90 protein-coding genes, 2 tRNA genes, 3 pseudogenes and 1 riboswitch (1 of these 96 running past the window's edge) are annotated in these 115,343 nt (G+C 61.0%); of the genes and pseudogenes, 62 read left to right on the top strand and 33 right to left on the bottom strand.

Annotated features, from left to right (window positions below; translation table 11 throughout):
• The 3 genes and pseudogenes from AC3WQN_RS07875 to AC3WQN_RS07865 all read right to left on the bottom strand — a co-directional run.
• Positions 1-1,485 carry the 5' portion of a potassium/proton antiporter gene (locus AC3WQN_RS07875; protein ID WP_095078077.1) on the bottom strand. 258 nt of this gene lie to the left of the window's left edge, so only the first 1,485 of its 1,743 coding nucleotides appear in the window; it begins with the start codon at positions 1,483-1,485; its stop codon lies off the left edge, out of view.
• A gap of 300 nt (positions 1,486-1,785) precedes the next feature.
• A pseudogene (locus AC3WQN_RS07870) lies at positions 1,786-2,385 on the bottom strand (methyl-accepting chemotaxis protein); the annotation flags it as partial.
• Positions 2,386-2,688: 303 nt separating this feature from the next.
• Positions 2,689-3,345, bottom strand: a pseudogene (locus tag AC3WQN_RS07865) (MCP four helix bundle domain-containing protein); the annotation flags it as partial.
• A gap of 345 nt (positions 3,346-3,690) precedes the next feature.
• Here AC3WQN_RS07865 and AC3WQN_RS07860 point away from each other — a divergent pair.
• Together AC3WQN_RS07860 and AC3WQN_RS07855 are read left to right on the top strand one after the other, a co-directional pair.
• Entirely contained in the window at positions 3,691-3,921 is a 231-nt protein-coding gene (locus tag AC3WQN_RS07860) for a hypothetical protein (RefSeq protein WP_103398892.1), read from the top strand.
• Positions 3,918-4,220 carry a cell division protein ZapA gene (locus AC3WQN_RS07855; RefSeq protein ID WP_095078080.1) on the top strand — a complete coding sequence of 101 codons (303 nt, stop codon included), beginning with the start codon at positions 3,918-3,920 and terminating at the stop codon, positions 4,218-4,220. Before AC3WQN_RS07860 ends, AC3WQN_RS07855 begins: the two co-directional genes overlap by 4 nt.
• 84 nt (positions 4,221-4,304) lie before the next feature.
• Here AC3WQN_RS07855 and AC3WQN_RS07850 read toward each other — a convergent pair whose 3' ends face one another.
• A complete protein-coding gene (locus tag AC3WQN_RS07850; RefSeq protein ID WP_103398893.1) occupies positions 4,305-4,655 on the bottom strand; it encodes a hypothetical protein in 351 nt (116 codons plus the stop codon).
• Between the two features lie 244 nt (positions 4,656-4,899).
• On the opposite strand from AC3WQN_RS07850, the pseudogene AC3WQN_RS07845 reads away from it, so the two are divergent.
• Positions 4,900-5,970: pseudogene (locus tag AC3WQN_RS07845) on the top strand (HAMP domain-containing protein); the annotation flags it as partial.
• Between the two features lie 21 nt (positions 5,971-5,991).
• Complete coding sequence (locus AC3WQN_RS07840) at positions 5,992-6,837, top strand: methyl-accepting chemotaxis protein (RefSeq protein ID WP_492606938.1); 846 nt, start codon at positions 5,992-5,994, stop codon at positions 6,835-6,837.
• Positions 6,838-6,885: 48 nt separating this feature from the next.
• Here the strand turns inward: AC3WQN_RS07840 and AC3WQN_RS07835 are convergent, their stop codons facing one another.
• Together AC3WQN_RS07835 and putA are read right to left on the bottom strand one after the other, a co-directional pair.
• Positions 6,886-8,688, bottom strand: a complete 1,803-nt coding sequence (locus AC3WQN_RS07835; RefSeq protein WP_103398895.1) for an acyl-CoA dehydrogenase — start codon at positions 8,686-8,688, stop codon at positions 6,886-6,888.
• A gap of 327 nt (positions 8,689-9,015) precedes the next feature.
• Entirely contained in the window at positions 9,016-12,969 is a 3,954-nt protein-coding gene (gene putA / locus AC3WQN_RS07830) for a trifunctional transcriptional regulator/proline dehydrogenase/L-glutamate gamma-semialdehyde dehydrogenase (RefSeq protein WP_103398896.1), read from the bottom strand.
• Positions 12,970-13,429: 460 nt separating this feature from the next.
• Here putA and putP point away from each other — a divergent pair, with 460 nt between their 5' ends.
• Together putP and AC3WQN_RS07820 are read left to right on the top strand one after the other, a co-directional pair.
• Complete coding sequence (putP, locus tag AC3WQN_RS07825) at positions 13,430-14,914, top strand: sodium/proline symporter PutP (RefSeq protein WP_103398897.1); 1,485 nt, start codon at positions 13,430-13,432, stop codon at positions 14,912-14,914.
• 191 nt (positions 14,915-15,105) lie between these two features.
• The gene (locus AC3WQN_RS07820) at positions 15,106-15,942 is read left to right on the top strand and encodes a 23S rRNA (adenine(2030)-N(6))-methyltransferase RlmJ (protein ID WP_103398898.1); all 837 of its coding nucleotides are present in this window, start codon (positions 15,106-15,108) and stop codon (positions 15,940-15,942) included.
• A 152-nt stretch (positions 15,943-16,094) separates the two neighbouring features.
• Here AC3WQN_RS07820 and msrA read toward each other — a convergent pair whose 3' ends face one another.
• The 5 genes from msrA to aceE all read right to left on the bottom strand — a co-directional run bounded on the left by msrA (position 16,095) and on the right by aceE (position 25,800).
• Entirely contained in the window at positions 16,095-16,745 is a 651-nt protein-coding gene (gene msrA / locus AC3WQN_RS07815; RefSeq protein ID WP_103398899.1) for a peptide-methionine (S)-S-oxide reductase MsrA, read from the bottom strand.
• A gap of 70 nt (positions 16,746-16,815) precedes the next feature.
• Positions 16,816-19,509, bottom strand: a complete 2,694-nt coding sequence (locus AC3WQN_RS07810) for a putative bifunctional diguanylate cyclase/phosphodiesterase (RefSeq protein ID WP_103398900.1) — start codon at positions 19,507-19,509, stop codon at positions 16,816-16,818.
• 277 nt (positions 19,510-19,786) lie between these two features.
• Positions 19,787-21,190: an alkaline phosphatase D family protein gene (locus AC3WQN_RS07805; RefSeq protein WP_103398901.1), complete on the bottom strand. Its 1,404-nt coding sequence runs from the start codon at positions 21,188-21,190 to the stop codon at positions 19,787-19,789.
• A gap of 324 nt (positions 21,191-21,514) precedes the next feature.
• Positions 21,515-23,143 (bottom strand): dihydrolipoyllysine-residue acetyltransferase, encoded by a 1,629-nt coding sequence (aceF, locus tag AC3WQN_RS07800; RefSeq protein WP_103398902.1) that lies wholly within the window; start codon positions 23,141-23,143, stop codon positions 21,515-21,517.
• An 11-nt stretch (positions 23,144-23,154) separates the two neighbouring features.
• The gene (gene aceE, locus AC3WQN_RS07795; protein ID WP_103398903.1) at positions 23,155-25,800 is read right to left on the bottom strand and encodes a pyruvate dehydrogenase (acetyl-transferring), homodimeric type; all 2,646 of its coding nucleotides are present in this window, start codon (positions 25,798-25,800) and stop codon (positions 23,155-23,157) included.
• A gap of 383 nt (positions 25,801-26,183) precedes the next feature.
• On the opposite strand from aceE, the gene glnE reads away from it, so the two are divergent.
• The 13 genes from glnE to AC3WQN_RS07730 all read left to right on the top strand — a co-directional run bounded on the left by glnE (position 26,184) and on the right by AC3WQN_RS07730 (position 43,253).
• Positions 26,184-29,123 carry a bifunctional [glutamate--ammonia ligase]-adenylyl-L-tyrosine phosphorylase/[glutamate--ammonia-ligase] adenylyltransferase gene (glnE, locus tag AC3WQN_RS07790; protein WP_103398904.1) on the top strand — a complete coding sequence of 980 codons (2,940 nt, stop codon included), beginning with the start codon at positions 26,184-26,186 and terminating at the stop codon, positions 29,121-29,123.
• A gap of 136 nt (positions 29,124-29,259) precedes the next feature.
• Complete coding sequence (waaF, locus tag AC3WQN_RS07785; RefSeq protein ID WP_103398905.1) at positions 29,260-30,294, top strand: lipopolysaccharide heptosyltransferase II; 1,035 nt, start codon at positions 29,260-29,262, stop codon at positions 30,292-30,294.
• A 1-nt stretch (position 30,295) separates the two neighbouring features.
• The gene (rfaC, locus tag AC3WQN_RS07780; RefSeq protein WP_103398906.1) at positions 30,296-31,357 is read left to right on the top strand and encodes a lipopolysaccharide heptosyltransferase RfaC; all 1,062 of its coding nucleotides are present in this window, start codon (positions 30,296-30,298) and stop codon (positions 31,355-31,357) included.
• A complete protein-coding gene (locus AC3WQN_RS07775; RefSeq protein WP_103398907.1) occupies positions 31,357-32,478 on the top strand; it encodes a glycosyltransferase family 4 protein in 1,122 nt (373 codons plus the stop codon). Before rfaC ends, AC3WQN_RS07775 begins: the two co-directional genes overlap by 1 nt.
• Positions 32,478-33,284 carry a lipopolysaccharide core heptose(I) kinase RfaP gene (gene rfaP, locus AC3WQN_RS07770; RefSeq protein WP_103398908.1) on the top strand — a complete coding sequence of 269 codons (807 nt, stop codon included), beginning with the start codon at positions 32,478-32,480 and terminating at the stop codon, positions 33,282-33,284. The genes AC3WQN_RS07775 and rfaP overlap by 1 nt, the downstream gene beginning before the upstream one ends.
• Before the next feature lie 52 nt (positions 33,285-33,336).
• Positions 33,337-34,089 (top strand): lipopolysaccharide kinase InaA family protein, encoded by a 753-nt coding sequence (locus AC3WQN_RS07765; protein ID WP_103398964.1) that lies wholly within the window; start codon positions 33,337-33,339, stop codon positions 34,087-34,089.
• The gene (locus AC3WQN_RS07760; RefSeq protein ID WP_103398909.1) at positions 34,089-35,540 is read left to right on the top strand and encodes a lipopolysaccharide kinase InaA family protein; all 1,452 of its coding nucleotides are present in this window, start codon (positions 34,089-34,091) and stop codon (positions 35,538-35,540) included. The genes AC3WQN_RS07765 and AC3WQN_RS07760 overlap by 1 nt, the downstream gene beginning before the upstream one ends.
• Positions 35,541-35,819: 279 nt before the next feature.
• A complete protein-coding gene (locus tag AC3WQN_RS07755) occupies positions 35,820-37,577 on the top strand; it encodes a carbamoyltransferase family protein (RefSeq protein WP_103398910.1) in 1,758 nt (585 codons plus the stop codon).
• Positions 37,561-38,691: a glycosyltransferase gene (locus AC3WQN_RS07750; RefSeq protein WP_103398911.1), complete on the top strand. Its 1,131-nt coding sequence runs from the start codon at positions 37,561-37,563 to the stop codon at positions 38,689-38,691. The genes AC3WQN_RS07755 and AC3WQN_RS07750 overlap by 17 nt, the downstream gene beginning before the upstream one ends.
• Positions 38,691-39,587 carry an antimicrobial resistance protein Mig-14 gene (locus AC3WQN_RS07745; RefSeq protein ID WP_103398912.1) on the top strand — a complete coding sequence of 299 codons (897 nt, stop codon included), beginning with the start codon at positions 38,691-38,693 and terminating at the stop codon, positions 39,585-39,587. Before AC3WQN_RS07750 ends, AC3WQN_RS07745 begins: the two co-directional genes overlap by 1 nt.
• Positions 39,588-39,595: 8 nt before the next feature.
• Entirely contained in the window at positions 39,596-40,999 is a 1,404-nt protein-coding gene (locus AC3WQN_RS07740) for a PIG-L deacetylase family protein (RefSeq protein ID WP_103398913.1), read from the top strand.
• Positions 41,000-41,083: 84 nt separating this feature from the next.
• Entirely contained in the window at positions 41,084-42,040 is a 957-nt protein-coding gene (locus AC3WQN_RS07735) for a glycosyltransferase family protein (RefSeq protein WP_103398914.1), read from the top strand.
• A gap of 109 nt (positions 42,041-42,149) precedes the next feature.
• The gene (locus AC3WQN_RS07730; RefSeq protein WP_103398915.1) at positions 42,150-43,253 is read left to right on the top strand and encodes a glycosyltransferase; all 1,104 of its coding nucleotides are present in this window, start codon (positions 42,150-42,152) and stop codon (positions 43,251-43,253) included.
• Here AC3WQN_RS07730 and AC3WQN_RS07725 read toward each other — a convergent pair.
• Positions 43,239-43,844, bottom strand: coding sequence for a BUD32 family EKC/KEOPS complex subunit (locus AC3WQN_RS07725; RefSeq protein WP_103398916.1), 606 nt, complete (start codon positions 43,842-43,844; stop codon positions 43,239-43,241). The two genes, AC3WQN_RS07730 and AC3WQN_RS07725, sit on opposite strands and share 15 nt — an antisense overlap.
• A gap of 109 nt (positions 43,845-43,953) precedes the next feature.
• Here AC3WQN_RS07725 and AC3WQN_RS07720 point away from each other — a divergent pair, with 109 nt between their 5' ends.
• The 3 genes from AC3WQN_RS07720 to hldE all read left to right on the top strand — a co-directional run bounded on the left by AC3WQN_RS07720 (position 43,954) and on the right by hldE (position 48,605).
• Positions 43,954-45,126 (top strand): O-antigen ligase family protein, encoded by a 1,173-nt coding sequence (locus tag AC3WQN_RS07720; RefSeq protein ID WP_103398917.1) that lies wholly within the window; start codon positions 43,954-43,956, stop codon positions 45,124-45,126.
• Positions 45,127-45,141: 15 nt separating this feature from the next.
• Positions 45,142-46,950 carry a lipid A export permease/ATP-binding protein MsbA gene (gene msbA, locus AC3WQN_RS07715; RefSeq protein WP_103398918.1) on the top strand — a complete coding sequence of 603 codons (1,809 nt, stop codon included), beginning with the start codon at positions 45,142-45,144 and terminating at the stop codon, positions 46,948-46,950.
• 233 nt (positions 46,951-47,183) lie between these two features.
• On the top strand, positions 47,184-48,605 hold the full coding sequence (gene hldE / locus AC3WQN_RS07710) for a bifunctional D-glycero-beta-D-manno-heptose-7-phosphate kinase/D-glycero-beta-D-manno-heptose 1-phosphate adenylyltransferase HldE (protein WP_095078107.1): 1,422 nt from the start codon (positions 47,184-47,186) through the stop codon (positions 48,603-48,605).
• Between the two features lie 143 nt (positions 48,606-48,748).
• On the opposite strand, the gene AC3WQN_RS07705 is transcribed toward hldE, so the two are convergent.
• From AC3WQN_RS07705 to AC3WQN_RS07690, 4 genes are all read right to left on the bottom strand, one after another.
• Positions 48,749-49,714, bottom strand: coding sequence for a metal ABC transporter ATPase (locus AC3WQN_RS07705; RefSeq protein ID WP_095078108.1), 966 nt, complete (start codon positions 49,712-49,714; stop codon positions 48,749-48,751).
• 43 nt (positions 49,715-49,757) lie between these two features.
• Complete coding sequence (locus AC3WQN_RS07700) at positions 49,758-50,570, bottom strand: aldo/keto reductase (protein WP_103398919.1); 813 nt, start codon at positions 50,568-50,570, stop codon at positions 49,758-49,760.
• A complete protein-coding gene (locus AC3WQN_RS07695) occupies positions 50,567-51,742 on the bottom strand; it encodes an NAD(P)/FAD-dependent oxidoreductase (RefSeq protein WP_103398920.1) in 1,176 nt (391 codons plus the stop codon). Before AC3WQN_RS07695 ends, AC3WQN_RS07700 begins: the two co-directional genes overlap by 4 nt.
• Before the next feature lie 138 nt (positions 51,743-51,880).
• On the bottom strand, positions 51,881-52,213 hold the full coding sequence (locus AC3WQN_RS07690) for a DMT family transporter (protein ID WP_095078111.1): 333 nt from the start codon (positions 52,211-52,213) through the stop codon (positions 51,881-51,883).
• Between the two features lie 103 nt (positions 52,214-52,316).
• On the opposite strand from AC3WQN_RS07690, the gene AC3WQN_RS07685 reads away from it, so the two are divergent.
• Together AC3WQN_RS07685 and waaA are read left to right on the top strand one after the other, a co-directional pair.
• Complete coding sequence (locus AC3WQN_RS07685; protein WP_103398921.1) at positions 52,317-53,207, top strand: LysR family transcriptional regulator; 891 nt, start codon at positions 52,317-52,319, stop codon at positions 53,205-53,207.
• 23 nt (positions 53,208-53,230) lie between these two features.
• Positions 53,231-54,511 (top strand): lipid IV(A) 3-deoxy-D-manno-octulosonic acid transferase, encoded by a 1,281-nt coding sequence (gene waaA / locus AC3WQN_RS07680; protein ID WP_103398922.1) that lies wholly within the window; start codon positions 53,231-53,233, stop codon positions 54,509-54,511.
• Positions 54,512-54,632: 121 nt separating this feature from the next.
• Here the strand turns inward: waaA and AC3WQN_RS07675 are convergent, their stop codons facing one another.
• The gene (locus AC3WQN_RS07675) at positions 54,633-56,066 is read right to left on the bottom strand and encodes a TolC family outer membrane protein (protein WP_095078114.1); all 1,434 of its coding nucleotides are present in this window, start codon (positions 56,064-56,066) and stop codon (positions 54,633-54,635) included.
• Positions 56,067-56,263: 197 nt separating this feature from the next.
• Positions 56,264-56,369: riboswitch (TPP riboswitch) on the top strand.
• A 151-nt stretch (positions 56,370-56,520) separates the two neighbouring features.
• Here AC3WQN_RS07675 and thiC point away from each other — a divergent pair.
• Together thiC and cytX are read left to right on the top strand one after the other, a co-directional pair.
• Complete coding sequence (gene thiC, locus AC3WQN_RS07670) at positions 56,521-58,410, top strand: phosphomethylpyrimidine synthase ThiC (protein WP_103398923.1); 1,890 nt, start codon at positions 56,521-56,523, stop codon at positions 58,408-58,410.
• A gap of 114 nt (positions 58,411-58,524) precedes the next feature.
• The gene (gene cytX / locus AC3WQN_RS07665) at positions 58,525-59,817 is read left to right on the top strand and encodes a putative hydroxymethylpyrimidine transporter CytX (RefSeq protein ID WP_103398924.1); all 1,293 of its coding nucleotides are present in this window, start codon (positions 58,525-58,527) and stop codon (positions 59,815-59,817) included.
• On the opposite strand, the gene AC3WQN_RS07660 is transcribed toward cytX, so the two are convergent.
• Complete coding sequence (locus AC3WQN_RS07660; protein ID WP_103398925.1) at positions 59,786-60,532, bottom strand: RsiV family protein; 747 nt, start codon at positions 60,530-60,532, stop codon at positions 59,786-59,788. The two genes, cytX and AC3WQN_RS07660, sit on opposite strands and share 32 nt — an antisense overlap.
• A gap of 224 nt (positions 60,533-60,756) precedes the next feature.
• Here AC3WQN_RS07660 and AC3WQN_RS07655 point away from each other — a divergent pair, with 224 nt between their 5' ends.
• From AC3WQN_RS07655 to AC3WQN_RS07610, 10 genes are all read left to right on the top strand, one after another.
• Positions 60,757-61,374, top strand: coding sequence for an NUDIX domain-containing protein (locus AC3WQN_RS07655; protein WP_103398926.1), 618 nt, complete (start codon positions 60,757-60,759; stop codon positions 61,372-61,374).
• Positions 61,365-61,817, top strand: coding sequence for a DUF1249 domain-containing protein (locus AC3WQN_RS07650; RefSeq protein WP_103398927.1), 453 nt, complete (start codon positions 61,365-61,367; stop codon positions 61,815-61,817). Before AC3WQN_RS07655 ends, AC3WQN_RS07650 begins: the two co-directional genes overlap by 10 nt.
• 106 nt (positions 61,818-61,923) lie before the next feature.
• Entirely contained in the window at positions 61,924-62,739 is an 816-nt protein-coding gene (gene cpdA, locus AC3WQN_RS07645) for a 3',5'-cyclic-AMP phosphodiesterase (RefSeq protein WP_103398928.1), read from the top strand.
• A gap of 388 nt (positions 62,740-63,127) precedes the next feature.
• Positions 63,128-63,400: a hypothetical protein gene (locus AC3WQN_RS07640; protein WP_158248595.1), complete on the top strand. Its 273-nt coding sequence runs from the start codon at positions 63,128-63,130 to the stop codon at positions 63,398-63,400.
• Between the two features lie 107 nt (positions 63,401-63,507).
• Complete coding sequence (locus AC3WQN_RS07635; protein WP_103398929.1) at positions 63,508-64,116, top strand: YqiA/YcfP family alpha/beta fold hydrolase; 609 nt, start codon at positions 63,508-63,510, stop codon at positions 64,114-64,116.
• Positions 64,117-64,158: 42 nt separating this feature from the next.
• On the top strand, positions 64,159-66,063 hold the full coding sequence (gene parE, locus AC3WQN_RS07630; RefSeq protein WP_095144721.1) for a DNA topoisomerase IV subunit B: 1,905 nt from the start codon (positions 64,159-64,161) through the stop codon (positions 66,061-66,063).
• Complete coding sequence (locus AC3WQN_RS07625) at positions 66,063-67,046, top strand: esterase-like activity of phytase family protein (RefSeq protein ID WP_103398930.1); 984 nt, start codon at positions 66,063-66,065, stop codon at positions 67,044-67,046. Before parE ends, AC3WQN_RS07625 begins: the two co-directional genes overlap by 1 nt.
• Positions 67,043-67,564, top strand: a complete 522-nt coding sequence (locus tag AC3WQN_RS07620; protein WP_103398931.1) for a retropepsin-like aspartic protease family protein — start codon at positions 67,043-67,045, stop codon at positions 67,562-67,564. The genes AC3WQN_RS07625 and AC3WQN_RS07620 overlap by 4 nt, the downstream gene beginning before the upstream one ends.
• A gap of 10 nt (positions 67,565-67,574) precedes the next feature.
• The gene (parC, locus tag AC3WQN_RS07615) at positions 67,575-69,839 is read left to right on the top strand and encodes a DNA topoisomerase IV subunit A (RefSeq protein ID WP_095144724.1); all 2,265 of its coding nucleotides are present in this window, start codon (positions 67,575-67,577) and stop codon (positions 69,837-69,839) included.
• Positions 69,840-70,016: 177 nt separating this feature from the next.
• A complete protein-coding gene (locus AC3WQN_RS07610) occupies positions 70,017-70,733 on the top strand; it encodes a PqiC family protein (protein ID WP_095144725.1) in 717 nt (238 codons plus the stop codon).
• Between the two features lie 561 nt (positions 70,734-71,294).
• Here the strand turns inward: AC3WQN_RS07610 and AC3WQN_RS07605 are convergent.
• On the bottom strand, positions 71,295-72,833 hold the full coding sequence (locus AC3WQN_RS07605) for an AhpA/YtjB family protein (RefSeq protein WP_103398933.1): 1,539 nt from the start codon (positions 72,831-72,833) through the stop codon (positions 71,295-71,297).
• A gap of 134 nt (positions 72,834-72,967) precedes the next feature.
• Between AC3WQN_RS07605 and serB the strand changes: the two genes are divergently transcribed.
• Positions 72,968-74,182, top strand: a complete 1,215-nt coding sequence (gene serB / locus AC3WQN_RS07600; RefSeq protein ID WP_095078128.1) for a phosphoserine phosphatase SerB — start codon at positions 72,968-72,970, stop codon at positions 74,180-74,182.
• A 225-nt stretch (positions 74,183-74,407) separates the two neighbouring features.
• On the opposite strand, the gene asd is transcribed toward serB, so the two are convergent.
• Genes asd through AC3WQN_RS07585 form a run of 3 tightly spaced genes read right to left on the bottom strand, consistent with a single transcriptional unit; the run spans position 74,408 to position 77,684 of the window.
• On the bottom strand, positions 74,408-75,268 hold the full coding sequence (gene asd / locus AC3WQN_RS07595) for an archaetidylserine decarboxylase (RefSeq protein ID WP_095144728.1): 861 nt from the start codon (positions 75,266-75,268) through the stop codon (positions 74,408-74,410).
• Between the two features lie 9 nt (positions 75,269-75,277).
• The gene (gene rhdA / locus AC3WQN_RS07590) at positions 75,278-76,102 is read right to left on the bottom strand and encodes a thiosulfate sulfurtransferase (protein ID WP_103398935.1); all 825 of its coding nucleotides are present in this window, start codon (positions 76,100-76,102) and stop codon (positions 75,278-75,280) included.
• A gap of 43 nt (positions 76,103-76,145) precedes the next feature.
• Positions 76,146-77,684, bottom strand: coding sequence for an HDOD domain-containing protein (locus tag AC3WQN_RS07585; RefSeq protein ID WP_103398936.1), 1,539 nt, complete (start codon positions 77,682-77,684; stop codon positions 76,146-76,148).
• Between the two features lie 166 nt (positions 77,685-77,850).
• Between AC3WQN_RS07585 and motA the strand changes: the two genes are divergently transcribed.
• Both motA and motB read left to right on the top strand, forming a co-directional pair.
• On the top strand, positions 77,851-78,702 hold the full coding sequence (gene motA, locus AC3WQN_RS07580) for a flagellar motor stator protein MotA (protein ID WP_095078132.1): 852 nt from the start codon (positions 77,851-77,853) through the stop codon (positions 78,700-78,702).
• A 164-nt stretch (positions 78,703-78,866) separates the two neighbouring features.
• Positions 78,867-79,889 carry a flagellar motor protein MotB gene (motB, locus tag AC3WQN_RS07575; protein ID WP_103398937.1) on the top strand — a complete coding sequence of 341 codons (1,023 nt, stop codon included), beginning with the start codon at positions 78,867-78,869 and terminating at the stop codon, positions 79,887-79,889.
• 51 nt (positions 79,890-79,940) lie between these two features.
• Here motB and AC3WQN_RS07570 read toward each other — a convergent pair whose 3' ends face one another.
• From AC3WQN_RS07570 to rsgA, 4 genes are all read right to left on the bottom strand, one after another.
• A complete protein-coding gene (locus tag AC3WQN_RS07570) occupies positions 79,941-80,432 on the bottom strand; it encodes a toll/interleukin-1 receptor domain-containing protein (protein WP_103398938.1) in 492 nt (163 codons plus the stop codon).
• On the bottom strand, positions 80,432-81,391 hold the full coding sequence (locus AC3WQN_RS07565; protein WP_103398939.1) for a caspase family protein: 960 nt from the start codon (positions 81,389-81,391) through the stop codon (positions 80,432-80,434). Before AC3WQN_RS07565 ends, AC3WQN_RS07570 begins: the two co-directional genes overlap by 1 nt.
• 3 nt (positions 81,392-81,394) lie before the next feature.
• The gene (locus tag AC3WQN_RS07560; RefSeq protein WP_103398940.1) at positions 81,395-81,802 is read right to left on the bottom strand and encodes a TIR domain-containing protein; all 408 of its coding nucleotides are present in this window, start codon (positions 81,800-81,802) and stop codon (positions 81,395-81,397) included.
• 244 nt (positions 81,803-82,046) lie between these two features.
• Positions 82,047-83,078, bottom strand: coding sequence for a small ribosomal subunit biogenesis GTPase RsgA (gene rsgA / locus AC3WQN_RS07555; RefSeq protein ID WP_095144732.1), 1,032 nt, complete (start codon positions 83,076-83,078; stop codon positions 82,047-82,049).
• 107 nt (positions 83,079-83,185) lie between these two features.
• Here rsgA and orn point away from each other — a divergent pair, with 107 nt between their 5' ends.
• Entirely contained in the window at positions 83,186-83,728 is a 543-nt protein-coding gene (orn, locus tag AC3WQN_RS07550) for an oligoribonuclease (protein ID WP_095078137.1), read from the top strand.
• Between the two features lie 169 nt (positions 83,729-83,897).
• Complete coding sequence (locus tag AC3WQN_RS07545; RefSeq protein ID WP_103398941.1) at positions 83,898-84,509, top strand: trimeric intracellular cation channel family protein; 612 nt, start codon at positions 83,898-83,900, stop codon at positions 84,507-84,509.
• On the opposite strand, the gene queG is transcribed toward AC3WQN_RS07545, so the two are convergent.
• The gene (gene queG, locus AC3WQN_RS07540; protein ID WP_095144735.1) at positions 84,506-85,570 is read right to left on the bottom strand and encodes a tRNA epoxyqueuosine(34) reductase QueG; all 1,065 of its coding nucleotides are present in this window, start codon (positions 85,568-85,570) and stop codon (positions 84,506-84,508) included. The genes AC3WQN_RS07545 and queG overlap by 4 nt on opposite strands.
• A gap of 63 nt (positions 85,571-85,633) precedes the next feature.
• Between queG and AC3WQN_RS07535 the strand changes: the two genes are divergently transcribed.
• From AC3WQN_RS07535 to AC3WQN_RS07480, 12 genes are all read left to right on the top strand, one after another.
• Positions 85,634-86,494: an NAD(P)H-hydrate dehydratase gene (locus tag AC3WQN_RS07535; protein WP_103398942.1), complete on the top strand. Its 861-nt coding sequence runs from the start codon at positions 85,634-85,636 to the stop codon at positions 86,492-86,494.
• Positions 86,482-86,952, top strand: a complete 471-nt coding sequence (tsaE, locus tag AC3WQN_RS07530) for a tRNA (adenosine(37)-N6)-threonylcarbamoyltransferase complex ATPase subunit type 1 TsaE (RefSeq protein ID WP_103398943.1) — start codon at positions 86,482-86,484, stop codon at positions 86,950-86,952. Before AC3WQN_RS07535 ends, tsaE begins: the two co-directional genes overlap by 13 nt.
• Before the next feature lie 3 nt (positions 86,953-86,955).
• Complete coding sequence (locus AC3WQN_RS07525; protein ID WP_218277348.1) at positions 86,956-88,389, top strand: N-acetylmuramoyl-L-alanine amidase; 1,434 nt, start codon at positions 86,956-86,958, stop codon at positions 88,387-88,389.
• Positions 88,386-90,299: a DNA mismatch repair endonuclease MutL gene (gene mutL, locus AC3WQN_RS07520; RefSeq protein WP_103398945.1), complete on the top strand. Its 1,914-nt coding sequence runs from the start codon at positions 88,386-88,388 to the stop codon at positions 90,297-90,299. Before AC3WQN_RS07525 ends, mutL begins: the two co-directional genes overlap by 4 nt.
• Positions 90,299-91,270, top strand: coding sequence for a tRNA (adenosine(37)-N6)-dimethylallyltransferase MiaA (gene miaA / locus AC3WQN_RS07515; protein ID WP_103398946.1), 972 nt, complete (start codon positions 90,299-90,301; stop codon positions 91,268-91,270). Before mutL ends, miaA begins: the two co-directional genes overlap by 1 nt.
• A 94-nt stretch (positions 91,271-91,364) precedes the next feature.
• Entirely contained in the window at positions 91,365-91,625 is a 261-nt protein-coding gene (gene hfq, locus AC3WQN_RS07510) for an RNA chaperone Hfq (protein WP_010221594.1), read from the top strand.
• A gap of 12 nt (positions 91,626-91,637) precedes the next feature.
• On the top strand, positions 91,638-92,939 hold the full coding sequence (hflX, locus tag AC3WQN_RS07505; RefSeq protein ID WP_095144740.1) for a ribosome rescue GTPase HflX: 1,302 nt from the start codon (positions 91,638-91,640) through the stop codon (positions 92,937-92,939).
• A gap of 96 nt (positions 92,940-93,035) precedes the next feature.
• Entirely contained in the window at positions 93,036-94,202 is a 1,167-nt protein-coding gene (hflK, locus tag AC3WQN_RS07500) for an FtsH protease activity modulator HflK (protein ID WP_095144741.1), read from the top strand.
• Positions 94,202-95,071: a protease modulator HflC gene (hflC, locus tag AC3WQN_RS07495; protein ID WP_095144742.1), complete on the top strand. Its 870-nt coding sequence runs from the start codon at positions 94,202-94,204 to the stop codon at positions 95,069-95,071. The genes hflK and hflC overlap by 1 nt, the downstream gene beginning before the upstream one ends.
• Before the next feature lie 306 nt (positions 95,072-95,377).
• A complete protein-coding gene (locus tag AC3WQN_RS07490) occupies positions 95,378-96,565 on the top strand; it encodes an ATP phosphoribosyltransferase regulatory subunit (protein ID WP_103398947.1) in 1,188 nt (395 codons plus the stop codon).
• Positions 96,566-96,618: 53 nt separating this feature from the next.
• The gene (locus AC3WQN_RS07485) at positions 96,619-97,908 is read left to right on the top strand and encodes an adenylosuccinate synthase (protein WP_103398948.1); all 1,290 of its coding nucleotides are present in this window, start codon (positions 96,619-96,621) and stop codon (positions 97,906-97,908) included.
• Positions 97,909-98,057: 149 nt separating this feature from the next.
• Entirely contained in the window at positions 98,058-99,992 is a 1,935-nt protein-coding gene (locus tag AC3WQN_RS07480) for a methyl-accepting chemotaxis protein (protein WP_103398949.1), read from the top strand.
• A gap of 49 nt (positions 99,993-100,041) precedes the next feature.
• On the opposite strand, the gene AC3WQN_RS07475 is transcribed toward AC3WQN_RS07480, so the two are convergent.
• The 4 genes from AC3WQN_RS07475 to AC3WQN_RS07460 form a co-directional block, all read right to left on the bottom strand.
• Entirely contained in the window at positions 100,042-101,607 is a 1,566-nt protein-coding gene (locus tag AC3WQN_RS07475; protein ID WP_103398950.1) for an ABC transporter permease, read from the bottom strand.
• Positions 101,607-102,617: an extracellular solute-binding protein gene (locus AC3WQN_RS07470; RefSeq protein ID WP_103398951.1), complete on the bottom strand. Its 1,011-nt coding sequence runs from the start codon at positions 102,615-102,617 to the stop codon at positions 101,607-101,609. Before AC3WQN_RS07470 ends, AC3WQN_RS07475 begins: the two co-directional genes overlap by 1 nt.
• 215 nt (positions 102,618-102,832) lie before the next feature.
• A tRNA-Leu gene (locus AC3WQN_RS07465) sits at positions 102,833-102,919 on the bottom strand.
• Positions 102,920-103,084: 165 nt separating this feature from the next.
• Positions 103,085-103,171 (bottom strand) — tRNA-Leu (locus AC3WQN_RS07460).
• Between the two features lie 225 nt (positions 103,172-103,396).
• Here AC3WQN_RS07460 and rnr point away from each other — a divergent pair.
• From rnr to AC3WQN_RS07420, 8 genes are all read left to right on the top strand, one after another.
• Positions 103,397-106,024, top strand: a complete 2,628-nt coding sequence (rnr, locus tag AC3WQN_RS07455; RefSeq protein ID WP_103398952.1) for a ribonuclease R — start codon at positions 103,397-103,399, stop codon at positions 106,022-106,024.
• Positions 106,021-106,785 carry a 23S rRNA (guanosine(2251)-2'-O)-methyltransferase RlmB gene (rlmB, locus tag AC3WQN_RS07450; RefSeq protein WP_103398953.1) on the top strand — a complete coding sequence of 255 codons (765 nt, stop codon included), beginning with the start codon at positions 106,021-106,023 and terminating at the stop codon, positions 106,783-106,785. The genes rnr and rlmB overlap by 4 nt, the downstream gene beginning before the upstream one ends.
• Positions 106,786-107,103: 318 nt before the next feature.
• Positions 107,104-107,526 (top strand): 30S ribosomal protein S6, encoded by a 423-nt coding sequence (rpsF, locus tag AC3WQN_RS07445; protein ID WP_095078155.1) that lies wholly within the window; start codon positions 107,104-107,106, stop codon positions 107,524-107,526.
• Positions 107,527-107,554: 28 nt separating this feature from the next.
• Positions 107,555-107,785, top strand: a complete 231-nt coding sequence (gene rpsR / locus AC3WQN_RS07440; protein WP_003171373.1) for a 30S ribosomal protein S18 — start codon at positions 107,555-107,557, stop codon at positions 107,783-107,785.
• A gap of 36 nt (positions 107,786-107,821) precedes the next feature.
• The gene (locus tag AC3WQN_RS07435) at positions 107,822-108,715 is read left to right on the top strand and encodes a YybS family protein (RefSeq protein ID WP_103398955.1); all 894 of its coding nucleotides are present in this window, start codon (positions 107,822-107,824) and stop codon (positions 108,713-108,715) included.
• A 19-nt stretch (positions 108,716-108,734) separates the two neighbouring features.
• Positions 108,735-109,181 (top strand): 50S ribosomal protein L9, encoded by a 447-nt coding sequence (rplI, locus tag AC3WQN_RS07430; RefSeq protein ID WP_027617542.1) that lies wholly within the window; start codon positions 108,735-108,737, stop codon positions 109,179-109,181.
• Positions 109,182-109,303: 122 nt separating this feature from the next.
• Positions 109,304-110,698: a replicative DNA helicase gene (dnaB, locus tag AC3WQN_RS07425; protein ID WP_103398956.1), complete on the top strand. Its 1,395-nt coding sequence runs from the start codon at positions 109,304-109,306 to the stop codon at positions 110,696-110,698.
• A gap of 262 nt (positions 110,699-110,960) precedes the next feature.
• Positions 110,961-113,264, top strand: a complete 2,304-nt coding sequence (locus tag AC3WQN_RS07420; RefSeq protein ID WP_103398957.1) for a YgiQ family radical SAM protein — start codon at positions 110,961-110,963, stop codon at positions 113,262-113,264.
• Between the two features lie 342 nt (positions 113,265-113,606).
• Here the strand turns inward: AC3WQN_RS07420 and AC3WQN_RS07415 are convergent, their stop codons facing one another.
• Positions 113,607-113,786 (bottom strand): hypothetical protein, encoded by a 180-nt coding sequence (locus AC3WQN_RS07415; RefSeq protein ID WP_103398958.1) that lies wholly within the window; start codon positions 113,784-113,786, stop codon positions 113,607-113,609.
• Between the two features lie 68 nt (positions 113,787-113,854).
• Positions 113,855-114,442, bottom strand: coding sequence for a cytokinin riboside 5'-monophosphate phosphoribohydrolase (locus AC3WQN_RS07410; protein ID WP_095144754.1), 588 nt, complete (start codon positions 114,440-114,442; stop codon positions 113,855-113,857).
• A gap of 343 nt (positions 114,443-114,785) precedes the next feature.
• Here AC3WQN_RS07410 and azu point away from each other — a divergent pair, with 343 nt between their 5' ends.
• A complete protein-coding gene (gene azu / locus AC3WQN_RS07405; RefSeq protein ID WP_103398959.1) occupies positions 114,786-115,235 on the top strand; it encodes an azurin in 450 nt (149 codons plus the stop codon).
• Positions 115,236-115,343: the final 108 nt, after the last annotated feature.

Genomic DNA, 115,343 nt, shown 5'->3' with positions numbered 1-115,343 from the left:
GAAGAAGCGCAAGTCGAGGCCCCGTTGTGGCGCCTGGCTGAAGAGTTTTCCCAGGGCCGGCAGGTTGTGTTCATGGCCAATGACACAGAGCAAATCGCCGACTTCAAGCACCGTACTACCCGACGGGTGGAGCAGTTGCTGGCCGCGAAACAGTGCCGCGATACGGGTGCCCTCGGGCATTTTCAGCTCGCGAAGGGCTGCGCCGATGCACCATTTCTCGGCACCCAGGCGATAAACGAACAACTCCCACTCGCTGGTGACATGCACTTCCAGCGCGGCGCGGGAGATGGGCGCGGGCTCTGGCGGAACCGTCACTTTCAGCAGCTTGGCGACCCACGGCAGGCTTGTACCTTGCACCAGCAGCGATACCAGTACGATAAAGAACGCGAGGTTGAAGTACAGCTGGGCATTCGGCAGGCCGGCCATCAGCGGGAACACCGCCAGAATGATCGGGACCGCGCCGCGCAGGCCGACCCAGGAAATAAAGACTTTTTCACGGCCATGAAACGCTTTGAATGGCAGCAGGCCGACAATCACCGACAGGGGCCTGGCAAACAGAATCATCCACAACGCCAGCCCCAGGGCCGGCAGGGCAATCGGCAGCAAGTCGTGGGGCGTCACCAGCAGCCCCAGCACCAGGAACATGCCGATCTGCGCCAGCCACGCCATGCCGTCGAGCATATGCAGAATGCCGTGACGGCTGCGCACCGGGCAGTTGCCGATCACCAGGCCGCACAGGTACACCGCCAGGAAGCCGCTACCGTGCAGGGCGTTAGTCAGGGCAAAGACCACCAGGCCACCGGCGATGACCAGAATCGGGTACAAGCCGGCGGCCAAATGGATGCGGTTGACCATTTGCAACATCAGCCAACCACCGCCCAGGCCAATCAGGCCACCGATACCGAATTCACGCAGCAGGTGTGTCAGCAGGCTCCAGTGCAGGCCGGTCTGGCCACTGGCAAGCATGTCGATCAGCGTAACGGTGAGAAACACCGCCATCGGGTCGTTGCTGCCGGATTCGATTTCCAGGCTGGCGGTCACCCGTTCGTTCAGGCCTTTGCCGCCGAGCAGGGAGAACACCGCCGCGGCGTCTGTCGAGCCGACAATGGCGCCGATCAGCAGGCCCTGAATCAGGTTCAGGTCGAACAACCATGCCGCCGCCATGCCGGTCAGCCCGGTGGTAATCAGCACCCCGACCGTGGCCAGCGATAAGGCCGGCCATAACGCCACGCGAAAGCTCGAGACCCGAGTGCGTAACCCGCCGTCGAGCAGGATCACGGCCAGGGCCAGGTTGCCGACCAGATACGCCGTGGGGTAGTTGTCAAAGATGATGCCGGCGCCATCGACGCCGGCAGCCATTCCCACTGCCAGGATGATCACCAGAATCGGGATACCCAGGCGGGAAGAAAGTGAGCTCACCAGAATGCTCGCACCTACCAGCAACGCGCCGATCAAGAACAGGCTGTTGATGGTCGTCGCATTCAAAGGCAGTACTCCAGAAAGCAGAAAGGCGGGCGCAAACGGACCATGCAGTGTGCGTGCCAGCGATTCTAACCTGTTGAAATGTGATGCTGTCAAAAAGCTTTTGACGCACGTAATACCCAGCGGGCCAGGCATGTGATCACTGTGGCGAGGGAGCTTGCTCCCGCTGGGACGCGCAGCTGCCCCAAAGCCAACGTCGCGGAGTTTCAGGCAAAACCTGTACGCAGGTTATGCGGCTGCTCCGCTCGAGCGCGGACCGGTCGACGGGAGCTTGCTCCCTCGCCACAGTGTGATCGGTGACTGTTACAGGTTGAACCGCCCAACCATGGTGTTCAGGTCCACCGCCAGGCGCGAGAGTTCGTTGCTGGCGGCACTGGTCTGGTTGGCACCGGTGGCGGACTGTATCGACAGATCGCGGATGTTCACCAGGTTGCGGTCGACTTCACGGGCCACCTGGGCCTGTTCCTCTGCCGCGCTGGCAATTACCAGGTTGCGTTCGTTGATCTCGACAATGGCACTGTTGATGGTGTCCAGCGACAGGCCGGCACCACGGGCGATGTTCAGCGTCGATTCGGCGCGTTCAGTGCTGTTGCGCATCGAATCGACGGCGTGTTCGGTGCCGCTCTGGATGCTGCCGATCATGCGTTCGATTTCGCTGGTCGATTGCTGGGTGCGATGCGCCAGCGCACGCACTTCGTCGGCGACGACCGCAAAACCACGACCGGCTTCACCGGCGCGCGCGGCTTCGATGGCGGCGTTGAGTGCCAGCAGGTTGGTCTGGTCGGCCAGGCCGCGAATCACGTCCAGCACCTTGCCGATATCACGCGACTCCTCGGCCAGGTTGCCGATCAGGGTGGCGGTGCTTTGCACATCGCCACTCATGCGCTCGATGGCGCTCACGGTTTCCTGCACCAGGTCACGACCGTCACCCGCAGAGGCGGTGGCGTTTTTCGAGGCCTCGGAGGTGCTGACCGCGTTACGTGCCACTTCTTCGACGGCGCTGGTCATTTCATTGACTGCCGTGGCGGCCTGCTCGATTTCGTTGTTCTGCTGGGTCAGGCCACGGGCACTTTCGTCGGTCACGCTGTTGAGCTCTTCGGCAGCGGAGGCCAACTGAGTCGCGGAACCGGAGATACGTTGCAGGGTATCGCGCAGTTTTTCCTGCATCTTCGACATCGCCAGCAACAGGCGACCGGCTTCGTCAGTACCGTCGACCGTGATCGGGCGCGTCAGGTTGCCTTCGGCGATGGCTTCGGCGGCGTTCAGGGCCTTGGCGATCGGCTGAGTGATGCTGTTGGTCAGCAACCAGGCGAAGAGCAGGGTCAGGGCAGTGGCGACCACTAACAGGGCGACTACCAGGTTGAACGCCGAAGCGTACTGGTCGGCGGCTTGCCGATTGGTGTCGAGGCTCCCCTGGGTGTTGATTTCCAGCAACCGGTTGAGCACCGCGTTGACTGCTTCGGAGTTGTTCAGCAGTTCGGTGTTGAGCAGAGTTTGCAGTTCGCTGACCTGATTGTTGCGCGACAGCGTCTTCATGCGCTCTTCAAGTTGGCGGTACTGGCCCAGCAACGTCACATACTGATCGTAGGCTGCGCGCTCCTGCGGGCTGGAGATCAACTTCTCGTAGCCCGTCTGGGCCTCGCGGATCTGCTGGTTGCGTTGGTCGAGCAGGGCGAGCGTCTGTTGTTGGGTGTCTGCTTCGCGGTTGATCAGCAAGCGGTAAGACAGCACCCGCAGACGCAATGTCAGTTGGGTGAACTCATCGAGGCTCTTGATGCTCGGTACGCTGTTCTGGGTAATGTCTTCGGCGGCCCCGCGAATCTTGCTCATCTGGTTCAGGGCGAATACACCGAGAATCAACATCAGCGTGCCAATCAGGGCAAAGCCGGCGAACGCCCGGGGGGCGATGTTCATAGAGCGTAGAGACATGGTTTTTTACCAAACAGACGCGCACGGGCACGAGGGCTGAGAAGGGGTATGCATGACTTATCGGTCATACGACTAAAGTCTTGAGTCGCTGCGTGCTTTTGCCGCAGATCCGCATGCGCTGACGAGCTGTCAGGAACCTGACCGGCCAATCGCAGTCTTTAGCACTCGCAAGCAAAGTTGCCGCCAGGAAAATCAAGGCTTTGCGCCGCAATAACCCTGGCGCCAGTGGTGACTTTTCTTTATCGTACGCGCCCTTTGAAAATGCCCGGAAAATCAAAAATGTTGGAAGCAACCCTGAGTCAATTGGAACAACTGGTCAGCGATCTGGTGCAACAGAACCAGGACCTGCAGACCGCCCATCAAGCCCTGAGTGCAGAGCTGGCCCAGGCCAAGGACGAAAACGAAAGCCTGCAACTGAGCCTGATGGAACAGGAAGAAAAGCAGGGTGCCACCGTCGCGCGCATTCAAGCCTTGGTTGAGCGTGTGAGCGCAGGTCCTGTGAACGCATGAGACAGGGTGCCGATGGGGTAAAAGTCGTCTCGATTCTTGGAGAAGACTATTCGATCAAGGCGCCGGCCGGGGAAGAGCAGACCCTGCTGGACGCCGCGCTCATGTTGAAAGCGGTGCTGGCTGAGACCAAAAAGAAATACCCGACCCTGATCGGGGACAAACTGCTGGTGCTGACGGCGATGAACCTGTGTTCGCAGCAGTTGGAAATGCAAAAGCGCCACCAGCAGGAACTCGACCGTTACCAAGAGCAAGTCAGCGCCACGGTTGAAGTGATCGCCAAGACGATCAACCAGGGTTGACGTCAGCGCTCGCTGGGCTCAAGTCTGTTTAATCAGAGCGCTCTCGATCTACCCGAGAGCGCTCAAGTGAAGCGTTCAGCCCTGTCAGGGCATCATGAGGTAGATCGATGGAGAGTACCCAGCTCCAGATTTGAGGAACAGTTTTTCTCGCACGATGCGGGGACCTCCATCCTGCACCAGGATATTGCCAGCTTGAATCATCCAGAGCATTTCCTCGAAGTTGACGGTCTGCTCCGACACCAACGTAACTTCCCCGATCGAAATCTCGATCAGGAAGCCGAAATCCTTTAGTTTGAACGTTTTCGTGACGACGGATAATTCATCCCCGTTGTGCTGCACTGTGTCGCCCACTTGAACGTTCTGCAGCATGCTCTGAAAGCTGGATATGCTCTCGCCGACTAATACATCTCCTTTCGCTGATGCAAGTGTGTTCATAACGTGTACTCCTTGTTTATGTGCTTGAAGCAGCGAAATCTACGCCTTACTCACCGCGCTGTGACCTATCTGACCTGATAGGTTCCCAGGCTGGTTTTTGTGATAGGGGCGCTGTTGATGGTTGGACCATGCCACGGTTTGTCGTAGGAAATGCTTATTGATTGACGCGGTTTACGCATTGTTTTGTATACAAACGGCATGGCTGTTGCAGTGTTTTTGCCTCTTACTCTTTGAGGGGTGCTCCATGCAGTTCTGGCGACGCAGTATTCAATGGCAGTTGATCCTCAGTATGGGCACCGCCCTGCTGGTCAGTATTCTGATCGTGGTCGGCATTTATACCCTGGTGGTCAACAACCTCGCCCAGCGCTATCTGGTCGAGCAAGCGCTGCCGTCGAGCATCGAGGCGATGCGCAACGACATCGAGCGGATTCTGGTTCAGCCGCTCACCGCCGCCAAGGACATCGCCAGCAACAGCATGGTGCGCGACTGGCTGGCCGAAGGTGAAAACAGTGTCCGGACGGCGACCTTCGCGCAGTATCTGGAAGGCATTCGCGCCGAACACAAGGCGTTCACCGCGCTAATCATCGGCGCCGCGTCGAACCACTACATCACTGAAAAAGGCCTGGATCGCACCCTTAGCCGCTCCAATCCCGCCGACGCCTGGTTCTATTCGTTCATGGACAGCAACCAGCCCCGCACCCTCAATATCGACAATGACACGGCCACCGGAGAATTGGCGCTGTTCATCGACCTCAAGGTCGAGCAGGCCGGTAAAGTCGTGGGCGTTGCCGGGTTGGGCCTGAGCATGAAAGAACTGTCGGAGTTGATTCACGATTTCAGCTTTGGTGAGCGCGGCAAGGTCTATCTGGTGCGCGCGGACGGTTTGATCCAGGTTCACCCCGAGGCGCAATTCAGCGGGAAACGCACCCTGAGCGAGCAGGTTGGCGCTGCGGCGGCGCAAGCGGTCATGGGTCAAAAATCCGCCACCAGCAGCAGCTTTGTCCGCGATGGCGAAGATTTCCTGGCGTTGAGCCTGCCCCTTCGCGATCTCGGTTGGACCCTGGTGGCCGAAGTGCCACAGTCGCAAATCTACGCGGAGGCGCGTCGCGCCATGTGGATGAGCAGCGGTATCGGCCTGGCGGTGGCACTGGTGTGCCTGTTGCTGGTGGTGTTGCTGGCCCGTGGGCTGGTGCGACCAATTCGTCAAGTAACAGCGGCGCTGGTAGCGATTGGTAGCGGTGGTGGCGATTTGACACACAGGCTGGACGCCAGTCGCGCCGATGAGCTGGGTGACCTGGCCCGCGGCTTCAATCGCTTCCTGGAAAACCAGCGCGGCATGATCGGCGACGTGCTGGCCACCAGCGAACGCTTGCGCACAGCTGTCGGGCAGGTGGCGCTGGTGGTGGAAAACACGGCGCAACGCTCCGGTCGGCAGCAGGAAATGACCGACATGGTCGCCACGGCAGTGCATGAAATGGGCCTGACCGTACAGGAAATCGCCCAGAACGCCGGCAATGCGGCGGTCGCTTCGCAGACAGCCCGAGATGAAGCCTTGCAGGCCCGCGAAGTGGTCGGCGGCTCGATCCGCCATATCGAAAGCATGTCCGACGAAATCGGCATTGCCGCCCAGACCGTGGGCGAACTGGCGACTCAGGTGGCGTCTATCGACCAGGTGCTGGCGGTGATCCGTGGGATCTCCGAGCAGACCAACTTGCTGGCGCTCAATGCCGCCATTGAGGCAGCGCGGGCTGGCGACATGGGCCGTGGTTTTGCCGTGGTGGCCGATGAAGTGCGCACGCTGGCGCGGCGTACGCAATCCTCTACCGATGAGATCCAGCAGATGATCGGCAGCCTCAAGCAGGGGGCGGAGAATGCGGTGTCGTCGATGCAGTCCGGACAGGCCGCAACCGGCACCGGTGTCGAGTCGAGCCAGCGCACGGGCGCCTCACTGACGGCGATTACCGGGCAGGTTGAACACATCAGCGACATGAACCATCAAGTGGCGACGGCCACCGAAGAGCAGTCGGCGGTGACTGAAGAGATCAATCGCAACGTGCAGGGTATTTCCGATCTGGCCCGGGCGACGGCGGGGGAGGTCAGGGCTTGCCGTGAGGATTGCCAGACGTTGCAGCGGCTGGCGGATGACCTGGCGCGGCAGATGGGTGGGTTCAAGCTGAGCTGATATGGCGTCTGCGCGAATGGATCTAAGCAGCACTACAAATACTTGGGGTCAGAACCACTCATCCTGCATGCCCAGGCACACATCATCCCGTGCCTCGAGAATCGCCAGCTCATGATGGCAAGCCGGCACTTCCCAGGTCAGGAAGTAGCGCGCTGCTTGCAGCTTGCCTTTATAGAAGCTCACATCCGCGGCTTTACCCTTGGCCAAGCCTTCCTCGGCGCGGATCGCCTGTTCCAGCCAGCGCCAGCCGATCACCGTGTGGCCGAACGCCTTGAGGTACAGCGCCGAGTTGGCGAGGCTGCCGTTGACCTTGCCCTTGGCCAGATCGGTCAACAGGCCGATGGTCACGGTTTGCAGGCGCGCCACCAGTCTCTCCAGCGGTTCGCGCAATGGGGTCAGCGATTCATGGGCGTGGGCCCGTTCGACGGTGTCGGCGATCAAGCGGATCAACTGTTTGAGCCCGGCTCCGCCGTTTTGCGCCAGTTTGCGCCCCAGCAAGTCCAATGACTGAATGCCATGGGTGCCTTCGTGGATCGGGTTCAGGCGGTTGTCGCGGTAGTACTGCTCTACCGGGTATTCGCGGGTGTAGCCGTGGCCGCCGAGGATCTGGATCGCCAGTTCGTTGGCCTTCAGGCAGAACTCCGACGGCCAGGATTTGACGATTGGCGTCAGCAGGTCCAGCAATTCATGGGCCTGCTTGCGTTCGGCTTCGGTCCCTAGCGTCGTGGTGTCATCGAACAGCCGCGCCGCGTATAGGCCAAGGTCGAACGAGCCTTCGACGTAGGCCTTCTGGGTCAGCAGCATGCGTTTGACGTCGGCGTGCTGGATGATCGACACCGGTGCGGTGTTCGGGTCCTTGCTGTCCGGCAGGCGGCCCTGCGGACGTTCGCGGGCATATTCCAGCGAGTACAGGTAGCCGGCGTAACCGAGCATCACCGCGCCCATGCCGACGCCGATTCGCGCCTCGTTCATCATCTGGAACATACAGCTCAGGCCTTGATGCGGCTGGCCCACGAGGTAGCCGACACACTCGCCGTTGTCGCCGAAGTTCAGCGCGGTGGAGGTGGTGCCGCGCCAGCCCATCTTGTGGAACAGCCCGGCCAGCAGCACGTCGTTACGCTGGCCCAGGCTGCCATCGTCGTTGACCAGGAACTTGGGCACGATAAACAGGGAGATGCCCTTTACCCCGGCGGGTGCGTCCGGCAGTTTGGCCAGCACCATGTGCACGATGTTTTCCGACAGCGGATGGTCGCCGCCGGAGATGAAGATCTTGTTGCCCTTGAGTCGATAGGTGCCGTCTGCAGCCGGTTCAGCACGGGTGCGGATGTCCGACAGCGACGAACCGGCGTGGGGCTCGGTCAGGGCCATGGTGCCGAAGAAACGGCCGTCGATCATCGGTTGCAGGAAGCGTCGTTTCTGCTCCTCGGTGCCGAAACTCTCGATCAGGTTGGCGGCGCCCATGGTCAGGAATGGATAGGAAGTCGTCGCCGCGTTGGCTGCCTGGAAGTGCGCGAAGCAGGCTTGCGACAACAGCGTCGGCAACTGCATGCCGCCCGCCTCGAAGCTGCGTGCAGCGTTGAGAAAGCCGGCTTCGAGAAAGGCATCCACGGCGGGTTTCACTTCCGGAATCAGAATCGCCTGACCGTTTTCATAGCGCGGCTCGTTCTCGTCGCCCTTGCGGTTGTGCGGGGCGAAGAACTTCTCGGCGATGCTGCGGGCGGTGCCAATGGCGGCGTCGAAGGTCTCGCGGTTGTGCTCGGCAAAACGCTCACGCTGGGTCAGGCCCTCGGCGTCGAGGACTTCGTACAGCTCGAAAGCCAGATTGCGGGAACTGAGCAGCGTCTCGGACATGGCGGCCTACCTGTTTTGGAATAGGCCGAGTCTAGGCGTGGGAAGGGCGGAGTGAACAGGATGATTGATTTGGGTGATAGAGGGGTAAAACACAACAGCGGAAAGTTTGCGGCGAACATTACCTGTGGCGAGGGAGCTTGCTCTCGCTGGGCTGCGAAGTGGCCCTGAATGCTGTAATCCGGTTATTTCAGATAAACCGCGCCGATCCACGGGCGGCTGCTGCGCACCCGAGCGGGAGCAAGCTCCCTCGCCACGGAATCATCAGCGTCAGGAAAAAAAATAGGCGCCGGTGAGGGCGCCCATTTTGTACAGCTAACGTATCGCGGTTTAGCCGATCGTCATCAGGCTGGCGTTACCGCCGGCCGCTGCGGTGTTGACGCTCAGCGCGCGCTCGATCACCAGACGCTCCAGCGCAATACCGGTTTCGCCCGGCGCCTGGCCGTGAACCCCGACGATGGCGCCGGCACGGGTTGCCACTTGCTGGCAGACCGCGCGCAACTGGTCGGAGTGGCCGTGATGCAGTACCGCATCGATGACCACTTCGTCCTTGGTCCAGTCAGCGACCAGCTTGATGCGTGCTTGCACGTCTTTTGGCAGGCGCGCCAGCAGTGCCTTGCTCAGCTCATTTTCCGGCACGACTGCCGAGCCACCCACGGCCAGTACCGCAGCCAGTTGGGTCAGCAGGTCGCTTTCGATTTCCGCCAGGCACAGCACGTGTTCGCGCGGCAGGATGGCATAGCTGTTGCGCTCGCCGGTCGGGCCAGCCAACACGCGGGTGATACCGCTTTGCGATTGCGCGGCGAACTTCACGCACAGGGCGCTCAAGTCGCTGAGCTTGTGGCTGTCGGCCCAGGCTTGCAGGGCGGTCAGCGGCTTGCTCATGGCATCACGCAGACGGACGTCCGGCGCGGTTTCGGCGTCGGCACGGGCAAAGGATTGCTCGATGGCGTCGCCAGGGCGGGTCGACAGCAGGCGGTACAGGTACAGCGGACCACCGGCTTTCGGGCCGGTGCCCGACAGGCCTTCGCCGCCGAACGGTTGCACGCCGACCACGGCACCCACGATGTTGCGGTTGACGTAGACGTTACCGGCGTTGACGTTGTCGATCACCTTGGCGATGGTCTCGTCGATGCGCGTGTGCACGCCCAGCGTCAGGCCATAGCCGGAAGCGTTGATCTGCTCGATCAGTTGATCGATTTCTTTACGCTTGTAGCGCACCACGTGCAGCACCGGACCAAAGATCTCGCGTTGCAGTTCGTCGAAGCTTTCCAGCTCGATCAGGGTGGGCATGACGAAGGTGCCGCGTTTGATTTCTTCGGCATTGGCGATCGCGACCTGGTACACGTTGCGACCTTTGTCGCGCATGCCCTGGATGTGTTTCTCGATGCCCGTCTTGGCTTCGGCGTCGATCACCGGGCCGATGTCCACGGACAGGCGCTCCGGGTTGCCGAGACGGCATTCAGCCATGGCGCCCTTGAGCATTTCGATCACGCGGTCTGCCGAATCTTCCTGCAGGCACAGTACGCGCAGGGCCGAGCAACGCTGGCCGGCGCTGTCGAAGGCCGACGAAACCACGTCGATGACCACTTGTTCGGTCAGCGCCGAGGAGTCGACGATCATTGCGTTCTGGCCGCCGGTTTCGGCGATCAGTGGGATTGGACGGCCCTGGGAGTCCAGGCGGCCGGCGATGTTGCGTTGCAGCAAGCGCGCGACTTCGGTAGAGCCGGTGAACATCACGCCTTTGACGCGATCGTCGCCGACCAGGCCGGCACCCACGGTTTCGCCACGGCCCGGCAGCAGTTGCAGCACGCCTTCCGGGATCCCGGCCTCGAGCAGCAAGCGCACGGCTTGCGCCGCCACCAGTGGGGTCTGTTCGGCCGGTTTGGCCAGGACCGGGTTACCGGCGGCCAGTGCGGCGGCGACTTGACCGCTGAAAATTGCCAGCGGGAAGTTCCACGGGCTGATGCACACCACTGGGCCCAGTGGACGGTGCGCGTCGTTGGTGAAATCGTTGCGGGCCTGTACGGCGTAGTAACGCAGGAAGTCCACGGCTTCACGCACTTCGGCGATGGCGTTGGCGAAGGTCTTGCCGGCTTCGCGAGCCAACAGGCCCATCAGCGGCTGGATCTCGGCTTCCATCAGGTCGGCGGCACGTTCCAGGATCGCGGCGCGTTCGGCTGGCGGGGTGGCCTGCCAGATCGGAGCAGCGTTCAAGGCGCACTGGATGGCGTTGTCGACGTCTTCGACGGTCGCTTCCTGTACATGGCCGACCACGTCACGCAGGTCCGACGGATTCAACACCGGCACAGGCGTTTCAGTGCTGGAGGCGCAACCGAGCATCGGCGCGGCTTTCCAGTTGTTGTGGGCGCTGGCCAGCAGGGCGCAAGACAAGGAGGCCAGGCGGTGTTCGTTGGCCATGTCGATGCCGCTGGAGTTGGCGCGTTCGCTGCCGTACAGGTCGCGTGGCAGTGGAATGCGCGGGTGCGGCAGGCCGAAGCCGCCTTCCAGCGTGGCCATCTGCTCGATCTGGTTCACCGGGTCGGCTACCAGTTCCTGAATGGAGATCGACTGGTCGGCGATACGGTTGACGAACGAGGTGTTCGCGCCGTTTTCCAGCAGGCGACGTACCAGGTACGCCAGAAGGGTTTCATGGGTGCCGACCGGTGCGTACACGCGGCACGGACGGTTCAGCTTGCCCTCGGAAACCTTGCCTACAACCTGTTCGTACAGCGGTTCACCCATGCCGTGCAGGCACTGGAACTCGTACTGGCCCGGGTAGTAGTTCTGCCCGGCGATATGGTAGATGGCTGACAGGGTGTGGGCGTTGTGCGTGGCGAACTGCGGGTAGATGACTTCCGGTACCGACAGCAGTTTGCGCGCGCAAGCGATGTAGGAAACGTCGGTGTACACCTTGCGGGTGTAGACCGGATAGCCTTCCAGGCCTTCGACCTGGGCACGCTTGATTTCGCTGTCCCAGTAGGCGCCTTTTACCAGGCGGATCATCAGGCGATGACGGCTGCGGCGAGCCAGGTCGATCACGTAGTCGATCACGTACGGGCAACGCTTCTGGTACGCCTGGATCACGAAACCGATACCGTTCCAGCCGCTCAGTTGCGGCTCGAAGCACAGGCGCTCCAGCAGATCCAGCGACAGCTCCAGGCGGTCGGCTTCTTCGGCGTCGATGTTCAGGCCGATGTCGTATTGCTTGGCCAGCAGGGTCAGCGACAGCAGGCGCGGGTACAGCTCGTCCATCACGCGCTCGTACTGGGCACGGCTGTAACGCGGGTGCAGGGCCGACAGCTTGATCGAGATGCCCGGGCCTTCATAAATGCCACGACCGTGGGACGCCTTGCCGATCGAGTGAATGGCTTGCTCGTAGGACGCGAGGTATTTCTGCGCGTCATGCTCGGTCAGTGCAGCTTCACCGAGCATGTCGTAGGAGTAGCGGAAGCCTTTGGCTTCAAATTTGCTGGCGTTGGCCAGGGCTTCGGCGATGGTTTCGCCGGTCACGAACTGCTCGCCCATCAGGCGCATGGCCATGTCGACGCCCTTGCGGATCATCGGCTCGCCGCTCTTGCCGATGATGCGGCTCAGGGACGAGGTCAAGCCTGCTTCGTTATGGGTGGAGACCAGCTTGCCGGTCAGCAGCAGGCCCCAGGTCGCGGCGTTGACGAACAGCGACGGGCTGTTGCCCAGGTGCGGCTGCCAGTTGCCGGTACTGATCTTGTCGCGAATCAGGGCGTCACGAGTGCCCTTGTCCGGGATACGCAGCAGCGCTTCGGCCAGGCACATCAGTGCCACGCCTTCCTGGGACGACAGGGAGAATTCCTGCAGCAGGCCCTGCACGATGCCGGCACGGCCACCGGCGCTCTTCTGATTGCGCAGTTTTTCAGCAATCGAGGCGGCCAGCTTGTTGGTGGCCTCGGCCATTGGTGCCGGCAGGCGAGCCTGCTCCAGCAGCATCGGCACCACTTCCGGCTCCGGACGACGGTAGGCGGCGGTGATCGCAGCACGCAATACCGATTGCGGCAGGATGCTCTCAGCGAATTCAAGGAAGCACTGGTGCGCATGGTCGACTTGAATGTCGGTGCCTTCATCCAGCTCAGGACGGACCGAACCATTGAGTTCGGTCAGGGTTGCACCACCCTCGAGTTTTTCCAGGTAATTGAAAATCGCCTGCTTGATCAACCAGTGTGGCGTGCGATCAATCGAGGTCGCGGCGGCCTTGAGGCGTTCGCGGGTCGGGTCGTCGAGTTTGACCCCAAGGGTGGTGGTAGCCATATTTTTATCCTCATGTTTGCCACGACTGCGTGGCATCAGCTGGCGGCAAGATTAGCCGTGCGCCGAAAGAGGTGCAACCGGGTGCAACCTTTTTTTGCCGGAAAAACAGGCAACTCGTCAGGAAATAAATTCTGGCACGCGGGTGCTGCTCCTGCTTGGTGCTATTTGTCTTGGTTGGCGATGTTTCTTGCTCCGAAAAGGAGCAAGAAACCCTTACCTAAAAAATATTTCCGACTAGGTGCAACTTATTCGGGCGAAACTGGTTGCACCTTATTTGCTTTGTTGAATAGGATTCGCGCCCAAGGTGCAACCGTCCACGAGACAGTTCATCGGCTGATGGCTTTCCTGGGGAAACATCAGTCATAAATGCGCGGATTACCCGATCGTCTTTCAAACGTAATCGTTTGGCGGCGGTTCAGCAGACCGCCGCTACATAAAAACAAAGCCAGGGCGTAACTCAATGAGTGCTAGCAATCCAACCTTGATCACGTTTGTGATCTACATCGCAGCAATGGTGCTGATCGGCTTCATGGCCTATCGCTCCACCAACAACCTCTCCGACTACATTCTGGGTGGCCGTAGCCTGGGCAGCGTCGTGACCGCGCTCTCCGCCGGCGCTTCCGACATGAGTGGCTGGTTGTTGATGGGCCTGCCGGGTGCCATCTACATGTCTGGCCTGTCTGAAAGCTGGATCGCCATCGGCCTGGTCATCGGTGCCTACCTGAACTGGCTGTTCGTAGCCGGTCGTCTGCGAGTACAGACCGAGCACAACGGTGACGCGCTGACACTGCCGGACTACTTCTCCAGCCGTTTTGAAGACAAGAGCGGCTTGCTGCGCATTATCTCGGCCGTCGTGATTCTGGTGTTCTTCACCATCTATTGCGCCTCCGGCATCGTGGCGGGCGCTCGTCTGTTCGAAAGCACCTTCGGCATGTCCTACGAGACCGCGCTGTGGGCGGGTGCTGCGGCAACGATTGCTTACACCTTCGTGGGTGGTTTCCTGGCGGTGAGCTGGACTGACACCGTGCAAGCCACGCTGATGATCTTCGCCCTGTTGCTGACGCCGATCATCGTGCTGCTGGCCACCGGCGGCGTCGACACCACGTTCCTGGCGATCGAAGCGCAGAACCCCGACAACTTCAACATGCTCAAAGGCACTACCTTCATCGGCATCATCTCGCTGATGGGCTGGGGCCTGGGCTACTTCGGCCAGCCGCATATCCTGGCGCGCTTCATGGCGGCGGATTCGGTGAAGTCGATTGCCAATGCCCGTCGTATCTCCATGACCTGGATGATCCTGTGCCTGGGCGGTACCGTTGCCGTTGGTTTCTTCGGTATTGCCTACTTCTCGGCCAACCCGGCCATGGCGATGCCAGTCAGTGAGAACCACGAGCGTGTGTTCATCGAACTGGCCAAGATCCTGTTCAACCCATGGATCGCCGGTGTGCTGCTGTCGGCCATTCTGGCTGCCGTGATGAGCACCCTGAGCTGCCAGTTGCTGGTGTGCTCGAGCGCCCTGACCGAAGACTTCTACAAGGCTTTCCTGCGCAAGAACGCTTCCCAGCTTGAGCTGGTGTGGATCGGTCGTGCCATGGTGCTGGCCGTAGCACTGGTTGCCATCGTGATGGCCGCCAACCCGGAAAACCGCGTACTGGGTCTGGTCAGCTACGCCTGGGCCGGCTTCGGTGCTGCCTTCGGTCCGGTTGTGCTGATCTCGGTACTGTGGAAAGGCATGACCCGTAACGGCGCTCTGGCCGGTATCGTGGTCGGTGCTCTCACCGTGATCGTCTGGAAGCATTTCGAACTGCTGGGCCTGTACGAAATCATCCCGGGCTTCATCTTCGCCAGCCTGGCCATTTTCCTGGTCAGCAAGATGGGTGAGCCAACGGCCGGCATGCTGCAGCGTTTCGCCGCCGCCGAGAAAGATTTCCACCTGAACAAGTGATGGGAAGGGCGAATGCCCTGATCAATCACTGACAAAAGAACGGCCCGCAGCCAACTGGATGCGGGCCGTTTTTTTGTGCCGGCTCGCCCGGCGGATACCAGCCTGGGCGGCGTCCCGGGGCCCGCTCGGCTGCGAACCCCTGACGCTGGGCGCGGTACAGGGTAAACTTCGCCTCCTTCGCAGGAGCAGCCATGAATTATCGTCACGCCTTCCACGCCGGCAATCACGCCGACGTGTTCAAACATCTGACTTTGACCCGCCTCATCGCCTTGATGTCGCGCAAGGAACAGCCGTTTGCCTATCTCGACACCCACGCCGGCATTGGTCTGTATGACTTGCAGGGTGACCAGGCCAGCCGTACCGGTGAGTATCTGGAAGGTATCGCACGCTTGTGGGGCGAGCCGGATCTGCCGCTGCTGACGGCGGACTACATGCAGGTGCTGCATGAAATGAACCCGGATGGCCAGTTGCGTTACTACCCGGGTTCGCCAGAGCTGGCGCGACGCCTGACCCGCCCGCAAGACAGGGTACTGCTCAACGAGAAACACCCGGAAGACGGCTTGCTGCTCAAGGACAACATGAAGGGCGATCGCCGGGTCAAGGTGCACCTTGGCGAAGGCTGGCATGTTCCGCGTGCATTGTTGCCGGTACCCGAGAAGCGTGGGTTGATGCTGATCGATCCGCCGTTCGAGAAGCTCGATGAGATGCAGCGCTGCGCGGCTTCCCTGAAGGAGGCGATTGGCCGGATGCGGCAGTCGGTGGTAGCGATCTGGTACCCGGTCAAGGACCAGCGGATGTTGCGTCGCTTCTATCAGGACCTGGCCGGTTCGGGCGCGCCGAAGCTGTTGCGCGTGGAACTGCTGGTGCATCCGCTGGATACGCCCAACAGCCTGAATGGCTCCGGAATGGCCATTGCCAATCCGCCATGGGGGCTGGAAGAGGAGCTGCGCGAACTGCTGCCGTGGCTGTCGAAGAAGCTCGGCCAGACCCAGGGCGGCTGGCAGATGGATTGGTTGATTGCCGAATAATGTGTGGCGAGGGAGCTTGCTCCCGCTCGGCTGCGAAGCAGTCGTAAAATCGGTATGTAGGTTCTATCTGAAAGAACGTTGTCGCCGATTTTAGGGCCGCTTCGCGCCCCAGCGGGAGCAAGCTCCCTCGCCACAGGTACTGTGTTCATCCATTAGATCGGGCAGGTCACGCCTGTACCGCCAATCCCGCAATACCCCTCGGGGTTCTTCGCCAGGTACTGCTGGTGGTAGGCCTCGGCGTAGTAGAAGGTCGGGGCTTCTTCGATCTCGGTGGTGATGCTGCCCAGGCCGGCCTTGGTCAGTTCCGCCTGGAACACCGCCTCACTGGCTTTCGCCTCTTCCAGTTGCTCAGGTTTGACGGCATAGATCACCGAGCGGTACTGGGTGCCGATGTCGTTGCCTTGGCGCATGCCCTGCGTCGGGTTGTGCAGTTCCCAGAACATGGCCAGCAGTTCCTTGTAGCTGATCTGGTCCTGGTCATACACCACCAACACCACTTCAGTGTGGCCGGTCAGGCCCGAGCAGACTTCTTCGTAGGTCGGGTTTGGTGTGAAGCCGCCGGCATAGCCCACCGCCGTGCTCACGACGCCTTCGCGCTGCCAGAACTTACGTTCCGCACCCCAGAAACAGCCCAGGCCGAAGATCGCGAACTCCACATTGCCAATGAATGGACCGAGCATGTACTGGTCCTTATTGACGAAGTGTTTCTCCGGCACGGTGATCGGGGATTCGCGGCCGGGCAGAGCTTGTTCTTTAGTAGGGAGCACGTTTTTGTTCACCAGAATTTCCGAACGCAAGACCATGATCGGTCCTCCAGTCAGGTTGGGGATGTCGATAAGTAGAGTGTCAGTGTGCCCGAGTGTTACAGCGCTGTCAGGCGTTTGGGCCGCGTGGATAGCGTTTGAGCTTCTCGATCAGCTTGGCGCCCGGGATCGGCCGGTCGAACAGGTAGCCCTGGCCGACGTCGCAGCGGTGGCGACGCAGGAACGCCAGCTGTTCGGCGGTCTCGATGCCTTCGGCGACTACTTTGAGCTTCAGGTTGTGGGCCATGGCGATCACGGCGGAGGTGATTTCCATGTCGTCCTGATTGTCCGGGATTTCATGAATGAAGCTGCGATCGATCTTGATGATGTCGATCGGGAATTTCTTCAGGTAGCTGAGCGACGAGTAGCCGGTGCCGAAGTCGTCCATGGCCAGGGTAAGGCCCAGGCGCTTGAGTTGGTCGAGTTGCAAGTGGGTGTCTTCGGTGGCCTCCAGCAGCAGGCCTTCCGTCAGTTCCAGCTCCAGCAGTTGGGCGGGCAGTTGTTCGTCCTTGAGAATGCCGGCGATCGACGACACCAGGTCCGGGTCGGAGAATTGCTTGGGTGACAGGTTGATCGCCACCTGCAGGTTGCCCAGGCCGGCAGCGGTCAGGGCTTTGCTCATGCGGCAGGCTTGTCGGGCGATCCATTTGCCGATGGGGATGATCAGTCCGGTCTCTTCGGCGACGCTGATGAACTGATCCGGACGAATCATGCCCTTTTCCGGATGGTCCCAACGTAACAGCGCTTCCATCCCCAGCAAGCGGCCAGTGCGCAGGCACAGCTTGGGCTGGTAGAACACGTCCAGTTCATTTTGCGTCAGCGCACGGCGCAGGTTGTTTTCCACGAACAGCTTGTAGCTGGCCTCGGCATTCAACGCTTCGGTGAAGACCTGGACCTGATGTTTGCCATTGGCCTTGGCCTTGTGCAGGGCCAGCCCGGCATTGCGCATCAGGGTCTGTGGGTCGCGGCCGTGCAAAGGCGCGCAGGCCACGCCCACGGAGCCGGTGACGCTGATCAACTGGTTGTCGACGAACATCGGTTTATCCAGCGTCATCAGCAGCTGGCTGGCAATTTGTTGGCCGACATTCAGGTGGGTGTCGTCCAGTAGCACCGCAAACTCATTGCTGGCGAAACGCGCCAGGCTGCCACTCGGGCTCAGACTGTTGCGCAAGCGTCGCGCCAGGCTGATCAGCAACTTGTCGCCGGTCTGGTGGCCGAGGCTGTCGTTGATCCGCTTGAAGTTGTCGATGTCCACCAGCAACAGGCAGATCGGGCTGTCGCTGTCGCGGGCAAAACGCTCGTCGAGGTTGCGAATGAACGCCGGGCGATTGCCCAGGTTGGTCAGGTTGTCGGTGTAGGCCAGGCGCTCGATGCGTTGTTGAGCGAGCTTGGTCTGGGTGATGTCTTCGTAGATGCCGATGTAGTGAGTCAGTTCGCGGTTGTCGCCGTACACCTTGGAGATCGACAGCTGGCCCCAATAGGGTTCCAGGTTCTTGCGCCGGCTTCTGAACTCACCTTGCCAGCTGTTGCTCTTGGCCAGGCTCGAGGGCGCGTCGAACAGCAGTTCGCTGAGGTTTTCCAGCGCCGGCAGTTCCGACAGGCGATGGCCGTGGACTTCTTCGGTGCTGTACTGGGTGATGGCCGTGAAACTTGGGTTGACGTACTCGACCACGCCGTCGCGGTTGACCAGCAAAAAGGCGTTGGCGCTCTGTTCCACCGCACGCTGGAACAGGTGCAGGGCGCTGGTGGCCGTGCGGCGATTGTGGTTGTTGATGACCTGGGCGAACTGGTCGGCCAGCTCCCCGGCGAAGGCAATCTCGTCCGATTGCCAGGCGCGGGTCACGCCTGTCTGTTCCAGGCAGAGCACGCCCACCACGTGGCCGTCGACGCGGATGCTGGCGTCGAGCATGGCGTTGACGTCGCGCGGGCGCAGGCTCTCGGCCATTTCCCGGGTGCGTGGGTCGCGCATCGCATTATGGGCGTCGATGGCGCGGCTGGTGTGCAGGGCTTCCAGATAATCAGGGAAGCTGCTGACGTCGATCACCTCGGGTAACCGGTACTCCTGGGAGGCGCGGTGGTAGGCGGAAACCGGTACCAGGTGCTGGCCTTCAAGGTTCCACAGGCTTGCGCTGTCTATCTGGTAGATGTCGCAGGCGCTGCGGGTGATCAGTTGGGCCGCTTCCTGCAACGAATTGCCGCTGCTGTAGCGCTGTCGCGTGAGCAGCAGGATCAAGTCCTGCTGGGCGCGTACGCGCTTCAGGTGCAGCAGTTGCTCCTGCTGGGCGCGCTGGTTCAGCTCCAGGGCGATTTGCAGGCGCGAGTTCTGGGTTTCCAGGTCGAGTGCCGACAGTAGCGTGTTGTTTTCGAACAGGCCGTCGACCACCAGCAGATAGCCACGTAGCAGGTGGCGATTGTGCTGTTTGTAGGCCTCACCCAGTTCAAGCAGGCTCAAGGAGCCTTGGGCGGTGTGGAGGGTGTACCGGATCAGGTAATGGGGGCTTTGTGTCAGTTGCTGCTGGATGGTGTCGTGCAATTGATAGCGGGCTTCGGGCTCCATCAGGCTCGCGTAGGGCGAGCCAACCAGAGCGCAGAGCTCGACAGCGGGCAAACCGAACTGGCGTTCGCAGTTGGGGTCGAGAAACAGCAGGGCCCAGCTTGCTTCATTCAGCCGTTCGAAACGCAGCATGCCGAGCCGCGAGGGCACTGGCAACTGCGTCACTACCTCGGCCACCATACGGCTGGTGGCATCGGGATGGCTTTTCATGAAAGAAACTCGCTTCGAAAGTGCTGAACGCGCCGGGCTCACGCCCTCTGTACTGTTGTCTGCGGCAAGGTTGCATGATGCAGCACTGACTGACAATAGAAGATGAAGGCTAAGTGCTATAGGTCTGTATCGGCACAAGAGTGGATTTCTGTAGGAGCGGGTGCATGCAGATGCAGGCGCCATGGTGTGGCGCTCCGACTTGCCAGTGAAGGCGGGATGCCTGACGGATCGCGCGGTCCTGTTCGCCAGCAAGCCGGACCCTGTAGAGGCTCTGGCGTTAGAGAGGAATGTGCAGCGCCAGGTTTACAGCATCCAAATAGTCACCGTTCGAGTCCCGGTACTCCACGCGAATCTTCTCGACGTCGACCGTCAGGTGGGCGAAGTTGTCCTGGCTGATCACCTTGCTCGTCAATTCAAGGCGATAGTCGCCTGTCGCGGTTTGCACCAGTGGCTGATCAAGGATGAAGTTCGACGCTTTGGCATAGGGCAGCCATGCGCTATTGCAAAAGGGTGACGAGACGATGGTGTGCACCTCGAAGTCCGGGTCTTCGCTGTATCGCAGGCGGCTGGTCATCGAGCCATGAACGTCACCCGATACGATGACGACATTCTTGATTTTATGGATGCGGATGGTCTCCAGGATTCGCAGGCGCTGCTCGGGGAAGGCTTTCCAGGCATCGCCGTCATCGCTTTTACTGTCTGGGTAGAACATGACACTGGTGACCAGGAATTTGACCCGCGCCGGGCTATTGATCAGCCACTCGAGCAGAGCTTGCTCCTGGTCTGCATCGAGGATGCGTCGATCATCGACCGCGAGGTTGCGCCGGGTTCGGCTGTCCGTCACGAACCACTCGGTATCCCCTTGCGCAAACCGGTACCAGTAATGTTTCAGTTCGAGAGCGGGTTGCCCCTCTGTGAGCGACTCATGCGCGGGGCTGTGGCTGGCTTGATAGATTTCATACGCCGCCATGGCATTGCGATAAAGCGCGGCGTCATTGCTGTTGGCTTTGGCGGGCCAGTTATCCTCTATTTCATGATCGTCCAGGATCATGTAAGTCGGTACGGATGCCATTAATGCCTGGATATGCGGTTGAGAAAAGGCCGCGCGATACTTGTCGAGTATCTCGCGGTACTCGCGATCAGGGCTGACAAGGTTCATGTCATCTACGTATACCTGATCACCTGTCATGATCAGGGCACTGACCGGAGGCCAGGATTTTTGTACCAGGCGATTGATGGCACCAAAAATCTTGTCGCCCTTTGACGGTAATGACGGGACCCCCAGCGTCATGCGCAAATAGCGACAAGAGCCGACGATGTAGCTTCTAGGTGTGGTGATCTCGCTGGACGTGGTGTGAAAGCGATAAACCTCCTTGGGCCATTGCAATGGCATTTGCCGCAGGGCTTCCGGTGACGGTTTTGTACCGTCGGTGCCGAACCAGCCTGCTTGGTATTCATAGTGAGTGTCGGCGTGCAAGTGGTGGAGTGCGATGACATTCGACAGGTCGCGGAGTGGGTCGAGTTCGGCAAATATGCCACTGGACCACTGTGTATCGCCGATACGGCGATAACGTATCGCGGCAAATACCGAGTCTTTTTTTTGCAGGTCCCCGCGTAAAAATATACGTGTGTGATGAGTTGTCGTATGGCCAATGATTGGGCCGACAGTAGGCTTGAACATATTCGAGTCCATTCGAAATGCAGCGGTGGAAGTTGGGGCGAACAGCAACATCAATGCGCTTCGCCAGAGACGTATCGTAGGGCGCTCAGGAAGATAAATATTGAGGGGCGAGCAGACCTTGAATGTGCTCTGAGTAAGCTGCGGTTGTGGTCTTGAGCGTTATTGCCAGTAGGAAGGGTTACGGATATTTAGCGGGGGTATAACGGGGCGGAGTGTTTCACGGGCAAAAAAAGCCCCGCCAAATTGGCGGGGTTGAGGTACGAGCGTGGCGCTCGGAAAACGTGGAACGCGAGTGGCCCTCCGTTGAGGGAGGGCCGCCCGGTCTTACAGCAGGATAGTGCGGATGTCGCCCAGCAGGTCACTCAGACGCTTGGTGAAACGGGCCGCAGCGGCGCCGTTGATCACACGGTGGTCGTAGGACAGCGACAGTGGCAGCATCAGTTTCGGCTGGAAGGCTTTACCGTCCCAGACAGGCTGGATGGTTGCCTTGGAAACACCGAGGATCGCCACTTCCGGCGCGTTGACGATCGGCGTGAAGCCGGTGCCGCCAATGTGGCCGAGGCTGGAAATGGTGAAGCAGGCGCCTTGCATGTCGTCAGCGGTGAGCTTTTTGTCGCGGGCTTTGGCTGCCAGCGCGGCGGCTTCGGCTGCCAGTTGCAACAGGCTCTTCTGGTCGACGTTCTTGATGACCGGTACCAGCAGGCCATCCGGGGTGTCGACCGCGAAGCCGATGTTCACGTACTTCTTGCGGATGATCGCCTTGCCGCTTGGCGCCAGCGAACTGTTGAAGTCCGGCAGTTCCTTGAGCAGGTGCGCGCACGACTTGAGCAGCAGCGGCAGGATGGTCAGCTTGACGCCAGCCTTCTCTGCAACGGCTTTCTGAGCGATGCGGAACGCTTCCAGCTCGGTGATATCAGCCGAGTCGAACTGAGTCACGTGCGGAATGTTCAGCCAGCTGCGATGGAGGCTCGACGCGCCGATCTGCATCAGGCGGGTCATCGGCACTTCTTCGGTTTCACCGAAGCGGCTGAAGTCCACGACCGGAATCGGTGGAATGCCGGCACCGCTGGTTGCGCCTGCAGCTGGAGCCTCTTTGGCCTTCTGCATCATGGCTTTGACGTAAACCTGTACGTCTTCCTTGAGCACACGGCCGTGTGGGCCGCTTGGGCTCACGGCATTCAGTTCGACGCCGAACTCGCGGGCCAGCTGGCGTACTGCCGGACCTGCGTGCACCTTGGCGCCGCTTGGCGCAGGTGCTGCAACCGGGGCTGGCGCAGCCTCGGCTTTGACAGCCGGTGCCGGTGCCGCAGCCGGTGCTGCCGCTGGCGCGGGAGCCGCCGCTTGCGCTGGCGCAGCCGGTGCCGCAGCACCCGCCACTTTCAATTTGAGGATAAAGTCGCCAGTGCCGACTTCGTCTTCGAGTTTGACCGCGATGCTTTCCACCACGCCGGCAGCCGGCGAAGGGATTTCCATGCTGGCCTTGTCGGACTCCAGGGTGATCAGCGATTGATCAGCCTCGACGGTGTCGCCGACCTTGACCAGCAGCTCGATGATCTTGGCCTTGCCCGATGAGCCGATATCCGGGACGTGGATGTCCTGGATGGTGGCGGCAGCAGGTGCCGCCGCTGGCGCTGGAGCAGCAGCTGGTGCTGGCGCAGCAGCAGGAGCCGCGGCGGCCGGAGCAGGAGCGGCGGCTGGCGCCTCGGGTGCCGCAGCGGCACCCTCGACTTCCAGTTCCATCAGCTCGTCGCCTTCTTTCAGGCGATCGCCCAGCTTCACTTTCAGGCTCTTGATGACACCGGCCTTGGGGGCCGGAATCTCCATGCTCGCCTTGTCCGACTCAAGTGTCAGCAGGCTCTGGTCAGCTTCGATGCGATCACCGACCTTGACCATCAGTTCAATTACTTCACCTTCACCGCTGCCGATGTCAGGTACGCGAATGAGTTCGCTCACAGAGTCTCTCCTCAGCAGTCCAGTGGGTTGCGTTTTTCCGGGTTGATACCGAACTTGGCGATGGCTTCAGCCACGACCTTGGGTTCGATGTCACCGCGATCAGCCAGTGCTTCAAGGGCTGCCAACACCACGAAATGACGGTCGACTTCGAAGAAATGACGCAGTTTCTTGCGGCTGTCGCTGCGGCCGAAACCGTCGGTGCCCAGGACTTTGAATTCCTTGGACGGTACCCACTGACGGATCTGCTCGGCGAACAGTTTCATATAGTCGGTAGAGGCAATGACCGGACCTTTACGGCCGTTCAGGCACTCTTCAACGTAGCTCAACTTAGGCTTCTGGCCCGGGTGCAGGCGGTTGGTGCGCTCAACGGCCAGACCGTCGCGACGCAGTTCGTTGAAGCTGGTAACGCTCCACACGTCAGCGCCGACGTTGAACTCTTCACGCAGGATCTTCGCCGCTTCGCGGACTTCACGCAGGATGGTGCCGGAGCCCATCAGCTGAACGTGGTGCGCCGCTTCGCGGTTGTCTTCTTCGAGCAGGTACATGCCTTTCTTGATGCCTTCTTCGGCACCGGCCGGCATGGCTGGCTGCTGGTACGACTCGTTCATCACGGTGATGTAGTAGAAGACGTCCTGTTGCTCTTCGGTCATCTTCTGCATGCCGTCCTGAATGATCACCGCCAGCTCGTAGCCGTAGGTCGGATCGTAGGTGCGGCAGTTCGGGATGGTGGAAGCCAGCAGGTGGCTGTGACCGTCTTCGTGTTGCAGGCCTTCACCGTTCAGGGTGGTACGGCCGGCGGTGCCGCCGATCAGGAAGCCACGGGTACGGCTGTCGCCAGCGGCCCAGGCCAGGTCGCCGATACGCTGGAAGCCGAACATCGAGTAGAAGATGTAGAACGGCAGCATCGGCTGGTTGTGGCTGGAGTACGAAGTACCGGCCGCGATGAAGGAGCTCATGGCGCCCGCTTCGTTGATGCCTTCTTCGAGGATCTGGCCCTTCTGGTCTTCCTTGTAGAACATCACCTGGTCTTTATCGACTGGCTCGTAGAGCTGGCCGACGGACGAGTAGATGCCCAACTGACGGAACATGCCTTCCATACCGAAGGTACGGGCTTCGTCCGGGATGATCGGAACGATGCGCGGGCCGATTTCCTTGTCCTTGACCAGTTGCGCGAGGATTCGCACGAAGGCCATGGTAGTGGAGATTTCACGGTCGCCCGAGCCGTCCAGGATTGCCTTGAGGGTGTCCAGTGGCGGGGTCGGGATGCTGAAGCTCTTCGCACGACGCTGAGGCACGAAACCGCCCAGTGCGGTACGGCGCTCGCTCAGGTAACGGGCTTCGGCGCTGCCTTCTTCCGGTTTGAAGAACGGCAGGTTTTCGAGTTCGTCGTCTTTGACCGGGATGTCGAAACGATCGCGGAACAACTTCAGGCTGTCGACATCGACCTTCTTGGTGTTGTGCGCGGTGTTCTTCGCTTCGCCGGCGCCGGTGCCATAACCCTTGATGGTCTTGGCCAGGATGACGGTCGGTTGTTCTTTGTGGTTGACCGCTTCGTGGTAGGCCGCGTAGACCTTGTACGGGTCGTGGCCGCCACGGTTGAGTTTCCAGATCTCGTCGTCGGACAGGTCTTCAACCATCGCCTTGAGTTCCGGCGTGTTGAAGAAGTGTTCACGCACGAATGCGCCGTCTTTGGCTTTGTAGTTCTGGTACTCGCCGTCGATGACTTCGTCCATGCGGCGTTGCAGGATGCCGTCGACGTCCTTGGCCAGCAGTGGGTCCCAGAAACGGCCCCAGATGACTTTGGTCACGTTCCACTGAGCACCGCGGAACACGCCTTCGAGTTCCTGGATGATCTTGCCGTTGCCGCGAACCGGGCCGTCGAGGCGCTGCAGGTTGCAGTTGATGACGAAGATCAGGTTGTCCAGCTTCTCGCGGCCGGCCAGGGAGATGGCGCCCAGGGATTCCGGCTCGTCGCACTCGCCGTCGCCCAGGAAGCACCAGACTTTCTGTTTGCCTGGCTGGATGAAGCCTCGGTGTTCCAGGTACTTCATGAAACGTGCCTGGTAGATCGCCTGGATCGGGCCCAGACCCATGGATACGGTCGGGAACTGCCAGAAGTCAGGCATCAGCCAAGGGTGCGGATAGGACGACAAGCCCTGGCCGTCGACTTCCTGGCGGAAGTTGTTCATCTGGTCTTCGGTGATGCGGCCTTCCATGAACGCACGGGCGTAAACGCCTGGCGAGGTGTGACCCTGGAAGTAGATCAGGTCGCCGCCGTGTTCGTCGGTCGGGGCCTGGAAGAAGTAGTTGAAGCCGATGTCATACAGGGTTGCGCTGGAGGCGAAGCTGGAGATGTGACCGCCCAGGTCAGAATCTTTCAGGTTCGTACGCATCACCATGGCCATCGCGTTCCAGCGTACCAACGAGCGAATGCGGCGTTCCATGAACAGGTCGCCAGGCATGCGTGCTTCGTGGGTCACGGGGATGGTGTTGCGGTACGGCGTGGTGATGGCGTAAGGGAGCTGCGAGCCACTGCGGGTCGCAAGTTCGCCCATACGGGTCATCAGATAGTGAGCACGGTCTTCGCCTTCTTTGTCGAGAACCGATTCCAGGGCGTCCAGCCATTCCTGGGTTTCGACGGGATCGAGGTCTTGCATGGCTTGCTCCAGGGCGGAAAGGCTACCAGAATCGGTTGCCTGAGTTAGCGACTGGCCTTGTGGGCAGACGTTATGAATTCTTGGATTGCCGGTAGGTTGACTCGGCGGCGTGTAGTTTTACTACAAATCGTCGGCCATTTCAGCCTTTCGAATGTATATACGAGTAGTAAAACTACAGAAGTACGGCTTGTGGCCTCCTGTTTCGTTGTGAGAATAATCGTTACTCTTGGTCTTTAGCCAACCAGAAAAGGTAAAAGCTTGATGCTGGCTACCAAAAAAACAGACATTTCAGCTATTTCTAACTTTTGTTCGACAGTCCTTTGCGTAGTGCATTTGATGCGATCACTACAGACCGCCCCTTCTACGCCGATCAAGGATAGACCATGAGCCTCCCTTCGCTTGCCCCGCTGCCCGCCATTCTCCTGCCGTTTGTCAGCCGCGCCGAGCAATCCTTTCGCGCCGCCGTCGCCGCGCTGGATAACGATCATGGCCTGTCTTCCTGGACGCCTGAACGCTGGGCGGACTTCGCCCGGGTAACGGCCGCCAGCGACTTTGTCATTGAACAGTGCGTGCGTGATCCCTTGATGCTGCTCACGCTTGCCCAGTCCGGGGAACTGGATCGCGCCTTCGCCCCCGGCGAGCTGTGCGGGCAAATCGCCGCCGCCGCGCAAAGTGCCGCCACGGATGATGAGTTGGGCCGGGTCCTGCGTCGTCAGCGCAATCGGCAGCAGGTGCGGATTGTCTGGCGTGACCTGACCCGCCAGGCCGACCTGGTCCAGACGTGCCGCGACCTGTCCGACATGGCCGATGCCTGCATCGATCAGGCCTATCAATGGTTGTACCAGCGCCACTGCCAGCAATTTGGTACGCCCATGGGCTGGCGCAGCGGCGAGCCGCAGCAGATGGTGATTCTGGGCATGGGCAAGCTCGGTGCGGTGGAGCTCAACCTGTCCTCCGACATCGACCTGATCTTCGCCTACCCCGAGGGTGGCGAAACGGTTGGGGTGAAGCGGGCGCTGGACAACCAGGAGTTCTTCATTCGCCTGGGGCAGCGCTTGATCAAGGCGCTGGACCCGATCACCGTCGATGGTTTTGTCTTCCGCGTCGACATGCGCCTGCGCCCCTACGGCTCGTCCGGTGCACTGGTGCTCAGCTTCAATGCACTGGAACAGTATTACCAGGACCAGGGCCGCGACTGGGAGCGCTACGCGATGATCAAGGCGCGGGTGGTGGCCGGTGATCAGCAGGCGGGCGCGCAATTGCTCGACCTGCTGCGTCCCTTCGTCTATCGGCGTTACCTGGATTTCTCGGCGATTGAAGCGCTGCGCACCATGAAACAGCTGATCCAGCAGGAAGTGCGGCGCAAGGGCATGGCCGACAATATCAAGCTGGGGGCCGGCGGGATCCGGGAGGTCGAGTTTATTGCCCAGGCCTTCCAGCTGATTCACGGCGGCCGCGACCTGAGTCTACAGCAGCGTCCCCTATTAAAAGTCCTTGGCACGTTGGAGGGGCAGGGGTATTTGCCGCCGGCGGTCATCAGCGAGTTGCGCGAGGGCTATGAGTTCCTGCGTTACACCGAGCACGCGATTCAGGCGATTGCCGACCGGCAGACGCAAATGCTCCCCGACAGCGAGCAGGACCAGGCGCGCATTGCTTTTATGCTGGGGTTTGCCAATTGGACGGCGTTCCATGAGCAACTGATGTATTGGCGCGGTCGGGTCGACTGGCACTTTCGCCAAGTGATTGCCGATCCGGATGAAGAGGACGGCGAGGAAAGCGAAGTGGTGGTCGGCGGTGAGTGGCTGCCACTCTGGGAAGAAGCCCAGGACGAAGAGGCCGCTTGCCGCCAGTTGGAAGAGGGCGGCTTTGCCGATGCGCCCAAGGCGCTCAAGGCGCTCGCCGGTCTGCGTGGCAGTCCGCAGTTGCGAGCGATGCAGCGCCTGGGGCGCGAGCGTCTCGATGCCTTTATCCCCCGTTTGCTGGCCCAGGCCGTGGAGCACGCCAATCCGGACCTGGTGCTGGAGCGGGTGTTGCCACTGGTTGAAGCGGTGGCGCGGCGCTCGGCGTATCTGGTACTGCTCACGGAAAACCCTGGCGCGCTGCGTCGGTTGCTGACCTTGTGTGCGGCCAGTCCGTGGATTGCCGAGCAGATCACCCGCTTCCCGCTGCTGCTCGACGAGTTGCTCAATGAAGGCCGGCTGTTCAAGCCGCCGCTGGCACCGGAGCTGGCCGCCGAACTGCGTGAGCGCCTGACGCGCATCCCCGAGGATGACCTCGAGCAGCAGATGGAAGCCTTGCGCCATTTCAAGCTGGCGCACCGCTTGCGCGTGGCGGCCTCGGAAATTGCCGGCAGCCTGCCGTTGATGAAGGTCAGCGATTACCTGACCTGGCTCGCCGAAGCGATTCTGGAACAGGTGCTGGCGCTGGCCTGGCGGCAGACGGCAGCCAAGTATGGCGCGCCACAACGCCCCGACGGCACCCTGTGTGACCCGGGCTTTGTGATTGTCGGTTACGGCAAGGTCGGCGGGCTGGAGCTCGGACATGGTTCGGACCTGGACCTGGTGTTTATCCACGACGCAGACCCTGTGGCCGAAACCGATGGGCCCAAGCCCATCGATGGCGCGCAGTTCTTTACCCGGCTGGGCCAGCGGATCATTCATTTGCTGACCACTCAGACCAACTCCGGCCAGTTGTATGAAGTCGACATGCGCTTGCGGCCTTCGGGGGCGTCGGGGCTGCTGGTCAGCTCGCTCGGCGCGTTCGAGCGCTATCAGGAGAACGAAGCCTGGACCTGGGAGCATCAGGCGCTGGTGCGGGCGCGGGTGTTGGTGGGCAGTCAGGATGTTGGGCAGTCCTTCGAGAAGGTTCGTGCCAAGGTGCTGGGGCGTGCCCGGGACTTGTCCAAGCTGCGGCAGGAAGTCAGTGAGATGCGCGCCAAGATGCGCGACAACCTGGGGACCAAGAGCACCGCTGCCGGCACCGCTGCCAATGCCTTCGAAGCCACGGCGCCGTTTGATCTCAAGCAGGATGCCGGTGGTATCGTCGATATTGAATTTATGGTGCAATACGCTGCCCTGGCGTGGTCCGACACCCACCCTTCGCTGCTGCGTTATACGGATAATATCCGCATTCTGGAGGGGCTCGAGGAGGTCGGGTTGATGCCCGCCGAAGATGCCAGCCTGCTGCGAGAGGTCTATAAAGCCTATCGCTCCGCGGCGCACCGTCAGGCTTTGCAGAATGAAGCCGGGGTGGTGCCGGGGGATCAGTTTGCCGCCGAGCGGCGTGAGGTCCTGCGGATCTGGGCGTGGCTGGGTTTGAGCTGACGAGGCGCCGTCAGGCGGGGCAAGCAAAATGCAGGATTGCCGAGTGGCGTACACTACTCACATAAAGCCTGGATAAATAAGACGGGGAGGCCGCCAGGAAGACTGGTCATGCCTCCCCGCTCGTTTGTGGATAACTATGAGAATTCTGATCGTTGGGCCCAGTTGGGTCGGTGACATGGTGATGGCTCAGACACTCTTCCAGTGTCTGAAGCAGCGTCACCCACAGTGCGAGATCGACGTGCTGGCCCCCGAGTGGAGTCGGCCGATCCTCGAGCGCATGCCCGAAGTTCGCCAGGCCTTGAGCTTCCCGCTCGGTCATGGCGCGCTGGAGTTGGCGACGCGGCGTCGGATCGGCAAGTCCCTGGCCGGCCAGTACGATCAGGCAATCTTGCTGCCCAACTCGCTGAAGTCGGCGCTGGTGCCGTTTTTTGCCGGTATTGCCAAACGCACCGGTTGGCGTGGCGAGTTCCGCTACGGCCTGCTCAATGATGTGCGCACCCTGGATAAAGACCGTTACCCGCTGATGATCGAGCGTTTCATGGCGCTGGCATATGAGCCGGGTACCGAGTTGCCCACGCCGTACCCGCGTCCAAGCCTGCAAATCGATTCGACCAGCCGCCACGCCGCGCTGGCCAAGTTCGGCTTGACCCTTGACCGTCCGGTGCTGGCGCTGTGTCCAGGTGCCGAGTTTGGCGAAGCCAAGCGCTGGCCATCCGAGCACTACGCCAAGGTCGCCGAGACGAAGATTCGCGAAGGCTGGCAAGTCTGGCTGTTCGGCTCGAAAAACGATCACGCCGTCGGCGAAGACATCCGCGCGCGCTTGATTCCGGGCCTGCGTGAAGAGGCGACGAACCTCAGTGGCGGCACCTCGCTGGCCGAGGCCATCGACCTGATGTCCTGCGCTGACTCGGTGGTGTCCAACGACTCGGGCCTGATGCATGTGGCCGCCGCGCTGAACCGCCCGCTGGTGGCGATCTACGGTTCGACTTCGCCGGGCTTTACCCCGCCACTGGCCGAGCATGTCGAGATCGTGCGCCTGGGTATCGAATGCAGCCCTTGCTTTGATCGCACCTGCCGTTTTGGCCATTACAACTGCCTGCGTCAACTGACGCCGGATCCGGTGAACGATGCCTTGCAGCGACTGCAGGGCTCCGTGGTCGAGGTCCATTAAGTTGCGGGTACTGTTGATCAAGACCTCTTCGCTGGGTGACGTGATCCATGCGTTGCCAGCGCTGACCGATGCGGCGCGGGCAATCCCGGGGATCAAGTTCGACTGGGTGGTGGAAGAAGGCTTCGCCGAAATCCCGACCTGGCACCCGGCAGTGGACAAGGTGATTCCGGTGGCGATCCGTCGCTGGCGCAAGAACATCTGGCAAACCCTCAAGAGCGGTGAGTGGAAGCGCTTCAAGCAAAACGTGCGCGCGACAAAATATGATCTGGTGATCGATGCCCAGGGCCTGCTCAAGAGCGCCTGGCTGACACGCTATGTCAAAGCCCCGGTGGCCGGGCTGGACCAGCATTCGGCCCGTGAACCCCTGGCCGCGCGCTTTTACTCGCGGCGACTGGCGGTGGCACGCGGTCAGCATGCGGTCGAGCGCTTGCGCCAGCTGTTCGCGGTGGCGCTGGGCTACGACCTGCCGCAAGGCTTGGGTGACTATGGTCTGAACGTCGAGCGCCTGGTCGAACTGCCGCGCAAGAATCCCTATGTGCTGTTCCTGCACGGCACCACGTGGGACACCAAGCACTGGCCGGAAGCCTACTGGCGTGAACTGGCCGAGCGCATGGGGCAGATGGGCATGGCGGTGAAGCTGCCGTGGGGCAACCCAGCGGAGAAGGCGCGTGCCGAGCGTATCGCTCAGGGCCTGCGCAACGCCGAAGTGTTGCCCAAGCTGAACCTGGCCGGCGTGGCCAGGGTGCTGGCCGGCGCGCAGGCTTGCGTGGCGGTGGATACCGGTCTCGGCCATCTGGCCGCCGCGCTGGACGTGCCGACAGTGTCGCTGTTTGGCCCGACCAATCCGGGCCTGACGGGCGCCTATGGCAAGAGCCAGGTGCACATGGCGAGCGACTTCCCGTGCGCGCCCTGCCTGCAAAAGAAATGTACTTATCAACCGACGGCTGAAGATCAGCGTCGGTTCGATCTCAAGCGCGAGTGGCCGTTGTGCTTCACTCGCCTGAATCCCGAGCGTGTCGCGAGCCGACTGAGCACGATGTTAATGGCTGAGGAGCTGCGCTGATGCAATTGGCTTTTGTCCTTTATAAATATTTCCCGTTTGGCGGCTTGCAGCGTGATTTCATGCGCATTGCGTTGGAATGTCAGCAGCGAGGGCATCAAATTCGCGTTTACACGCTGATCTGGGAGGGGGATGTGCCTCCGGGTTTCGAAGTGCTGGTGGCGCCGGTCAAGGCGATCTTCAACCATCGACGCAACGAGAAGCTCAGTGCCTGGATGGCGGCCGACCTGGCCAAGCGTCCGGTGGACCGGCTGATCGGTTTCAACAAGATGCCGGGCCTGGACGTCTACTACGCCGCCGACGGCTGCTTTGAGGACAAGGCCCAGAACCTGCGCAACTCGTTGTACCGGCGCTGGGGTCGCTACCGGCACTTCGCCGAGTACGAGCGCGCGGTGTTTGCCAAAGACGCGAAAACCGAAGTGCTGATGATCTCCGAAGTGCAGCAGCCGCTGTTCATCAAGCATTACGACACACCTATCGAGCGCTTCCACCTGCTGCCGCCGGGGATTGCCCAGGACCGTCGGGCGCCGCCCAACGCCGCCGAGATTCGCGCGGATTTTCGCCGCGAATTCGCCTTGGGCGACGACGAATTGCTGCTGGTGCAAATCGGCTCCGGGTTCAAGACCAAGGGCGTCGATCGCAGCCTCAAGGCACTGGCTGCGCTGCCGGCGGAACTGCGTAAGCGCACCCGGTTGTTTGTTATCGGTCAGGACGACCCCAAAGTATTCCAGTTGCAGAGTGCTGCGCTGGGCCTTGGCGACAACGTGCAATTCCTCAAGGGGCGCAGCGATATTCCGCGCTTCCTGCTGGGCGCCGACCTCTTGATCCATCCGGCGTACAACGAAAATACCGGGACGGTGCTGCTTGAAGCGCTGGTGGCCGGTTTGCCGGTGCTGGTGAGTGCGGTGTGCGGTTATGCGCATTACATCGCCGAGGCCGATAGCGGCCTGGTGCTGGACGAGCCATTTGAGCAGGCGCAGCTCACGCAGTACCTGACGACCATGTTGAGCGATGACGCAGCGCGTGCGGCCTGGAGCCGTAATGGCTTGGCGTTCGCCGACACGGCCGACCTCTACAGCATGCCGCAACATGCGGCGGATGTGATTCTGGCGGAGCAACACTGATGAAGTTGATTCTTGCCGAACCGTTCAAGAGCCTTTGGGCTGGACGCGATGCGTTCACCGAAGTCGAAGGCCTGAAGGGCGAGGTTTACCGTGAGCTCGAAGCTCGCCGTACCCTGCGCACTGAAGTGGGCGGGAACGGGTTTTTCGTGAAAATTCACCGTGGTATTGGCTGGGGCGAAATCTTCAAGAATCTGCTCACCGCCAAGTTGCCGGTTCTGGGCGCGGGCCAGGAATGGCGGGCGATCCAGCGCTTGCAGGAAGCCGGTGTGCCCACCATGACCGCCGTCGCTTATGGCGAGCGGGGTAGCAATCCGGCCGACCAGCACTCGTTCATCGTCACCGAAGAGCTGGCACCGACGGTCAGCCTGGAAGACTTCAGCCTCGATTGGCTCAAGCAGCCACCTGCACCGAGGCTCAAGCGTGCGCTGATTGCTGAAGTGGCGCGCATGACCGGCATGATGCACCGCGCTGGGGTCAACCACCGCGACTGCTACATCTGCCACTTCCTGTTGCACACCGACAAGCCGGTCACGGCCGACGACTTCAAGCTTTCGCTCATCGACTTGCACCGCGCCCAGACCCGCCCGGCGATCACCAGGCGCTGGCGCAACAAGGACCTGGCGGCGCTGTACTTTTCGGCGCTGGACATTGGCCTGACGCGCCGCGACAAGCTGCGTTTCCTCAAGGGCTATTTCCTCCAGCCATTGCGCCAGATCCTGCGCGAAGAGGCGTCGTTGCTGGCCTGGCTCGACGGCAAGGCCAACAAGCTGTATGAGCGCAAGCAGCGCTATGGAGATGCGCTCTGATGCGGGCTTCGAGCCGCAAGACGCCGGTGGTGACATTTTTCGAGAGAAGCCAATGACTGACTTTCTGGCCGCTGACGACCGTGAACTGTTTGAACGCCACGGCCTGGCCACGTTCGATGCCCTGTGGGCCCGGGAGCTTGAGGCGGTGGATGAGCCCAACACCTCGGGTGGTGGCTGGAGCAGTGTGTTCCGGTTGGACCTGGAGGGTCACGGTTATTACCTCAAGCGTCAGAGCAATTACCTGATGCGAACCTTGCACCGCCCGTTCGGTGAGCCCAGTTTCGCTCGTGAGTTTCGCAACATCAGCCGTTACCGGCAGATGGGTATCCCGGCGCTGGAGGCGGTGTTTTTTGGCGAGCGCAAAGTCGACGGCGAGGTCAGGGCGATCTTGCTGACGCGTGCGCTGGATGGCTGGGACGATCTGGATTCGCTGCTGCAACAGTGGCCGCAGCTCAGTGATTCGCAGCAACAGGCCATCCTGCGTGCCTGCGGGGTGCTGGCGCGCCAACTGCACGGCGCGCGCCAGGCCCATGGGTGTTTTTATCCCAAGCACATCTTTTTGCAGGCGGCTGGCGACGACTACCGGGCGCAACTGATCGACCTGGAGAAAACCCGTCCCCTGCTGTTCGGTCAGCGTGATCGGGCCAAGGACCTGGAGCCATTGCTGCGGCGGGCGCCGATCTGGAGTACCGGGGATGTCCGGCTGTTGCTGGCGGCCTACCTGGATCAACCCGTCGACAGTGCCCTGGTGGATGCCTGGCTCGGGCGCTTGTCCGCTCGACGCAGTCACAAGGGAGTGCGTTGATGCGGTTGTCAGGGCTGAAAGGCGCCGGGCGTACGCCAAGCCTGCCGTTGAGTGTCGAGTTGGCGGATGCCGCGGGCACGGCGCAGCTACAGTTGCTCAGTCTGTTGCGGGTGCTGCCAGGGCAGCGTTATGTCGGCGCGGGTATCTGGCGCGGGCGTCCGGTGCTGGCCAAGTTGCTGGTGGGCAGCAAGGCTGCGCGACATTTTCAGCGTGAGCTCGATGGCGTGCGTCTGCTCGCCGCCCAAGGTCTGACGACGCCATTGCTGCTGGCCGATGGCCTGAAAGACGGTGAGGGCGGTTGGCTGCTGTTCGAGTTTCTTGAAGGCGCCGAAAGCCTCGGCGATGCCTGGCAGGAGGTTGAAGCAAGGCCCGTGCTGGCGGATGAACAAGCAGCGGTCCTCGCCGAAGCACTGGCCGTCATCGGTCAGATGCACAGCAAGGGCCTGTGGCAGGCAGACCTGCACCTGGACAACCTGCTGCGTCACGACGGCAAGCTGTACTTGATCGACGGTGCCGGGATCCGCGTGGAGCAGGCTGGAAAGCCGCTGTCCCGGGAAAAGGTGCTGGAGAATCTTGGGGTGTTTTTCGCTCAGTTGCCCAAGTCCCTGGAGCCGTTCACCGAAGAGTTGCTCGTGCATTACCTGTTGAGCAATAGCGAGCACGCATTGCCTTTGGAGGCGTTGCAAAAGCAGGTGCGAAAGGTTCAAGGCTGGCGACTGAAGGACTTCCTGATCAAGGTTGGCCGTGACTGCTCGCTGTTCAGTGTGCAGCGCGGGGCGTTTGGCTTGCGCGCGATTCGCCGCGAAGAAGAAGCCGCCATGCTGCCGGTGCTGGAACAGGCCGATGCCTTGCTGGATCAGGGGCACTTGTACAAGACCGGCGGTGCGGCGAGCGTTGGCAAAGTCGAGGTGGCGGGTCGCACGCTGGTGGTCAAGCGCTACAACATCAAGGGTTTTGCCCACTGGCTCAAGCGTTTCTGGCGCCCGAGCCGGGCCTGGCATTCGTGGCGCGAAGGCAATCGCCTGGCCTTCCTCGGCATTGCGACGCCCAAGCCGCTGGCGCTGCTGGAAAAGCGTTTTTACTGGTTGCGCAGTCGGGCCTATCTGATCACCGAGTACCTGCCGGGGCCCGACATCATCGAGCGCTTTGCGCCCTACGTCGAGAGTGGCGAGGCGCCTGAAGCCGAGCTGCTGGCGCTGGACAAGCTGTTCGCCGAGTTGATCGCCGAACGGATCAGTCATGGCGACTTCAAGGGGCATAACCTGTTCTGGGACAAGGATCGCTGGTCGTTGATCGACCTGGATTCGATGTGTCAGCACCGCTCGTCCAGCAGTTTCGCCCCGGCGTATGCGCGGGATCGGGCGCGGTTCATGCGTAACTGGTCCGAGGATTCGGCGTTGTACCGGGTGATTGATCAGCGGTTGCCCAAGCAGGTTGATAGCGCTCATTGATGCGGACCGCAACAGGGCTCGTACTGTAGGAACCGGGCTGCCAGCAAAGGCGGCCCTCACACCCCGGGTGCCGGGCCTCCCGAAGGGGTGGGTGGAGCAATAGCCAAAGCCATGGCAACGCGCTGTCACTGGCGATGTTTGTGTGACAAACAACCTCTGGGTCACTTCCACCATCTTTACGCTATAATCCCGCCCTTTAGCTGCTTCTTGCCTTTGTGCAGGAGCACATTATTTCCAGGCGCGTGTCGCCTGCATGCAGACTAAAGAGGCTAGACCCCTGTGGCATTGACGATTCTTGGCCTGTCCGGCGCCCTTAGCCATGATCCTTCCGCAGCCCTGTACATCGACGGCAAGCTGGTCGCGGCTGCTGAAGAAGAGCGCTTCGTACGCGATAAACATGCAAAGAACCGCATGCCTTACGAATCGGCGAAGTTCTGCCTGGAGCAGGCGGGCATCAAGCCTTCCGACGTTGACGTGGTAGCGATTCCGTTCGCTCCGATCAGCCTGTTCGGCAAGGCCCGCTGGCAGTACGCCAAGCGTTACTGGTACGCCCCGGACCGTGCACTCGACGCGATCCTGATGGGCAACCGTCGCTACAAGCGCTATCGCAACAAAATCGTCTGGTGCCTGGAGCAACTGGGTTTTGATCCGAAGAAGATCAAGATCGAGCCGGTCGAACACCACCTGGCCCACGCCTCCAGCGCTTATCACTGCTCCGGTTTCAAAGAGAAAACCGCGATCTTGGGCATCGACGGCAAGGGCGAGTACGCCACGACCTTCTTCGGCTACGGCGAAAACGGCAAGATCCACAAGATCAAGGAATTCTTCGATCCGGACTCCCTCGGCGGCCTGTACGGCGCGATCACCGAGTTCCTCGGTTTCGACATGCTCGACGGTGAGTTCAAGGTCATGGGCATGGCGCCGTACGGCGACGCCAGCAAATACGATTTCTCGCGCCTGGCTTCGTTCGAAAACGGTGAGCTGGTAATCAACACCGACTACGCCAACGTCATCGGCCTGCGTCGCTACAAAGAGAAGGGCAAGGGTTACTACTTCTCGCCGAAGCTGATCGAGTGGCTGGGTCCAAAGCGCGAAGGCGACATCGCCGACGAGCCTTACATCCACTACGCCGCCAGCATTCAAGCGCTGTTCGAAAAAATTTCGCTGCAGATGATCGACTACTACCTGGGCGACGTGCTCAAGGAAACCGGCAAACTGGCCTATGCCGGTGGCTGTGCGTTGAACGTCAAGCTGAACCAGAAAATCATCGCCCGCGACGACGTCAAAGAGCTGTTCGTCCAGCCTGCATCCGGCGATGCCGGCACAGCAGTCGGCGCGGCAGCCTATGTGTCCCACGCCCGTGGCGTACCGGTCGAGAAGATGGAGCACGTCTACCTCGGCCCGTCGTACAGCAACGAAGACGTGATCGCGGCCTGCGCCCGCCATGCCGACAAGCCGAAATGGCGCAAGCTCGACAACATGCCGGAGCAGATCGCCAAAATCATGGTCGAGGGCAACCCGGTAGCCTGGTTCCAGGGCCGCATGGAGTTTGGTCCGCGTGCCTTGGGCGGTCGTTCGATCATCGGTTGCCCGAGCATTGCGGGCGTGGCTGACCGGATCAACCACCAGATCAAGTTCCGCGAGCGCTGGAGGCCTTTCTGCCCGTCGATGCTCGACACCGTGGCGCCGCAGATGATCAAGATCGATCACCCAGCCCCCTTCATGACCTTCACCTTTGAAGTGGCTGAAGAGTGGAAAACCCGTGTGCCGGAAGTCGTCCATGAGGACGGTACGTCCCGTGCCCAGGTGCTCAAGCGCGAATACAACCCGCGCTACTACGACATGATGAAAGCGCTGGAAGTGCTGACCGGTAACGGCGTGTCGCTGAACACCTCGCTGAACCGCCGTGGCGAGCCGATGATCTGCTCGCCGACGGACGCCCTGAACATGTTCTTCGGTTCCGATCTACAGTATCTGATCATGGAAGACATTCTGGTGGTCAAAGACGGCGCGGACGCTTATGACACGCTCGGCTGAGCGCCATGTGCTGCAGTTCTGCCACGGCTATGACGGGCCGTTCCTGGACTGTGCCCGTCAGTACGCCAGCCTGTTCGCAGGGTCTGGTTATCGCGTGACCACGGTGTTTCTCACCGGGGTTGCCGATGCCGACATTGCCGCAGGCTGTGCGTCTGATGAAGTGCTGTTCATGGAGTACAGCTCCAAGGCCATTCGTGGCCTGAAGCTGTCGGCGATTGCCGATCTGCGCAAGATCGCCCAGTCGCGCAATTTCAGTTTCTGTATCGCCCACCGGTTCAAGCCGATCTATATCGCCTTGCTTGGTACATCCTTGCCGGTGATCGGCGTGCATCATGCCTTTGGTGATTACCAGCGGCGCACGCGTCAGCTGTTCGCCCATGTTTTTCGCAAGCGCCTGAGCCTGCTCGGGGTTTCCGATGCCGTGCGCGACGACATGCGTCGTTGCTTGCCTAAATGGCCTGCCGCGCGGATTCAAACACTCTACAACCGCATCGATGTCGATGCCTTGCAAGCCAGCCAGGTGTCTTTCGATGAGGCGCGTGATGCCCTGGGCCTGTCGCCAGACGCATGGGTAGTCGGCAACGTTGGCCGCCTGCACCCCGACAAGGACCAGGCGACCTTGCTCCATGGCTTTGCCCTGGCATTGCCGCGCCTGCCGCTCGACAGTCAACTGGCGATCCTGGGCAGTGGGCGTCTGGAACAGGACCTCAAGGAACTGGCCCGCGAACTTGGCATTGGTGATCGCGTGCTGTTTCTCGGCCAGGTGCCGGACGCACGGCGCTATTTCCGTGCCTTTGATGTGTTTGCCTTGAGTTCCGACCACGAACCGTTCGGCATGGTGCTGCTCGAAGCCATGACGGCGGGCGTGCCGTTGCTGGCCACCGCGTGCGGTGGGGCGAAGGAAGTGGTCGAAGGTGTCGGTATTCTGTTCCCGCTGGGGGATGCCGAACATCTGGCGCAAGGGCTGCAGCACCTGGCCGTGATGGATCAGCGCGAGCGCCAGATATGTGCCGAGATGATGCTTGAGCGCTTGCGTGAGCGCTTTTCGGATCTTGCGGTACGCGATGCGTTCTGGCGCCTGCCGCATGTCATTGAACTGACGGCGAGGGCTTGATGCTCAACCGATTTCAAGGCTGGCGCGAGCGTGGCTGGTCCGTTGTCGATGCGTCGACCTACAGCGATGCCTGGCAGCGCTTTGGTGGCAGTGTCGCGACTCATCCGCTGGTGGTCGAGCGTCTGGCTCATCTGGCCGGTATCCCGGTGCGTTACCTGGCCTGGGAGCAGGGCGGCGAGCTGAAAGCGTCGATTCCGACCTGGGGGCGCGATCTGGCACTGTCCAAGGATGTGCTCAAGCGTCACGGCAAGAAGGGCTTGTTCGATCTCGGCAATGCCGAGTTGATCCTGCCGGCGGCACCCGATACCCAAGCCATGCTGCGTCATCGCGCGCGTTATCTGTCGGCGCTCAATGAAGGTCGTTTTGCCGGCCTCAAGTTGCAGGCCGAACAGTTGGCCATGGCACGCACACCTGAAGAGCTGTCGAAAAAATTCCGCTACAACCAGCGCCGTGAACTGCGCCTGCTGGAGGAAGCGGGTGGCGTCGTGCGGCCGGTCAGCGACTTCACCAGCCAGGAGCTGGCGGCGATTTACTGCGATCTGTTCCAGCGCCGCTGGGGTTTCCCGGCCACTGGCGCGGCACGGATGGGCGAAGTGCTCGAGTTGCTGCGCGAGTTGCTGATCGGCTCGGTGATCTTCCTCAACGATGCACCCATTGCGATTCAGTTGGTGTACCGAGTGGAGGCGCCGCAGTGGATCAGCATCGAGTACATCAATGGCGGCGTTGACCCCGAAACCCGTGAATTCAGCCCCGGCAGCGTGTTGAGCTTCCTCAATACCCAAAGCGCCTGGGAGCAGGCAAGGTCCATCGACAAGCCACTGCGCTTCTCATTTGGCCGTGCTGATCGCGAGTACAAGGACCGTTGGTGCAACCCGGTGCCGGTCTTCACCGTATGAGCCAGCCCATGAGCCGCAAACAACAACTGCTCAAGCGTCATCGCCGCAACAAGCGCCTTGGCCTGTTGGTCGCCCTGGTGCTGCTGATCGTTGTCGGCGTACTGGTTGCCTGGTGGCTGCCGCTGGTACTGGCGGTCGTGGCCTGGGTGGCCCATGAGGCATGGTTTGCCGACCATCTGTTCTACTCTCCCAACGATGACTACCAGTACAGCTTCCCGCCGTACACGGCGCAACCCAAGGTACGCCTGGACGGTGATCGCTTGCTGCTGGACGACGGCGTCATGCTGGCCGATGACACCACGTTGATCCTGGCGTTGCGGGTCAAGAGCACCTGGCTGGGGCGGTTTATCGATCCGCTGGTGACGCTGATCGGCGGTGACCACCCGGATCGGCAAACCTTCGAGCGTGGGGTAAACGGCCTGCGTTATCTCAATCTCAGTGGTCAGGCGCCTGTGCTTTCCCAAGGGCAATTGCGGGTGCGCGGGCGTTTCTGTCGCGTGCTGGGTGAGCCGGTGCTCTGGTCATTCGAGCAGCCAGACTATCGCCAGCAACGGGTGATGGTGATTGCGCCCCATGCCGACGATGCTGAACTGGCCGCATTCGGCTTGTACAGCCAGGCCGCCGACACCTGGATTGTCACGCTGACGGCCGGTGAAATTGAAGCCGGGCACTATCAACAGATGGGCCTGAATGCCGTCGAGGCCTCGCGGCTCAAGGGCCGTCTGCGGGCCTGGGACAGTATTGCCGTGCCGCGCTGGGCCGGAGTGCCTGAGGCACAGTGCGTACAGCTGGGCTATTTCTGCCTGCAGTTGCCGGCCATGCAGGCTGCACCGCATCAGCCCGTCGGGTCTCGCGAAGCGGATCTGGTCGATGTTCGCCCGTTTCGTCAGCTCAACGCGTTTGCGTTGCCAGCGGACCTCGATGGCCAACCGACCTGGAACAACCTGTTGGCGGATTTGCGCGCGCTATTGCTCAAGGCGCGCCCTGAGGTGATTGTGCTGCCCCACACCTCCCTCGATCCCCATCCCGATCACATCTGCGCACAGCAAGCTGTACTGGAGGCTTTGAACGGTCTTGAATGGCAGCCTGCGGCCGTGCTCGGCTACGCTAATCACCTGCATGACAATGACCGCTGGCCCATGGGCGACTCGGGGGCCGGGATAGCATTGCCACCGGTGTTTGACCCGGCTCAGGTATTGCACCCTTACTGTTTGTCACTGTCGATCGAGCAACAGCGTGACAAGGCGATGGCGCTGGGGATGATGCATGACTTGCAGCCCCCCGCACCCTTCAAGCGCCGCTTGCGTCGCGGGCTACAGCGGGTATTGGCGGGGCGTTCGGGGTCGCCCTATGGCGAAAACGAGTTCTTTCGCAAGGCTGTGCGCCGCCACGAGCTGTTCTGGCGTTTGTAAGTTGATAGTGCGTGAAGTATTTCTACTGACCCGGCAGGTGACTCCCTGCGCTCTTTTCGGCCGTTGTGCGCTGTAAGGAAGACGATGAAAGTTCTGTTTCTGGTGCAGAAAGAACAGCGGGCCATCCTGGACCGCTTGTATGAGGGCGTGGCGGCTCATTGCGAGTGCGACCTGCGCTGGCTGAGCAGTGACGAGCAGCGCAACCTGCGCCGCTACTTCCGTCGTGAAGTGGATGTGTCGCGTTATGACCGCATCGTATTTTTCCTGCGCTTCAAGCAGGAAATCCGCCAGGTGAGCTTTATTCGCAGCATCCCCAACCTGGTGATTCTCGAACACGATGCCTACCAGAACTACATCCCTTGCAAGTACACCGGCAAGTTCAGTGCGCACTACCGCAGGCTGCCTTGGGCGCGAGTGATCAGTTCCGGCTTTGTGGTCGCCGAGCGTCTGCGCGAGGAGGGCTTCGACGCGGTGTTCGTGCCCAAGGGCTATGATCAGAGCTTGTTGCAGGATCAAGGGGGCGAACGGGATATCGAGCTGGCGTTCGTCGGCAGTACCAACAGCGTCGCCTACAGCGGTCGTAAAGCACTGCTCGACGAGTTGGCGAGTGTCGAGCCCTTGGTGGTAACCCGTACCAAGTCCGGTGATGAGTATCGCGACACGCTCAACCGTATCCGGTTTTTCGTCAGTGCCGACGTGGGCATGGGCGAGTTCATGATCAAGAATTTTGAAGCGATGGCCTGCGGTTGCGTGCTTTTGGCCTACGATCAGGGAGAGGCGGAAAGCCGCGCCCTGGGGCTGCAGGACATGCACAACATCGTGTTCTATCGTGACATTGCGCAGTTGCAGGAAAAGCTCGCCCGGTTGCGTGCCGATCCTGAACTGGCGGCGAACATTGCCCGTAACGGACGGGATCTGGCGGTCAGCCAGTTCAGCTTTGCGCGGGTTGGCCAGCGTATCGTGGAAGAGCTCCAGCCGGCGTTGCGGCCTCGAGCGCCATTGAGCCTGCTCGAGCAATGGCGCCAGAAGCTGGGCATTTGACAGGGCGTTGCCAGCGATTGAAAGCACGTGTAATCAAAACGGCCAGGCATAGGGCATTGTTGAGGCTCAGCAGTGTCGCAAGCCGATGTGAAAAAGGGCTCCCCGCTCGATGAGTATCCTCAATGTCATGTGGTCCGGTGGTTCAGCCTTTGCTTCGGTGCACAAGGTTCATCGGCAGATACTGGCTCAGGTGGATCCCGGCACTCCGGTCAATACCTGGCTGTTGAAGGGCGATGTGCGGGGTTGTTCCGCCGATATTGGCCAGTCCCGCGAATGGCATCTCTCCTCTGCCCAGCTCAAGGGCAAGCATGTCTGGACGCTGCTCAAGCCATGGCTGCAGCGGCGTTTCTATCAGGCCCTCAAGGGCACTGATGTACAGGTAGTGTTGCTTGATGGCTTGGGTACGGCCCGAGCGTTGTTGCCGGTTCTGAAAAAACTACCGCAACTGCGGGCCGTGGTGCTCTTTCACGGGGAAACCCGGATCAAGGCGGCAGATCGTACCTTGCTGCGCCAACTCCCTCCTGCGCAACTGACCGTCGCGGCGGTCTCCCAAACCTTGGCCAACTCCCTTGAGAGGGACCTGCAGGTCCCGGTCGTCACGCTACGCAGCGCGCTTGACCCGACGGACTTCCGCTCCCGGTTGCTGTCCCGCGACCAGGCCCGTGCCCGGCTGCAATTGCCCGTCGATGACACGCCAGTCGTGGGGGCTGTGGGTCGCCTGGTCGGTAACAAGGGGTTTGCGTGTTTGATCGAAGCCTTTGCCAAGGCTTTGGAGCAACGTCCGCAGATGCACCTGGTGATCGTCGGCGAAGGTCAGGCGCGTACCGCGTTGCAAGAGCAGATCAGTCGGCTCGGTTTGCGCGACAGGATTTCGATGCCAGGGCATCTGGATGATGCCGCAACGCTGTATCGGGCTTTCGACTGGGTGGCTATCCCGTCGCTGGAAGAAGGCCTTGGCCTGATTCTGCAAGAAGCGGTGCTGGCGGGTGTTCCGGTCCTGACCAGCGAGCTGGCGGTGTTTCGCGAGCAGTTGGCGCAGGCGGGTTGGTACGCCACGACAGAAGATCCGAATGCCTGGAGCGCGGCGCTGATCCAAGCTTTCGACGTCGCTCCCGGACAGGTCGCAGAGGACCAATCCGCTGTACTCTCTCCAGGAGGCACCTGGCAGGAGTTCTGTCAGGCTGCCCGGAGCCTGCTGTCATGCCGACAGTAGGGACTGTTCCAGTGACTGCATTGGAAAGCTCTTGTTCAGTTTCTCTCGGTCAATATAGCGCGCGAAGTGCTGCAGGTTGCGCTTGACTAGATGGTGCGGCAACGGCCCACGGAGGAAACGCATGTCGGCGACATCGATCAGGCCGTACTGGTTGTCGGGTGTCACCACGATGTTGCCCAGGTGCAGGGAGCGGAAGTAGACCCCGGCGCTGTGCAGCTGGCGAATGAACACAGTCAGTGCAGGTAGCGACTGTTGCCAGTCGAAGCCGTCTTTCCCCGCGATCTGGCGCAGCGTTTCCCCTGGCAGGGGGCGGTAGAGGACGGCGGTCATGCCAGGTGTTTCCAGTTGATGGAACTGGAGTGCCCGCAAGGTTGGAATCCCTATCTTTTCCAGCTGCACGGCATTGTCGATGAAACGCTTGGAGTAAGGGCGAAGCAGTGCCGAGGAGAGCAGTCGCTTGCGACGAAACAGTTTAAGGATGTTCCCGTCCGGCAAAAGGAAGACTTTCGGGCCGAAGCTGTCCGCTTCTAGTACTCTGGCGCCGTCAACCAATTGATTTAAAGCGGCATTGGGAAGCCGGGAGCATTGCATGGAGTCAGCCTTGTAGAAAAATGGGGCGTATTGGCGAGCAATGATGCCGAAAAGTTGTGGTTTTCACCATGCCATGTTGGCAGTCGAATTATTTGGCGGGAGTAGGTAGATGCGGGAAACGCGCTGGGCGCAGGTTTGGATGGCGACAGGTCTGTTATGGTTTTTGCTCGCTATTGCATTTGCACCTACCAACAAGATCTATCAGCAGGGGCTGGTTGCGTTTCTCTGGTTGCCGACCCTGTTTTTTGCCTGGTCGATGCGCGCCCGATTGCTGGAGCTTTGGCAAGGGCAGCGCCTGCTATGCCTGAGTGTGCTCGGGCTGGGGTTATGGGCTTTGCTCACGCTGACCTGGACCCATGACGAGGAACCGTCACGGGGGGCCAAGCGGTCGTTGTACATCATCGTGTTCCTGCTGTTTTTTCCGATCCTGGCCAATGCCCGTCCGGAGCGAGTGATTCGCCTCATGCAGTGGGGCGGCCTGGGGTTGGCGTTGACCGCGTTGCTGGCGGCCATCAAGTTCTATGTGATCGACGGCAATGCCCTGATGGCACGCCTCGTGGGGCTGGGAGAACTGGCTCACCCGATCCTGGGGGGGTATGTGCTGGGGCTGGCAGCTGTCTGGTTATCCCATTGGGTGCCGCGCAACCGCTGGGTGCAGGTGGGCTGGGCGGTGGCGCTGGCGTTTCTTGCAGGTTTTGTCCTGCTCTCCCAGAGTCGCGGCGCTGCGCTGGCCTTGCTATTGACGATCATCGCCATGCCGATCTGGTGCCGTGACCGACAGAGCCGCATCGTCGCGGCGACCGCTTTGGCGCTGACGATGGTGGCTTTCTGGTTGCTCGAACCACTGGTGATGGCTCGCGGTGCGTCGTTCCGACCACAAATATTCATGGCCAGCCTGGACATGATTGCGCAGCATCCGTTGCGCGGCCTGGGCATGGGGTCTGCCTACTCGGTGTCGGCTGCAGGCTTGCAGTTTGATCACTCCCACAACCTGTTCACCCATATCGCCATCGAGTTGGGGGTGCCCGGACTATTGCTGTGGAGCGCGGTCTGGTTTGCGGTATTGCGTGAGGCCTGGCGAGCCCGCGAAACGCTCTATGGGCGGGGTATCATCGGCATCTGGATGTTCTCGTTTCTGGCAATGCAATTTGATGCGGCCAGTATCAGTGGCACGCCGCGGGCCGAATGGTTCATCAGTTGGCTACCGGTTGGCCTGGCCACCGTTTTGGTATGGACACAGGCCAAGTACAACGCCTGTGATAAAATTCCGCGTTCTACCTAAGAAGTGAGCTCTACGATGAGTGCAGCACCGCCCAAAGCGGAACAGGATTCAAGCCTGAAAATCTATTTGCGACTGCTGGGGTACGTAAAACCCTACATCGGTATTTTCCTGTTGAGTATTGTGGGCTTCGTCATATTTGCCTCCACTCAGCCGATGCTGGCCGGGATTCTCAAATATTTCGTCGACGGTTTGAGCAACCCTGAAGCGGTGCTCTTCCCCAATGTGCCTTATCTGCAGGATTTGCAACTGTTGGTCGCCGTGCCCCTGCTGATCATTCTGATCGCGGCGTGGCAGGGGCTTGGCTCGTTTCTGAGCAACTACTACCTGGCCAAGGTTTCCCTGGGGCTGGTCCATGACCTGCGGGTAGAGCTGTTCAACAAGCTGCTGGTGCTGCCTAACCGTTATTTCGATACCCACAACTCGGGGCATTTGATCTCACGCATCACCTTCAACGTAACCATGGTCACTGGCGCGGCAACGGATGCCATCAAGGTGGTGATTCGTGAAGGCCTGACGGTTATCTTCCTGTTTGCCTACCTGCTGTGGATGAACTGGAAGCTGACCCTGGTGATGCTGGCGATTCTGCCGATTATTTCCTTCATGGTCGGTAATACCAGCAAGAAATTCCGCAAGCAAAGCAAGAGGATCCAGGTAGCGATGGGGGACGTCACGCACGTGGCGTCCGAGACCATTCAGGGCTATCGGGTGGTACGCAGCTTTGGTGGTGAAAGCTACGAAGAACAACGCTTTGCCCGCGCCAGCCAGAGCAATACCAACAAGCAGCTGCGCATGACCCGGACCAGCGCAATCTACACGCCTGCGCTGCAGTTGGTGATCTACACCGCCATGGCGTCGTTGATGTTCCTGGTGCTGTTTCTGCGCGGCGATGCGACGGCCGGTGATCTGGTGGCCTACATTACTGCCGCCGGCTTGCTGCCCAAGCCGATTCGCCAATTGTCGGAAGTCAGTTCGACCATTCAAAAGGGCGTGGCCGGCGCCGAGAGCATCTTTGAGCAACTGGACGTCGAGCCGGAAGTCGACAACGGGACGATCGAGCGCGAACGCATCAGCGGCCGTCTGGATGTGCAAAAGCTGAGCTTCACTTACCCGGGCACCGATCGCGAAGTGCTCAAGGACATCAGCTTCACGGCTGCGCCGGGGCAGATGATCGCACTGGTCGGTCGTTCGGGCAGCGGCAAGTCGACGCTGGCCAGCCTGATCCCGCGTTTCTACCATCATGAGAGCGGGAAAATACTGCTCGATGACGTGGAGATCGAAGAGTATCGCCTGCGTAACCTGCGCAAGCACGTGGCGCAGGTTACACAGCACGTGACCCTGTTCAACGACACGGTCGCCAACAACATCGCCTATGGCGATCTGGCGGGCGCACCGCGTGCAGACATCGAGAAAGCCGCTGAAGACGCTTACGCGATGGACTTCATCTCCCAACTGCCGCAAGGTTTGGATACTGAAGTCGGCGAGAACGGTGTATTGCTCTCCGGCGGGCAGCGTCAGCGCCTGGCGATCGCTCGTGCGTTGTTGAAAAACGCGCCGTTGCTGATCCTCGACGAGGCGACCTCGGCACTGGACACCGAATCCGAGCGGCATATCCAGGCCGCCCTGGATAAAGTCATGAAGGGCCGTACCACGCTGGTGATTGCACACCGCCTGTCGACCATTGAAAAGGCGGACCTGATCCTGGTGATGGATCACGGTGAAATTGTCGAGCGGGGCACTCATACCGAGCTGCTGGCGCAAGGCGGGTACTACTCCCGTCTGCATGCCATGGGCCTGGACGAACCAACTCCGGTGAACATCACCTGAAGTAAACCTCGGGGTGGACATTGTTCACCCTCAAGCGTGCGGGCGCGCAATGCGCCCGTTGCCTTGCATTCGTGTGCCCTGGCCCACCCTGAAAGCCTCCCTCTATTTGCATATTCTGTTTAAAAAACAACCAATGTAACCCTCAGATTCACAGTGGATGAAGCTGTCGAACTAGGCAGCGTTCACCCTGTGCTAATATCGCGCCCCTGTTCATTTTGTATGTGGGTTGCACCATGAAGTTGTCCATGCCGCGATTCGATCAAGCCCCTGTCTTGGTGGTCGGCGATGTCATGCTCGACCGTTACTGGCATGGTGGTACCTCACGGATTTCTCCTGAGGCGCCGGTGCCAGTGGTCAAGGTCGAGCAAATCGAAGACCGCCCGGGCGGCGCCGCCAACGTTGCCTTGAACATTGCCGCGCTCGGTGCGCCGGCATCCCTGGTCGGTGTGACCGGTGATGACGAGGCCGCCGACAGCCTGACCAACAGCCTTAAGGGCGCCGGTGTCCGTGCGTTGTTCCAGCGCATTGCGCACCAGCCGACCATCGTCAAGCTGCGGGTCATGAGTCGTCACCAGCAATTGCTGCGTATCGACTTCGAAGAACCCTTCGCCACCGACGCGCTGGCGCTCGGTGAGCAAGTCGACAGCCTGCTGGAAGGCATCAAGGTGCTGGTGTTGTCCGACTACGGCAAAGGCGCCCTGAGGAACCATCAGGTGCTGATTCAGGCCGCCCGTGCCCGTGGCATTCCGGTACTGGCCGACCCGAAGGGCAAGGATTTTTCGATCTACCGCGGTGCCAGCCTGATCACGCCGAACCTCAGCGAGTTCGAAACCATCGTCGGTGGCTGTGTCGACGAGCACGACCTGGTGAACAAGGGTGCGAAGTTGATGCACGACCTTGACCTCGGCGCGTTGCTGGTGACCCGTGGCGAGCACGGCATGACCTTGCTGCGTCCCGATCACCCGGCGCTGCACTTGCCGGCCCGTGCCCGTGAAGTGTTCGACGTCACCGGTGCCGGCGATACAGTGATTTCCACCCTGGCAGCGGCGATCGCGGCCGGTGAGGAATTGCCCCATGCGGTGGCCCTGGCCAATCTGGCTGCGGGCATCGTGGTCGGTAAACTGGGTACGGCGGCCATCAGTGCCCCGGAGCTGCGTCGTGCGATTCAGCGCGAAGAGGGTTCCGAGCGGGGAGTGCTGAGCCTCGACCAGTTGCTGCTGGCGATTGACGATGCGCGCGCGCATAACGAGTCGATCGTTTTCACCAACGGATGCTTCGACATCCTGCATGCTGGCCACGTGACCTACCTCGAGCAGGCACGTGCACAGGGCGACCGGTTGATCGTGGCGGTCAACGACGATGCCTCGGTCAGCCGCTTGAAAGGCCCGGGGCGGCCGATCAACAGTGTTGACCGACGCATGGCCGTGTTGGCGGGGCTGGGGGCGGTGGACTGGGTGATCAGCTTCCCTGAAGGTACACCGGAGAACCTGTTGTCGCAGGTCAAGCCGGACGTGCTGGTCAAGGGCGGCGATTACGGCATAGACCAGGTGGTCGGCGCCGATATCGTCAGCGCTTACGGTGGCACGGTGAAGGTGTTGGGGCTGGTGGAAAACAGCTCGACCACCGCCATTGTCGAGAAAATCCGCAAGAACTGACGCTGTAGCGAGGGGCTTGTCGTGGCGAGAGCGCTTGCTCCCGCCAACCCCGAAGCCTCCACCGCATCGATCCAGGTACTCTCCCGGCACGGTCTACGACAGCTGCACCGGCCAACGGGAGCAAGCTCCCTCGCCACAGGGAGTTAGCGTGCCGCCTTGTGCGGCACGATCTTCTTCAGCAGCTGTTTGGCCTTGCCGGTCAGGCGGCTCAAGCCCGAAGGCTTGTCCGGCTGACTCAAGCCCTGTTGCTTGAGCCAGTCCTTCCAGCGAATCCGCTCATCCCTGACCAGCCAGCCTTCCTGACGGGCAAAACTTTCCGCCAGGTACAGGCCGCGTGTGCTTGCGGGGTATAGCTGGTCTTTTTTCAGGGTGTAGAGCTCAGGCACCGGCTGGCCATCCTGAAGCGGCATCAGGTACAGGTCCGGGCGCTTGCGGTCCAGTCGCGCGACCAGTTGATCACCTTCCAGGCGCTCATCGACGTGGAACAGGCTCAAGGACTTGGCTTCCTTGGGCACCTCCAGGCGCAAATCGTAAATCAGTTGCAGCGATGCGGTAGGCAGGTGCACATAGGCGCGCGGGCGCTCGATCAATTGCAGGTTGGCGCAACGTACGGGGCGGGCAGCACCGGATTCTGGCATCAGGCGAAACGGCATGGCTTCCCGGTAGTGCAGCGCCGTGGCATAGGGGGCCGGTAGCCAGGTGTCATTGAAGCGTCCGCCGAGCCAGCCTTCCGGGGTTTCCAGCAGGCACTCCTCGGCAATCTCCTGAATGGCTGTGTGCAGCGGCAGATTGAGTTCGTGGGCGGGCACATAACCGGAAATCAGTTTCAGCACCACGTCGCCCCGATCCTGGCGGCGCTGGCGGACCAACACCCAGTAATCGCGATTCTGCCAGCGCAGGGTCAGTCGCACCGACACGCCGAGGTTGGCCAGTTCCAGGGCAAAGTGCTCGGCATTGGCCACCGTCACCGGACGCCGGCGCTGCAGGGTCTGGGAGAAGTTGAGCGGCCTCCCGACACTCTGGTAGCTCAGGCCGTCGGGCGTCGCTTCGACATACAGTGGCAGTGTCTTGAAGTTACTGGGGTTCTTTCTGATCAGTGTGCGTGGCATGTCGGCTCCTTCTTGCGTCGGGGTCGGCCGCCTCGGCGGCTAGTCAACGGCGGGTCAGGACTTGAGCAACGGTCGCCACATTGTGGGCCAGGTGCAGCGGATTGATGGTCCCGACAATAGCACTGGCAACACCGGGTTGTGCAAACAACAACTCGAAGCTGGCACGCACCGGGTCCACGCCCGGGCTCAGGCAAACGTGACCACTGGCCAGGGCCTTCTTGACCAGGATGGCTTTGCCATGGGCAGCAGCGTAGTCGATGACCGGCCGTTCGGCCTGTTCGTTGAGGTTGTAGGTGACCATGGCGCAATCGCCCTGCTCCAGCGCCTTCAGGCCGCCGTCGACGGTCTTGCCGGAAAAGCCGAAGCCACGAATCTTGCCTTCGCGCTTGAGCTCGGCGAGGGTCTGATAGACCTCGCTTTCATTGAGAATGACCAGGTCATTGCCGTCCGAATGCACCAGTACCAGGTCGATAAAATCCGTTTCCAGGCGTTGCAGGCTGCGTTCGACTGAAAACCGCGTATGGGCGGCACTGAAATCATGGCGGGACTGACCGTCGACGAACTCTTCACCGACCTTGCTGACAATCACCCAGTCATGACGCTGGCCACGCAACAGCGGGCCGAGGCGCTCTTCACTGCGGCCATAGGCCGGGGCGGTGTCGATCAGGTTGATGCCCAGGTCGCGGGTCAGCTTGAGCAGGCCGCGCGCCTCGTCATCGTCCGGGATCTGGAAGCCGTTGGGGTATTTCACCCCTTGATCGCGGCCAAGCTTCACCGTTCCCAGGCCCAGTGGCGACACCATCAGCCCTGTGCTGCCCAGCGGGCGGTGCAGGTCGTGCAAAGTGGCATGGCTCATGGCAGCAGTTGCTCCCAGGCCGGTACACCCATGGGCGGTTTTGGCAGTTCAGGCAACGGCACCGGGTGGCTCGGCAGGATGGCGTCGCGTTGCAGCGCGGCGATCACCCGGTCAGCGAAGTCGGGTGCCAGTGCGAGTTTGGTCGGCCAGCCCACCAGCAGGCGATCCTGTTCGGCGAGAAAGGCATTGTCCGGGCGGGTCAGGCCCGATTGCAACGGCTCGGCCCGATCGACCCGCAAGGTCGCCCACTGCGCCTGGCTGAGGTCGACCCAGGGCAACAGGTTGCCGAGCTCCTTCTGTGCGGCGGCAATCTGCGCCGCCGGCTCTCGCGCCACTCCTTCAGCTTCGGCGATATCGCCCCCCAGGTACCAGACCCATTGGCCATCGGCTGCCGGATGAGTGGTGACGGTGATGCGCGGCTTCGGCCCGCCACCCAGGCAGTGGGCATACAGCGGTTTGAGGCTTGGGCCCTTGACCAGGACCATGTGCAGTGGTCGGGTTTGCATGGCCGGCTGGCTCAGGCCGAGGGTCGCGAGCAATTCGGCATTGCCGGCGCCGGCACTGAGGACGATGCGTTGCGCACGGATGTCCCGCTCGTCGACCCGCAAGCCGACCAGTTCGCCGTTTTCCAGCAAGGGTTCGATTTTCTGCCCGGCCAGCAATCCGTCGCCGGCCAGTTCGGCCAGGCGTGCGATCAGGCTCGGTACATCGATGACCAGTTCGGCCAGGCGATAGACCTTGCCCTTGAAGCGCTTGTCTTGCAGGGCGGGGGGTAGTTGTTCGCCCTTGACCTGGTCGACCCGGCCGCGCACGGCCTTGCTGGCGAAGAAACTGGTGAGGTTGCCGGCCAGGGTACCGGGCGACCAGAGGTAGTGGGCCTCGGAGAGCAGGCGCACTCCGGTCAGGTCCAGTTCGCCGTCGCCGGCCAGGGCGTCACGCCAGCGCCGTGGCATGTCGGCAATGGCTTCCGAGGCACCGGTCAGTGCGCCGTGCAGGGCGTACTTGGCACCACCGTGGATGATCCCCTGGGACTTGACGCTTTGCCCGCCGCCGAGGCTGGCGCTTTCCACCAGCACGGTCGAATAACCCTGGCGACGCAGGCGTGCATTCAGCCAGAGGCCGGCAACACCAGCGCCGACAATCAGCACGTCGGTGGAAATAACGGATGGCATGCGCAGACCTCAGTGTTCAAGACGAGAGGCGCAGTATACAGCCTCGATGAGGAGTGGATTTGTTGCTGATCAACTGGGGGGCAGGTAAACCTGTGGCCAAGGGGTGAGCACCCTCGCCACAAAGGCGGGTGGAGTCGGTTAGTGCCCAGCCGTTTTCGAGAACAGCTGGATCACCACCACGCCCAGCACGATCAGCGCCATGCCCAGTATCGCCGGTACATCCAGCTTCTGGTCGTAGATAAACAGTGCGGCGACGCTGACCATCACAATGCCCATGCCGGCCCAGACGGCATAAGCCACGCCCACGGGGACGCTGCGCACCACCAGTGTCAACATCCAGAAGGCGATGCCATAGCCGCAGATCACCAGCAGCAGGGGCAGGGGAGTGCTGAAACCTTTGACCGCTTTCATCGAAACAGTGGCGATCACTTCGGCGCAGATGGCGATGGCCAGGTAGTAGTAGGCGGTCATGGGTCAATCCTCGTGTGAAACATTGCTTTCTGAAGTCGGCATTTTAGGGATTCTTCAGATGGGGTAAAGTCATTACCTATCTGATTTGAAGATGGGTTGAGCCATGAGTATTCAATGGAATCTGGAGCAGATGCGCTTGTTCGTCAGCGTCGCCGAGCAACGTTCGTTTTCCGCCGTGGCCCGGGATCAGCGCAAGGCACAGTCGGCGGTCAGCAGTTCGATTGCCTTGCTTGAAGCCGACCTTGGCGTCAGCCTGTTTGATCGTAGCAGCGGTCGCCAGCCACGGCTGACCGAGGCCGGTAGCGCATTGCTGGAGGAGGCGCGGGAGGTGTTGCGCCAGTGCGAGCGCCTCAATGGCCGGGCGCAGGCGTTGATGCGCGGACAGGAGGCGCGCTTGCGCCTGGCTCAGGACGAGGCGATGCCCTATCAGCCAGTGCTCGACAGCCTCGAGGCCCTGGCCGAGCAATTTCCCAGCCTGGAAGTGCAATTGGCCAGCGCTGCGCAGGGCGATGTGGCGCGCAAACTGGAGCAGCGTCAGGCGGATCTGGGTCTGTTGTTCTATCACGAGCAGATCCCCGAAGCCCTGGAACGTCGTGTACTGGGCAGCGTCGAGATGGTCACGGTGTGCGGCGTCGGCCACCCGCTGGCCGCAGGCGGGCAGGTCAATTGCCAGCAAATGGCCCAGCATCGGCAACTGCTGATGGCCACCCATTCAAGTGTCTACCCCGGCAGTGAGCAGGCCAGCCCGCAGGTCTGGCGCGCCGACAGCTTCTACGTGCTGGCCGAATGGGTGATGCGGGGTCTGGGCTGGGGCTGGCTGCCCCGGCATGTGGTGCAGTACCCCGCCTATCAAGGGCAGATGGTCGAGCTGGTCAGCGAATGGACCCCGCCGGCATTGGTGGTGGAGTTGGTCTGGCGGCGTGATGAAACACTCGGGCCGGCGGCGCGCTGGCTGGCGGAACGATTTGCCGTGCACTTGCAGGCGATCGACTGAAAAAGCCGATAAACTCCGGCGCCATGAACAGAACCCTCTATACCGCGCTGTTTTACCTCGGGCTGCCACTGGTAGCGATTCGGCTGTGGCTGCGTTCGCGCAAGGCTCCGGCATACGCCAAGCGCATCGGCGAGCGTTTCTCTGTCGGCTTGCCGATGATGAAGCCCGGTGGTCTCTGGGTGCATGCGGTGTCGGTGGGCGAGAGCATCGCCGCGGCACCGATGATCCGTGCACTGCTGGAGCGTTATCCACAGCTTCCGATCACCGTGACCTGCATGACCCCGACCGGTTCGGAGCGGATCCACGCGATGTTCGCCAATGAACCACGCATCCAGCACTGCTACCTGCCTTACGACTTGCCCTGTGCGGCCGCCAGGTTCCTCGACAGGGTCCAGCCCAGGCTGGCGGTGATCATGGAAACCGAGTTGTGGCCCAACCATATTCATCAGTGCGCCAAACGCGGGATTCCGGTCGCGCTGGCCAATGCCCGGCTGTCGGAGCGCTCGGCCCGAGGCTACGGCCGTTTCCACCGCCTGACTCAGCCGATGCTGGCTGAGATGAGCCTGTTTGCCGTGCAAACCGAAGCCGAGGCCGAGCGCTTCCGACAGCTCGGTGCACGGGCAGAGACGGTGCAGGTCACCGGCTCGATCAAGTTTGACCTGAGTATCGACCCGCAATTGCTGCAGCGCGCCGCCCGGTTGCGCGAGCAATGGCAGGCGGTCGAGCGTCCGGTGTGGATCGCTGCGAGTACCCATGAAGGCGAAGACGAAGTGGTGCTGGCCGCCCACCGGCAATTGCTTGTCAGTCACCCGGACGCGTTGCTGATTCTGGTACCGCGCCACCCCGAGCGTTTCAATTCGGTGTTCGAGCTTTGCCAGCAGCAGGGTTTCAATACGGTCCGTCGCTCGACCGGCATGGCGGTCAACGCTGATACGTCGGTGCTGCTCGGCGACACCATGGGTGAACTGCTGTTTCTCTACGCGTTGGCGGACAGTGCGTTTGTCGGCGGCAGCCTGGTGCCGAATGGCGGGCATAACCTCCTGGAGCCCGCGGCCTTGGCGAAACCGGTGCTCAGTGGTCCCCACCTGTTCAACTTCCTGGAGATCGCGGCGTTGATGCGCAGTGCCAATGCCTTGCAGGAGGTGGAGGATGCCCAGGGGTTGGCGCTGGCGGTGCAGCGGCTGTTCGAGCTGCCGCGTGATGCGCAGCGCATGGCTGAGGCGGGGTTGAACGTGATGCGCGCCAACCAGGGTGCCTTGCAGCGGTTGCTCGATGGGTTGGGGCGATTGATCGATAGAAGCTGAGCGATACAGCGGTGGCGAGGGAGCGGCTCCTGGTCGCCATCGGGGTGACTGCGGAGTACCTGTTACAGCGCGGTGTCAGGCTTCAGGGCTGCTTCGCAGCCCAGCGCGAGCAACAGGCGCTTCAAGGACGGGCTTTCAGCTGTTCCGCTGCGGCCTTGGCCAGGTCCGGTGGCAGGAAGTCCTTGTCCGGGTTGTAGTCGGCCTTGAGGTAGCGCTTGAGGTCTTGCAGGTCGCCGGGGCTTAAGGTGCCGGCGGCCTGTTTCAGGCGCAGGTTGTCGAGAATATAGTCGTAGCGGCTGTTGTTATAGTTGCGCACCGAGGTGTACAGCTGACGCTGGGCGTCGAGTACGTCAACGATATTGCGTGTACCCACCTGATAACCGATTTCCGTGGCTTCCACCGCGCTCTGGTTGGAGATGATCGACTGGCGGCGCGCCTGCACCTGCTCGACGTCGCTATTGACGGCGCGGTGCAGGTCACGAGTGTTTTCCACCACTTGCCGGCGCAGGGATTCGCGTTGCTGTTCGCTCTGTTCCAACTGTGAATAGGATTGGCGCACCTGGGAGCTGGTCAGCCCGCCGCTGTAGATCGGAATGTTCAACTGCAGGCCGACCGAGGTCTGCGAGACGTCGCCACTGTACGGCTGGCCAAAGGCGCTCGGGTTGCTGAAGCCCAATGCGTCGTTGTCGCCTTTCTTGTACTGCGCCACCGCGTCGACTGTCGGCGCGTGGCCGGCCTTGCGTTGCTTGAGGGTTTCTTCGGCCGCGTTCACCGCGTAGTTGCTGGCCAACAGGTTGAGGTTCTGTTGCGCGGCGGTGTCGACCCAGGCTTTGGCATCGTTAGGCGCCGGCGGCAGGATCGGCAAGGTGTGGACGATGCCCTGAATCGAGTTGTACTCACGGTTGGTCAGGGTGACCAGCGCTTCGAACGCGTCATCCACCTGGAGCTGGGCCAGGATCCGGTTGGCGCGGGCGGTGTCATAACTGGCTTGCGATTGCAGCACGTCGGTCTTGTCCGACAGGCCCACATCGAAACGCTCGTTGGACTGGTCCAGCTGGCGTTTGAACGCGGCTTCTTCCGCTTTGGTCGACGCCAGGTTGTCCTGGGTGCGCAGTACGTTGAAGTAGTTCTCGGCGGTTTGCAGGATCAGGTTCTGCTCGGTGGCCGACAGTTGCAGGGCCGCCTGTTCATTGACGTCCTTGGCCGCCTGGAACTGGAACCAGCGGTCAGCGCGGAACAGTGGCTGGGCCAGTGTGGCCTGGTAGACGTGAGCATTACGGTTGGCGATGGCCGACGGTGCGTCGATGTCGGTGCGCACGTTGGCGATTTCTGCGCCACCCGACAGGTTCGGCAGCAGGCCGGCGCGGGCCTGGGGCACGACTTCCTTTTGCGCGCCGTATTGAGCACGGGCCGCGGCCAGGTCGGCGTTGTTGTTGACCGCCTCTTGATAGACGCTCACCAGGTCGGTGTTGGTCGCCAGGGATGCTTGCGCTGCCCAGACCATTCCATTGGACGCACATGACACGGCGAGCGCCAGTGAGAGTTTTCGCAGCATGAGGCGATCCCTAGCAGTGATATTACGACGAGAATTCAGGCGCCCAAACTTACGGCGCTAGCATTACAGCGTCAAGGTAACGTGCGGGGTTGTGAGTGCAGTAGTGCATGTTCTTGTTACAAATGCGGCAATTGCGCCATTCATCACGCTATTTACACAGGGGTTGGCGTTCTTTGCCCGTTGTGTCTAGACTGGCCGGGTTCTTGTCGGGGTGCCTTGCTATGAGGCTGAGATCGAATAATTTCGGATCCCGTTGAACCTGATCAGGTTAGCGCCTGCGTAGGGAACAAGATTTCTCGTCACCCGGCGAGTCCTCTTGTGCTTCGTCCGGGATATTGTTCGACAATCGAACGTTCCTGTGTGTGACGAAGCACAGCACCAGTCCTGGTGCGTCCGTGCCTCTCAGGTTCTGCTCCGACAATCCACTGCCTGGATGCTGTCTGGAGAGCCCGTGATGACCACAAAACCAAAAAATGCGACCAACCTCAGTGACTCGGCCAAAGTCGATGAGCAGTCGGTTCAGCCCTTTACCCGCTCGCAAAAGATCTATGTCCAGGGTTCGCGCCCGGACATCCGCGTACCCATGCGCGAAATTACCCTGGACGTGACCCCCACCGACTTCGGTGGCGAGGTCAACGCGCCGGTTACCGTGTATGACACGTCCGGCCCGTACACCGATCCCAATGTGGTGATCGACGTGCGCAAAGGCTTGGGCGATGTACGTTCGGCGTGGATCGACGACCGTGGCGACACCGAGCGTCTGCCCGGCCTGAGCTCGAACTTCGGCCAGGAGCGCCTGGCTGATGCCGAGCTGACCAAGCTGCGCTTTGCCCACGTGAACAACCCGCGCCGCGCCAAGGCCGGGGCCAACGTCAGCCAGATGCACTATGCCCGTAAAGGCATCATCACCGCCGAGATGGAATACGTCGCCATCCGCGAAAACATGAAGCTCGAAGTGGCCCGTGCCGCCGGCCTGCTGGATCAGCAGCACGCCGGTCACAGCTTCGGCGCCAGCGTGCCGAAAATCATCACGCCGGAATTTGTCCGTGAAGAGATCGCCCGCGGTCGTGCGATCATTCCGGCCAACATCAACCACACCGAACTGGAGCCGATGATCATCGGCCGTAACTTCCTGGTGAAGATCAACGGCAACATCGGCAACAGCGCCTTGGGTTCGTCCATTGAAGAAGAAGTGGCGAAACTGACCTGGGGCATTCGCTGGGGGTCGGACACGGTCATGGACTTGTCCACCGGCAAGCACATTCACGAAACCCGCGAATGGATCATCCGTAACTCGCCGGTGCCGATCGGTACCGTGCCGATCTACCAGGCCCTGGAAAAAGTCGGCGGCGCCGCTGAAGACCTGACCTGGGAACTGTTCCGCGACACGCTGATCGAGCAGGCCGAGCAGGGCGTCGACTACTTCACCATCCACGCTGGTGTGTTGCTGCGCTATGTGCCGCTGACCGCCAAACGCGTGACCGGTATTGTTTCCCGTGGCGGTTCGATCATGGCCAAGTGGTGCCTGGCGCATCACAAGGAAAACTTCCTCTACACCCATTTCGAAGACATCTGCGAAATCATGAAGGCCTACGACGTCAGCTTCTCGCTGGGCGATGGCCTGCGTCCGGGGTCGATTGCCGACGCCAATGACGCCGCACAATTCGGTGAGCTGGAAACCCTCGGCGAGCTGACCAAGATCGCCTGGAAGCACGATGTGCAGTGCATGATCGAAGGCCCTGGCCACGTGCCGATGCAGTTGATCAAAGAGAACATGGACAAGCAGCTGGAGTGCTGCGACGAGGCCCCGTTCTACACCCTCGGCCCGCTGACCACCGACATCGCTCCGGGTTACGACCACATCACCTCCGGTATCGGTGCGGCGATGATCGGCTGGTTCGGTTGCGCCATGCTTTGCTACGTCACGCCCAAGGAGCACTTGGGCCTGCCGAACAAGGATGACGTGAAGACCGGGATCATCACCTACAAGATTGCCGCGCACGCCGCCGACCTGGCCAAGGGGCATCCGGGGGCGCAGATTCGCGACAACGCCTTGAGCAAGGCGCGATTCGAATTCCGTTGGGAAGACCAGTTCAACCTGGGCCTGGATCCTGACACCGCGCGCTCGTATCACGACGAAACCCTGCCGAAGGACTCGGCCAAGGTCGCGCATTTCTGCTCCATGTGCGGGCCGAAATTCTGCTCGATGAAGATCACCCAGGAAGTTCGCGAATACGCGGCCAACCAGCGGATCGATGCCGTCGACGTGGACGTCGCCCAAGGCCTGGCGGAGCAGGCCGAGCGGTTCAAGAAGGAAGGCAGCCAGCTGTACAAGAAGGTTTGATCTGACCTGATGGTTCCGGAACACCGGAGCCGTTGTGGCGAGGGAGCAAGCTCCCTCGCCACAGGAATGATGCGTGATCGACACAACAACAAATGTCCCTCTGAGATAACACCCTTGAGCATTCAACCCAGCACGTATTCACCTGACATCGCGGTGCCCACTGACAAACGAGTCTTCGGCGGTCGCGATCTGTTCTCCCTGTGGTTTTCCCTTGGTATCGGCCTGATGGTGCTGCAGACCGGTGCCTTGCTCGCACCTGGCCTGGGCCTGTCCGGTTCATTACTGGCGATTTTTCTTGGCACGCTGGTTGGCGTATTGCTGCTCGCGGCGGTTGGCGTGATCGGCAGCGACACCGGCCTGTCGTCGATGGCCGCGCTCAAACTCAGCCTCGGTACTCGCGGTGCGAGCCTGCCGGCGTTGTTGAACCTGTTGCAGCTGATCGGCTGGGGCTCGTTCGAAATTATCGTCATGCGCGACGCGGCGAGCCTGTTGGGCGCCCGGGCGTTCAGCGAAGGCAGCCTGTGGTCGAACCCGCTGCTGTGGACGCTGTTCTTCGGTGCGCTGGCCACGTTGCTGGCGGTCAGTGGCCCGTTGACCTTCGTGCGTAAAGTGCTGCGCAAGTGGGGGATCTGGCTGCTGCTGGCCGCGTGCATCTGGCTGACCTGGAACCTGTTCGCCAAAGCCGACCTGGCTGCGCTATGGGCACAGGCCGGTGACGGTTCGATGCCGTTCGCCGTGGGTTTTGACATCGCCATCGCCATGCCCCTGTCGTGGTTGCCGCTGATCGCCGACTATTCGCGCTTCGGCAAGCGGGCCAAAAACGTCTTCGGCGGCACTGCGCTGGGCTTCTTCATTGGTAACTTCTGGCTGATGAGCCTGGGCGTGGCCTACACCCTGGCCTTTGCGCCGAGCGGCGAAGTCAACGCCTTGCTGCTGGCACTGGCCGGCGCCGGCCTGGGGATTCCGCTGTTGTTGATCCTGCTCGACGAGTCCGAAAACGCCTTTGCCGACATTCACTCGGCGGCGGTTTCCAGCGGGATTCTGCTGCGCCTGAAGGTCGAACACCTGGCCTTGGCCATCGGGGTGATCTGCACCTTGATCGCCTTGCTGGCACCGCTGGCCCAGTACCAGAACTTCCTGCTGTTGATCGGTTCGGTGTTCGCGCCGCTGTTTGGCGTCGTGCTGGTGGATCACTTCATTCTGCGCAAGCGCAGGGCCCAGGTAGCGTCCTCGGCCTTGCGCGGGACGACCTTGCTGGCCTGGCTGGGCGGTGTGAGCACGTATCACCTGCTGGCCAATCTCTACCCTGAAATCGGCGCAACCCTACCCGCGTTGATACTGGCAGGGCTGCTCCAGCTGCTGCTGGGACGTGTCGTTACGGACGGGCGGGAACCAGCTCAGGCTTGAGGATGCCACCCAGGCGCGAGTAAGGGATCTTCAGTTCGACGTGGCCCAGTGCGTAAGGCGCAATCGTGGTCACGTCGTACTTGAGCATCACCCCGGCGGTGGTCAAGGCCACATTCGGGGTTTTCTTGAACGGCCAGGCCTTCAAGAATTCCGGCTCCTGATCGAGCCGGGTGCTGATCAGCCAGCTGTTATGCGCCACCTGGGCGGCTTTCCAGAATGCCTCTTCCTGCCCGGGCCGCAGCATGTCAGACAGATTCAGGACCTTGTGCTCCTGGCGCGAATAATTGATGAAGCCGCGCCCCGGCGTGCCGTGGGCGGTCCCGGTGTCCAGGTAACTGGACAACTCAATGATCACCAAGCCGTCATGCTGTTCCCGTACCTTGGCTTGCAGGTAGCTGCTGTGGCGCGGGCCGGCGTCACGCAAAAACTGATCGCGATAGGCATTGAGCGAGGCTGGCAACGGGGCGTCGGGCGAGGTGCGGGTCATTTGCAGCAAGCGTTTTTCGATGATGCCATCCAGTTGCGGCTCGCCTGGGAAGCGCACGGTATCGATGTTCACCAGTGGGCAGTCGGCGGCCGTGCAACCTGGCTTGATGGTTTCGGTGGTGTCGCGCAGGGTTTCCAGCGGCGCCTTGTAGCTTGGCTGGAACAGGCTTTGACAGGCGCCCAGGGTCAGGGCGATACAGGCCACGGAGGCGATTTTCAAAAGTGACATGGGTGTCCTTCATGAATCAGGGGTAGGCAAAAGTTACCGGCTTCGACTGTCAGCGGCGTAGTCAGTTCGCCACTAAGCTCAATAGTGCCAATTAGAGTTGGTTTGCCCCCCTGCCGTCTATCCCGGCGACTTCAAAGGGGCTGCATCAAACGTGACGGGCGCGTTAGGATGGCGCGAAGACTGGGGGCAGCCTCGGACGGATTTTGCAGTAGACGAGGATTGTTATGACTGATTTTGCCAAGGCCACCCCGACCACCGTAGACGTCGTGCGCACTGAGAGCTGCCATAAGGGTTTCTACCAGCTCGATCGCGTGCACCTGCGCCATGAGCTGTTCGCCGGCGGCATGAGCCGTGAAATCAATCGCGAGCTGTTCGTTCGTCATGATGCCGTGTGCGTGCTGCCTTACGATCCGCTGCGTGATGAAGTGGTGCTGATCGAGCAGTTTCGCGTGGGGGCATTGGGCAAGACTGACAATCCCTGGTTGATCGAACTGGTCGCCGGTCTGATCGACAAGGACGAATTACCGGAAGAAGTTGCTCACCGCGAAGCGCAGGAGGAAGCTGGGCTTGAGTTCACTGCGCTGTGGCCGATGCTCAACTACTTTCCATCGCCGGGCGGCAGTACCGAATACGTGCATTTGTATCTGGGGCGTTGTGACAGCAGCGAGGCGGGCGGCCTGCACGGGCTGGTAGAGGAGGCAGAAGATATTCGCGTCACGGCTTGGGACTTTGAAGATGCCCTGCAGGCCGTACGTGATGGGCGGATTTCCAACGCGGCGAGCATTATTGCCTTGCAATGGCTGGCTTTGAACCGCGTTGAAGTGAGGGGGCTATGGTCGTAATCAAACAGCGCGACCGATATCGGGTCGACCTTGTGGGGCTGCAAAGCGCCTGCGAGGCCAACTATGCCCGGTTGCTGCGCTTGCTGCCAGAGATGCGCAACCAACCGGCGGCCCGGCGCATTGCCATGACCCAGGGCGACCAGATGCTGGGTGTGCTGACGCTGGAGGTGTTGCGGGCCTGTCCGTACACCACGACCTTGCGCGTGCGTCAGGAGCACAGCCTGCCGTGGTTGCCGGTGCCGCAGCTGGAAGTCCAGGTCTATCACGATGCGCGCATGGCCGAGGTCATCAGCGCCGAGCATGCGCGGCGCTTCCGGGGCATCTATCCTTACCCCAATGCGTTGATGCACCAACCGGACGAAAAGGCCCAGCTCAACGTCTTCCTTGGCGAATGGCTGAGCCATTGCCTGGCGTGCGGGCACGAATACGAAGTGGTGCGTTAAGCAGCAGATGTGAACTGTGTCCGGTTCACGGGTTTCCTCTTTCACGATTGCCCCAGCATAATTGCTCCCTCCATCCCAATCCCTGTCCACGCCCCGGGAGAACGCCTTGCCGAGCGTATCCACTCTGAATGCCAGCGACCCCGTGCTGTTGGTGCAGCTTTCTGACAGCCACCTGTTTGCCGAAGCAGATGGAACACTGTTGGGCATGAACACGCGTGACAGCCTGCAGCAGGTCATCGAGCTGGTGCTGGCGCAACAATCACGGATCGATCTGGTGATTGCCAGTGGTGACCTGTCTCAGGACGGCACCCTGGAGTCGTATCAACAGTTTCGCCAGATGAGCGGGCAAATCGATGCCCCGGCGCGCTGGATTCCGGGTAATCACGACGAGCCGCACATCATGGCCCAGGCGGCGGTGCAGAGTTCGTTGCTGGAGCCGGTGGTGGACATTGGCAACTGGCGGATTACCTTGCTGGATTCCGCTGTACCGGGATCGGTACCCGGTTATTTGCAGGACGAGCAGCTGCAGTTGCTGGCCCGGGCCTTGAGCGAGGCGCCGCAGCGTCATCATCTGGTGTGTTTTCACCATCATCCGGTGTCCATTGGGTGTGCCTGGATGGAGCCGATCAGTTTGCGTAATCCGGAGGCGTTGTTTGCCGTGCTTGATCGTTTTACGCAGGTGCGCGCGGTGTTGTGGGGGCATGTGCATCAGGAAATCGATCAGTTACGCAACGGGGTGCGTTTGCTTGCATCGCCGTCGACCTGTATCCAGTTCGAGCCGCGCAGTGAGGATTTCAAGGTCGATACCCTGGCGCCGGGTTATCGGTGGTTGCGGTTGTTGCCGGATGGGGGGCTTGAGACCGGGGTGGAGCGGGTGACCGGGTTTGAGTTTCAGGTGGATTACGGGTCTAACGGTTACTGAGTGTTTCCTCGGGTCTGATAGTCGATTTGTCTCTTGCAGGTTTACACGGATCTGCTTTTTGGGTGGGAGCGGGCTTGCCCGCGAAGGCTGTCTGGAAGCCAACCCATCTCTTGCGTAGGTGCGCCTGTGGGAGCGGGCTTGCTCGCGAAGGCGGTCTGGTGGCTGGCCATTCTCTTGCAGGTGCGGTGTACATATCCGTTGCTGCGGTCATGGCGACTTATGGTTTCGCCCGACGGCGACTCACTTTTTTTACAAGCGCCTAAAAAAAGTAAGCAAAAAAACGCTTCGCCCCGAGCGTCCGGCCCCTCGCCTAGGCTCGGGGTTCCTTCACTCCGGCATCCATCCGGGGGCATTGCCCTCCGGTCTGCTTCGCGACGACCTCCATGCAATGAGTTCGACTGCGTCGAACGGCGCTGCGCACCAATCCCCGGATGAATACCTGCGCTCAGCCTCCCGATGGGGCGGGCGGATCAAGATCAAGATCAAAAGCCAAAGCAAGATCAAGGGCGGCAGGCGAGCTAACGCTCGGCCTGTTGAGTGGTGGGAGGTGAGTGGTGGCAGTTGGGAGAGAGGAGAGAGCGGGGTGGTGTTTTATGGTGTGTTGGCTTGCCTGGGTTTTCCGGTGCTGACGCTCCGACTGGAGGTCGGTTTCTTCTGGTGATGGCGTGCTCGGCGGGAGCGGCTTTCATTTTGATCCATTCCAGCGCCCCAACCCCGCTCGACTCCCTGTAAACTGCGGCACTTCACCTCACTGTACAGGGTGCTTGCATGTCGGGTTCGATCCTTTATATCCACGGTTTCAATAGCGCTCCTTCGTCGAAAAAGGCCTGTCAGCTGGTGGGTGTGATGGAGCGTCTCGGGCTGGGGGATCGGTTGCGGGTTCCGGCTTTGCATCACCACCCGCGCGAGGCCATCGGTCAGCTGGAGCAGGCGATTGCCGAGCTGGGGCGGCCACTGCTGGTCGGCAGCTCACTCGGCGGCTACTATGCCACTCACCTGGCTGAGCGCCACGGCCTCAAGGCCCTGTTGATCAACCCGGCGGTCAGCCCGCACCGGATGTTCGACGGGTACCTGGGGACACAGAAAAACCTGTATACCGAAGAGACTTGGGAGTTGACCCACGATCATGTGACGGCCCTGGCCGAGCTTGAAGTGCCGGGCCTCCAGGATCCGCAGCGGTATCAGGTGTGGCTGCAGACCGGCGACGAAACGCTGGACTACCGCCTCGCCCAGCAGTATTACCGAGCCTGTGCCTTGCGCATCCAGGCCGGCGGCGACCATGGTTTCCAGGGGTTCGCCGGGCGATTGCCGGCGCTGTTGAGTTTTGCCGGCATTGGCGCAGATGTGTACCAGGCGATTGATTTCACGGCACTGTGAAGCCTTGCCCCTATTTTCATGAATGACTGACGACGAGACCCCATGGCCACTCCCAGCGCTAGCTCTTATAACGCAGACGCCATCGAAGTCCTCTCGGGCCTCGACCCGGTGCGTAAACGCCCCGGCATGTACACCGACACCAGTCGGCCGAACCACCTCGCCCAGGAAGTCATCGACAACAGTGTCGACGAAGCCTTGGCCGGGCACGCCAAATCGGTGCAGGTCATCCTCCACGCCGACCACTCCCTGGAAGTCAGCGATGACGGCCGTGGCATGCCGGTGGACATCCACCCGGAAGAAGGCGTTTCGGGCGTCGAGCTGATCCTCACCAAGCTCCACGCGGGCGGCAAGTTTTCCAACAAGAACTACCAGTTCTCCGGCGGTTTGCACGGGGTGGGTATTTCGGTGGTCAACGCCCTGTCGACCCAGGTACGTGTGCGCGTCAAGCGTGACGGCAACGAGTACCAGATGACCTTCGCCGATGGCTACAAAGCCACCGAGCTGGAAGTGATCGGCACCGTTGGCAAGCGCAACACCGGCACCAGCGTGTTTTTCGCGCCGGACCCGAAATACTTCGACTCGCCGAAATTCTCCATCAGCCGCCTCAAGCATGTGCTCAAGGCCAAGGCCGTTTTGTGCCCGGGGTTGCTGGTCAGCTTTGAAGACAAAGGCACCGGCGAAAAGGTCGAGTGGCATTACGAAGACGGCCTGCGTTCCTACCTGGTCGATGCGGTCAGCGAGTTCGAACGCCTGCCGGACGAGCCGTTCTGCGGCAGCCTGGCCGGTAACAAGGAAGCCGTCGACTGGGCACTGTTGTGGTTGCCGGAAGGCGGCGACAGTGTTCAGGAAAGCTACGTCAACCTGATCCCGACAGCCCAGGGCGGTACCCACGTCAATGGCCTGCGTCAGGGCCTGCTCGATGCCATGCGCGAATTCTGTGAGTTCCGCAGCCTCCTGCCCCGTGGCGTGAAGCTGGCGCCGGAAGACGTCTGGGAACGCATTGCTTTCGTGCTGTCGATGAAAATGCAGGAACCGCAATTCTCCGGCCAGACCAAGGAGCGCCTGTCGTCCCGTGAAGCGGCGGCGTTTGTTTCGGGTGTGGTCAAGGACGCCTTCAGCCTGTGGCTCAATGCAAACCCTGAGACCGGCATGCTGCTGGCAGAGCTGGCGATCAACAACGCCGGTCGTCGTCTGAAGGCGAGCAAGAAGGTCGAGCGCAAGCGCATTACCCAGGGGCCGGCGTTGCCGGGCAAGCTTGCCGATTGTGCCGGGCAGGACCCGATGCGCTCCGAGCTGTTCCTGGTGGAGGGTGATTCCGCGGGTGGTTCTGCCAAGCAGGCGCGGGACAAGGAGTTCCAGGCGATCCTGCCGTTGCGCGGCAAGATCCTCAACACCTGGGAAGTCGACGGCAGTGAAGTGCTGGCCAGCCAGGAAGTGCACAACATCGCCGTGGCCATCGGTGTCGATCCAGGCGCGGCGGACATGACCCAGCTGCGTTACGGCAAGATCTGCATCCTCGCCGACGCCGACTCCGACGGTCTGCACATTGCAACCCTGCTCTGCGCCTTGTTCGTCCAGCACTTCCGCCCGTTGGTGGATGCCGGTCACGTCTATGTGGCGATGCCGCCGCTGTACCGCATCGACCTGGGCAAAGAGATTTACTATGCCCTCGATGACGCCGAGCGTGACGGTATTCTCGACCGCCTGGTGGCCGAGAAGAAGCGCGGCAAGCCGCAGGTCACCCGATTCAAGGGCCTGGGCGAAATGAACCCGCCCCAGCTGCGTGAAACCACCATGGACCCGAATACGCGTCGTCTGGTACAGCTGACACTGGATGATTTCGAGGCCACGTCGGAAATGATGGACATGCTGCTGGCGAAAAAGCGCGCCGGCGATCGCAAGTCCTGGCTGGAATCCAAGGGCAACCTGGCCGAGGTTCTGGCTTGATGCGGAGCGGTTTCGCCCTTGCGTTACTGTTCCTGGCCAGCGCGGTGTTCGCGCAGCCGGCGCCTGAACTGACACTGCTGTCCGAGCATGCCGTGCAAGGCATGCGCGGCGGTAACCTGTCGGGACTGGCGCAATGTGGTGGCGACCTGTGGACGGTGTCTGATCGCGACGACGAGCAGATCTATCGCCTCGATACTCGCCAGAACGTCTGGCAGGCTGAAGCCGTGCCCATTGATGTGCCGCCGGTACCTGAAAGCGGCTTGCCCTGGGGGCTGAGTTCGCGGGCCTGGGCGGCGTCGTTCATTCGTGGTGGTGATCTGGATTTTGAAGGGATCACCTGCGATCAGGCGGGCAATCGCTACATCGTCAGCGAGTCTCATGCGGCGGTGTTGCAAGTCCCTGTGACGGGACCTGCCCAGTGGCTGAAAATCGCCCCGAGCATGATCCGCGAAGCGCGGGCCAGTGGGATGTTACTGCGATTCAATGGGTTGTTCGAAGGCATTGCCGTCGACCCTGAAGGCAGTCAGTTATGGCTGGCGGCCGAGCGGGAACGGCGCGGGCTGTTACGGATCAAGCGCCAGCAATCGGTTTGGGATTGCGACGGAGGGTGCGTGCTGCTGAGTGAGGGGGGTATGCAAATGCAACCGGAGCAGTTCCCCAATGCAAAGCCGGTTCCCCGGGACTTTGCCGACCTGGCGTGGTTCGACGGCAAGCTGTTCACGCTGGAGCGCAATGCGTTCGAAATTTGTCGTCGCGATGCAGTGAGTGCCAAGGTCGAGCAGTGCTGGTCGTTCGCTGAGCAAGCCTTGCAGGCTCATCGCCGTTATCCACAAGCCTATGGCCTTGCCGAGGCTCTGGTGGTCGACGCCGACGGTGCCTGGGTTGGCATCGACAACAACAACGGTGCTCGCGCCGATGGTGAATTCAGGCCGATTGTCTGGCGCTTTGCCGCGCCGCAAGGCGGCTGGAGCGCCCGGCCATGACTCAGCAGGCTCCGGGCAAGCGCGCCGGTCGTGTGCTGCTGGTGCTGGCCTGGTGCGCCGGGTTGTTTCTGGCGACACGCTTCTTCGGGGTCTGGGAGCAGCGCCTGGAAAACCCCAACACCCAGGTCAGCTCGCAACAGGGTGACGGTTTTATTGAAGTGAAACTGGTCAGCAATGGCCAGGGGCATTTCGTTGCCGATGGCCAGATCAACGGTCAACCGGTGAATTTCATGCTCGATACCGGGGCGACCGATGTGTCGATCCCGTCCAGGCTGGCCGAGCGCTTGAATCTGGAAAAAGGGGCGCCGGTCACCCTGAGCACGGCCAACGGTCGCAGCCAGGGTTACCGGACCCGCCTCAAACAACTGAAACTGGGCGACATCGTCCTGCACGATGTACGTGCCCTGGTGGCGCCAGGCCTGGGCGGCGAGCAAGTGCTGCTGGGCATGAGCGCCCTGAAACAACTTGAATTTACCCAGCGCGGCGGCACCATGCTGCTGCGCCAGACAACGAATTGATGAGGCCCGCATGAGCGATATCCTTGCAGACAGCTTAGATGGCGTAGAACGCCGATCGCTGGCTGACTTCACCGAAAATGCCTACCTCAACTACTCCATGTACGTGATCATGGACCGGGCCTTGCCGCACATCGGCGACGGCCTGAAGCCGGTACAGCGGCGCATCATCTATGCGATGAGCGAGTTGGGGCTGGACGCCGATTCCAAGCACAAGAAATCCGCGCGTACCGTCGGTGACGTGCTCGGCAAGTTTCACCCCCACGGCGACTCGGCCTGCTACGAAGCCATGGTGTTGATGGCCCAGCCATTCAGCTACCGCTACACGCTGGTGGACGGTCAGGGTAACTGGGGTGCGCCGGACGATCCGAAGTCCTTCGCCGCCATGCGTTACACCGAGGCGCGCCTGTCGCGTTATTCCGAAGTGCTGCTCAGCGAACTGGGCCAGGGCACCGCGGACTGGGGGCCGAACTTCGACGGTACGCTCGACGAGCCGCTGGTACTGCCCGCACGCTTGCCGAATATCCTGCTCAACGGCACCACCGGTATTGCCGTGGGCATGGCCACCGACGTTCCGCCGCACAACCTGCGGGAAGTCGCGACCGCCTGCGTGCGTTTGCTCGATGAGCCAAAAGCCACGGTCGAACAACTCTGTGAGCACATCCAGGGCCCGGACTATCCGACCGAAGCGGAAATCATCACGCCGCGCGCCGACCTGCTGAAAATCTACGAAACCGGTCGTGGTTCGGTGCGCATGCGCGCTGTTTACCACGTCGAAGACGGCGACATCATCGTCACTGCGCTGCCTCATCAGGTCTCTGGCGCCAAGGTGCTCGAGCAAATTGCCGCCATGATGCAGGCCAAGCCGTCCAAGGCCCCGCAAATCGCCGACTTGCGTGACGAGTCCGATCACGAAAACCCATGCCGGATCGTGATCATCCCGGTCAACAGTCGGGTCGATCACGAAGCGTTGATGCAGCATCTGTTCGCCAGCACCGAGCTTGAGTCCACCTACCGGGTGAACATCAACATCATTGGCCTGGACGGCAAGCCGCAGCTGAAAAACCTGCGCGCGCTGTTGGTCGAGTGGCTGGAGTTCCGGGTTCAGACGGTCCGTCGTCGCTTGCAATTTCGCCTGGACAAGGTCGAGCGTCGCCTGCACCTGTTGGACGGTTTGTTGATCGCTTACCTCAACCTGGATGAAGTGATCCACATCATCCGTACCGAGGAACACCCGAAAGCCAAGCTGATCGAGCGTTTTGCCCTGAGCGAGATCCAGGCCGACTACATCCTCGACACTCGCCTGCGTCAGTTGGCACGGCTGGAAGAGATGAAGTTGCGCGACGAGCAGGACGAGTTGCTCAAGGAGCAAGCCAAGCTGCAAGCGCTGCTGGGCAGTGAAACCAAGCTCAAGAAGCTGGTGCGCAGTGAGCTGATCAAGGATGCCGAAACCTACGGCGACGACCGTCGTTCGCCGATTGTCGAGCGCGCCGAAGCCAAGGCGTTGACCGAGCACGATCTGCTACCGAACGAAAAAGTGACAGTCGTTCTGTCGGAAAAAGGCTGGGTGCGTTCGGCCAAGGGGCACGACATCGACGCCACGGGTCTTTCCTACAAGGCTGGGGACGGTTTCAAGACGGCGGCTGCCGGTCGTTCCAACCAGTTCGCGGTGTTTATCGACTCCACCGGCCGCAGCTACTCGGTGCCGGCACACACCTTGCCTTCGGCCCGTGGCCAGGGTGAGCCGCTGACCGGTCGCCTGACGCCGCCGCCAGGGGCAACCTTCGAGTGCGTACTGATGCCAGAGGATGATGGTCTCTACGTCATCGCCTCCGACGCCGGTTACGGGTTCGTGGTCAAGGGTGAAGACCTGCAAGCCAAGAACAAGGCCGGTAAGGCGCTGTTGAGCCTGCCGAACAACGCCAAGGTGATCCTGCCGCGCCCGGTCGCTGATCGTGAGCAGAACTGGCTGGCCTCGGTGACCACCGAAGGCCGCCTGCTGATTTTCAAAATCAGCGACCTGCCACAGTTGGGCAAGGGCAAAGGCAACAAAATCATTGGTATCTCCGGCGAACGTGTAGCCAGTCGCGAGGAATACGTCACCGATATCGCGGTATTGCCGGACGGTGCGACGCTGGTGTTGCAGGCCGGTAAACGCACGCTGTCGCTGAAGGCCGACGACCTGGAACACTACAAGGGTGAGCGTGGACGTCGAGGCAATAAACTGCCACGGGGCTTCCAGCGGGTGGATGCGTTGTTGGTAGAAGCTCTGGATTAAGTGCCTTAGGGCGCTCAATCTATGATTTAACGCGTAGATCGGTACTTTCGCGCTGGAGTCGAACGGCATATTCACGGATGATATGGCCTTTCAAGCGCCGGCGTGGTCGAGCGTTCGTCATATTGTTAGAGTATTTTTCACTGTGAGCGGCCGTGTGGCCGCCACCTGGATGGGATGATGACTGTTCTGCGCCTTCCTCTTTTTTTGTTGCTCGCTGGCGTTCTTGGCCTGGCGGGTTGCAGCGTTCACCAGCCGGTGTCGCTGTATCAACTGGACAGCGGCAGCCCTGCTCAGCCTGCGCAAAGCGCCGGCATGGCGGTGTTGCTGGGTCCGGTTCTGATTGCTGATTACCTGCAACGTGAAACCCTGTTGCAGCGTCAACCCGACGGCAGCCTGCAAGCGTCCACCGATGGTCGTTGGGCGGGCAGCCTGTCTTCTGATATCAATCAGTTGCTGCTGCGGCAAGTGGCCGGTCGCCTGGACAGCCAGCGCGTAGTCCTGGCACCGGCAACGCAGGGCTTTGCCCCGGACGTGCAGGTGCTGCTGTCGATTACGCGCCTGGACTCGGGTGAGTCGCAACCGGCGATTCTCGACGCTCAGTGGCGTCTGATCGACCGTCGCGGCCAGGTGCGCGATAACCGTATCGTTCATCTGCAAGAGCAGCATGCCGGTGGTACTGCGGCTCAGGTGCAAGCTCAGGGCGTGTTGTTGCAGCGCCTGGCCGAGCAGTTGTCGGTGGCCCTCAAGCCGTTGGCCAACCAGCCGCCGATTGCCGACGCACCGCGCAGCAAGCCCGCGCGGGAAAAACCGACCGCGCCGGCTGAGCCGGAGAAGCAGCCGAAGATCCCGATGGCTTCGCCGATCCGCACCGACATGGAAGTGTTCCGCTTCTAAGCTCAATACTGCAGACAAAGCCCGCCGAGTGCGCAATGCTGTTCAGTTAAGGATTGGGTTGCTCAATGCATCCCCCGTGGCGAGCGAGCTTGTTCGTGCTGGGCTGCAGAGCAGCCCCAAAAACTGTCGTCGAGTTCGTTCTGAAAGACCGCAGTCGCTTTGTTGGGTGCGCTTCGCGCACCAGCGCGAGCAAGCTCGCTCGCCACGGGTATCTCACCCGCTTTAAGCCTTTCTTAACTGAACAGCATTGCGCCAAGTGCGGGCTTTTTTGTGCCTTCAAGCGTGAGCGATCAGGTTCTGTGGCGAAGGAGCAAGCAGCCGTTGCGGATCGAAGCGGTCCTGACAAGGCGATGGTGGTCTTTCAGAAAGTCCTTGGCGAGCTTATTCGGGGGCTGCTGCGCCCGAACGCGGACCGACCAGCGGGAGCAAGCTCCCTCGCCACGGGACATGTACTCGCGACCCCCGGCAGGCGCGCCGCTTACCGGCGAAGGCATCGGAGCTAGCAGCAAAAAGCCCGCGGATGATCACTCATCGGCGGGCTTTTGTTGTTGCCGATCAGGCTCAGCTTTTGGTGCTGGTCTCGTGCATGCGGGCCAGCTGGCGCTCAAGCATCGAGGGGTACGGCTCCATCAAGCGCTCGACGCAGCAGGCACCTTCCGGGCTGGCGATCGGGCGGATCCGCGCGCGTTGGCGAATCAACACGTCGTCGCTGATCTTGCGCTCCACCAGCAGCAGGTTGCGGCTGTGCTGGGACAGGGCAAGGGCGTCCTGGGCGGTTTCGGTCAGCAGCAGGTCGATCTGGCTCAGGCCGAACAGCTCGTCACCCAAGGTCAGGCCTAGCTGCAATTGCAGGGTGATGCCGCTGTCCGCGACTTCGATCTGCAGTTGATGGCCCAGGGCACGCAGCAGCTCACCGCAGCAGATGGCATTGGTCAGGTAGTCGTCGCCGCTGTCCTGAGTGTGGAACAGCATCAGCGTGCTGCCGTCGTTCAGGGTGTGCAACTCGCTTTCATACAGCGAGGCGGCCTGATCCAGGCAGTCGCGGTAGCGGTCCAGCAGTTCGGTCAGGCGAGTGCGCGGCAACCGGCGCAGTTGATCCTGAGCGCCCAGTTGTACGGCCAGTACGGCACTGTGCTGTGGAACGGCTGGAGCAGCAGGCTTGGGCTGCGGCTTGGCGGGAGCAACGGTCGCCTCGCTGTCGCGAAGATCGGCGAACGGGTCTTCTTCGTCCGATTCGTCTTCTTCGGCTTTCACCCGATGCCGTGGTGCGGCTTTCACGCCAGTCACGGGTGTGCTCTCGTCGAAGCTCGGGTCGCGCAGGTTGCGGACTTCAAAACCAGGTTCGGCTTCGTCGGTGTCGTCTTCATCGTCGACGTCAGGCTCGGGCGCCGGTTCTGGCTCCACCGGCTCTGGCGCGAAGCTGCTGTGCAGCTGGCGGGCCAGGTCGCCGATTTCATCCTGGCGCTGAGTGGCCGGGGTGTGTTCGTCGATATCACGCAGCCACACGCGCAGTTGCAGCAGTGGCGTGGAGATGTGCCGGCCCAGGCGCAGGCTCAGCGCCAGGGACAAGGCCAGCAGGATGGCGCTGAGAATGCCCATGCTTTGCAGGCTGATGGTCATCGGCTGTTCGAACTGATCCATGTCCAGGCTGATGCGCAATTGACCGGCGGTCACATCCTGGAAGGTGATCTTGCTCTCGTACATGCCTTGGGCTTCGCCCAGCAAGCCATGCTTGGGACGTTGCCCGGCCTCGGCGAGAATCCGGTTGTCCACGCTATAAATAGCTGCGTGGGCGACCAATGGGTTCTTGGTCAGGTTGTTCAGCAGCACATTGAGGCTGAGGATGTCGTTGGACACCAACAGCTCGGTGGCTGACGTCGCCGTCTGCGTGGTCAGGCTCTGGCCCAGGGCATCGGCCTGCTCGTGCATGGCCTGTTTGAACTGCAGACCCATCACGCAGGCGTAGATCACCAGGGCCAATGCGACCAGGATCACGTTATGGCTGGCAATGCGCAATGCAATCGGTACACGGCGGTGGCGCAGTGCCCGGAAGATCAGCAGAAAGAAGTTGTCGGTTTTGACTGGCGTTGGCCGGTTCACTGAGCTCGGCTCTTTTGTCCGTGAAGTTGAGGCGCAGTATAGCGATAGCCCCCAGACCGGCAAAGCGCTGGCTGTGCCCGATGGTCACTGAATGTGGGTAGAATGCGGTTTTTTTCCACTTGCGGGGGTGCGCCTTGCGCGAAATCGTCCTGATAAACATCACGGGAGTCGACCGTCCGGGTCTGACTGCGGCCATTACCGGTGTACTGGCCCAGGGTGGTGTGAACATTCTCGACATCGGCCAGGCGGTGATCCACGACACCTTGTCGTTTGGCATCCTGGTCGAGATTCCCGATACCAAACAGGGTTCTTCGGTGCTCAAGGACATCCTGTTCAAGGCTTACGAGCTGGACCAGCAGGTGCGTTTCACGCCGGTTTCCGAAGAGGATTACCAGCAATGGGTCGGCGCACAGGGCAAAAAGCGCCATATCGTGACCTTGCTGACACGCAAAGTGACCGCTGAGCAATTGCAGCGCGTGAGCTCGATCACCGCCAAGTATGGCTTGAACATCGACCATATCGATCGCTTGTCCGGGCGCATGCCTCTGGACACCCCGGCCGACAAGGGCAAGGGTTGCATCGAGTTCTCCGTTCGCGGTGAGGCCGCGGATCCGCAAGCCCTGCGTGCCGAATTCCTCAGCGTGGCTCAGGAATTGAGCGTCGACATTGCCTTCCAGGAAGATTCGCTGTTCCGTCGCAACCGTCGTCTGGCGGTGTTCGACATGGACTCGACGCTGATCGAAGCCGAAGTCATCGACGAACTGGCCAAGGCGGCCGGTGTGGGTGACCAGGTCTCGGAAATCACCGAGCGGGCCATGGCGGGCGAGCTGGATTTCCGTGCCAGTTTCAAAGAGCGCCTGGCGCTGCTGCAAGGCCTGGATGTCAGCGTGCTGGACTCGATCGGCGCTTCGCTACGCCTGACCGAAGGCGCAGAAACCCTGTTCGCCGAACTCAAGCGCCTGGGTTACAAAACCGCGATTCTGTCGGGTGGTTTCACCTACTTCGCCAAGCAACTGCAAGCCAAGCTGGGCATCGACTATGTGTTCGCCAACGAACTGGAAGTGGTCGACGGTAAAGTGACGGGCGTGGCGGTCGAGCCGATTGTCGACGCCCAACGCAAGGCCGATCTGTTGCGTGAACTGGCCCACAAGGAAGGCTTGCGCCTGGAGCAGACCATTGCGGTCGGTGACGGTGCCAACGACCTGCCGATGCTGGCGATTGCGGGCCTGGGTGTAGCTTTCCGCGCCAAGCCGCTGGTCAAGCAGTCGGCCAAGCAGGCCATTTCGACCCTGGGGCTGGATGGGGTGCTGTATCTGCTGGGCTTGCGCGATCGCGACGGTCAACTGTAACAGCGCATGGCCTGAGTAAGTGCGGGTTCTGTGGGAGCAGGCCCGCATGCTAGAGGCCCCCCCCCGTGGCGAGGGAGCGTGCTCCCGCTGGGGCGCGAAGCGGCCCAAGTAAGGCGATTGCGGTCTTTCAGAAAGACCTCAATGACCTTTGTTGGGGCTGCTTCGCAGCCCAGCGGGAGCAAGCTCCCTCGCCACGGAGAGCGCAATCATTACTTATGGGCAGGATCAGGCTTTCGGTGAGCCGAGCCCCTGGCCCATTGTCACCGGCGAGCCGGCCGCCAGGTCTTCAGCCCACTGGATCTGGTCCGGACCAAACAAGACGACAGCTGTCGAACCCAGCTTGAAGCGACCCAGTTCGGCCCCTTTTTCCAGGTGGATCGGCGCACGGGCGGCTTCGTCGTAGCGGAAGGTTTTCAGCTCGCGCTTGGGTGGCGTCACCAGGCCGGCCCAGACGGTCTCGATGGAGGCGACGATCATCGCACCCACCAATACCACGGCCATCGGGCCGCGTTCGGTGTCGAAAATGCAGGCAACACGCTCGTTGCGGGCGAACAGCTCTGGAACGTTTTCAGCGGTGGTCTGGTTGACCGAGAAGATCCGGCCCGGGATGTAGACCATTTCCCGCAGGGTGCCGGCCAGCGGCATGTGCACGCGGTGGTAGTCCTTGGGCGACAGGTAGATGGTCGCGAAATCGCCACCCATGAAGGGCGCGGCATTGGCGGCGTCACCACCCAGCAGTTCCAGCACGCTGAAGCTGTGGCCCTTGGCCTGGAACACCCGACCGTGCTCGATCGGGCCAAGTTGGCTGACCGCGCCGTCGGCCGGGCTGAGGATCGCGCCCGGGGTCTGGTCCAGGGGACGCGCACCGTCTTTCAAGGCGCGGGTGAAGAACGCGTTGAAGTGTTCGTAGGCGGTCAGGTCTTCGACCAGTGCCTGGGACATGTCTACCTGATAGCGCTTGGCGAACCACGCGGTGAAGGCATTCTTGAACCAGCGCACACGGCATTCGGCAATGCAGCCGGCCAGGCGCGACAGCAGGTGATGGGGCAGCAGGTACTGACTGAGGATAAACAAACGCTTTTTCATTGACTGTCCTTAAGAACCTTGAATCTCAACGGGCGTGTCGGGGTGGTTGCCCCATTCGCCCCATGAACCGGCGTAGCCTTTGACCCGCGGATAACCGAGCGCCTTGGCCACCAGATAGGTAAAGCCAGAGCGGTGGTGGGTCTGGCAATGGGTGATCACTTCTTTGTCTTTACTGATCCCGAGCTGTTCGAGGATTTGCGGCATGTCGGTACGAATGCGCAGGTTGCGCGCCTGATCCATGCCGGCAGTCCATTCGAAGTTGATCGCGCCGGGGATATGCCCGCCCTTGGCCGCCAGCACTTTCTCGCCGGAGTACTCCAGCGGCCCGCGTGCATCCCAGATGGCCAGGTCGGCGGCGCCGAGACGGCTTTGCAGGTATTCGCGGGTGGCGGTGGGTTCGTCGTGCAAGGTCAGTGGAACCGGGCCACCCACAGGTGGCGGGATCTGGATCGACATGGGCAGACCTTCCGCCAGCCAGGCCGTCAGGCCGCCGTCGACATAGTGGTACTTGCTGTGGCCGATGACATCCAGCAACCAGATGAAGCGCCCAGCCCAGCCGCCGCCTTCATCGTCATACACCACGTAGACCGCGTCGGGGTTGTGTCCCAGCTCACCAAACAGCGTTTCGAGTGCTGCCTGCGGGGGCATCAGCCCCGGGGCGGGGGCCTGGCCGAGTTGCGTGCGTTTCGGATCGACAAAGCGCGCGCCGGGAATGTGCCCTTCGGCGTAGCGGGCGGCACTGGTCAAGTCCACCAGAATCAGTTCGCGGGCGTCGAGGCGAGAGAGCAAGTCGCTCGGCTCAATCACCAGCGCCAAGCCAGAGAAGTCAGACATGTGAGGTCTCCAGAGCACAAAGGGGAGGATTGTAGCGCAACGGCTATTGGCCGCGGTTGCTAAAGCTGTGCAGGGCCTTTTCGATGCACTGCACGGTTTTGCCGAACGCTTGCAGGCTGATGTCCGAAAAGGGCCCGCCGCCCTGATCCGCGACCACCAGCATGATGACTCGGCCATGATTGGCCAGCGAGCGCAGCAGCAGGTGTTCGCCGCCGAACAACGTGCGCAGGCTGCCCGGCAGCAGGGCCGAGAACTGGGCATGGTTGGCGGGTGTCAGGCGCAATTGTGCCGGCTGGGCCAGCAGTTTTTGCAGGACACTGCTCTGGCTGACTTGCAGGGTCAGGGTCGCGGTTTCCTTGGGCAGGCCAGCCATCTGATGGACGCGCAGACTGGTCTGGCTGCGATCCACCATCAATAGCACGACCCGTCGCATGCCACAGGCCGCCAGTGCATCGCGGGCGCAGGTGGTCAGGTGCAAGGCGTTGGTGAAGCGGCTGGGTTCATGGAGCAACTCGGCACATTGCCTGCGCCATTTCACCAGGTCTTCGGCGGTCGGTGCGTCAGCTGCACGCAGCCCGCGGTGCAGGCGGCGATCGCCCCAGGGCCAGAGCAGGGCCTCGGCGGGGTGCCAGAGATCCGGCATGGCATGGTGACGGGCACTTTGCGCGGCCTGTTGGTGCAGTTGCTGTTGCAACTCATCCATCGGCATCTGCAGGTAGAGGCTGGTCAGGAACTGCCAGCGCAAGCTGTGGGGACCATCCCAGGCATGTTGGGCCGACAGCGCCAGGCCGTTGGCCAGTAGCACCGTATTGGCAGGTTGGTTGAGCCAGCGGCGCAGGGTCGGATCGTCGTCCAGGCGATTCTGCTGGCGCAACGGATGATCCGCGTCACGGGCGATGCGCAGCACCTTCGCCAGTTCCCGTTGTTCGCTCAGCAACAGGCGATAGCCTTGCGCAACCCAGACAGGCAGGCGCCAGACATCGACCAGTGCCTGGCAGAGATCGAGCAGGCGTACCCCGAACAGTTCTTTCTCGACCTTATGGGCCGGCTCCCCCTTGTGGATAACCCTCAGCTCCCAGTCTTCCAGCAGTTGTGGATAACTCAGCGCCAAAGGCCACAGGGGGGACAGGAACAATAAACTGCCCCAATGAATGTCCTGCCACAGTCGCGCCAGGCGGCTGGCAAAAAAACCGTTGGCCTGCTGGGTGGCGTGCTGGCTGATCAGTTGCAGCTGACGCAGGGCCGGCGGGATGTCGTTCCCGGGCAATGCAGGCAGGCGGGCGAGCAGTTCTTCCGTGCGTTTGAGGCCCAGGCGAGTGATCGCCACCTCAAGGTTTTCGCAGGGCTCGGTCAGGCTGCCGTGGGTGTGGCGGTTGGCCTCGCGAATGACACTCAAGGCCAGGGCTGGGCTGTCTTGCATCAGCTCGGCGATATCGCGCAACGAGCTGCGGTTGTTGCCGATGGCTGCGCAAACGCGATCGTGACTGGCTTGCGGCACAGGCAAGGTCACGCTATCGAGCAGCTTGACCCAGCCTTGGAGTGTGGTCGGTTTCGTAGTTGGAACGTTCGTTTCGTTAGCCATGGTTGGGCGCGATCATCATTGACTTCAAACACGCCCGGAATGGGCCAAATTGGCTTTTCGCCATAACGGGCTACAGTCTGGCGCAGTTTTGCCGATAAGTAGAAGAAGAGATTTTTTGCCTTCCGAATATGACCTTGAACCCGACTTAAATAAGTACCTTCTATCTATGGCTAAAATTATCGGCATCATCGTCGTATTCGCGAGCGTGCTCGGCGGATACGTGCTTTCCCACGGCAAGATTGCCGCCCTGATCCAGCCCTTCGAGGTGATGATCATCGGTGGTGCGGCCCTGGGGGCATTCCTGCAGGCCAACCCCGGCTACATGACCATGCATGTGTTCAAGAAGTCCTTGAGCATGTTCAGTACGCGCTTTACGCACGCCTTCTATCTGGAGGTGCTGGGCCTGATCTACGAGATCCTCAACAAGAGCCGCCGTGAAGGCATGATGGCGATCGAGGGCGATATCGAAGATGCCGCGGCCAGTCCGATTTTTGCCAAGTACCCGACGGTGCTCAAAGATGAGCGCATGACCGCGTTCATCTGCGATTACTTGCGCATCATGTCCTCCGGCAATATGGCTCCCCATGAGCTTGAAGGCCTGTTCGACATGGAGTTGTACAATCTCAAGGAAAGCCTTGAACATCCTTCCCATGCGGTCAACGGTATCGCTGACGCCATGCCCGGCTTCGGTATTGTCGCGGCGGTCCTGGGGATTGTGGTGACCATGGCCTCCCTGGGCGAGGGTGACCAGAAGTCCATCGGTCTGCACGTGGGTGCGGCACTGGTGGGGACTTTCTTCGGTATTCTCGCGGCCTACGGTTTCTTCGGCCCACTGGCCCATTCCCTGGCCCATGACGCCAAGGAAGAGCTGAATGTCTACGAAGCCATCAAGGCCTCGCTGGTGGCTTCGGCTTCCGGCATGCCGCCATCGCTGGCGGTGGAATTCGGGCGCAAGGTGTTGTACCCGTCGCATCGTCCGAGCTTCGCCGAGCTGGAACAAGCGGTTCGCGGTCGTTAGTGCCCTGCCTCGCACATACGTTCCTTTTTTGGCGAGTGGCTGTTGTTGCCAAACAAGGCGACGCGACGAGTCATAGCCCGCTATGGCGAGGAGCGGCAACGCAGTATGGCGACAACAGACGCCGCCAAAAAGGAACAGTATTTGTGATGCAGAGCACTTAGATCATGGAAAATAATCAGCCGATAATCATCAAGCGCGTCAAGCGCATTGCTGGCGGGCATCACGGGGGCGCCTGGAAAATCGCCTTCGCTGACTTCGCGACGGCGATGATGGCGTTCTTCCTGGTGCTGTGGCTGTTATCCACGGCCACGCCCGAGCAGAAGATCGCCATCGCCGGTTACTTCAAGGACCCGATCGGCTTCTCGGAAAGCGGCACGCCTTACATTATCGACCTGGGGGGCTCGCCGGAGCTGGCGCCGGACAAGACCCTCAGCCCGGAGGTCAAGTCCCAGCCACAGCCGGACAAGGTGACCATCGATACCGAGCAGGTTGAAGGCATGGCCGAACAGGTCGAGCACGAGCGGCTCGAGTTGTTGCTGCAAGAGTTGCAGAACAAGGTCGAAGAGAACCCGCAACTGCAGAAGTTCAAGGATCAGATCCTGTTCGAAATCACCCCGGATGGTTTGCGGATCCAGATCATCGATTCGGAAAACCGGCCGATGTTCGACTCCGGCAGTGCGCGCCTAAAGCCGTACTTCGAAGACATTCTGCTGGCCATGGCCGACACCATCAAAGCGGTGCCGAACAAGATCAGCATCAGTGGCCATACCGATGCCAAGCCGTATGCGGGCACTGGCGATTTCGGCAACTGGGAACTGTCGGCCAACCGCGCCAACGCTGCACGCCGTGCCCTAGTGGCCGGCAGCTACCCCGAGCAACAAGTGGCGCGAGTGGTGGGGTATGCCTCCTCGGCCCTGTTTGACCGCAAGAATCCGTTCAACCCGGTCAACCGGCGTATCGACATCGTGGTGCTGACCAAGAAGGCCCAGCGCGCCATCGAAGGTGAGCAGGGCGTCGAGCCTGCGCCGACTTCCGGGCAGGGCGCGCCAGGGGAGGTGCCGGCCACGCCGGTCGACCCGAACGCGTTGCCGGCGGACAAGCAACCGCTGCCGGCCCATGAGGTGCGCGAGCGCTTGAACCTGTTTGACGACCCGCTGCCGAAGCCAACTGAAGCTCCCAAGCAGTGATCCATGAAAAAGCCGACAGCGACGTCGGCTTTTTCATGGTCGCCGTTTGCCTTAAAAACCGCGGCGGACCCTGGCCTTGAGTTCGGTATGGAAGCGATCTGCATTAGTCCGGTTGTTCGAGCGTATCGACTCGTTGCTGACGATCGAGTCCAGCGTCATTGAGCGTCTGAGTGTCTGCTCGTTGCGGTAGGCGTCGATAAAGAAATCGAGGTCGGCAATCCTCGCCAGTTTTGGCCACTTGTCGAGGTACTCCGGCAGTTCGCCGACGCCGGTCTTGAATGAGCAGATTCGCCGATCACTGATGGTCGCTTCGCCAATTTCGAAGGGTACCCACCAGGAGTGCGCGGTTTTGTCCGATACCACTGCCAGCAAATGGCTGCACTCGGTAATGTTGCGGGTAATCACGCCGGTGATGTCGTCGGTGGTTTGCGATTCGGGATCCAGTACATCCAGATAGGTTTTTATCCCGGCCTGGCTCAGGCGGTCGTTGATGGTCATGGCTGTGGGGCGGTCGGTGTGGCGGTAGCTGATAAAGACGGGCATCAGAAGTGTCCCTTGATCGCGAGTTCGCGGTAATAGGCGCCGAGGGCAGTGAGGCGACAGCCCGTGGATTCGATGGCGGCGTAATACATGTGTTCGGCATCGACCGGCTCGACCAGGCTGTGGCGATTGCACTTTTGCAATTGGGCGAAGACGTCGCCGTTCTCGGGGCTGTAGGCCGCCTCCGTGGGCTCGAAGCTGGGGTCCAGAGGGAAGACAAAACTTGCCTCGGGGAACCAGTCAGGCAGCTTGCGCAGTGTTTCCTCGGCGATCAGTGGCGCGACTTCGCGCAAGGCCACGAATTGCGACACGTTGGTCTTGAAGACTGGGCGCTGCTCCCAAGCGCCCAGCGCGTTGTCGACGAACGAGTACACGCTGCCGGGTGTGACTTTGCCCAGCACATTGGCTGCGCCGCCATGCAGCGCCTGCAAGAGCAGGCCGGTAAAAACGCCGTGGCCGGCCCTCTCCATGGCCGGCTGCTCTTTCTTGCACGCGGTGAGGATGGTCATACCCTCGCCGATCATGCTGCTGCCACCCCTTAAGCCGCGTACATCAGCGGCGGCGCCGGCTTCGCAGCAATCGAGAATGATGATTTTGTTTTTGATCTGGGGGGCATTGTTGGCCCAGACAAGAATGTCGCTGATGCGGATGCCGTCACCACCGCCTCCGAAGTCCTGGGGAATCAACAGCCCCTCATCAATGTGTGTGTCGAATTGCCCGTGGCCGGCGAAGTACAGCAGGGCGACATCGCAGTCGCCGGAGAACAGTTCCTGAATGCTCTGCTTCAACAGTCTGCCTGTCAGCACTTCTTCGGCTGACGTCATGACCTTGTTGCTGAAATTGGGGCGGCCGCTGGCGTGGCGCTCCAATAGCGAGGCCATGGCCATGGCATCGTTGTTACAGCCGCTGAGCTGGGCAACGTGGCTGTAGTGGTTAATGCCGATAAACAGTCCCTTGCGCATTACTCACCCCGCCGTCTGTTCACGAATGGCGCTGACAATGCTCTGGGTGTTCCAGGCGCATTCGGCATGGGCGGCCTCGCGCACCACGCTGGAAATGCGTTCGGCACCAAAGGGCTTGATCGCGATGATCACTTTGCCCATGCGTTTGGCGATCTCGATTTCCTTGTTGATCCACTTGCTGTAGGTCGCGTACTTGCCGGCCATGATCAGCACGGCCGAGCAGGGTCGGATCTGGTTCTCGATGGCCGCTTCCAGCTCCTTGTCGGTTCGCGCGCCGATGATCGGGTCGTCCGACGGCACCGAGTAGTTCTTGAAGTCGAAGCGTGGCTGGGCCGTCAGCAGCTTGACCAGATTGTCGTGAGCGTCTGAGTAGGTCCACGAATGGCTGATGAACAAGTGATAGGTGTGCATGGGCTGTCCCTCGGTTCGCGTTCAGCGAATAGCGGCTCGTGCACCAGGCAGGTGGCACGAAGAGGGACTGAATGTAGGGGGATCAGGCAGGGCGGCAAGGTCTCCAAAGACAAAGAGACGAGTCCTTCGCTTGAAGGGAAAATGTCTTACGGAAGGTTGTTGGGTTTAATACGTGAGGTGCAGGTCGCAGGACGTGCAGAGCAGTCCGCGCCCTTGCCGGATGGCAGGGGCGTGGACGGTCTGTTTAATAGCTGGTTTCGGGCAGGCTGGCGATGATCGAGCGGTAGCTGTTCATGCGCTGCTGCTGCACGCGGCCATCTTCCAGCGCTTTGAGCAGGGCGCAACCCGGTTCCCGGTCGTGCTTGCAGTCGCGGAAGCGGCAGGTGCCGATCAAATCGTTGAACTCAATGAAGCCGGCTTCGACATCGGCACGGCTGACGTGGCCCAGGCCGAATTCACGAATACCCGGGGAGTCGATCAACTCACCGCCACCGGGGAAGTGGAACAACCGCGCGGTGGTGGTGGTGTGAGTGCCCTGGCCGGACAGTTCGGACAGCGGACCGACGCGGGTATCGACTTCCGGCAGCAGGCTGTTGACCAGCGACGACTTGCCGACACCAGACTGGCCGACGAAAACGCTGATGCGCCCGTCCAACTGCTTCTGCAGGGTTTCCATGCCATTGCCATGGTGCGCCGAGACTTCCAGCACGGGGTAGCCCAGCGTGCGATAGACCGCCAGCAGCGCATTGAGCGCCGGGGCGTTCTGCTCGTCGATCAGGTCGAACTTGTTGAGCAGCAGCAACGGGCGAATGCCGGCATGTTCGGCGGCCACCAGATAGCGGTCGATCAGGTTGGCGTGCGGCTCGGGCAGTGGCGCGAAGACGATCACGATCATGTCGACGTTGGCCGCTACCGGCTTGAGCTGGCCACGGCTGTCCGGGCGACACAGCTCGGTGTTGCGCGGCAGTTGCGCGACGATCACCCCGATGCCCTGGTTGCCGGCACGCCAGACCACCTGGTCGCCGGTCACCAGCGCAGGCAGGTTGGCGCGCAAGTGGCAGCGGAACACCTGGCCGGCCAGTTCGCCCTCGCAGGCCTCGACCTCGACCTGGACGCCGAAGTGGGCGATTACCAGGCCTGTCTGCTCAGGGCCAAGGTCACCACCTTCCAGCGCTTGCACGGCGGAGGATTCGCGTTTGGCGGCGCGGGCAGCGCGCTCGCCTTGAATCTTTTCGATGCGCCAGTTTTGACGACGATTGAGTTGGCGTTTGGCCATGGGTGTTCCGTGTTGATAATGCAGCGATTAGGTAAAACGGCCGCGAGTTTAGCACGCCCGCGTGCGTGCCTAGGCTAAACTGCGCAACACTGCTTAGGAGTCGACACATGCAAAACCCACAGAATCTGATCTGGATCGACCTGGAAATGACCGGTCTGAACCCGGACACCGACGTCATCATCGAAATGGCCACCATTGTCACTGACAGCAATCTCAATACCCTGGCCGAAGGCCCGGTGATCGCCATTCACCACAGCGACGAGATCCTGGCCGGCATGGACGAGTGGAACACCCGTCAACATGGCGGTTCCGGCCTGACCCAGCGGGTGCGCGACAGCCGTATCAGCATGGCCGAAGCCGAAGCCCAGACTCTGGTGTTCCTGGAGCAATGGGTGCCCAAGGGCAAGTCGCCGATCTGCGGCAACAGCATTTGCCAGGACCGTCGCTTCCTCTATACCCACATGAAGTCCCTGGAAAGCTACTTCCACTACCGCAACCTGGACGTCTCGACCCTCAAGGAGCTGGCTGCACGCTGGGCGCCAGAGGTCCGTGACAGCTTCAAGAAGGGTAGCACCCACCTGGCGCTGGACGACATCCGCGAGTCGATCGCCGAGTTGCAGCATTACCGCCAGCACTTCATCAAGGCCTGATGATCGGGCGCTCCCTCAGGCGCTGCAATCACCCTGTGGGAGCGGGCTTGCCCGCGAATGGCCCGGTCGGGCCATGAAGTTGTCTGGGGCTGAGAACATTCTTGAGTGCCCTCTTCTGGTGCCGACCCTAAATGGCTAGACTGCGCGCCTTCTTGCAAGGACCGCCGCTATGTTGCTGATGCTCTACCTGATTGCCATTACTGCTGAAGCCATGACCGGCGCGTTGTCTGCCGGTCGTCGTGGCATGGACTGGTTTGGCGTGGTGCTGATCGCCTGTGTCACGGCGCTGGGTGGTGGGTCGGTGCGTGATGTGCTGCTCGGGCATTACCCGCTGACATGGGTCAAGCACCCGGAATACCTGGTGCTGACGACGGTCGCAGCGATGTTCACGGTGTTCGCGGCACGCTGGATGCGCCATCTGCGTTCAATGTTCCTGGTGCTCGATGCGGTGGGGCTGGTGGCCTTTACCCTGATCGGTTGCATGACAGCGCTGGAAATGGGCCACGGCATGTTGGTGGCATCCGTCAGCGGCGTTATCACCGGGGTATTCGGCGGCATCCTGCGCGACATCTTCTGCAACGACATTCCGCTGATCTTCCGCCGCGAGCTCTACGCCAGCGTCTCGTTCGCGGCCGCCTGGTGCTACATGTTTTGCCTGTACCTGCAATTGCCGGGCGAGCAGGCGATCCTGATCACCTTGTTCGGCGGTTTCCTGCTGCGCTTGCTGGCAATCCGCTTTCATTGGGAAATGCCCAAGTTCGTCTACAACGACGAGCATTAACGACTGGCGTGTTGCCTGAGCGCCCAGGCCACGTGTTCGCGAACCAGTTCTGACGGATGCTCGGCCCGCGCTTTCAAGGCTTCCAGCACCACAATGCTCGATGGCGCGTTGCCCAGGCCCACGGCCAGATTGCGCAGCCAGCGTTCATAACCGGCGCGACGCAGGGGTGAACCTTCGGTGCTGCTCAGGAACTTGTCTTCGTCCCACATGAACAGTTCGGCCAGTTCGGCATTGTCCAGGTTGTGGCGGGGTTTGAAGTCGCTTTCGCCGGAGGGGCGAGCGAAGCGGTTCCACGGGCAGACGATCTGGCAATCATCACAGCCGAACACCCGATTGCCGATCAACGGTCGCAAGTCTTCCGGGATGGAACCTTTGAATTCGATGGTCAGGTAGGAAATGCAGCGCCGGGCATCCAGTACATAGGGGCCGACGAACGCGTTGGTCGGGCAGATGTCCAGGCACGCCGTGCAGCGCCCGCAATGTTCGGTGCTGTGGGGCGGGTCCACGGGCAAGGGCAGGTCGACGAACAGTTCGCTCAGGAAAAAGTAACTGCCGGCCTTGCGGTTCAGCACCAGGGTGTTTTTGCCGATCCAGCCAAGGCCTGCCTGCTCGGCGATGGCTTTTTCCAGGACCGGGGCGCTGTCGACGAACGCCCGGTAGCCGAACGGGCCAATGACTTGCTGAATCTTCTCCGCCAGTTGCTGCACGCGCTTGCGGATCAGCTTGTGGTAGTCGCGGCCCAGGGCGTAGCGCGAGATGTAGGCTTTTTCCGGTTGGGCCAGCATCTGCGCCATCCGGGTGTCACCCGGCAGGTAGTCCATGCGCAGCGACACCACGCGCAAGGTGCCGGGCACCAGTTCGTCGGGGTGTGAGCGTTTGCTGCCGTGGGCGCCCATGTAGTCCATTTCACCGTGGTAGCCCGCTTCGAGCCAGCGCGCCAGGTGCTGCTCATGCTCAGCCAGGTCCAGGCCGCTAATGCCGACTTGTTGAAAGCCCAGCTCGCGGCCCCAGTCCTTGATCGATTGGGCGAGAGCGGGCAGGTCTGTGGTAATTGCAGGCATGAGACAAGAGAAACCGGAGCTGAGGTGCGTATAATTCTGCCAGACATCGGAGCCCGAAGACGCATGCCGCAGACAAAACACGATTTACCCGACGTTCAGTCACTGGATCCAGCCTGTTTAACGACGCTCTCGGCACGTTCGCCGAGTGCCCATAAAGGCCGGTTCGGTCATGTGCTATTGATTGGCGGTGACCGGGGGTTGGGCGGTGCGATCCTGCTCAGCGCCCAAAGCGCCTTGCGTAGCGGTGCCGGGCTGGTCTCGGTCGCCACCCGCAGCGAGCATGTGCCGGCGGCGTTGGCTCGCTTGCCCGAGGTCATGGCTGTGGGGGCTTCATCGGCCAACCAGTTGATGGGGCTGTTGGGCCAGGCTTCGGTGCTGGTGGTTGGTCCGGGGCTGGGGCAGAACGCCTGGGGTCGCAGTTTGCTGTCGGCGGCGGCCAATTCGCCGTTGCCCCAAGTCTGGGATGCCGACGCACTGAACCTGTTGGCGCTGGGGGGCGTGAGCCTGCCCAAGGATTGCGTGATCACGCCGCATCCAGGGGAAGCTGCGCGTCTTTTGGGGATTTCGACAGCTGAGGTTCAGGCGGATCGCCTTACCGTGGCGCGCGCGCTGAGCACGCAATTCAAGGCAGTCGTGGTTTTGAAAGGCGCGGGCAGTCTGATCGCCAGTCCCGATGGTCGAGTGTTTCGCTGTGATCGCGGGCATCCGGCCATGGCCAGTGCCGGCCTGGGTGATGTATTGGCTGGCGTGGTGGGTGCATTGCTGGCCCAGGGAATGGACGCCTTCGAAGCGGCCGCGCTGGCCGTCTGGCTGCATGCCGTTGCGGGTGAGGGGCAAGGCAAAATGGGCCGGGGGCTGGCGGCCAGTGATTTGATTCCCGCCATTCGTCAGTTGCTGGAGGAGCAAGTACCGTGTCTGAAGTAACCCTGTACCTGGCCAATGAAGACGCGATGGTCGCGCTGGGCACTCGTCTCGCTGAAGAGACCCGAGGGCACGGCATCCTTTTTCTGGAGGGGGACCTTGGAGCAGGTAAAACCACCTTGTCGCGGGGCATTATCCGGGGGTTGGGACATGCCGGCTCGGTGAAAAGTCCGACGTTCACCCTGGTCGAGCCTTACGAGATCGGTGATGTTCGCGCCTTCCACTTCGACCTGTATCGATTGGTCGACCCGGAAGAACTGGAGTACCTGGGCATCCGCGACTACCTCGAAGACGATGCGTTGTGCCTGATCGAATGGCCCTGCAAGGGTGCAGGCTTTTTGCCAAAGCCTGACCTGACCATTACCATTAGCCCGCATGGCAGCGGACGTTCGCTGAGATTATTGCCCCAAGGCGCGCGTGGCGAGTCGTGGTGTGCCGCTTTGGCATTGGAATTCAAATAAATGATGGGGTTAGGTATGCGCTTTCGCGCGTTGGTTGCTGTCGTAGGAATGCTGCTTACGGCACTGGCCGTCGACGCTGTGGCTGCGACAAAGGTGAACAGCGTTCGCCTGTGGCGGGCGCCGGACAACACGCGACTGGTGTTTGACCTGTCTGGCACGGTTCAGCACAGCGTCTTCACCCTGACGGCCCCTGATCGCCTGGTGATCGACATCAATGGCGCAACGCTGGGCGCGCCGCTGAATGTCGCCACCGCCAATACGCCGATCACCGCCATGCGTTCGGCGCAACGTACACCAACCGACCTGCGGGTGGTCATCGACCTGAAAAAGGCCGTGACCCCGAAGAGCTTCGTGCTCCCTCCGAACGCGCAGTACGGCAACCGACTGGTGGTCGATCTCTTCGATAACCCGTCCGATGCTGCGCCTGCGCCCGTGTCGACGCCGGCCCCAAGCGTTGCCACAGCCCCTGCGGTGCCGGTGACTCCGACTGAGCCGGCGATCAAGCTGCCGCCGGCTCCGGCTGGCAAACGCGACATTATCGTGGTCATCGATGCCGGTCACGGCGGCGAAGACCCGGGGGCCTCCGGGTCCCGTGGCCAGCGCGAGAAAGACGTGGTGCTGGCGATCGCGCGCGAGTTGCAGCGCCAGGTCAACGGCATGAAAGGCTTCCGCGCCGAACTGACCCGGACCGGCGACTACTTCATCCCGCTACGCGGTCGTACCGAGATTGCCCGCAAGAAGGGCGCCGACTTGTTTGTCTCCATTCACGCCGATGCCGCGCCTTCGAAGGCGGCCTTTGGTGCCTCGGTGTTTGCACTGTCCGATCGTGGCGCTACCTCCGAGACCGCACGGTGGCTGGCCGACAGCGAAAACCGTTCCGACCTGATCGGTGGTGCCGGCAACGTCAGCCTCGATGACAAGGACCGCATGCTCGCCGGTGTCTTGCTCGACCTGTCGATGACCGCTTCGCTGACCTCCAGCCTGAACGTCGGGCAAAAGGTCCTGAGCAACATTGGCCGGGTCACGCCGTTGCACAAGCAACGCGTCGAGCAAGCCGGGTTCATGGTGCTGAAATCGCCGGACATTCCATCGATCCTGGTGGAAACCGGGTTCATCTCCAACGCCAACGAAGCCTCGAAACTGGCCGCGGCGAGCCACCAGCAAGCACTGGCACGCTCCATCAGCAGCGGTGTGCGGCAGTTCTTCCAGCAAAACCCGCCGCCGGGCACCTACATTGCCTGGTTGCGTGATTCCGGCAAGATCGCCCAAGGGCCTCGCGATCACACCGTGCGCCCGGGTGAAACCCTGGCCATGATTTCGGTGCGCTACCAGGTATCGGCAGCGTCGCTGCGCAGTGCCAACGGGCTGAAGACCGATGAGCTGAAAATCGGCCAGCACCTGAATATTCCGGGTACCGACCTGGCGGCCAAGGAATGAATGACATCGTGAATAACTCGGCGCGTATCGAGCTGCTCAGCCCGCGGCTGGCGAACCAGATTGCCGCCGGTGAAGTGGTTGAGCGCCCGGCGTCGGTGATCAAGGAGTTGCTGGAAAACAGCCTCGACTCCGGCGCCCGGCGCATCGACGTCGATGTCGAGCAGGGCGGCGTCAAGTTGCTACGGGTACGCGACGATGGCAGTGGCATCCCGGCCGATGACTTGCCCCTGGCCCTGGCCCGTCACGCCACCAGCAAGATCCGCAACCTGGAAGACCTCGAGCAGGTCATGAGCCTGGGGTTTCGTGGTGAGGCCCTGGCCTCCATCAGTTCCGTGGCGCGCCTGACCCTGACTTCCCGCACCCGTGACGCCGATCAGGCCTGGCAGGTAGAAACCGAAGGCCGCGACATGGCGCCCCGGGTACAGCCGGCGGCGCATCCGGTGGGTACGTCGGTGGAAGTGCGCGACCTGTTCTTCAACACCCCGGCGCGCCGCAAGTTTCTCAAGACTGAAAAAACCGAATTCGATCACCTGCAAGAAGTGATCAAGCGCCTGGCGCTGGCGCGTTTTGACGTGGCCTTTCACCTGCGCCACAACGGCAAGACCATTCTCAGCCTGCACGAAGCCCATGATGACGCAGCGCGTGCACGACGTGTGGCGGCGATCTGCGGTTCGGGTTTCCTTGAACAGGCGTTGCCGATCGAAATCGAGCGCAATGGCCTGCATCTGTGGGGCTGGGTCGGGCTGCCGACGTTCAACCGCAGCCAGGCTGACCTCCAGTATTTCTTCGTTAACGGCCGTGCCGTGCGCGACAAACTGGTGGCCCACGCGGTGCGCCAGGCTTATCGCGACGTGTTGTTCAACGGTCGTCACCCGACCTTTGCGCTGTTTTTCGAAGTTGACCCGGCCGCGGTCGATGTCAACGTGCACCCGACCAAACACGAAGTGCGCTTTCGCGACGGGCGCATGGTTCACGATTTCCTCTACGGCACCCTGCACCGCGCCTTGGGTGATGTGCGCCCGGAAGACCAGTTGGCCGCGCCGGCGGCAGTGACCACCATGGTCCGCCCGACCGGTATCGAGGCGGGGGAGTTCGGCCCGCAAGGCGAAATGCGCCTGGCCGCCAATGCGCTGCTAGAGCAGCCGCAGGGCGCGCCGACGTTCAATGCGCCAGGATCGGGCGCGGGTGCCGGTTATCAGTACCAGTACTCGCCACGTGCGCAATCACCGGGTGTGCCGGTGGCCGAAGCCCAGGCCGCCTATCGCGAATTTTTTGCACCCTTGCCCGAAGCCAATGCGACGGCGCTGCCGGACGGTCAGGGTGATATCCCACCGTTGGGCTATGCCCTGGCGCAGCTCAAGGGTATCTACATTCTGTCGGAGAACGCCCAGGGGCTGGTGCTGGTGGACATGCATGCCGCCCATGAGCGCATCATGTACGAACGCCTGAAGGTGGCGATGGCCAGCGAAGGCCTGAGCGGCCAACCGTTGCTGGTGCCGGAATCGCTTGCCGTCAGCCAGCGTGAGGCCGACTGTGCCGAAGAACATGGCAGCTGGTTCCAGCGCCTGGGCTTCGAGTTGCAGCGCCTGGGCCCGGAAACCCTGGCGATCCGCCAGATTCCGGCCTTGCTCAAGCAGGCCGAGGCCAACCGCCTGGTCCAGGATGTATTGGCGGACCTGATGGAATATGGCACCAGCGACCGGATTCAGGCGCACCTGAACGAATTGTTGGGCACCATGGCCTGCCATGGCGCCATTCGCGCCAATCGGCGCCTGGCCTTGCCAGAAATGAACGGCCTGCTGCGGGACATGGAAAACACCGAACGCAGCGGTCAATGCAACCATGGCCGACCGACCTGGACCCAATTGGGCCTGGACGATCTGGACAAACTGTTCTTGCGCGGTCGTTGATGAACCAGCTTCCTCCAGCGATTTTCCTGATGGGCCCGACCGCTGCGGGCAAGACCGATCTGGCCATCGAGCTGACCAAGGTCCTGCCGTGCGAGCTGATCAGCGTCGATTCGGCGCTGGTGTATCGCGGCATGGACATCGGCACCGCCAAGCCCTCGAAAGAACTGTTGGCCGAATTTCCCCATCGCCTGATCGATATCCTGGATCCGGTGGAGGCCTATTCGGCGGCTGATTTCCGTCGAGATGCCCTGGAGGCCATGGTGGATATCACCGCGCGCGGCAAGATCCCACTGCTGGTCGGTGGCACCATGCTCTATTACAAGGCGCTGGTCGAAGGGTTGGCGGATATGCCGGCGGCTGACCCGCAGGTCCGCGCAGAGATCGAAGAAGAGGCGGCACGCCTTGGCTGGCAAGCCCTGCACGATCAGTTGGCGGTGATCGACCCGGTGTCGGCGGCGCGCATTCACCCCAATGATCCCCAGCGACTCAGCCGGGCGCTGGAGGTTTATCGGGTCAGCGGCCAGAGCATGACCGAGCTTCGTGCGCGACAATCTGCGCAAAGTACTGAAGCAGGCGCTTCGGGTCGGCCACAATTGCCCTATACTGTTGCAAATTTGGCGATTGCCCCGGCAAATCGTCAGGTACTGCACGCGCGTATTAAACAAAGATTCACACAAATGTTGGAACAGGGATTCATTGACGAGGTCGTAGCCCTGCGTAAAAGAAGTGACCTGCACTCGGGGTTGCCGTCTATACGCGCTGTGGGCTATCGACAAGTCTGGGATTACCTGGATGGCAAGCTGACGTCAGCCGAGATGCAGGAGCGTGGGATCATTGCCACGCGCCAATTGGCGAAGCGCCAGTTCACCTGGTTGCGCAGTTGGGCTGACCTGCACTGGTTGGACAGCCTGGATTGCGACAATCTGCCACGCGCCTTGAAATACCTGGGAACGGTCTCCATATTGAGCTGAGTCCTTGCAATTGCCGTCTATCCTTGGGGGTGTGACGGCTCAAGCCATCTGTTTATCTATTTTTTATTATTGAATCCTTAAAGGAGTGCGGCACATGTCAAAAGGGCATTCGCTACAAGACCCTTACTTGAATACTTTGCGTAAAGAGAAGGTGGGGGTTTCCATCTATCTGGTCAACGGGATCAAACTGCAAGGCACGATCGAGTCCTTCGACCAGTTCGTCATCCTGCTGAAAAACACCGTCAGCCAGATGGTTTACAAGCACGCTATCTCTACAGTGGTACCGGTTCGTCCAATTCGTCTGCCAAGCGCAACCGAATCCGAACAGGGTGACGCTGAGCCAGGTAACGCCTGATAGGAGTCTCCTTTGTTCTTTGAGCGCCACGGTGGTGGTGAACGAGCCATTCTCGTTCACTTGGATGGTCAGGACCCTGAGGCGCGCGAAGATCCGCAGGAGTTTCAGGAGTTGGCAATTTCGGCCGGCGCCGAGACCGTCGCGTTTGTTAACGTGCCGCGTCATCGGCCATCCGCCAAATACCTGATTGGCAGCGGCAAGGTCGAGGAGTTACGCGACCAGGTCAAAGCCGAGCAGGTCGATCTGGTGATTTTCAATCACACCCTCACGCCCAGTCAGGAACGTAACCTCGAACGTGTTTTCGAGTGTCGCGTGATTGACCGTACGGGGCTGATCCTCGATATCTTCGCCCAACGCGCCCGCACCCATGAAGGCAAGCTCCAGGTCGAACTGGCCCAGCTTGATCACTTGAGTACGCGGCTGGTTCGCGGCTGGACTCACCTTGAGCGGCAGAAGGGCGGTATCGGTCTGCGCGGTCCGGGTGAAACCCAGCTGGAAACCGACCGGCGTCTTCTGCGGGTTCGCGTGCGGCAGATCAAAGGTCGCCTGGAAAAGGTTCGCAGCCAGCGTGAGCAGGCTCGTCGCGGCCGCAAGCGTGCGGATATCCCCTCGGTGTCACTGGTTGGCTATACCAACGCCGGCAAATCGACGTTGTTCAACTCGGTGACCCAGTCCGACGTTTTCGCCGCCGACCAACTGTTCGCCACCCTCGACCCGACCTTGCGCCGGCTTGAGCTCAACGACCTTGGTCCGATCGTGCTGGCCGACACAGTGGGCTTCATTCGTCACTTGCCGCACAAGCTGGTTGAGGCATTTCGGGCTACGCTCGAAGAGTCGAGCAACTCGGACTTGCTGCTGCACGTGATCGACGCCCATGAACCTGAGCGCATGGCGCAGGTTGAACAGGTGATGGTGGTACTGGGCGAGATCGGTGCGCAAGACTTGCCGATCCTTGAGGTATACAACAAACTCGATTTGCTCGAGGGCGTAGAGCCGCAGATCCAGCGCGATGCCGATGGCAAACCGCAACGGGTCTGGTTGTCGGCGCGCGATGGCCAGGGTCTGGACCTGCTCAAGCAGGCAATCGCGGAACTGCTCGGCGATGATTTGTTCGTCGGCACCTTGCGCTTGCCACAGCGTTTTGCTCGACTGCGTGCACAGTTCTTCGAACTGGGCGCGGTACAGAAAGAAGAACACGACGAAGAAGGCATCAGTTTGCTGGCTGTTCGTTTGCCACGGGTCGAGCTCAATCGACTGGTGAGTCGCGAAGGTTTGCAGCCGCTGGAATTCATCGAGCAACACACTTTGCAATAAAAGCCTGAAAAAGCGGTTGTGCCGCTGTGGCAGGCATTCTGTAGCATTGGTCGGCGCGCCGTGGGTGCGTCTTTGCTTTATCAGATGGAGAGCGCTATGGCTTGGAATGAGCCGGGTGGCAACTCGAATAATCAGGATCCTTGGGGTGGTAAGCGCCGCAATAATGGCGACCGCAAGGGGCCACCGGATCTCGACGAGGCCTTCCGAAAGCTGCAGGAAAGCCTGAACGGGTTGTTCGGTAGTGGTAAAAAACGCAGTGATGACGGCGGTGGTTCGAGCAAGGGCGGCGGTTACGGCCTGCTCGGCATCGGCCTCGTGGTGCTGGCGGCCGTCTGGCTGTACAGCGCGGTCTACGTCGTCGACGAGCAGGAGCAGGCCGTGGTGCTGCGCTTCGGCAAGTACTACGAGACTGTCGGCCCGGGCCTGAACATCTACTTCCCGCCGATCGATAAAAAGTACATGGAAAACGTCACGCGTGAGCGTGCGTACACCAAGCAGGGTCAAATGCTGACTGAAGACGAAAACATCGTCGAAGTGCCGCTGACCGTGCAGTACAAGATCAGCAACCTGCAGGATTTCGTGCTGAACGTCGATCAACCGGAAATCAGCCTGCAGCACGCGACCGAGAGTGCCTTGCGCCATGTGGTGGGTTCCACCGCGATGGACCAGGTGCTGACCGAAGGTCGTGAATTGATGGCCAGCGAAATCAAGGAGCGTCTGCAACGCTTCATGGATACCTATCGCACCGGTATCACCGTGACCCAGGTCAACGTACAGAGCGCAGCCGCACCGCGTGAAGTCCAGGAAGCCTTCGACGATGTGATCCGCGCTCGTGAAGATGAGCAGCGTTCGCGCAACCAGGCTGAAACCTACGCCAACGGTGTTGTACCGGAAGCTCGTGGTCAGGCCCAGCGCCTCATTGAAGATGCCAACGGTTACCGCGACGAAACGGTCTCACGCGCCAAGGGTGAGGCTGATCGCTTTACCAAACTGGTTGCCGAGTACCGCAAGGCTCCTGAAGTCACGCGTCAGCGTCTGTACCTGGACACCATGCAGGAAGTCTTCAGCAACACCAGCAAGGTTCTCGTGACCGGCAACAAGGACGGCCAGAGCAATCTGCTGTACTTGCCGCTGGACAAGATGATCGACAGTGGTCGCACCACTATCGCTCCGGCGACCAGTGCTGCAGCCAGCAGCAATGAAGCGAATACGCGTGCGGCAGCAGATCTGCAGCAACCGGCACGTACCAGGGAGAGTCGCTGATGAGCAATAAATCGCTGATCGCCCTTATTGTCGGCGTCGTCGTGGCGATCGCTGCCTGGAACTGCTTCTACATCGTGGCTCAGACCGAGCGTGCGGTGCTGCTGCAGTTCGGTCGCGTGGTTCAGACTGATGTTCAGCCAGGCCTGCATGTGAAAGTGCCTTACGTTAACCAGGTGCGTAAATTTGACGCACGCCTGATGACGCTGGATGCGCCGACACAACGTTTCCTGACGCTGGAAAAGAAAGCGGTCATGGTTGATGCCTACGCCAAGTGGCGCGTGAAAGATGCCGAGCGCTTCTACACCGCGACCTCCGGCCTCAAGCAGATTGCTGACGAGCGCTTGTCGCGTCGTCTGGAATCGGGCCTGCGTGACCAGTTTGGTAAACGCACCCTGCATGAGGTGGTTTCCGGTGAGCGTGATGCGCTGATGGCGGATATCACGGCTTCGCTGAACAAGATGGCGGAAAAAGAACTGGGCATCGAAGTGGTCGATGTTCGGGTCAAAACCATCGATCTGCCGAAGGAAGTGAACCGCAGCGTGTTCGAGCGTATGAGCACCGAGCGTGAGCGTGAAGCCCGCGAGCACCGCGCCAAGGGTAACGAACTGGCAGAAGGCATTCGTGCCGATGCCGATCGTCAGCGCCGTGTACTGCTGGCTGAAGCCTATCGTGAATCTGAAGAGGTTCGCGGTGATGGTGATGCCCAGGCCGCTGCGATCTACTCCAAGGCCTACGGCCAGGACCAGGAGTTCTACGGTTTCTACCGTAGCCTGCGTGCCTACCGTGAAAGCTTCGCGAACAAAACCGACGTCATGGTTCTGGACCCAAGCAGCGACTTCTTCCGTTACCTGGAAAAAGCCAAACCTTGATCCAACACTGATCCTGAAGGAACCCCGCCGGGCGGCTAAAGCCTCTCGCGGGGTGATCCTTTGGGAAAACGTGTGTATGATGCGGCAGCCGGGAAATTCCCGGCTTTTTTGCGTCTGCACGTTTGATTGCGTGCAATCGGGTTGAACAACTCGACAGGTTTTTCGAGGAAAGTGTTTGGCGAGGCCGGATTCAGGCCGATCGCCGCGTCGTTCATGGGCGCGACTTATGCGAATGGGTCAGACATTTTCTGCTTCACTCAAGGTCGGCCCGAGGGCTGGCCGCCCGGATCATAGGGGAATGGCGTAATGGCAACGGTAGACCGCTGGCTGCTGCCAGATGGCATCGAAGAAGTACTGCCACCAGAAGCGGCGCGCATTGAAGTGGCGCGTCGTCAGGTGTTGGATCTGTTCCAGAGCTGGGGTTACGAGTTTGTCGTGACTCCCCATATCGAGTACCTGGAATCCCTGCTGACCGGCGCGGGCCAGGACCTGGATCTGCGCACCTTCAAGGTCATCGACCCGCAGTCGGGCCGCCAGATGGGCTTCCGTGCCGACATCACGCCGCAAGTGGCGCGCATCGATGCGCACACCTTGCGTCATGAAGGCCCGAGCCGCCTGTGCTACGCCGGCAGCGTGCTGCATGCGCAGCCGCGTGCCTTGTCGTCCTCGCGCAGCCCGATCCAGCTGGGCGCCGAGCTGTACGGCGATGCCAGTCCGAGCAGTGACGTTGAAGTCATCAGCCTGATGCTGGCGATGCTGCAGCTGGCCGACGTACCGGATGTGCACATGGACCTCGGTCACGTTGGCATCTATCGTGGCCTGGCGCGTGCCGCCGGTTTGTCCGGTGAAGTCGAGCAACAGTTGTTCGATGCCTTGCAACGCAAGGCCGTCGATGAGGTCATTACCTTGACCGAAGGCCTGCCTGCCGAACTGTCGGGCATGCTGCGGGCGTTGGTCGACCTGTGTGGCGGCCGCGAAGTGCTGGCCGCTGCCCGCGAGCGCCTGGCCAATGCGCCGGCGCCAGTGCTGGCGGCGCTGGACGATTTGCTGGCGATTGCCGAGCGTCTGTCCCTGCGTTTCCCGGAGCTGCCGCTGTACTTCGACCTGGGCGAGTTGCGCGGTTATCACTACCACACCGGTGTAGTGTTCGCGGTGTTCGTACCGGGCGTGGGGCAGTCTATCGCTCAGGGCGGTCGTTACGACGACATCGGCGCCGACTTCGGTCGTGCCCGTCCGGCAACCGGCTTCTCTACCGATTTGAAAACCCTGGTGACCCTGGGGCGTGCTGAAATCGAGCTACCGTCTGGCGGTATCTGGATGCCTGACAGTACGGATGCAGCACTCTGGCAGCAGGTTTGCCAGTTGCGCAGTGAGGGTCAGCGTGTCGTCCAGGCTTTGCCTGGACAACCATTGGCCGCCGCCCGTGATGCGGACTGCGACCGGCAATTGATTCAGCAGAACGGGCTTTGGCAAGTATTGCCGCTGGCTTCTTGAGTTTTCCTGCCGGCGTTGCCGGCACCAAGTTTGCGCGAATGAGGACAAGTGTTATGGGTAAGAATGTCGTAGTCCTGGGCACCCAATGGGGTGATGAGGGCAAAGGCAAGATCGTTGATCTGCTGACCGAACATGCTGCCGCCGTAGTGCGCTACCAGGGTGGCCACAACGCTGGCCACACGCTGGTGATCGACGGTGAGAAAACCGTCTTGCACCTGATCCCGTCGGGCGTGCTGCGCGAAGGTGTGCAGTGCCTGATCGGCAACGGCGTGGTGGTTGCACCTGACGCCCTGCTGCGCGAGATCACCAAGCTGGAAGAGAAAGGCGTACCGGTGCGCGAGCGCCTGCGTATCAGCCCGTCCTGCCCGCTGATCCTGTCGTACCACGTAGCGCTGGACCAGGCTCGTGAAAAGGCCCGTGGCGAGCTGAAGATCGGCACTACCGGTCGCGGTATCGGCCCAGCTTACGAAGACAAGGTTGCACGTCGTGGCCTGCGTGTAGGCGACCTGCTCGACATGCCGCGCTTTGAAGCCAAGCTGCGTGAGCTGGTGGAATACCACAACTTCATGTTGGTCGGTTTCTACAAAGAGCCAGCCATCGACTTCGACAAGACCCTGGCCGAGTGCAAAGAATACGCTGAGCTGCTCAAGCCGCTGATGCTGGACGTGACTGCCGAGCTGCACGACCTGCGTCGCGCTGGCAAAGACATCATGTTCGAAGGCGCCCAAGGTTCGTTGCTGGACATCGACCACGGCACCTACCCGTACGTGACCAGCTCTAACACCACTGCTGGCGGCGTTGCTACCGGTTCGGGCGTTGGCCCTATGTTCCTGGACTACATCCTGGGCATCACCAAGGCTTACACCACGCGTGTAGGTTCGGGCCCATTCCCGACTGAGCTGTTCGACGAAGTCGGTGCGCACCTGGCTAAACAAGGTCACGAGTTCGGCGCGACTACCGGCCGTGCTCGCCGCTGTGGCTGGTTCGACGCCGTTATCCTGCGTCGCGCTATCGATGTGAACAGCGTCTCGGGCATCTGCCTGACCAAGCTGGACGTACTCGACGGTCTGGAAACCATCAACATCTGCGTCGGCTACAAAGATGCGGAAGGTAAGGACATTGCCCCGACTGACGCTGACAGCTACGTGGGCCTGCAGCCGGTGTACGAAGAAGTGCCGGGCTGGACCGAGTCGACCGTGGGTGCCAAAACCCTGGAAGAGCTGCCAGCTAACGCCCGTGCTTACATCAAGCGCGTTGAAGAGCTGATCGGCGCGCCGATCGACATTATTTCGACGGGCCCGGACCGCAACGAAACCATCGTTCTGCGTCACCCGTTCGCTTAATAAGTCGTTGATGTAAAAAACAAAGGGCCCTTGATAGGGCCCTTTGTCGTTTCTGCCTGCCGAACGGCATGACCTTTGCTGTGAAGTCCATTAAGCGCACCGCTTTCAGCGTGCCATCATATTAATGGCGTCAAGCAGGGGGATTTTAAGTGTCGGCCGTTCTCTCACTGTTACAAAGCCGGTTGTTGCGGCCGGTGTTCGTTACCCTTGGTATCGCTCTTTTGGTGCAAGTCCTGGTGGCTGTTGCGCTGACCCGGAGCACCGTGACGGCATTGGAGGCGGATCTGGGGGCTCGCCTGGGCGCGGATAGCCAGAAGCTTTCTGGCGAGCTCGAGCAGGCCGGACGCGAGGTCACCTCTAGTCTCGACAGTCTGTCCACCAGCACCCGCCAGCGTCTGACGAGCGGCTTGTCCTCGCGGCTCGAGGACGAACAGGCGCAGTTGCGCGCCACCCTGGAAAAGGACCTGAAGGACTCGGCCAATGATATGGCCCAGCTCCTGGCCTCGGTTGCGCCGCGTGCCATGTGGGACAGCGACGTTCCGACCCTGTCGGAGTTCGCCCGGCGTGCCCAGCGCAATCCGAACGTGTTGTTCGTGGTCTACGACGATGCCACCGGCCAGCACCTGACGCGGTACCTGAACCGGGAAAACCCGATCAACAAGGCCCTTTTGGAAAAGGGCCAGGGTGAGCGGGCGCTGGACAAGGTCCTGGACGCGGCGAAAAACGATCCTTCGGTTTACTACGTCGAAGCCTCGATCAATCCCAACGGGGTGGAGATCGGCAAGGTGCTGATGGGGGTCTCCACCGCTTCAGTGGAAAGTAACCTCGCCGCCCTCGACAAGCGCTTCTCGGCGTTGATCGCCAGCAGCGACCAGTTGGTCGGTGACAGCCTCAAGGGGGCAGCAGCCGACAGTGCCACGGCCATGCGTTCGCGCTTGCAGTCGGCGCAAGCCACCGCCGGCGAGATGAAGGCCAATACCACCAGCACCGTACAGGAGGCCGCTGCGACCTTACGCTGGCGGATCGGCTTGGCGCTGGCGCTGGTCGGTTGTGGTGTCTTGCTGTTGCTGGCAGTGGTGCTTGGGCGGCGCGTGGTCAATCGTTTGAAACTGCTGATTGCCGCCATGGATGACCTGGCGGCGGGAGAGGGGGACCTGACCAAGCGAGTGAAGATCAGCAGCAAGGACGAAATCGGCGACATGGCATCGGCGGTCAACCGCTTTGTGGATAAGTTGCAGCCCATCGTGCGCGAGGCTGGCGATGTGGCTCAGCGCACGGGCGTTGAAATCGGCGCCATGACGCGGCGCAATGCCGGTGCGGACGCGGCGGCGGCCTCCCAGCGTGATGAGGTGGCAGAGAGCCTGCGGGCGTTGTCGCAAATGGCGGATGAGGCGCAGGCCGAAAGCCAGGCCATGCAGGCGGCCTTGCAGCAGGTGGTGGACATCCGCCAGGCGACGGACGAAAACACCCGGACCTCGGCGCAGGTCGGCAGCCTGATAGAGGCGTTGGCCGGGCAGGTCGACACCGGGGCCAAGGTCATCGAGCGGCTGGCGCAGCAGAGCGAGCAGATTGAGGTGGTGCTGGAGGTGATCCACGGGATTGCCGAGCAGACCAATCTGTTGGCGCTGAACGCCGCCATCGAAGCGGCGCGTGCCGGTGAAACCGGGCGCGGATTCGCGGTGGTAGCGGACGAAGTGCGGGCCTTGGCCAGCAAGACGCAAAGCTCGACCGGCGACATCCAGGCGCACATTGGCGCCTTGCAGCAGGGCGCTCGTGAGGCCGTGGCGGCGATTGGGCAGGCCGGGCGTCAGGCCAACGAGGGGCTACTGGTATTGCGCGACAGTGCGCGTTTGCAGCAGTCGGTGCAGGTGTCCGTCGAGCAGGTCCATGCGGCCATCGGCCTGGCGACTCAGGCAGCGGCTCATCAGGCCCAGGGTGCGCAAGCGGTGCGGGGGCGGGTCGAGACCATTCATGCGCAGGCAGAGAAAGCGGCCCAGGCGGTGGTAGAGACTACGGTCAGCGGCAAGGTGCTGGACGGCCTGGCCGCGCAGTTGAAAGCGAGCCTGGGGCAGTTCAGGGCTTGATGGGGTGTCTGGGCTGCCGCCATCGCGAGCAGGCTCGCGATTGGCGGTCTCAGCGGCTCAAATACATCCGTGTCGTCAACAGGTAAACGGGCAGCCCCGACACCACGATCAACAACGCCGCATAAGGCGCCGCCGCCGCAAACTCAACATTGGCGGTATGCGCCCAGACCTCGGTCGCCAGTGTGTTGAGTCCGGTCGGGCTCAACAGCAAGGTCGCCGTCAGTTCCTTCATCGCATCCAGAAACACCAGGGCAAAGGCGGCGCCCAGCGCCGGAAAGATGATTGGCAGCGTCACCCGCACGAACGCGGTCAATGAGGAGGCGCCGAGGGTTCTTGCCGCTTCCTCCAGCTGAGGGGCCGCCTTGTTCAGTGCCGTGCGTATCGGCGCCTGAGCCAGGGGCAGGAACAGCAGTGCATAGGCAATCAGCAGTAATCCCGAGGTCTGATACAGCGCCGGCACGTAGTGCAAGGCGAAGTACACCAGCGTCAGCGCGATCACCAGGCCAGGCAGTGCATGCAGCAGATACGGCAGGCGCTCGGCCCACAGTGCCAGGCGGCCCTTGTAGCGAACCACCAGCAGGCCCACGGGCACCGCCAGCACCAGGCACAGCGCCGCGCCACCCAGGGACAGCGCCAGCGACGACAGCAAGGCTTCGCTGATTGCGGCCACCGGGAACGCTGCGGAAGAGCCGACGGCCAGCCAGTACGCCAGCATACCCAGGGGGACTCCGCTGCCGACCACCGCCAGTAACAAGCAGTAGAGCTGCCCGCCGACCGCCCAGCCGCCCAGTCGCACTTGCTCGGCATGCCGGGCCGCGCCCTGGCCGATCCGCACGTGCCGGCCTTTACCGCGTACCCGCAACTCCAGCCACAACAACATCAGGCACAGCGCCAGCAATACCGCCGACAGCATCGCCGCGTTGGCATTGCTGAACTCCAGTTCGAACTGTTGGTAGATCGCCGTGGTGAAGGTTTGCAGGCCGATGATCGACAGTGCGCCGAACTCCACCAGCATGTGCAGGGCAATCAGCAGCGAGCCGGCCAGTAGGGATGGCCAAAGCAGCGGCAAGGTGATCTTGAAAAATACCCCCCAGCGGTTCAGCCCCAGGGTGCGGGCCGACTCTTCCAGAGCGGGGTCGAGATTGCGCAGCATGGCCGCCACCGGCAGAAACACCAGTGGGTACTTGGACAGGGTCATCACCAGGATCGCTCCGCCCAGTCCCTCGAAGCTCGCGCTCAAGGAGACCCAGGTGAAGCTGCTGACAAATGCCGGAACCGCGAACGGCAGGCATAGGATCACCCCCCACAAGCGCCGGCCGCGCAAGTTGCTGCGCTCCAGTAGCCAGGCCAGCGACAGGCCGATGATGGCGCAGGCCACCGTCACGCCGATCATCAACAGCAGCGTATTGCGCAGCAGGCCAAACACGTAGGGGCGCCATAACAAATGCACCGCCTCTGCCCAGCCCGCCTGCCAGGCCTTGAGGCCGACATACAGCAAGGGCAGCAGGCTCAGGCAGACCAGCAGCAGAACCGGCAGCAGCAACCCGATCGATGGTCGCTTGCGTCGGGGAACATAGCCTGCGCGGGTCGCAGGGGTGGGCAGCGACAGGCTCATCAGTTCAAGCCAACTTCGCGTTCCAATTCCAGGGCTTCTTCGGCGTTACCCAGGTCGGCTGGCGTGACCTTTGGCGCTTGCAGTTCGCTGAACGGCTTGAGCCCGCGATCCGATTCCATGCCGTTGTGCAGCGGGTACTCGGCGGTGGTCTGGGTGATCACGCGCTGGCCTTCTTCGCTGGCCATGTAGGCGAGCAACTGCTGGGCTTCTTGTGGGTGTTTGCTGGACTTGAGCACCGCTGCGCTGGAGACGGTTATCAGGCCGCCGACATCGCCGCCGGTGAAGTAATACAGTTTTGAGTCGAGCTGGCCTTTTTCCCGTTGCAGGGCAAACCAGTAGTAGTTGTTCACCAGTACGGTGGCGACTTCACCGTTTTCCACCGCCTTCAAGGCCACCATGTTGTTGCTGTAGGTCTTGCCGAACGCGCGCAGGCCGGTCAGCCATTCTTCGGCGGCGTCCATTCCGTGCATCTTGATGATCGCGACCGCTTGTTCCTGGAATGCACCGCTGGTGGGGACGAAGCCGACCTTGCCTTGCCACTGCGGGTCGGAGAATTCCATGACCGATTTGGGCAGGTCTTTTTCGTCGATCAGTTTCGGGTTGTAGGCAACCACCCGGACCCGGGCAGTGACGCCGATCCAGGTGCCATTGCTGGCAACGTATTCCTTGGGCAGAACGGCAAGGGTGGCGTCGTCGGCCTTGGCCAGCAGGCCTTGTTCGCCCAGTTTGTTCAGGGGTGGGGATTCTTCGGTGTAGATCACGTCGGCTGGCGAGCGATCGCCTTCTTCGACGATCTGGCTGGCGAGCTGGTTACTGCTGCCTTTGCGTACGTTGACGTGAATGCCGGTCTTGGCTTCGAAGGCTTTGGCGACAGCGTCACCGACTTCCTTGTGTTGGCCGTTGTACAGCGTCAGGGAAACGGGGTCGGCAGCCTGAGTGAGCGGGGAGGTCAGGGTCAGCCCCAGCAGGGTGATGGTCAGGCCGCGGCGCAGGGTATTTCGAAACGTCATTCGCAGGGTTCCTCACTGTCGCATTGCAAAATCTTGCAACAATGATAAACGATATTGTTTCTCAAGTGCGTCTTGCGGGGAGGGTGAGGGTTTGCTAAGGAGCTGGTGCTGAACTCTGTGGAGAGGAGGTGCCTGGAGTTTTCAGATGCCAGGAACGCAAAAACCCGCTTTCGCGGGTTTCTGTGAAATTCAAGATCGTGACCTTGAATTTGAATTGGTGCCCAGAAGAAGACTCGAACTTCCACGACCTTGCGGTCACCAGCACCTGAAGCTGGCGTGTCTACCAATTTCACCATCTGGGCAGTATCAGCAACGTTGCCGCTGTTGATGTGGCGCACTATACGGAGCGTCGTTTGATCTGTAAACCCCTGATTTAATAAAATTAAATCAAACGCCCAGAATGCAAAAACCCGCTTTCGCGGGTTTTTGTGTGAGCCTTGAAATTGAACTAATCTCAAGCTCTGAATTGGTGCCCAGAAGAAGACTCGAACTTCCACGACCTTGCGGTCACCAGCACCTGAAGCTGGCGTGTCTACCAATTTCACCATCTGGGCAGTATCGGCAACGTTGTGCGTCGTCGATGGCGCGCACTATACGGAGCGTCCTTTTAACTGTAAACCCCTGGTTTCAAAAAAACCTGGAAAATTTCTCGAATGGTGCCCGGCGGTATTATTCCTGAGCCAGGAAGGGACTTTTAGAGGCTTCTAGAACCTGAAATTTCCCGTTTCAATACGCGTATGCCAAACTAACCCGCATATAGACAAGGTGAAAACTCTCTAATGGCCGATTGGCAGTCCCTCGATCCCGAGGCCGCTCGTGAAGCGGAAAAATATGAAAACCCTATTCCTAGCCGCGAACTGATCCTTCAGCACCTTGCTGATCGAGGTTCGCCTGCTAACCGCGAGCAACTGGTCGAAGAGTTTGGTCTGACCACAGAAGACCAGATCGAAGCCCTGCGCCGCCGCCTGCGCGCCATGGAGCGCGACGCTCAACTGATCTATACCCGTCGTGGCACTTACGCGCCGGTGGACAAACTCGACCTGATCCTGGGCCGCATCAGCGGTCACCGTGACGGCTTCGGCTTCCTGGTCCCGGACGACGGCAGTGACGACCTGTTCATGAGCCCGGCGCAGATGCGCCTGGTGTTCGATGGCGACCGTGCCTTGGCGCGGGTTTCCGGCCTGGACCGTCGTGGTCGCCGCGAAGGCATGATCGTCGAAGTGGTGTCCCGTGCCCACGAGACGATCGTTGGTCGTTACTTCGAAGAGGGCGGTATCGGCTTCGTCGTTGCCGACAACCCGAAGATCCAGCAGGAAGTGCTGGTTACCCCGGGCCGTAACGCCAATGCCAAGATCGGCCAATTCGTTGAAGTGAAGATCACTCACTGGCCGACGCCACGCTTCCAGCCGCAGGGCGATGTGGTGGAAGTCGTCGGTAACTACATGGCGCCGGGCATGGAGATTGACGTCGCCCTGCGCACCTACGACATTCCTCACGTTTGGCCTGAAGCGGTGCTCAAGGAAGCCGCCAAGCTCAAGCCGGAAGTCGAAGAAAAAGACAAAGAGAAGCGCATCGACCTGCGCCATCTGCCGTTCGTCACCATCGATGGCGAAGATGCCCGCGACTTCGACGACGCGGTGTACTGCGAAGCCAAGCCAGGCAAACTGCGCCTGTTCTCCGGTGGCTGGAAGTTGTACGTGGCGATCGCCGACGTCTCCAGCTACGTGAAGATCGGCTCGGCGCTGGATGCCGAGTCCCAGGTCCGTGGCAACTCGGTGTACTTCCCCGAGCGTGTGGTGCCGATGCTGCCTGAGCAGCTGTCCAACGGCCTGTGCTCGCTGAATCCGCATGTCGATCGTCTGGCCATGGTGTGCGAGATGACCATCTCCAAGTCTGGCGAAATGACCGACTACTGCTTCTACGAAGCGGTGATTCACTCCCACGCCCGCCTGACCTACAACAAGGTCAGCTCGATGCTGGAGCAGCCGAAATCCACCGAAGCCCGTCAGCTGCGTGGCGAATACACCGACGTCGTGCCGCACCTCAAGCAGCTCTACTCGCTGTACAAGGTATTGCTGGCTGCCCGTCACGTGCGCGGCGCGATCGATTTCGAGACCCAGGAAACCCGGATCATCTTCGGTACCGAGCGCAAGATCGCCGAAATCCGTCCGACGGTTCGCAACGATGCGCACAAGCTGATCGAGGAATGCATGCTGGCGGCCAACGTGGCCACCGCTGAGTTCCTGAAGAAACACGAAATTCCTGCGCTGTATCGCGTTCACGATGGCCCGCCGCCGGAGCGTCTGGAAAAACTGCGCGCCTTCCTCGGTGAGCTCGGCCTGTCTCTGCACAAAGGCAAGGACGGCCCGTCGCCGAAGGACTATCAGGCATTGCTGGCCGGTATCAAGGATCGTCCGGATTTCCACCTGATCCAGACCGTCATGCTGCGCTCGTTGAGCCAGGCGGTGTACAGCGCGGATAACCAGGGTCACTTCGGCCTGAATTACGAAGCCTATACCCACTTCACCTCGCCGATTCGTCGTTACCCGGACCTGCTCACGCACCGGGCGATTCGCAGCGTTATCCATTCGAAAATGGATACCCCGCACGTCAAGCGTGCCGGTGCGATGAGTATCCCGAAAGCACGTATCTATCCATACGATGAAGCGATTCTGGAGCAGTTGGGCGAGCAGTGCTCGATGAGCGAGCGCCGTGCCGACGAAGCCACCCGCGACGTGGTGAACTGGCTCAAGTGCGAGTTCATGAAGGATCGCGTGGGCGAGTCGTTCCCGGGTGTGATCACCGCCGTGACCGGTTTCGGCCTGTTCGTCGAGCTGACCGACATCTACGTCGAAGGCCTGGTCCACGTGACCGCCTTGCCGGGCGACTACTACCACTTCGACCCAGTCCATCACCGCCTGGCCGGTGAGCGTACCGGTCGCAGCTTCCGCCTCGGCGATACCGTTGAAGTGCGCGTGATGCGGGTTGACCTGGACGAGCGCAAGATCGACTTCGAGATGGCCGAAAAAACCATCAGCGCACCGATTGGTCGCAAGAAGCGTGGTGCAGAGACCTCGGCCCCGGCGGCCAAGACTGCTGCCGAGCCTGCTCCGGCAAAAACCGGCCGCCGTCCTGCGAAGGAAAAGGCGCCGGAAGCCTATCGCCCAAGCGATGCGGCGGCGAAAAACGCCGAAGTGCGCAAAAGTCGTGAAATGAAGCAGGCATTGCTGGCCGAAGCGAAAAGCGGCGGTAAAGCGGCGTCTGGGGGAAAGACCGGACGGTCGGCGCCTGAAAAGGCCTCCGGCGGCAAGCCAGCCAAACCGAGTAAACACCGTAAAGGTCCGCCAAAAGCGGGCTCGGCCCCAGCTAAAAGTGGCGGGGCGCGTAAACCTAAGGCCAAGTCATGAGTCAGTTGGAAAAAATCTACGGCGTGCATGCTGTAGAAGCGTTGCTGCGTCATCACCCCAAGCGCGTCAAGCAGATCTGGCTGGCCGAAGGTCGCGGTGATCCGCGGGTCCAGACCCTGATCGAACTGGCCAACGAAAACCGTGTCCAGGTCGGCCAGGCCGAGCGCCGCGAAATGGATGCCTGGGTCGAGGGCGTGCACCAGGGTGTGGTAGCGGAGGTGAGTCCGAGCCAGGTCTGGGGCGAAGCGATGCTCGATGAGCTGCTGGATCGCACTGAAGGCGCGCCACTGTTGCTGGTGCTCGACGGCGTGACCGATCCGCACAACCTCGGCGCCTGCCTTCGCTCTGCCGATGCGGCGGGTGCACTGGCAGTGATCGTGCCAAAGGACAAGTCCGCCACCTTGACCCCGGTTGTACGAAAAGTCGCCTGCGGTGCCGCGGAAGTGATTCCGCTGGTCGCCGTGACCAACCTGGCGCGTACCCTGGAGAAGCTCCAGCAGCGTGGTCTGTGGGTTGTCGGTACGGCGGGGGAGGCTGAGGTCAGTCTTTATGAGCAGGACCTGACTGGCCCGACCATCCTGATCATGGGGGCCGAGGGCAAGGGCATGCGTCGCCTGACCCGCGAGCATTGCGACTATCTGGTGAATCTGCCGATGGCTGGTAGCGTCAGTAGCCTCAACGTGTCCGTGGCGACTGGCGTGTGCCTGTTCGAGGCGCAGCGTCAGCGTAGCGTCAAAGCCAAGGCTGCTGCCAAGAAGTAAGTCGAATACGATCAAACGGTGGGAGCGGGCTTGCTCGCGAAAGCGGAGTAACATTCAGCAAAGATGTTGGATGTAGTGCCGCATTCGCGAGCAAGCCCGCTCCCGTGTTGGTTATGCGTCAAGATGATAATTGGCGGTGTGAACGAACTGTTCAAATAATCGCCAATTGCCTTGCACCTCTCCTGTCCCTTCTCTACAATTGCGCCCCTTGCTGTGATGGCAGGCACCAACGTGTCTAGCGTCCGCAAGTCCATAAGTGTCATTCACTCCTTGTCTGACCGCTTTTGAGCGGCAGGCTACAACCCGTAAGGAGCATTCATGCGTCATTACGAAATCATCTTTTTGGTCCACCCGGATCAAAGCGAGCAAGTCGGCGGCATGGTTGAGCGTTACACCAAGCTGATCGAAGAAGACGGCGGCAAAATCCACCGTCTGGAAGATTGGGGCCGTCGTCAACTGGCCTACGCAATCAACAATGTTCACAAGGCTCACTACGTGATGCTGAACGTTGAGTGCACTGGCAAGGCCCTGGCCGAGCTGGAAGACAACTTCCGCTACAACGATGCTGTGATCCGTAACCTGGTCATCCGTCGCGAAGAAGCCGTTACCGGCCAATCCGAGATGCTCAAGGCTGAAGAAAACCGCAGTGAGCGCCGTGAGCGTCGCGACCGTCCTGAGCACTCCGACGCCGAAGGCGTTGAGGGTGATGACAGCGACGCCAGCGATAACGCTGACGAGTAATCCACGGACCTTTTGAGGAGCCAATTACATGGCACGTTTCTTCCGTCGTCGTAAGTTCTGCCGTTTCACCGCTGAAGAAGTGAAGGAGATCGATTACAAAGATCTCAACACTCTGAAAGCTTATGTATCCGAGACCGGCAAAATCGTTCCAAGCCGCATCACCGGTACCAAAGCTCGTTATCAGCGTCAGCTGGCCACCGCTATCAAGCGCGCCCGCTTCCTGGCCCTGCTGGCCTACACCGACAGCCACGGCCGCTGAGACCGGGCAGTCGACACGTAGCAAAGGATTGAATGCATGCGCGCCATAGCAGAGTTCATCATGCGCGGCCGTATGCAGGCCACTCTGGTAGTGGCTGGATGCGCGGCATTGCCGTTGTTGTATTGGTTGGGTGCTGCTGCGGGGAGCCTTGTGCTGCTGCGGCGCGGATTGAAGGACGCCTTGGGCGTTCTTGCTCTGGGGATACTGCCGGCCTTGATCTGGTGGCTGTATTCCGATGATCCACGCGCACTCATGGTGCTGCTGGGGTCTTCGGGCCTTGCGCTGGTTTTGCGCGCAAGTGGGTCCTGGAACCGCACGCTGCTGGTCAGCGTAGCGATAGGAGTGGTGTTTTCAGTGGTGCTGGGTGCGGTTTTCCGCCCTCACATCGAGTTGCTGTCGCAGGAGCTGGTAAAGATCCTGCCGATGGCCCTTGGTGACCTCTACCAACAATTGTCGGAAGAGGAGCGAGCGCGTCTTGCCGCCCTGATTGCCCCGGTCCTGACCGGCCTGATAGCGGCCTTGCTGCAAATCGTCAGTTTGCTGAGCCTGATTGTCGGGCGCTACTGGCAGGCGTTGTTGTACAACCCCGGTGGTTTTGGTCGCGAATTTCGCGCCATCCGGATCCCGCTGGGGCCGGCGATGTTGCTGCTGGCGTGCATGCTTCTGGGGCCGAACTTCGGTACCCAGATGGCCATGTTGACGCCGTTGTGCAGCGTACCGCTGGTGTTCGCCGGGCTGGCCCTGATTCATGGGCTGGTGGCTGAAAAGCGACTGGCCAAGTTTTGGCTGGTGGGGTTGTACGTAACGCTGTTGCTGTTTATGCAGCTGATCTATCCGTTGCTGGTGGTCCTGGCCATTGTCGACAGCCTGATTGATTTTCGCGGTCGTTCGACGCCGAAAGACGCCGATAACGCGAACGGTGAAGGTTAAAAGTTAAGAGGATTTTCACATGCAACTGATCCTTCTGGAAAAAGTCGCCAACCTGGGCAACCTGGGCGACAAAGTGAACGTTAAGGCTGGTTACGGCCGTAACTACCTGCTGCCTTACGGCAAAGCTACCGCTGCGACCGCTGCCAACCTGGCTGCGTTCGAAGAGCGTCGCGCTGAGCTGGAAAAAGCTGCAGCAGACAAGAAAGCTTCGGCTGAAAGCCGCGCTGCCCAACTGGCTGAGCTGGAAGTGACCATCACTGCCACCGCCGGTGACGAAGGCAAGCTGTTCGGTTCGATCGGTACTCACGACATCGCTGATGCACTGACCGCCTCTGGCGTTGAAGTTGCAAAAAGCGAAGTTCGTCTGCCGAACGGCACCATCCGCAACGTAGGTGAATTCGACGTAGCCGTGCACCTGCACGCTGAAGTTGAAGCCACCGTACGCGTTGTCGTGGTAGCAGCTTAAGCAGCACTTGTCGGCTGGTACCCTTGGGTACTTGCCGGTAACATCGGGCACGATCCTGTTTACAGGTCGTGCCCTTTGTCTTTCTGCGGTTCCTGATTTTCTACAACTAATTCCAAGTGGCCATGAACGATATCTCCGCTCCTGAGCAATACGATCTGCAAACCGCCGCGCTGAAAGTGCCGCCCCATTCCATCGAGGCCGAACAGGCCGTGCTCGGTGGTCTGATGCTGGACAACAACGCCTGGGAGCGCGTGCTCGATCAGGTCTCGGACGGTGATTTCTATCGTCATGACCACCGCCTGATCTTCCGTGCGATCGCCAAGCTGGCCGATCAGAATTCGCCGATCGACGTCGTGACCCTGGCCGAGCAATTGGACAAGGAAGGTCAGACCTCGCAAGTCGGCGGCCTCGGCTATCTGGGCGAACTGGCGAAAAACACGCCGTCGGTCGCCAACATCAAGGCCTATGCCCAGATCGTTCGCGAGCGGGCGACCCTGCGCCAACTGATCGGCATCAGCACTGAAATCGCCGACTCGGCGTTCAACCCGGAAGGTCGTACCGCGGCCGAGATCCTCGATGAAGCCGAACGGCAGATCTTCCAGATCGCCGAGGCGCGACCGAAGACCGGCGGCCCGGTGGGTGTGAACGAGCTGTTGACCAAGGCCATCGACCGTATCGACACCTTGTTCAATACCGATAACGCCATCACCGGCCTGTCCACCGGCTACACCGACCTCGACGAGAAGACCAGTGGCCTGCAGCCGGCCGACTTGATCATTGTCGCCGGCCGTCCGTCCATGGGTAAAACCACCTTTGCGATGAACCTGGTGGAAAACGCCGTACTGCGCAGCGACAAGTGCGTGCTGGTCTACTCGCTGGAGATGCCAGGCGAATCGCTGATCATGCGTATGCTCTCGTCCCTGGGCCGGATCGACCAGACCAAGGTCCGCGCCGGTCGCCTGGAAGATGACGATTGGCCGCGCCTGACCTCGGCGGTCAACCTGCTCAATGACCGCAAGCTGTTCATCGATGACACTGCGGGTATCAGCCCGTCGGAGATGCGTGCGCGGACCCGGCGCCTGGTGCGTGAGCATGGCGAGGTCGGCCTGATCATGATCGACTACCTGCAGCTGATGCAGATCCCAGGCTCCGGTGGCGATAACCGGACCAACGAGATTTCCGAAATTTCCCGTTCCTTGAAAGCCCTGGCCAAGGAATTCAACTGCCCGGTCGTGGCGCTGTCGCAGCTCAATCGCTCCCTGGAGCAACGACCGAACAAGCGCCCGATCAACTCTGACTTGCGGGAATCCGGAGCGATCGAGCAGGACGCCGACGTCATCATGTTCGTGTACCGGGACGAGGTGTACCACCCGGAAACCGAGCACAAAGGCATCGCCGAAATCATCATCGGCAAGCAGCGGAACGGCCCGATCGGTACGTCACGACTGGCATTCATCGGTAAGTACACCCGCTTCGAAAACCTGGCGCCGGGCAGCTATAACTTCGACGACGAATAACTGTGGCGAGGGAGCTTGCTCCCGCTGGGCTGCGCAGCAGCCCCAAAACCTGTACCACGCTGTCCAGATAGATCGCGTTCGCTGACTCTACGACTGCTTCGCACTCGAGCACGAGCAAGCTCCCTTGCCACAGGGGGTTGTGTCTGGATGCAGTTTGTCCTGGCAGTGGCCGCAACAATTTCCGACCATAGCCGTCGGAATTGGTCAAAATTTGTGCTATATTCCGCGCCCGCGATTTTTCATCTCAACACCGGTCACCGTCATGCAAACAGCCAAGCCGTTATTTGACTATCCCAAGTACTGGGCCGAATGCTTCGGTCCAGCGCCATTCCTGCCAATGAGCAGGGAGGAGATGGATCAGCTTGGCTGGGATTCCTGCGACATCATCATCGTCACCGGTGATGCGTACGTCGACCACCCGTCGTTCGGCATGGCAATCATTGGCCGGCTGCTGGAGTCCCAGGGCTTCCGCGTCGGGATCATTGCCCAGCCGAACTGGCAGTCCAAAGACGACTTCATGAAGCTCGGCGAGCCGAACCTGTTCTTCGGTGTCGCGGCCGGCAACATGGATTCGATGATCAACCGCTACACCGCCGACAAGAAAATCCGCTCCGATGACGCCTACACCCCCGGTGGCATGGCGGGCAAACGTCCGGATCGCGCAAGCCTGGTGTACAGCCAGCGCTGCAAGGAAGCCTACAAGCATGTGCCGATTGTCCTCGGCGGCATCGAAGCGTCCCTGCGCCGCATTGCCCACTACGACTACTGGCAGGACCGGGTACGCAACTCGATCCTGATCGACGCCAGCGCCGACATCCTGCTGTACGGCAACGCCGAGCGGGCCATTGTCGAAGTTGCCCAGCGCTTGTCCTACGGGCACAAGATCGAAGACATCACCGATGTGCGCGGCACCGCGTTCATTCGTCGCGACACGCCGCAAGGCTGGTACGAAGTGGACTCCACCCGTATCGACCGTCCAGGCAAGATCGACAAGATCATCAACCCGTACGTCAACACCCAGGATACCCAGGCCTGCGCCATCGAGCAGGAGAAGGGACCGGTCGAGGATCCGCAGGAAGCCAAGGTCGTGCAGATCCTGGCCAGCCCGCGCATGACCCGCGACAAGACCGTGATCCGCCTGCCTTCGGTGGAAAAAGTCCGTGGTGACTCGGTGCTTTATGCTCACGCCAACCGCGTGCTGCACCTGGAAACCAACCCGGGCAACGCTCGCGCATTGGTACAGAAGCACGGCGAAGTCGACGTCTGGTTCAACCCGCCGCCGATTCCGATGACCACCGAAGAGATGGACTACGTATTCGGCATGCCTTACGCCCGTGTTCCGCACCCGGCGTATGGCAAGGAGAAGATCCCGGCCTACGACATGATCCGCTTCTCGGTGAACATCATGCGTGGCTGCTTCGGTGGCTGTACGTTCTGCTCGATTACCGAACACGAAGGCCGGATCATCCAGAACCGTTCCGAAGAGTCGATCATTCGCGAAATCGAAGAGATCCGCGACAAGGTGCCAGGTTTTACCGGGGTGATTTCCGACCTGGGCGGCCCGACCGCGAACATGTACCGCATTGCCTGCAAGAGCCCGGAAATCGAATCCGCGTGCCGCAAGCCATCGTGCGTATTCCCGGGCATCTGCCCGAACCTGAACACCGACCACTCGTCGCTGATTCAGCTGTATCGCAGCGCCCGCGCCTTGCCGGGTGTGAAGAAGATCCTGATTGCTTCCGGCCTGCGCTATGACCTGGCGGTCGAGTCGCCGGAGTACGTTAAAGAGCTGGTGACCCACCACGTCGGTGGTTACCTGAAGATCGCCCCGGAACACACCGAGGAAGGTCCGCTCAACCAGATGATGAAGCCGGGCATCGGCAGCTATGACAAGTTCAAGCGCATGTTCGAGAAGTACACCAAGGAAGCGGGCAAGGAGCAGTACCTGATTCCGTACTTCATCGCCGCCCACCCGGGCACCACCGACGAAGACATGATGAACCTGGCCCTGTGGCTCAAGGGCAACGGTTTCCGCGCGGATCAGGTGCAGGCGTTCTACCCATCGCCGATGGCCACCGCCACCGCGATGTACCACTCGGGCAAGAACCCGTTGCGTAAGGTCACCTACAAGAGCGACGGCGTGACTATCGTCAAGAGCGAAGAGCAGCGTCGTCTGCACAAGGCGTTCTTGCGTTACCACGATCCGAAAGGCTGGCCGATGCTGCGTGAGGCGCTGATCCGCATGGGCCGCGCCGACCTGATCGGGCCGGGCAAGAACCAGTTGATCCCGCTGCACCAGCCGGCCACCGACAGCTACCAGAGCGCCCGTCGCAAGAACTCGACGCCAGCCGGTAGCCATAAAGTGGCGAAAGAGCAAACCACCAAGATCCTCACCCAGCACACCGGCCTGCCGCCGCGTGCCAGTGATGGTGGCAATCCGTGGGACAAGCGTGAACAGGCCAAGGCCGCGGCATTTGCCCGCAACCAGCAGGCCGCCAAGGAGCGCAAGGACGCAGCCAAAGGCAAGGGGCCAAAACCCGCCCGTAAGCCGGTCGTGCCGCGCTAAGCCTCACGCGCTTCAATCAGAACGCCAACCTTCGGGTTGGCGTTTTGCGTTTTGGTCGCATTTTTGTGGTGGTGGGCTTGCTCCTATCGCCGGTCCGCGTTCGGATACCGCGGGCGCAAAATCGATGAGCGTGCAGGGCCTGATGAAGTGCGGGTGCAGGTGTCAGGAGTGCGTCGTGCTTCAGCGGGAGCGCGCTCCCTCGCCACAGGTCCGTGATCGACCGTTGCCGAGTGCCTTGCAGGTGGGTAGGCAATGGGAGAGCCTGCGAGGGCCGGCAATGTCACTGCCGACCCTGGACACAGATCTCGGTGGGCCTGATCAGGTCATCAGGCCCTGAGGGGCTCAGGCGTCGGGCGCCTGGTCTTTCGGTGCATCAACATCGTCTGTTGCTGTCACTTCACCCTCAGGGTTCAGTGCAGCTTCTTCAGCGGTTGCTTTCTTGCGCTGAAGCTTTTCCTCTTTCTTCTGCTCCTTGGCCAAGTCTCTCTGACGTTTGGCGAAGGAATAATTAGGTTTGGCCATGGGCGATCCTCTGGGGTCGAAGGTGAGGTTGAGCGGCGCGTATTCTGCCTTTAAACCGGGGCCATGGGTTAGCCGGGTTTTTGCCCGGCCCATTTTGGCGCGACTACCGGTTGCCAAGCATCCAGCGCGTCCAGCAGATTCGCCGGCGATTCGCTCGTTTGCAGCATGTCACGGTGCTGCTCGCGAACGAAGCCTTCGCCGACGACATGATCAAGAAAAGCGGTCAGTTTGCTGTAGAAACCGTTCACTTCCAGCAAGCCCAGCGGTTTGCCGTGATAGCCGAGCTGTCCCCAGGTCCAGACTTCGAACAGCTCCTCGAACGTCCCCAGGCCGCCTGGCAGCGCGATGAAGGCGTCGCTCAGCTCGGCCATGCGTGCCTTGCGGGCGTGCATGCCATCGACCACTTCCAGGCGCGTCAGGCCCTTGTGCCCGATTTCCTTGCTCTTCAGGCTTTCGGGAATGATCCCGATCACCTCGCCACCCGCCGCCAGCGCAGCATCGGCGACGATGCCCATCAGGCCGACCGCGCCGCCGCCGTACACCAGGGTCAGCTTGCGTCGGGCAAGCTCCTGGCCGAGCGCGATGGCCGCTTCCCGGTAGGCGGGGTTAGTGCCGGTGCTGGCACCGCAGAACACACAAACAGACGCTAAAGACATGCCTTACTCCATGGTCGGTGACGAGCGCAGAGTAATGGCTGGGGCGTTTCGCTCCAAGGGCTAATCCTCGCGACGAGGTGCTTCGCAGGTGCCGCTGGCACCACAGGCGTAGGCGGCCAGCAGGCTGTACAACAGGCTATCGATGGACATGGCAGGTACTCCGCAGGAGGGACAGTGAGGCGATCTTAGGCCCGGGCGAGGTATCTGGCTGGTAGATTGTTTCGATGAGTGTCATAGCCTGAAACGTGTATACAATTCTTGACTCAAGTCATATGAACTTTCAGTAAATTCAGGCAGTCTTTACGCCATACGGATTTTGATAACCCTGCCTTGGAGATTCACCATGTTTGCCAAACTTGTTGCGGTATCCCTGTTGACACTGGCTAGCAGCCAATTGATGGCGGCTGAAAAGTGCTCGATCGACGTCGATTCTACTGATCAGATGTCCTTCAACACCAAGGACATCACCATCGACAAGACCTGCAAGGAATTCACCATCAACCTGGGCCACTCCGGCAGCCTGCCGAAGAACGTCATGGGCCATAACATTGTGGTGAGCAAAGATGCGGACATGCAGCCGATCGCCACTGATGGCCTGAGCGCCGGCATCGACAAGAACTACCTGAAAGAAGGTGATGCACGCATCATCGCCCACACCAAAATCATTGGTGCTGGCGAGAAGGACTCCGTGACCTTCGACGTGTCGAAACTCAACGCTGCCGAAAAATACGGTTTCTTCTGCTCGTTCCCGGGCCACATCTCGATGATGAAAGGCACGATCACCCTGAAGTAATCGAATCAGGCTCATAAAAAAGCGTCCACTCGGGTAATGCCGGTCAGTTAAGAAAAACAAAGCCGAACACGAAACCCGTGGCGAGGGAGCTTGCTCCCGCTGGGCTGC

The organism is Pseudomonas sp. FW300-N1A1, from assembly GCF_058789115.1.
This window is presented reverse-complemented; position numbering and strand designations above follow the sequence as displayed.

Bases quoted from the DNA above. Each gene is read 5' to 3' on its own strand.
- AC3WQN_RS07860 (WP_103398892.1), top strand. From the start codon at position 3,691: ATGTTGGAAGCAACCCTGAGTCAATTGGAACAACTGGTCAGCGATCTG.
- AC3WQN_RS07855 (WP_095078080.1), top strand. From the start codon at position 3,918: ATGAGACAGGGTGCCGATGGGGTAAAAGTCGTCTCGATTCTTGGAGAA.
- AC3WQN_RS07850 (WP_103398893.1), bottom strand. From the start codon at position 4,655: ATGAACACACTTGCATCAGCGAAAGGAGATGTATTAGTCGGCGAGAGC.
- AC3WQN_RS07840 (WP_492606938.1), top strand. From the start codon at position 5,992: ATGATCGGCGACGTGCTGGCCACCAGCGAACGCTTGCGCACAGCTGTC.
- AC3WQN_RS07835 (WP_103398895.1), bottom strand. From the start codon at position 8,688: ATGTCCGAGACGCTGCTCAGTTCCCGCAATCTGGCTTTCGAGCTGTAC.
- putA (WP_103398896.1), bottom strand. From the start codon at position 12,969: ATGGCTACCACCACCCTTGGGGTCAAACTCGACGACCCGACCCGCGAA.
- putP (WP_103398897.1), top strand. From the start codon at position 13,430: ATGAGTGCTAGCAATCCAACCTTGATCACGTTTGTGATCTACATCGCA.
- AC3WQN_RS07820 (WP_103398898.1), top strand. From the start codon at position 15,106: ATGAATTATCGTCACGCCTTCCACGCCGGCAATCACGCCGACGTGTTC.
- msrA (WP_103398899.1), bottom strand. From the start codon at position 16,745: ATGGTCTTGCGTTCGGAAATTCTGGTGAACAAAAACGTGCTCCCTACT.
- AC3WQN_RS07810 (WP_103398900.1), bottom strand. From the start codon at position 19,509: ATGAAAAGCCATCCCGATGCCACCAGCCGTATGGTGGCCGAGGTAGTG.
- AC3WQN_RS07805 (WP_103398901.1), bottom strand. From the start codon at position 21,190: ATGTTCAAGCCTACTGTCGGCCCAATCATTGGCCATACGACAACTCAT.
- aceE (WP_103398903.1), bottom strand. From the start codon at position 25,800: ATGCAAGACCTCGATCCCGTCGAAACCCAGGAATGGCTGGACGCCCTG.
- glnE (WP_103398904.1), top strand. From the start codon at position 26,184: ATGAGCCTCCCTTCGCTTGCCCCGCTGCCCGCCATTCTCCTGCCGTTT.
- waaF (WP_103398905.1), top strand. From the start codon at position 29,260: ATGAGAATTCTGATCGTTGGGCCCAGTTGGGTCGGTGACATGGTGATG.
- AC3WQN_RS07775 (WP_103398907.1), top strand. From the start codon at position 31,357: ATGCAATTGGCTTTTGTCCTTTATAAATATTTCCCGTTTGGCGGCTTG.
- rfaP (WP_103398908.1), top strand. From the start codon at position 32,478: ATGAAGTTGATTCTTGCCGAACCGTTCAAGAGCCTTTGGGCTGGACGC.
- AC3WQN_RS07765 (WP_103398964.1), top strand. From the start codon at position 33,337: ATGACTGACTTTCTGGCCGCTGACGACCGTGAACTGTTTGAACGCCAC.
- AC3WQN_RS07760 (WP_103398909.1), top strand. From the start codon at position 34,089: ATGCGGTTGTCAGGGCTGAAAGGCGCCGGGCGTACGCCAAGCCTGCCG.
- AC3WQN_RS07750 (WP_103398911.1), top strand. From the start codon at position 37,561: ATGACACGCTCGGCTGAGCGCCATGTGCTGCAGTTCTGCCACGGCTAT.
- AC3WQN_RS07745 (WP_103398912.1), top strand. From the start codon at position 38,691: ATGCTCAACCGATTTCAAGGCTGGCGCGAGCGTGGCTGGTCCGTTGTC.
- AC3WQN_RS07740 (WP_103398913.1), top strand. From the start codon at position 39,596: ATGAGCCGCAAACAACAACTGCTCAAGCGTCATCGCCGCAACAAGCGC.
- AC3WQN_RS07735 (WP_103398914.1), top strand. From the start codon at position 41,084: ATGAAAGTTCTGTTTCTGGTGCAGAAAGAACAGCGGGCCATCCTGGAC.
- AC3WQN_RS07730 (WP_103398915.1), top strand. From the start codon at position 42,150: ATGAGTATCCTCAATGTCATGTGGTCCGGTGGTTCAGCCTTTGCTTCG.
- AC3WQN_RS07725 (WP_103398916.1), bottom strand. From the start codon at position 43,844: ATGCAATGCTCCCGGCTTCCCAATGCCGCTTTAAATCAATTGGTTGAC.
- AC3WQN_RS07720 (WP_103398917.1), top strand. From the start codon at position 43,954: ATGCGGGAAACGCGCTGGGCGCAGGTTTGGATGGCGACAGGTCTGTTA.
- msbA (WP_103398918.1), top strand. From the start codon at position 45,142: ATGAGTGCAGCACCGCCCAAAGCGGAACAGGATTCAAGCCTGAAAATC.
- hldE (WP_095078107.1), top strand. From the start codon at position 47,184: ATGAAGTTGTCCATGCCGCGATTCGATCAAGCCCCTGTCTTGGTGGTC.
- AC3WQN_RS07705 (WP_095078108.1), bottom strand. From the start codon at position 49,714: ATGCCACGCACACTGATCAGAAAGAACCCCAGTAACTTCAAGACACTG.
- AC3WQN_RS07700 (WP_103398919.1), bottom strand. From the start codon at position 50,570: ATGAGCCATGCCACTTTGCACGACCTGCACCGCCCGCTGGGCAGCACA.
- AC3WQN_RS07695 (WP_103398920.1), bottom strand. From the start codon at position 51,742: ATGCCATCCGTTATTTCCACCGACGTGCTGATTGTCGGCGCTGGTGTT.
- AC3WQN_RS07690 (WP_095078111.1), bottom strand. From the start codon at position 52,213: ATGACCGCCTACTACTACCTGGCCATCGCCATCTGCGCCGAAGTGATC.
- AC3WQN_RS07685 (WP_103398921.1), top strand. From the start codon at position 52,317: ATGAGTATTCAATGGAATCTGGAGCAGATGCGCTTGTTCGTCAGCGTC.
- waaA (WP_103398922.1), top strand. From the start codon at position 53,231: ATGAACAGAACCCTCTATACCGCGCTGTTTTACCTCGGGCTGCCACTG.
- AC3WQN_RS07675 (WP_095078114.1), bottom strand. From the start codon at position 56,066: ATGCTGCGAAAACTCTCACTGGCGCTCGCCGTGTCATGTGCGTCCAAT.
- thiC (WP_103398923.1), top strand. From the start codon at position 56,521: ATGACCACAAAACCAAAAAATGCGACCAACCTCAGTGACTCGGCCAAA.
- AC3WQN_RS07660 (WP_103398925.1), bottom strand. From the start codon at position 60,532: ATGTCACTTTTGAAAATCGCCTCCGTGGCCTGTATCGCCCTGACCCTG.
- AC3WQN_RS07655 (WP_103398926.1), top strand. From the start codon at position 60,757: ATGACTGATTTTGCCAAGGCCACCCCGACCACCGTAGACGTCGTGCGC.
- AC3WQN_RS07650 (WP_103398927.1), top strand. From the start codon at position 61,365: ATGGTCGTAATCAAACAGCGCGACCGATATCGGGTCGACCTTGTGGGG.
- AC3WQN_RS07640 (WP_158248595.1), top strand. From the start codon at position 63,128: ATGAGTTCGACTGCGTCGAACGGCGCTGCGCACCAATCCCCGGATGAA.
- AC3WQN_RS07635 (WP_103398929.1), top strand. From the start codon at position 63,508: ATGTCGGGTTCGATCCTTTATATCCACGGTTTCAATAGCGCTCCTTCG.
- parE (WP_095144721.1), top strand. From the start codon at position 64,159: ATGGCCACTCCCAGCGCTAGCTCTTATAACGCAGACGCCATCGAAGTC.
- AC3WQN_RS07625 (WP_103398930.1), top strand. From the start codon at position 66,063: ATGCGGAGCGGTTTCGCCCTTGCGTTACTGTTCCTGGCCAGCGCGGTG.
- AC3WQN_RS07620 (WP_103398931.1), top strand. From the start codon at position 67,043: ATGACTCAGCAGGCTCCGGGCAAGCGCGCCGGTCGTGTGCTGCTGGTG.
- parC (WP_095144724.1), top strand. From the start codon at position 67,575: ATGAGCGATATCCTTGCAGACAGCTTAGATGGCGTAGAACGCCGATCG.
- AC3WQN_RS07610 (WP_095144725.1), top strand. From the start codon at position 70,017: ATGACTGTTCTGCGCCTTCCTCTTTTTTTGTTGCTCGCTGGCGTTCTT.
- asd (WP_095144728.1), bottom strand. From the start codon at position 75,268: ATGAAAAAGCGTTTGTTTATCCTCAGTCAGTACCTGCTGCCCCATCAC.
- rhdA (WP_103398935.1), bottom strand. From the start codon at position 76,102: ATGTCTGACTTCTCTGGCTTGGCGCTGGTGATTGAGCCGAGCGACTTG.
- AC3WQN_RS07585 (WP_103398936.1), bottom strand. From the start codon at position 77,684: ATGGCTAACGAAACGAACGTTCCAACTACGAAACCGACCACACTCCAA.
- motA (WP_095078132.1), top strand. From the start codon at position 77,851: ATGGCTAAAATTATCGGCATCATCGTCGTATTCGCGAGCGTGCTCGGC.
- motB (WP_103398937.1), top strand. From the start codon at position 78,867: ATGGAAAATAATCAGCCGATAATCATCAAGCGCGTCAAGCGCATTGCT.
- AC3WQN_RS07570 (WP_103398938.1), bottom strand. From the start codon at position 80,432: ATGCCCGTCTTTATCAGCTACCGCCACACCGACCGCCCCACAGCCATG.
- AC3WQN_RS07565 (WP_103398939.1), bottom strand. From the start codon at position 81,391: ATGCGCAAGGGACTGTTTATCGGCATTAACCACTACAGCCACGTTGCC.
- AC3WQN_RS07560 (WP_103398940.1), bottom strand. From the start codon at position 81,802: ATGCACACCTATCACTTGTTCATCAGCCATTCGTGGACCTACTCAGAC.
- rsgA (WP_095144732.1), bottom strand. From the start codon at position 83,078: ATGGCCAAACGCCAACTCAATCGTCGTCAAAACTGGCGCATCGAAAAG.
- orn (WP_095078137.1), top strand. From the start codon at position 83,186: ATGCAAAACCCACAGAATCTGATCTGGATCGACCTGGAAATGACCGGT.
- AC3WQN_RS07545 (WP_103398941.1), top strand. From the start codon at position 83,898: ATGTTGCTGATGCTCTACCTGATTGCCATTACTGCTGAAGCCATGACC.
- queG (WP_095144735.1), bottom strand. From the start codon at position 85,570: ATGCCTGCAATTACCACAGACCTGCCCGCTCTCGCCCAATCGATCAAG.
- AC3WQN_RS07535 (WP_103398942.1), top strand. From the start codon at position 85,634: ATGCCGCAGACAAAACACGATTTACCCGACGTTCAGTCACTGGATCCA.
- AC3WQN_RS07525 (WP_218277348.1), top strand. From the start codon at position 86,956: ATGGGGTTAGGTATGCGCTTTCGCGCGTTGGTTGCTGTCGTAGGAATG.
- mutL (WP_103398945.1), top strand. From the start codon at position 88,386: ATGAATGACATCGTGAATAACTCGGCGCGTATCGAGCTGCTCAGCCCG.
- miaA (WP_103398946.1), top strand. From the start codon at position 90,299: ATGAACCAGCTTCCTCCAGCGATTTTCCTGATGGGCCCGACCGCTGCG.
- hfq (WP_010221594.1), top strand. From the start codon at position 91,365: ATGTCAAAAGGGCATTCGCTACAAGACCCTTACTTGAATACTTTGCGT.
- hflK (WP_095144741.1), top strand. From the start codon at position 93,036: ATGGCTTGGAATGAGCCGGGTGGCAACTCGAATAATCAGGATCCTTGG.
- hflC (WP_095144742.1), top strand. From the start codon at position 94,202: ATGAGCAATAAATCGCTGATCGCCCTTATTGTCGGCGTCGTCGTGGCG.
- AC3WQN_RS07490 (WP_103398947.1), top strand. From the start codon at position 95,378: ATGGCAACGGTAGACCGCTGGCTGCTGCCAGATGGCATCGAAGAAGTA.
- AC3WQN_RS07485 (WP_103398948.1), top strand. From the start codon at position 96,619: ATGGGTAAGAATGTCGTAGTCCTGGGCACCCAATGGGGTGATGAGGGC.
- AC3WQN_RS07475 (WP_103398950.1), bottom strand. From the start codon at position 101,607: ATGAGCCTGTCGCTGCCCACCCCTGCGACCCGCGCAGGCTATGTTCCC.
- AC3WQN_RS07470 (WP_103398951.1), bottom strand. From the start codon at position 102,617: ATGACGTTTCGAAATACCCTGCGCCGCGGCCTGACCATCACCCTGCTG.
- rnr (WP_103398952.1), top strand. From the start codon at position 103,397: ATGGCCGATTGGCAGTCCCTCGATCCCGAGGCCGCTCGTGAAGCGGAA.
- rlmB (WP_103398953.1), top strand. From the start codon at position 106,021: ATGAGTCAGTTGGAAAAAATCTACGGCGTGCATGCTGTAGAAGCGTTG.
- rpsF (WP_095078155.1), top strand. From the start codon at position 107,104: ATGCGTCATTACGAAATCATCTTTTTGGTCCACCCGGATCAAAGCGAG.
- rpsR (WP_003171373.1), top strand. From the start codon at position 107,555: ATGGCACGTTTCTTCCGTCGTCGTAAGTTCTGCCGTTTCACCGCTGAA.
- AC3WQN_RS07435 (WP_103398955.1), top strand. From the start codon at position 107,822: ATGCGCGCCATAGCAGAGTTCATCATGCGCGGCCGTATGCAGGCCACT.
- rplI (WP_027617542.1), top strand. From the start codon at position 108,735: ATGCAACTGATCCTTCTGGAAAAAGTCGCCAACCTGGGCAACCTGGGC.
- dnaB (WP_103398956.1), top strand. From the start codon at position 109,304: ATGAACGATATCTCCGCTCCTGAGCAATACGATCTGCAAACCGCCGCG.
- AC3WQN_RS07420 (WP_103398957.1), top strand. From the start codon at position 110,961: ATGCAAACAGCCAAGCCGTTATTTGACTATCCCAAGTACTGGGCCGAA.
- AC3WQN_RS07415 (WP_103398958.1), bottom strand. From the start codon at position 113,786: ATGGCCAAACCTAATTATTCCTTCGCCAAACGTCAGAGAGACTTGGCC.
- AC3WQN_RS07410 (WP_095144754.1), bottom strand. From the start codon at position 114,442: ATGTCTTTAGCGTCTGTTTGTGTGTTCTGCGGTGCCAGCACCGGCACT.
- azu (WP_103398959.1), top strand. From the start codon at position 114,786: ATGTTTGCCAAACTTGTTGCGGTATCCCTGTTGACACTGGCTAGCAGC.